Source organism: Bifidobacterium bohemicum DSM 22767, assembly GCF_000741525.1.
Classification (GTDB): Bacteria; Actinomycetota; Actinomycetes; order Actinomycetales; family Bifidobacteriaceae; genus Bifidobacterium; species Bifidobacterium bohemicum.
On record NZ_JGYP01000002.1, the window covers coordinates 403,700 to 519,042 of the forward strand.

Annotated in this window: 78 protein-coding genes, 1 tRNA gene and 1 pseudogene (2 of these 80 running past the window's edge); 25 read left to right on the forward strand and 55 right to left on the reverse strand. The window is 57.5% G+C overall.

What is annotated here, in order from left to right; genetic code table 11:
- Positions 1-525, forward strand: the 3' portion of a protein-coding gene (locus BBOH_RS03990; RefSeq protein WP_237743123.1) for a DUF4125 family protein. It extends 186 nt beyond the left edge of the window; the window shows 525 of its 711 coding nt (coding positions 187-711); the start codon falls outside the window, past its left edge; the stop codon is at positions 523-525.
- Positions 526-700: 175 nt separating this feature from the next.
- Here the strand turns inward: BBOH_RS03990 and BBOH_RS08250 are convergent, their stop codons facing one another.
- Genes BBOH_RS08250 through BBOH_RS08980 form a run of 3 tightly spaced genes read right to left on the reverse strand, consistent with a single transcriptional unit; the run spans position 701 to position 3,464 of the window.
- Positions 701-1,213, reverse strand: coding sequence for a hypothetical protein (locus tag BBOH_RS08250; protein ID WP_052118206.1), 513 nt, complete (start codon positions 1,211-1,213; stop codon positions 701-703).
- A complete protein-coding gene (locus BBOH_RS04000) occupies positions 1,213-3,093 on the reverse strand; it encodes a hypothetical protein (RefSeq protein WP_033521783.1) in 1,881 nt (626 codons plus the stop codon). The genes BBOH_RS08250 and BBOH_RS04000 overlap by 1 nt, the downstream gene beginning before the upstream one ends.
- 47 nt (positions 3,094-3,140) lie before the next feature.
- The gene (locus BBOH_RS08980) at positions 3,141-3,464 is read right to left on the reverse strand and encodes a hypothetical protein (RefSeq protein ID WP_161786436.1); all 324 of its coding nucleotides are present in this window, start codon (positions 3,462-3,464) and stop codon (positions 3,141-3,143) included.
- Positions 3,465-3,589: 125 nt separating this feature from the next.
- Between BBOH_RS08980 and BBOH_RS04010 the strand changes: the two genes are divergently transcribed.
- On the forward strand, positions 3,590-5,053 hold the full coding sequence (locus BBOH_RS04010) for an ATP-binding protein (RefSeq protein ID WP_044098122.1): 1,464 nt from the start codon (positions 3,590-3,592) through the stop codon (positions 5,051-5,053).
- A 286-nt stretch (positions 5,054-5,339) separates the two neighbouring features.
- Positions 5,340-5,978, forward strand: a complete 639-nt coding sequence (locus BBOH_RS04015; protein ID WP_033521827.1) for a LuxR C-terminal-related transcriptional regulator — start codon at positions 5,340-5,342, stop codon at positions 5,976-5,978.
- Positions 5,979-6,151: 173 nt separating this feature from the next.
- On the opposite strand, the gene BBOH_RS04020 is transcribed toward BBOH_RS04015, so the two are convergent.
- The 3 genes from BBOH_RS04020 to BBOH_RS04030 all read right to left on the reverse strand — a co-directional run bounded on the left by BBOH_RS04020 (position 6,152) and on the right by BBOH_RS04030 (position 13,774).
- Positions 6,152-9,229 (reverse strand): cation-translocating P-type ATPase, encoded by a 3,078-nt coding sequence (locus BBOH_RS04020; protein WP_033521779.1) that lies wholly within the window; start codon positions 9,227-9,229, stop codon positions 6,152-6,154.
- 430 nt (positions 9,230-9,659) lie between these two features.
- On the reverse strand, positions 9,660-13,034 hold the full coding sequence (locus BBOH_RS04025; RefSeq protein ID WP_033521825.1) for an FtsX-like permease family protein: 3,375 nt from the start codon (positions 13,032-13,034) through the stop codon (positions 9,660-9,662).
- A 38-nt stretch (positions 13,035-13,072) separates the two neighbouring features.
- The gene (locus BBOH_RS04030) at positions 13,073-13,774 is read right to left on the reverse strand and encodes an ABC transporter ATP-binding protein (protein WP_033521777.1); all 702 of its coding nucleotides are present in this window, start codon (positions 13,772-13,774) and stop codon (positions 13,073-13,075) included.
- 449 nt (positions 13,775-14,223) lie between these two features.
- Between BBOH_RS04030 and BBOH_RS04035 the strand changes: the two genes are divergently transcribed.
- Complete coding sequence (locus tag BBOH_RS04035) at positions 14,224-15,069, forward strand: DsbA family protein (protein ID WP_161786434.1); 846 nt, start codon at positions 14,224-14,226, stop codon at positions 15,067-15,069.
- A 713-nt stretch (positions 15,070-15,782) separates the two neighbouring features.
- On the opposite strand, the gene BBOH_RS04040 is transcribed toward BBOH_RS04035, so the two are convergent.
- The 4 genes from BBOH_RS04040 to BBOH_RS04055 form a co-directional block, all read right to left on the reverse strand.
- Positions 15,783-17,723, reverse strand: coding sequence for an ABC transporter ATP-binding protein (locus BBOH_RS04040; protein ID WP_237743158.1), 1,941 nt, complete (start codon positions 17,721-17,723; stop codon positions 15,783-15,785).
- Positions 17,724-17,916: 193 nt separating this feature from the next.
- On the reverse strand, positions 17,917-19,728 hold the full coding sequence (locus BBOH_RS04045; protein ID WP_033521774.1) for an ABC transporter ATP-binding protein: 1,812 nt from the start codon (positions 19,726-19,728) through the stop codon (positions 17,917-17,919).
- 240 nt (positions 19,729-19,968) lie between these two features.
- Complete coding sequence (locus tag BBOH_RS04050) at positions 19,969-21,243, reverse strand: glutamate-cysteine ligase family protein (RefSeq protein WP_033521772.1); 1,275 nt, start codon at positions 21,241-21,243, stop codon at positions 19,969-19,971.
- Positions 21,244-21,276: 33 nt separating this feature from the next.
- Positions 21,277-22,434, reverse strand: coding sequence for a LacI family DNA-binding transcriptional regulator (locus BBOH_RS04055; protein WP_052118203.1), 1,158 nt, complete (start codon positions 22,432-22,434; stop codon positions 21,277-21,279).
- 156 nt (positions 22,435-22,590) lie between these two features.
- Between BBOH_RS04055 and BBOH_RS04060 the strand changes: the two genes are divergently transcribed.
- The 5 genes from BBOH_RS04060 (at position 22,591) to BBOH_RS04080 (ending at position 28,369) form a co-directional block, all read left to right on the forward strand.
- On the forward strand, positions 22,591-23,883 hold the full coding sequence (locus BBOH_RS04060) for an extracellular solute-binding protein (RefSeq protein WP_033521770.1): 1,293 nt from the start codon (positions 22,591-22,593) through the stop codon (positions 23,881-23,883).
- Positions 23,884-24,816 (forward strand): carbohydrate ABC transporter permease, encoded by a 933-nt coding sequence (locus tag BBOH_RS04065; protein ID WP_237743124.1) that lies wholly within the window; start codon positions 23,884-23,886, stop codon positions 24,814-24,816.
- 10 nt (positions 24,817-24,826) lie between these two features.
- Positions 24,827-25,696: a carbohydrate ABC transporter permease gene (locus BBOH_RS04070; protein WP_033521766.1), complete on the forward strand. Its 870-nt coding sequence runs from the start codon at positions 24,827-24,829 to the stop codon at positions 25,694-25,696.
- Between the two features lie 43 nt (positions 25,697-25,739).
- On the forward strand, positions 25,740-26,933 hold the full coding sequence (locus tag BBOH_RS04075) for a glycoside hydrolase family 1 protein (protein WP_033521764.1): 1,194 nt from the start codon (positions 25,740-25,742) through the stop codon (positions 26,931-26,933).
- A 320-nt stretch (positions 26,934-27,253) separates the two neighbouring features.
- The gene (locus BBOH_RS04080; RefSeq protein ID WP_033521763.1) at positions 27,254-28,369 is read left to right on the forward strand and encodes an NADH:flavin oxidoreductase/NADH oxidase; all 1,116 of its coding nucleotides are present in this window, start codon (positions 27,254-27,256) and stop codon (positions 28,367-28,369) included.
- Positions 28,370-28,743: 374 nt separating this feature from the next.
- On the opposite strand, the gene BBOH_RS04085 is transcribed toward BBOH_RS04080, so the two are convergent.
- Complete coding sequence (locus BBOH_RS04085) at positions 28,744-33,828, reverse strand: 2-hydroxyacyl-CoA dehydratase (RefSeq protein ID WP_033521761.1); 5,085 nt, start codon at positions 33,826-33,828, stop codon at positions 28,744-28,746.
- A gap of 816 nt (positions 33,829-34,644) precedes the next feature.
- Between BBOH_RS04085 and BBOH_RS04090 the strand changes: the two genes are divergently transcribed.
- A complete protein-coding gene (locus BBOH_RS04090; protein WP_033521759.1) occupies positions 34,645-35,619 on the forward strand; it encodes a hypothetical protein in 975 nt (324 codons plus the stop codon).
- Between the two features lie 601 nt (positions 35,620-36,220).
- Here BBOH_RS04090 and nrdG read toward each other — a convergent pair.
- The 6 genes from nrdG to BBOH_RS04120 all read right to left on the reverse strand — a co-directional run bounded on the left by nrdG (position 36,221) and on the right by BBOH_RS04120 (position 42,522).
- The gene (gene nrdG, locus BBOH_RS04095) at positions 36,221-36,949 is read right to left on the reverse strand and encodes an anaerobic ribonucleoside-triphosphate reductase activating protein (protein WP_074428548.1); all 729 of its coding nucleotides are present in this window, start codon (positions 36,947-36,949) and stop codon (positions 36,221-36,223) included.
- A gap of 79 nt (positions 36,950-37,028) precedes the next feature.
- The gene (gene nrdD / locus BBOH_RS04100; RefSeq protein WP_033521740.1) at positions 37,029-39,422 is read right to left on the reverse strand and encodes an anaerobic ribonucleoside-triphosphate reductase; all 2,394 of its coding nucleotides are present in this window, start codon (positions 39,420-39,422) and stop codon (positions 37,029-37,031) included.
- Between the two features lie 321 nt (positions 39,423-39,743).
- Complete coding sequence (locus BBOH_RS04105) at positions 39,744-40,373, reverse strand: ABC transporter ATP-binding protein (protein ID WP_033521738.1); 630 nt, start codon at positions 40,371-40,373, stop codon at positions 39,744-39,746.
- 76 nt (positions 40,374-40,449) lie between these two features.
- Positions 40,450-41,136, reverse strand: a complete 687-nt coding sequence (locus tag BBOH_RS04110) for a hypothetical protein (protein WP_033521736.1) — start codon at positions 41,134-41,136, stop codon at positions 40,450-40,452.
- A 5-nt stretch (positions 41,137-41,141) separates the two neighbouring features.
- Positions 41,142-41,837: a hypothetical protein gene (locus BBOH_RS04115; RefSeq protein WP_033521734.1), complete on the reverse strand. Its 696-nt coding sequence runs from the start codon at positions 41,835-41,837 to the stop codon at positions 41,142-41,144.
- Positions 41,827-42,522, reverse strand: coding sequence for a hypothetical protein (locus tag BBOH_RS04120; protein WP_033521732.1), 696 nt, complete (start codon positions 42,520-42,522; stop codon positions 41,827-41,829). Before BBOH_RS04120 ends, BBOH_RS04115 begins: the two co-directional genes overlap by 11 nt.
- A 912-nt stretch (positions 42,523-43,434) precedes the next feature.
- Between BBOH_RS04120 and xseA the strand changes: the two genes are divergently transcribed.
- Together xseA and BBOH_RS04130 are read left to right on the forward strand one after the other, a co-directional pair.
- Positions 43,435-44,718 (forward strand): exodeoxyribonuclease VII large subunit, encoded by a 1,284-nt coding sequence (xseA, locus tag BBOH_RS04125; RefSeq protein WP_033521730.1) that lies wholly within the window; start codon positions 43,435-43,437, stop codon positions 44,716-44,718.
- Between the two features lie 54 nt (positions 44,719-44,772).
- Complete coding sequence (locus BBOH_RS04130; protein WP_033521728.1) at positions 44,773-45,084, forward strand: exodeoxyribonuclease VII small subunit; 312 nt, start codon at positions 44,773-44,775, stop codon at positions 45,082-45,084.
- A 90-nt stretch (positions 45,085-45,174) separates the two neighbouring features.
- On the opposite strand, the gene BBOH_RS04135 is transcribed toward BBOH_RS04130, so the two are convergent.
- The 5 genes from BBOH_RS04135 to BBOH_RS04155 form a co-directional block, all read right to left on the reverse strand.
- Positions 45,175-45,378, reverse strand: a complete 204-nt coding sequence (locus BBOH_RS04135) for a hypothetical protein (RefSeq protein ID WP_033521726.1) — start codon at positions 45,376-45,378, stop codon at positions 45,175-45,177.
- A 184-nt stretch (positions 45,379-45,562) separates the two neighbouring features.
- Complete coding sequence (locus BBOH_RS04140) at positions 45,563-46,645, reverse strand: endonuclease/exonuclease/phosphatase family protein (protein WP_081930326.1); 1,083 nt, start codon at positions 46,643-46,645, stop codon at positions 45,563-45,565.
- Between the two features lie 162 nt (positions 46,646-46,807).
- Positions 46,808-47,557, reverse strand: coding sequence for a hypothetical protein (locus BBOH_RS04145; protein WP_143242438.1), 750 nt, complete (start codon positions 47,555-47,557; stop codon positions 46,808-46,810).
- A 183-nt stretch (positions 47,558-47,740) separates the two neighbouring features.
- Positions 47,741-47,813, reverse strand: a tRNA-Arg gene (locus BBOH_RS04150).
- A gap of 65 nt (positions 47,814-47,878) precedes the next feature.
- Positions 47,879-48,373 carry a very short patch repair endonuclease gene (locus BBOH_RS04155; protein ID WP_074428550.1) on the reverse strand — a complete coding sequence of 165 codons (495 nt, stop codon included), beginning with the start codon at positions 48,371-48,373 and terminating at the stop codon, positions 47,879-47,881.
- A gap of 138 nt (positions 48,374-48,511) precedes the next feature.
- Here BBOH_RS04155 and BBOH_RS04160 point away from each other — a divergent pair, with 138 nt between their 5' ends.
- The 10 genes and pseudogenes from BBOH_RS04160 (at position 48,512) to BBOH_RS04205 (ending at position 67,755) form a co-directional block, all read left to right on the forward strand.
- Positions 48,512-49,564 carry a Gfo/Idh/MocA family protein gene (locus BBOH_RS04160; RefSeq protein WP_033521722.1) on the forward strand — a complete coding sequence of 351 codons (1,053 nt, stop codon included), beginning with the start codon at positions 48,512-48,514 and terminating at the stop codon, positions 49,562-49,564.
- A 175-nt stretch (positions 49,565-49,739) separates the two neighbouring features.
- Entirely contained in the window at positions 49,740-50,159 is a 420-nt protein-coding gene (locus BBOH_RS04165; protein ID WP_033521720.1) for a (deoxy)nucleoside triphosphate pyrophosphohydrolase, read from the forward strand.
- Positions 50,152-53,304: pseudogene (locus BBOH_RS09545) on the forward strand (DEAD/DEAH box helicase). Before BBOH_RS04165 ends, BBOH_RS09545 begins: the two are co-directional and overlap by 8 nt.
- A 154-nt stretch (positions 53,305-53,458) precedes the next feature.
- The gene (locus BBOH_RS04175; RefSeq protein WP_033521718.1) at positions 53,459-54,856 is read left to right on the forward strand and encodes a serine/threonine-protein kinase; all 1,398 of its coding nucleotides are present in this window, start codon (positions 53,459-53,461) and stop codon (positions 54,854-54,856) included.
- Between the two features lie 29 nt (positions 54,857-54,885).
- Entirely contained in the window at positions 54,886-60,951 is a 6,066-nt protein-coding gene (locus BBOH_RS04180) for an Ig-like domain-containing protein (protein ID WP_052118201.1), read from the forward strand.
- Complete coding sequence (locus tag BBOH_RS04185; RefSeq protein ID WP_044098126.1) at positions 60,924-62,339, forward strand: AAA family ATPase; 1,416 nt, start codon at positions 60,924-60,926, stop codon at positions 62,337-62,339. Before BBOH_RS04180 ends, BBOH_RS04185 begins: the two co-directional genes overlap by 28 nt.
- Before the next feature lie 56 nt (positions 62,340-62,395).
- Entirely contained in the window at positions 62,396-63,679 is a 1,284-nt protein-coding gene (locus BBOH_RS04190) for a DUF58 domain-containing protein (RefSeq protein ID WP_081930327.1), read from the forward strand.
- Positions 63,676-66,213 (forward strand): transglutaminase TgpA family protein, encoded by a 2,538-nt coding sequence (locus BBOH_RS04195; protein ID WP_074428551.1) that lies wholly within the window; start codon positions 63,676-63,678, stop codon positions 66,211-66,213. The genes BBOH_RS04190 and BBOH_RS04195 overlap by 4 nt, the downstream gene beginning before the upstream one ends.
- A complete protein-coding gene (locus tag BBOH_RS04200) occupies positions 66,210-67,085 on the forward strand; it encodes a PP2C family protein-serine/threonine phosphatase (RefSeq protein WP_033521714.1) in 876 nt (291 codons plus the stop codon). Before BBOH_RS04195 ends, BBOH_RS04200 begins: the two co-directional genes overlap by 4 nt.
- Positions 67,086-67,230: 145 nt before the next feature.
- Positions 67,231-67,755, forward strand: coding sequence for a variant leucine-rich repeat-containing protein (locus tag BBOH_RS04205; protein WP_033521712.1), 525 nt, complete (start codon positions 67,231-67,233; stop codon positions 67,753-67,755).
- Between the two features lie 532 nt (positions 67,756-68,287).
- On the opposite strand, the gene BBOH_RS04210 is transcribed toward BBOH_RS04205, so the two are convergent.
- From BBOH_RS04210 to BBOH_RS04275, 13 genes are all read right to left on the reverse strand, one after another.
- Entirely contained in the window at positions 68,288-68,887 is a 600-nt protein-coding gene (locus tag BBOH_RS04210) for an FHA domain-containing protein (protein WP_033521709.1), read from the reverse strand.
- A 361-nt stretch (positions 68,888-69,248) separates the two neighbouring features.
- On the reverse strand, positions 69,249-73,382 hold the full coding sequence (locus tag BBOH_RS04215; RefSeq protein ID WP_033521707.1) for a DNA-directed RNA polymerase subunit beta': 4,134 nt from the start codon (positions 73,380-73,382) through the stop codon (positions 69,249-69,251).
- Positions 73,383-73,471: 89 nt separating this feature from the next.
- Complete coding sequence (gene rpoB, locus BBOH_RS04220; RefSeq protein WP_033521704.1) at positions 73,472-77,035, reverse strand: DNA-directed RNA polymerase subunit beta; 3,564 nt, start codon at positions 77,033-77,035, stop codon at positions 73,472-73,474.
- Positions 77,036-77,253: 218 nt separating this feature from the next.
- Positions 77,254-77,451: a hypothetical protein gene (locus tag BBOH_RS09550; RefSeq protein ID WP_143242439.1), complete on the reverse strand. Its 198-nt coding sequence runs from the start codon at positions 77,449-77,451 to the stop codon at positions 77,254-77,256.
- On the reverse strand, positions 77,430-78,098 hold the full coding sequence (locus BBOH_RS08770; RefSeq protein ID WP_143242441.1) for a hypothetical protein: 669 nt from the start codon (positions 78,096-78,098) through the stop codon (positions 77,430-77,432). The genes BBOH_RS09550 and BBOH_RS08770 overlap by 22 nt, the downstream gene beginning before the upstream one ends.
- A 299-nt stretch (positions 78,099-78,397) precedes the next feature.
- Positions 78,398-79,048 carry a hypothetical protein gene (locus tag BBOH_RS04235; protein WP_143242443.1) on the reverse strand — a complete coding sequence of 217 codons (651 nt, stop codon included), beginning with the start codon at positions 79,046-79,048 and terminating at the stop codon, positions 78,398-78,400.
- A gap of 394 nt (positions 79,049-79,442) precedes the next feature.
- Positions 79,443-80,012, reverse strand: a complete 570-nt coding sequence (locus tag BBOH_RS04245; RefSeq protein ID WP_033521694.1) for a BspA family leucine-rich repeat surface protein — start codon at positions 80,010-80,012, stop codon at positions 79,443-79,445.
- Positions 80,013-80,941: 929 nt separating this feature from the next.
- A complete protein-coding gene (locus BBOH_RS09400; protein WP_272945338.1) occupies positions 80,942-81,073 on the reverse strand; it encodes a hypothetical protein in 132 nt (43 codons plus the stop codon).
- 1,187 nt (positions 81,074-82,260) lie between these two features.
- On the reverse strand, positions 82,261-83,448 hold the full coding sequence (locus tag BBOH_RS04255) for an enolase C-terminal domain-like protein (RefSeq protein ID WP_033521744.1): 1,188 nt from the start codon (positions 83,446-83,448) through the stop codon (positions 82,261-82,263).
- Between the two features lie 315 nt (positions 83,449-83,763).
- Positions 83,764-84,651: a 2-hydroxy-3-oxopropionate reductase gene (garR, locus tag BBOH_RS04260; RefSeq protein WP_033521742.1), complete on the reverse strand. Its 888-nt coding sequence runs from the start codon at positions 84,649-84,651 to the stop codon at positions 83,764-83,766.
- A gap of 97 nt (positions 84,652-84,748) precedes the next feature.
- Positions 84,749-85,906: a glycerate kinase gene (locus tag BBOH_RS04265; protein WP_033521690.1), complete on the reverse strand. Its 1,158-nt coding sequence runs from the start codon at positions 85,904-85,906 to the stop codon at positions 84,749-84,751.
- A gap of 74 nt (positions 85,907-85,980) precedes the next feature.
- Entirely contained in the window at positions 85,981-86,886 is a 906-nt protein-coding gene (locus tag BBOH_RS04270) for a dihydrodipicolinate synthase family protein (RefSeq protein WP_033521688.1), read from the reverse strand.
- A 94-nt stretch (positions 86,887-86,980) separates the two neighbouring features.
- Positions 86,981-88,360, reverse strand: a complete 1,380-nt coding sequence (locus tag BBOH_RS04275; protein ID WP_237743127.1) for an enolase C-terminal domain-like protein — start codon at positions 88,358-88,360, stop codon at positions 86,981-86,983.
- Between the two features lie 209 nt (positions 88,361-88,569).
- On the opposite strand from BBOH_RS04275, the gene BBOH_RS04280 reads away from it, so the two are divergent.
- Positions 88,570-89,718, forward strand: a complete 1,149-nt coding sequence (locus BBOH_RS04280; RefSeq protein WP_044098127.1) for a CdaR family transcriptional regulator — start codon at positions 88,570-88,572, stop codon at positions 89,716-89,718.
- A gap of 187 nt (positions 89,719-89,905) precedes the next feature.
- On the opposite strand, the gene BBOH_RS04285 is transcribed toward BBOH_RS04280, so the two are convergent.
- Positions 89,906-91,246 (reverse strand): SLC13 family permease, encoded by a 1,341-nt coding sequence (locus BBOH_RS04285; protein WP_052118217.1) that lies wholly within the window; start codon positions 91,244-91,246, stop codon positions 89,906-89,908.
- Between the two features lie 340 nt (positions 91,247-91,586).
- Between BBOH_RS04285 and BBOH_RS04290 the strand changes: the two genes are divergently transcribed.
- The gene (locus tag BBOH_RS04290) at positions 91,587-92,015 is read left to right on the forward strand and encodes a GNAT family N-acetyltransferase (RefSeq protein ID WP_161786438.1); all 429 of its coding nucleotides are present in this window, start codon (positions 91,587-91,589) and stop codon (positions 92,013-92,015) included.
- Between the two features lie 888 nt (positions 92,016-92,903).
- On the opposite strand, the gene BBOH_RS08775 is transcribed toward BBOH_RS04290, so the two are convergent.
- The 5 genes from BBOH_RS08775 to BBOH_RS04320 all read right to left on the reverse strand — a co-directional run bounded on the left by BBOH_RS08775 (position 92,904) and on the right by BBOH_RS04320 (position 96,541).
- Complete coding sequence (locus BBOH_RS08775) at positions 92,904-93,095, reverse strand: hypothetical protein (protein WP_143242453.1); 192 nt, start codon at positions 93,093-93,095, stop codon at positions 92,904-92,906.
- 156 nt (positions 93,096-93,251) lie between these two features.
- The gene (locus BBOH_RS04300) at positions 93,252-93,542 is read right to left on the reverse strand and encodes a hypothetical protein (protein WP_033521936.1); all 291 of its coding nucleotides are present in this window, start codon (positions 93,540-93,542) and stop codon (positions 93,252-93,254) included.
- The gene (locus BBOH_RS09555; protein ID WP_420305089.1) at positions 93,543-93,851 is read right to left on the reverse strand and encodes a BspA family leucine-rich repeat surface protein; all 309 of its coding nucleotides are present in this window, start codon (positions 93,849-93,851) and stop codon (positions 93,543-93,545) included.
- A 1,035-nt stretch (positions 93,852-94,886) separates the two neighbouring features.
- Positions 94,887-95,636 (reverse strand): hypothetical protein, encoded by a 750-nt coding sequence (locus BBOH_RS04315; RefSeq protein WP_033521930.1) that lies wholly within the window; start codon positions 95,634-95,636, stop codon positions 94,887-94,889.
- A gap of 32 nt (positions 95,637-95,668) precedes the next feature.
- Positions 95,669-96,541, reverse strand: coding sequence for an HhH-GPD family protein (locus tag BBOH_RS04320; protein WP_143242460.1), 873 nt, complete (start codon positions 96,539-96,541; stop codon positions 95,669-95,671).
- A gap of 440 nt (positions 96,542-96,981) precedes the next feature.
- Here BBOH_RS04320 and BBOH_RS04325 point away from each other — a divergent pair, with 440 nt between their 5' ends.
- Positions 96,982-97,623, forward strand: a complete 642-nt coding sequence (locus BBOH_RS04325) for a tRNA (cytidine(34)-2'-O)-methyltransferase (protein WP_074428568.1) — start codon at positions 96,982-96,984, stop codon at positions 97,621-97,623.
- 4 nt (positions 97,624-97,627) lie between these two features.
- Here BBOH_RS04325 and BBOH_RS04330 read toward each other — a convergent pair whose 3' ends face one another.
- From BBOH_RS04330 to BBOH_RS04395, 14 genes are all read right to left on the reverse strand, one after another.
- Complete coding sequence (locus BBOH_RS04330; RefSeq protein ID WP_033521928.1) at positions 97,628-98,992, reverse strand: PFL family protein; 1,365 nt, start codon at positions 98,990-98,992, stop codon at positions 97,628-97,630.
- Between the two features lie 174 nt (positions 98,993-99,166).
- Positions 99,167-99,439, reverse strand: coding sequence for an ACT domain-containing protein (locus BBOH_RS04335; RefSeq protein WP_033521926.1), 273 nt, complete (start codon positions 99,437-99,439; stop codon positions 99,167-99,169).
- Positions 99,440-99,574: 135 nt separating this feature from the next.
- Positions 99,575-100,771, reverse strand: a complete 1,197-nt coding sequence (locus tag BBOH_RS04340) for a hydroxymethylglutaryl-CoA synthase (protein ID WP_033521924.1) — start codon at positions 100,769-100,771, stop codon at positions 99,575-99,577.
- Positions 100,772-100,918: 147 nt separating this feature from the next.
- A complete protein-coding gene (locus BBOH_RS04345; RefSeq protein WP_033521923.1) occupies positions 100,919-102,235 on the reverse strand; it encodes a hydroxymethylglutaryl-CoA reductase, degradative in 1,317 nt (438 codons plus the stop codon).
- Entirely contained in the window at positions 102,232-103,407 is a 1,176-nt protein-coding gene (locus BBOH_RS04350) for a thiolase family protein (RefSeq protein WP_033521975.1), read from the reverse strand. The genes BBOH_RS04345 and BBOH_RS04350 overlap by 4 nt, the downstream gene beginning before the upstream one ends.
- A 246-nt stretch (positions 103,408-103,653) precedes the next feature.
- Entirely contained in the window at positions 103,654-104,976 is a 1,323-nt protein-coding gene (gene galK, locus BBOH_RS04355; protein WP_033521974.1) for a galactokinase, read from the reverse strand.
- 501 nt (positions 104,977-105,477) lie between these two features.
- Positions 105,478-106,737 carry a galactose-1-phosphate uridylyltransferase gene (galT, locus tag BBOH_RS04360; RefSeq protein ID WP_033521921.1) on the reverse strand — a complete coding sequence of 420 codons (1,260 nt, stop codon included), beginning with the start codon at positions 106,735-106,737 and terminating at the stop codon, positions 105,478-105,480.
- 170 nt (positions 106,738-106,907) lie between these two features.
- The gene (locus BBOH_RS04365; protein WP_033521973.1) at positions 106,908-107,711 is read right to left on the reverse strand and encodes a DeoR/GlpR family DNA-binding transcription regulator; all 804 of its coding nucleotides are present in this window, start codon (positions 107,709-107,711) and stop codon (positions 106,908-106,910) included.
- A gap of 372 nt (positions 107,712-108,083) precedes the next feature.
- Complete coding sequence (locus BBOH_RS04370) at positions 108,084-110,276, reverse strand: transglycosylase domain-containing protein (protein WP_081930329.1); 2,193 nt, start codon at positions 110,274-110,276, stop codon at positions 108,084-108,086.
- Between the two features lie 111 nt (positions 110,277-110,387).
- Positions 110,388-111,098, reverse strand: coding sequence for a Crp/Fnr family transcriptional regulator (locus BBOH_RS04375; protein ID WP_044098129.1), 711 nt, complete (start codon positions 111,096-111,098; stop codon positions 110,388-110,390).
- Between the two features lie 112 nt (positions 111,099-111,210).
- Complete coding sequence (locus tag BBOH_RS04380) at positions 111,211-112,284, reverse strand: lipoate--protein ligase family protein (RefSeq protein ID WP_033521918.1); 1,074 nt, start codon at positions 112,282-112,284, stop codon at positions 111,211-111,213.
- A gap of 86 nt (positions 112,285-112,370) precedes the next feature.
- Positions 112,371-112,868: an NINE protein gene (locus BBOH_RS04385; protein ID WP_052118216.1), complete on the reverse strand. Its 498-nt coding sequence runs from the start codon at positions 112,866-112,868 to the stop codon at positions 112,371-112,373.
- Positions 112,869-113,082: 214 nt separating this feature from the next.
- Entirely contained in the window at positions 113,083-114,117 is a 1,035-nt protein-coding gene (locus tag BBOH_RS04390; protein WP_033521917.1) for a 3-isopropylmalate dehydrogenase, read from the reverse strand.
- A gap of 74 nt (positions 114,118-114,191) precedes the next feature.
- Positions 114,192-115,343: the end of a S9 family peptidase gene (locus BBOH_RS04395; protein ID WP_035140219.1), read on the reverse strand. 1,389 nt of this gene lie beyond the right edge of the window; 1,152 of the gene's 2,541 nt are visible here — the last part of the coding sequence; its start codon lies beyond the right edge, outside the window; it ends in the stop codon at positions 114,192-114,194.

A 115,343-nucleotide genomic window follows, 5' to 3' on the forward strand; every position in this document is an offset into this window, starting at 1 on the left:
CAAGGCAACTGGCCCACCTTTCACCAGATGAGATTGAGTCAATTCGCCGCTTGGCCCCGCCCGCTGGCCGAAAGCTATGCTCGCGACCTTGACGACGCTGATCGTATCGGCCGCAACCTCATAACCGAAAAGTACGGGCGGATGATGGCTTCCACCTTCCCCGACGAGTTCAAACGCAACATCGAGCCGTACATTCCGCGGCTTTCCGACACCCGTATCGAAGCACAGGAACAGGTCATCGCCCGGCAGGTCGCCTGGGCCGACGACTTCCGTAAGCGCTACCCCAAGCTCGGAGCCGAGATGCGTGTGCTGACCACGGCCGAGGACACCCGGACGGCCACCTCATTTGAAACATACCTGCGAGGAGAGCTCGGCACCTATTCGGATGCCACCTTCGACCTATACCGTCGATTCATCGAAAGTCTTGCCGCGCGAGGAGAAAATCTTACCGAAACAACAATACGCAATACGGTATTGCTGGGTGGGTTCAGTTCACTTGACGAAGCCGAGTCATTGCAACGTTAAGCAGCTTGATAAGTCTGAGACGACTTGACCTGACGCATACGTGGAGGCCGATACGAGCCATTGGTATCCCAACGATCCCAGACCGACCTTCACGCCATTCAACGCCAATATCGATTAACGAAACCGGCGGCTCACGCAGGGTGGAACGGCGCTCGGTCTGACCGAACCACCACGTTCATCGACCGGCCGTCCGGCGACGACGCACAGCGGAGACAATCGCCCAGACCACAGCCACCAAAATCAGCAACACGCCAAACGACGCAACCACCAATGCGACAAAAGCCCGTATGTCAAGTCCGAAAGCGAAATTACCTGGAGAAATCGGCGTACCCATACCCACAATCAGCACAACGACTGCAAAGAACAGCAGAAACAGACTCAGAACAAGCGTTCCGACACTCGGACCGCCTGGCCGCATTCCATTCGGTGACGATGGCCGCATCTGGGGCACTACGTGCACTTGAGACTCAACGCGAGGAGCGGAACCAACCGAATCACCGGAAGCAGCCTGAGCGCCCTCGTCGGTTTCGCCCACATTCGTGTCAGCAGTCGCTGCCGCCCGCTCTGCCGCCGCCGTTCTATCCATCATTGCCGCATCGTTTGCATCCGCAACGGGCAACGCCGCATCCACAGACACCGAATCGGATTGGGGAGGCATGACGTCTTCAATATCGCTCCGATCACTCATCAGTCACGCTCCTTGACATATTGGATATAGCTCTTTACATGGCTTTCATAGGGGTATTGAACGGTCACCTTGCCTTCGACCACGAACGGCACGACGACGGTAAGTTCCGGCCCGCCCTTCGGCATCTTGGACTTGTCGTAATACCACGAGTAATTGCCGTCGTTCCGCCCTGAGGAGCTGGACGCGATTCCGCCGTGATCATTGTCAACCTCCCCGATTCTCACTCCCCTGCCATTCCACAGGCCGATTGCACTGCCATACCTGATTGCGGTATACCGACCGCCGACCGATTTGACGCCGAAAGGACTGTTGGGCAAGCACGCCTCGCCGATGGAGATGCCGACGGAATCGTCGTCACAGTAGGGTTCGGTGTCGCCATCCTGGTCACCATTATCATTATCGGAGTCTTGGTCGGTGCCGCTGTTACGGTCGTTGCTACGGGAGCGACCGGATGCATTAGACCGCCCAGAATGTACGGAAGTCGTTGAATCGTCAGGGTCAATCCTTATCGACCCGCCGTTCAAGCCCAGATGCAGATTCAGATCCGAAGGAATTCGTCCCGTTTGATACAACTGGCGCTGAAAGTCAATTGGATCGTCCGTTCCGGTCATCAGGCCGTACGAGCACCCGGCGGGCAGAGTGACGAAAACCTGCGAGCGCTGTGCGGTCAAATCAATACGACCGGTGGGGCAAGCTGATTTTGCTCTTGTGCCGTCGCCTAGCGTAACATCGTGAGTGCCCTCGCCTTTGCCGTAATCACTCAAATCGACATTGAGCACGTCATGGTCGAAGTCGTTACCGCTGACCGCAACGCCACGACGCAGACGCGACAATTCGGCTTTATTGCTGCCGTCCACGGCCTGAAAACCAGACAGCGAGACCTGATGCCATGAATCGTTGAGGCGGTGCATATCGCTCACTATCCATGAATAACCGGCATCGGTACCCACCAAAACCACGGCAAGGAGGGCGGCGATCCAGATCATCGGGTGCAAACCGCCGGCACGCCGTCCGGCGATCCCCAATGCCAAGACACCCAGACCAAGCGCGGCGAGCACAACCGCAATCCAAATCGTGGCCACTTTCAGCGTTGATTCCAACCCGCCGTAGTCGATGGCGAATAACGCGGCTACAGCCCCCGAAACCAAAATCGCACCAAGAAAGAGCAACACAACAGCAAAGCCCGCCGGCTTACGGCGTAGCCTACTTGCGACTGGAGGTTGCGCAACGACCTGCCTGGGCGCAGCCGACCTGTACATGGGAGGCGCCTGATAATAGTATGGCGTACCATATGCGGCCTGCTGGGCATACGGGTTCGGACCGGAACCATTGACGTGTGAGCCAGCAGGACCGGCGGGTGAATAACCAGAGAATGAACCTGCATCATCATTCATCGGCCGGGCGCCATATTGGGAGCCGGAACCGGCAAAGCCTTCGTGGTCGTAGGACTGGAACCGGCTTGGCTGTGAAGCCGAACCCGACCAAGGACGAGGGTCGTGATCTCCTTGAGGCGCATAGGAACCAGACGGACCATAGGGACCATAACCGCCGGCCTGGGGCTGGTAATAACGGCCGCCGCGCCCTGAGTCGACACGATTGACCAGAATATTGACGATCACCAGCAACAGTCCGATGGCCAGAAGCCCGAAGAACGCACCAATTCCCCTACTGTTGGAAACACCGACCATCAGGAGGATAATCGGCGCGAGCACAGTCCACTGCCACTGTCCATGCACCAGATCCTCGCCCATGATTCGTCCATCGCGGCAGTCCGGCAATAACGCCCATGCCGCCGCATAGAAGACAAGACCGGCTCCACAGATGAGCACCGAGGCCGTCAGAATCACTCGCACGAATACGACGCTGACGTCATAACGCATTGCGATTCCGTCGCACACGCCGCCAATCCAACGGTTGTTGCCTCGTATCAGTCCACTTCTACGAATCCATCCGAAAAAACGGTTGATATTCTCGTTGACGCCATTGCTTGGATGCTGGTCACCATACCCATACCCGGACCATCCGTTCTGAAATCCTTGCTGGCCACGATCGCCTTGTGAACCAGAGTCTCTTTGCGGACCTTGCCCATCTTGCCCGAACGGGCCTGAAGATCCGGACCGACCATTCCACGCGCCCTGACCAGACCGCTCAGATTGTTCAGGCTGGGCAGCTTGATAAGGCCGACCGCCTTGCGGTCTTCGCCCGGTTGCACCCTGCTGCCGTGACGGATCGAGACCGTCGCCATAGTCACTGTTGTTTTCCATATCTTCATTACAGCACGCCATGAAGCGCGAAACCCTCAGGGAATCCCCTGATTCAACCCTGAACTTCTATCAAAACACCTCCGTAGGAGCCCTGATGCGTCACAATAGAAGTATGAGATTGCAAGGACACTACCGCCAGCCGCAGCGACAATGGCCGGAACCGGTGCAAGAGCCACAAACGCCGCACCGCCTGCCGCTGCTGCGCCCAAAACGAAAGCGCGTTTTCTGTGGGGTATGCCGCGGTGTGTCCATACATCTTGGCGTTTCGGTAACCATGACCCGACTGGCTTTCGTGGCGGCGACGTTCCTGTGGGGCGCCGGCCTCGTGGCATACATACTGCTATGGGTCGCCGTCCCCTCCGGCGATCCGGTTGCGGCATATCAGGCACAATATGTCAACCGCTCACAGCAGGAACCGCTTTCTCGTGGGAACTCGGTCTTCACCCCGAACGCACCCGGCATGCCATACACGGCGAATACTCTTGATGGCACTGCGAGCGGCGACGGGGCGGACTTGGACGACCAGGGCCACAGGCTCGATCAAGGCGGACCATTCGAAGCTCTGCGGACAACCATCACTCGTGCTTCAAAGCCGGCGTTGTTCGGGTTGGTCGGACTTTCGGCCATGATCGTATCAATAGCCATATTGGCAAGCCCGCTGAGCGCCACGCTCATCATCCCCATTTTGCTTGCGCTGGCGGGCATTGCGGTCTCATGGTTGAGCTTTGATGCGGAAAGTGGGCAACTACGCTCGATGCTACTCGGCGCAGGCCTTGTCATGCTCGGGTTCACGATATTTGTTCTGATTGATGCGCGTTCATGGCATCACGCTCAAATCGACCTTGCAGCAGCCTTTGCACTGCTTTTGGGTGTTACGGCCGTGGTGGTGCCGTGGATTGTCAGACTGATCAACGATCTGGGCGTACAGCGGGCCTTGAAGGAACGCGAAGAGGAACGCGCCGACATGGCAGCGCACCTACATGATGGAGTATTGCAAACGCTTGCTTTGATACAGCTGAACTGCAAGGATGCCGGCACCGTCTTCACCCTGGCTCGCAGCCAGGAACGCGAGCTGCGTGAATGGCTGTACCAGGAACGTACCCCTTCCGGGCGGTCGGTGAGCGCGGGCATCAAAGATATCGCGGCACGCATCGAAGACCAGTTTGGCAGACCGATCAACGTGGTCACGGTCGGGGACGCACGGCCCAGCTCCCAGACCGACGCCCTGCTGAACGCCAGTGAGCAGGCCATGCTCAACGCCGTGCAACACGGAGGCGAACCCATATCAGTGTATTGCGAATCAAGCGACACGCAAGTCGAGGTATTCGTACGCGATCACGGCGCAGGCTTCGACCAGAGCACGATTCCAGCCGACCGGTTTGGCATACGACAATCGATCATCGGACGCATTGAACGACGCGGCGGCAGCGTCGAAATCGTTTCGCGCCCGGAATGGGGCACCGAGGTTCGTATGCACATGCCGATTGCGGTGGAGAGGCGCAAGAAAAGCGACCCGCCTAGCCCGAAACAGGAAACGACGACCACAAGCGATACGATGAATACAGGCAAGGATTGAAATGAAGGCAATGAGTGAAGAAGACGGAGCCATGAACGGCATGAACCCACGGGAGGCAGGCACCGCACACCTTGAACGCATAGACGCCGACCGCCAGACCTCGAATCGCGTCGACTCAATTGTCGCGGGTCAAGCAAGCAATGCCCCGGTCAATGCCCCGGTCAATGCCACTTCAGGTGCCCATTCGGTTGACAGCCGGCCCGGCGCAATCAACGGCACCAATCGTTCCGCAACAAGATTCACCAATGACCATGAAGCCGCATCAGCCAAACCGAATTTTTCCAGGATCCGCGTGGGCGTGGTGGATGACCACGAGATGTTCCGCGCCGGAGTGATCGCCACGCTTTCCCCGCATTTCACCATCGTGGGCCAGGCACCGGATGTGGAGGGATCGGTGGCGATGATCGCCGACACCCAGCCGGACGTGGTGCTGCTTGACGTGCATGTGCCGGGCGGCGAAGGCGGCGGCGGGGCGGAAATCCTCACCAAAGCGCAACCCCTATGCCCCAACACCGCCTTTCTGGCCCTTTCGGTCTCGGACTCCCCTAAAGACGTGGGCGCGGTGATTCGTGCCGGAGCGCGAGGGTACGTGACCAAGACCATCAGCGGCGAGGATCTGATCTCTTCCATCATCCAAGTCAGCGAAGGCTATGCGGTGTTCTCTCCGAAACTGGCCGGATTCGTGCTTTCGACCTTCCAAGGCACCGGTCCGGCCGAGCACGACGACGAACTGGACAAACTGTCCACACGGGAGCAGGAAGTCATGCGACTGATCGCCCGCGGCTACACCTACCGAGAGGTGGCCGGCGAGCTGTTCATCTCCGTGAAAACCGTGGAGACGCACGTCAGCGCCGTGCTTCGTAAATTGCAGCTGTCGAACCGGGGCGAGCTGACACGGTGGGCGGCCGACAGACGAATCGTGTAGGCTGATTCGCCAGCCAACCACGAACGGCACGTAGACGACCAAATAGCGACGGTACCGATACCGACCCGATGAGCATTGTGCGCCTGCACATGGAACTCATATGCAGACACACGTTGAATATGCCGGGCCGAACACCTGCCGGTATCGTCATTCAGACGAGAAGAACAGGCCTCTTAGCGTTCCACCAACCGCAGAATCGCCTTGTAAGCCTCGGAGACGACCAAGACCACCAGCGACAAGCCGAAGCACTCCATCCATTCTTGCGCAGTCAACGGAGCGGTGCCAAAGGGCATATTGAGGAACGGCACGTAGACGACCACCAGTTGCAGCACAACCGACAAGCCAATCGCACCCCAAAGCCACTTGTTGGAGAACAGCCCCTTGAAAACGGTCTGTTTGTGGGAACGGGAGCACAAAGCGTTGATCATCTGCGCGAAGACGAGAATCGTGAAGCCCATCGTGCGGGCCTGCGTCATCTGGTCGGCGTGGTTGGCACCGAGCGAGCGATCGGTAAACAGGCCTCCCGGCAGGTGCAGATCCATGCCGATCAACGTCACCGCCGCCATGGCCAAACCGATAATGATGATGTCGCCCCACATCTCGCCGTCAATGACGCGATCGCTGGGTTTGCGTGGCTTGCGTCCCATCACGTCCTCTTCGCTGGGGTCCACGCCCATCGCGAGGGCGGGCGCCGCGTCGGTGAGCAGGTTGATCCACAGCAACTGCGTCGCCAGCAGGGGCACGGTGACCCCGACCGAACCGGGCTGCGTGATGCCGAGGAAACCGGAAAGCACCACTCCGCCGAAGACAGTGAAGACCTCGCCCATATTGGAGCTGAGCAGATAGCGCAGGAACTTGCGGATATTGTCGAAAATACCGCGACCTTCCTTGACGGCCTCGACGATGGTCGAGAAATTGTCGTCCGCAAGGATCATCTTGGCGGATTCCTTGGTGACCTCGGTGCCGGTAACGCCCATCGCCACGCCGATGTCGGCGGTTTTGACGGCGGGCGCGTCGTTGACCCCGTCACCGGTCATGGCCACGATGTTGCCTTGACGCTGCAAGGATTCGACGATTTTAAGCTTATGCTCCGGAGCGACGCGTGCGAAGACGCTGGTGGAGGCCACGGCCTTGTCGAAGGATGCGCCGTCATCGTCCTTGGCGATCAGTTCGTCAAGCTGCGGACCGGTCAACGCCGCCGAAGCCGCCGTATGCGCATCCCCCGTCGCGTCGCAATCCGAGCCAAGGCCCGCAAGGGCGTCCGCCACACCCAGATCGGTGGCGATACGAGAAGCGGTGAGCGGATGGTCACCGGTTATCATGACGGTGCGGATGCCCGCGCGGTGCGCTTGCGCGATGCTGCCCGCCACTTCGGTGCGTGGCGGGTCGATGATGCCCACCATGCCGGCCCAGATCAAATCGGACTCGATCGATTCCTGCTGCTCTTCAAGCTCGCCGTCGCCGGGGCCATCATCGAAGCCCGGCAGAGCATTGAGATTATCAGCGCCGACCGGACGATACGCCTGGCCGAGCGTACGGAACGCATCGGCGGAAAGGCGTTCAACGTCCGCGAGAATGCGGCTACGGTCCCGGTCGGAAAGCTCGCGGACGGTCGAACCTTCAAGAATGCGCGTGCAGTGGCTCAGCAACACGTCCGGAGCGCCTTTGGCGAAGATGGTGAGATTGCCATCGCGGCAATCGGCCGCGACCACCGACATCATCTTGCGCTCGGAGGTGAACGGCATCTCCAGTTCCCGGCGGAAATTGCCGGATTCACGGTCCGCGCCGACCTTGCGGGCGGCGACGAGAAGCGACACCTCGGTGGGGTCGCCCACAACCTCCCAATTATGTTGATTGGGAGAGGCAGCAGGTTGGTCCTGACCAGTGTAGTTCAATTCGCCGTCGTTGGCGAGCATGCCGGCGGCCAGCACCGCTTCGATTTCGTGACGGCGGGCGTCGTCGGCAGGCATGGTCTCCAGGGTTTCATATGAGGCGATGTTGGTGCCGATAGCACCGGTATCGGTATCGGCATTGTCGTCAGTGGCCTGGAGGGTGTCGACATCGCCGTCACCAGCGTCGAACGGCACGATGGCGCCGAACGGCGCATACCCTGTGCCGGTGACCCGCACTTCGCCGCTCGCGGTGACCACACGTTCCACGGTCATTTCGTTGCGGGTCAACGTACCGGTCTTGTCCGAGCAGATCACCGAGGCCGAACCGAGTGTTTCCACCGACGAAAGCTTCTTGACGATGGCGTGATGCTTCGCCATGCGCTGCACGCCGAGCGCCAACACCACGGTCATAATGGCGGCCAACCCCTCGGGCACGGCCGCGACGGCCAGCGAAACCGCCAGCAGCAACGAGTCAATCACGTCCTGAGCGCCGTGGAAGCCTTCCATGAAGGCGAGCGCCGCAATGACCACCACCGCGATGGCACATACGGCAAGGCCGAGAATCTTCGAAACGTGATCCATCTCGCGCTCGAGCGGCGTCTTGCCCTCCTCGGACTGCGAAAGCATTCCGGCGATGTGACCGACCTGCGTATCCATGCCCGTGGCGGTGACGACGGCACGTCCGGCGCCTTGCGTAATGGCGGTGCCGTTGAAGACCATGTTGGTGCGGTCGCCTAAAGCCTTGGCGCTTTCAAGCGGACCGGACTGCTTGGCCACCGGCACCGACTCGCCGGTCAGACTTGCCTCCGCGCAGCGTAGCGAAGCCGACTCAATCAATCGCGCATCCGCCCCCACGGCGTCACCTTCTGCGAGCACCAGCACATCGCCGGGCACCAGTCGCGTGGTCTCGATGCGTTGCACCTGGCCGTCACGCAGAACCGTGGACTGCGGTGCTGTCATACGGGCCAGAGCCTCGACGGCCTGCTGGGCGCGGGCGTCCTGAACATAGCCGATGATCGCGTTGACGATAAGAATGAGCACGATGACGATGGCGTCAAACGGCAGCGCTTCGGCGCCTTCTCCCCCTGCGGACGGCATTGAACGCTGCACGGCCCACGCGATGACCGAAATAACCGTAGCGGCCAACAACAGGTAGACCAGCGGGTCTTGGAACTGTTGCAGGAACTTCTTCCACTTGGGCACCGGTGGCGCGGTCTTCAGCTCGTTCGCACCGAACCGATCAAACCGACGCTCTGCCTGCGCAGAAGCAAGACCGACCTCGGTATCGACGTCAAGCGCTTTGGCGACATCCCCACCGGTTTCGAGCGACGGGTCGAGGCCGAAAACGTTGGATGACATCTCTGCATTATCGTTTGACGACCCGTTATCGGACGGCTTGTTGCTTCCATCGGCAACTGCGGAACCTCGTGGTTTTTGTGGTGATTGTTTACGATCTGTCAGACATTGAGCCATGACATTCCCCTCGACAGCCGCGGAGTAGTCAGCCCACGGCCCGGCCTAGGCCTCACCGTGTCTGCGCGGTTATGGATACAGGTGCCGACGCACCTATTGTGTTTCAATTTTCCCTAAACGTTGCGACATCACGACACCCGCTCGGCATTGCCGAACAAGCGATTGAGAACATGAAACATCTCGATTTGCTCAAAGGCCGGCAGGAATGAAGAACGAATCGCACAAATCCCACGATTCATCGTTCATTCCTACCGACCTTGCCAACTTGGCCCGATGCTTTCCCCGCCTCAGGATCAAGCGAGGACAAAGCCGAACCTCAGTCCACGGACTTCAGGGCGGCTAGCATATCGACGTTCTTCAGACGTTGGTAGACGAAATAGCCAAGCACCGCGGTAATGAGCGTCACCACCACCAACGGCACCACGAACGCGGGCCAGGCGATGGCGGGGTCGAACATCACGTTGTCCGGCGGCACGGCGGTGATGATGTAGTGTTGCAACAAGGCCCCGAAACCGTAACCGGCCAGGATGCCGAGCGCCGAGAGCAGGATGGTCTCGCGGTAGATATACATGGTGACTTCGCCGTTGTAGAAGCCAAGCACCTTGATGGTGGACAGCTCCCGGATACGCTCGGCCACGTTGAGGTTGGTCAGGTTGTAAAGAATCACCAAGCCGAGCATGACGGCCACGGCAATCAAGACCCACATGATCTGGTTGAGGGCCTTGACCACGACGTCGATCTGCGTGATCAGCGTCGTGTTCTGCACCACGCCCTTGATGCCGCCGAGTTTCATGAACGAAGCCGACTGACGCTTGGTGTTGTCCACGCTGCCGTTCTTGAGGTTGACCATATGCGCGTTGGGCTCGTAATCCCGGTTGAACGCTGAACTATAGGCCGATGGGCTCATGAAGATGAAGTGACCTAGGTACATCTCGCAGACGCCGGTCACTTTGATTTTGCGGGTGGCGCCCTGCGAATCCTTAACCTCGATTACGCTACCCTTTTTGGCCCCGACGAGGTTGGCGAACCGTTCGGACACCACTGCCCCCTGACGGCTCAGTTCGAGGGGCTTGTGCCCCACGCGAGTGTTGAGCTCGACGTATTTGTTGAAGTCGTTCGTATGCTCCGGGACAATCAGGGTGATGTCCTGCTTGTCGTCGTTACGGCCGGCCACCTTGGTGACATCCTCGTATCGAATGGGCGCCGAACGCTCGATGTCCTCTTGCTTAAGCCTGGTCTGAATGGCTTTGCGCTGGCTGTCGGTGACGTGGTTGTTCTCAGCGGCGATGAGATGGTAGTGCATCACGTCACCGAATTGGTGGGCGCTGATGCCGGAAATGGAACCTTGCACGCCAAAGCCGGCAGTAAGCAGAGCCACCGAACCAGCCACCCCGAAAATGGTCATGAACATGCGTTGCTTATAACGGAAGATGTTGCGCGCCGTGACTTTATGCGTGAAGTTGAGATGATTCCAAATCAACGGGATGCGTTCAAGCAGAATCTTCGACCCCGCGCTCGGCGGCTTGGGCAGCATCAGCACGGCCGGCTTGTCGCGCAACTCACGCGAGGCGCTGATGACGGCGGGCAACACGGCGCTGAGCAGAGCCAACAGCACCGCCAGCACGGTGACGGGCCAGTGGAATCCAAGCTGAATGCGCGGGACGTTGAAACCGACCTTGTAGGCGTTGTAGACGATGATCGGCAGGAGCACATGCCCGGTAAGGATTCCAAGCGCAGCGCCCGTAAGCGAAGCCGTGAGGCCGTAGACAACGAATTTGGCCATCACGTCGCTGTTCGAGTACCCCAAAGCTTTGAGCGTACCGGCGTTGATGCGCTCCTCCTCCACAAATCGCGTCATGGTCGTAAAGGTGACCAAAGCCGCCACGAAATACATGAAGTAGGGGAAAATGCGCGACAGTGAATCGACGATCACCGAAACCGAGTCATAGACCTTGTAGCCGTCGGATCCGGGCACCTCACGTTTGGAGTCAATCGAGTAGACGGGCTCCTCCATCGCGTTCAACATGGCGGTCGCATCGTCAAGCTTCTTCTGAGCCTTGGCGATCTCGGACTTCGCGCCCGGCTCGGCCTTGTCGAATTCAGCCTTCTTACTGTTGTACTCGTTGGTCTTTTGATCCAGTTCGGCCTGCGACGCATCGATCTGGGCCTGAGCCTGCTGTTGCTTGGAGGCGAGCTGTTGCTGCCCCGACGCGACGGCAGCCCGCCCTTGGGCCAGTTGCGCAGCGGACGCGTCGAGCTGCGACCTGGCTTCAGCCAGTTGGGTCTGGCCCGAGGCGACCTGGGCGTTGGCCGCATCCACCTCGGCCTTTTTCTGGGCGATCTGGGCGCGCGCGGCGGAAACCTGAGCCATACCGGGGTTATAGGTGCCAGCGATGAAAGCGGACTGTGCGGTCTGAGTGTTTTGGATTTCAGTGCCGATGGCGGGATGTTCAGCCAACAAGGCGGTCAGCTCAGCCTGCTCGGCCGACGTGATCGTCCCGGCCGTAACCTTGGCTTGCAAGGCCTGGATTGTGGTCTGAACCCGCGTTAACGCCGCAATTCCATCATCATACCGCTTTTTCGCGCTTTCCAGCTTCGCCACGCTGGCGTCAGCCTGCGCCTGCGCCTGGTTGATCCGGTTGTAGCCCTCGTCGACCTTCGCACGAGCAGCGGCAACCTGAGACGCTTTCGAATCATACTGACGCTTGCCGGCATCATACTGCGCCTGACCTGACTGAACTTTTGCTCGACCCGCAGCGATTTGCGATTGGGCGGCCGAGGTCTGCGAGACAAGCTGACTCTTTGCGTTCTCTATTTTCGCAGCCCCATCGGCAAGCTGTTTATTGGCATCTTCGAGCTGTGAACGCGCAGAATCGAACTGATCCTGAGCCTGTTTGACTTGCGCCTTACCTTCATCGATCTGCGAATTCGCCTGTTTCCTGACACCTTCGAAACGCACCGAGGGACGGCGGGCGAGATCGCGATTCAACTGTCGGCGGTGCCGTTCAAGACGCTTGTTGTACGCATTGGAATAATGGTCATGCATGCCGTCGAGATCGGTATAGGTGATGCGCGCAATCATGGAGTCATCGGATTTGAACGCACCAGGAGTGACGACCATATAGCCGTCCAACGACCCCGACCCGGAGGTTGAGGCACCCATGTTCACCGTGCCCAGCACTTCGGTGGAGGTGGTGACCCCTACGACCTTGTATGCGCCACGCCGCAACACCTTGCGACCCAATGCGTCGGCCTTTTCGGTGATATGGACCGTCGAACCAATCGGATACCGCTTGTCGTGGGAATTGTCGATGGCCACTTCGTCGGCTCTTCTGGGCAAGCGGCCCTCCACCACATTGTAGGTGGAAACCGTTTTCGGAGCGGAATAGATACGAATGCTCTCGTCCGTGCCCCTGAGCACGACATCTTTCAGATATCCAAACTCGACATGCGAGGCACCGGCGGCGTTGGCGATAACCTCACGATCGGCCTTGTCCAGCCCGTAACTGCCTATGACGTTCAAATCGGCCAGATGATGCTGCGCAAAATAAGCGTTGCCGGTGTCACGCATATCGGGTCCGGAAATATTAAGCCCCACCAAAGCAAATGAGCCCAGACCCACCAAAAGCACGATGGACAGGAAACGCCCCAGCGATTTCCGGAACGACAGGCGTATATCGTGCCACAGCATTCGCTTGGACCCCTTGGAAGCAAAACGCGTCATCGGCATCACCACTCAATATCTTTGATATCCGTCGGCGTGGGGTTGAGCTCCACGGACTGGACCTGCGCGTCGCGCATACGAATGACGCGGTCTGCGATAGGAGCGATGGCGGCGTTGTGGGTCACGATGATAACCGTCGCCCCACGCTTGCGCGACTGATCCTGCAAAATCTGCAGCACCTGCTTGCCCGTGTTGTAATCCAATGCTCCAGTAGGTTCATCGCACAACAGGATCTTCGGGTTCTTGGCCACTGCACGGGCTATGGCAACGCGCTGCTGCTCACCGCCGGAAAGCTGGGCCGGGAAGTTGTCAACACGATCGGCAAGGCCGACATCCGCCAACGTTTGCGTGGCGTCGGCAGCGTTTCCGACAATCTGCGCGGACAGCTCTACGTTTTCGCGGGCCGTAAGGTTCGAAACCAGGTTATAGAACTGGAAAACAAAGCCCACATCAAAACGCCTGTACGTCGTCAACTGCTTCGCGTCGAATTGCGCGATGTCGTTGCCGTCGATAATGACCTGACCCTCATCACAGGTATCCATGCCGCCCAAGATGTTCAGCAACGTGGACTTGCCGGCTCCGGACGCCCCGAGGATTACAATCAGCTCACCTTGTCGCGCGGAAAAAGACACGTCCCGATTCGCATAGATGATGGTTTGTCCGGTTTGGTAGCGTTTTGTTTCTCCGTTAACCTCGATATAACTCATCGCGGTCACACCCCTTACGTATCCTTATCTACGTTTAGCGCAACCTCCACATTGTACCTCTTATTACAATCCGGCATGGTCAATTAAGCACCGCGTGAAAGACGTCAAAGCCATGTTGCGTCAACAAAGAAACACAGCGCGCAAAACGACGTTCACTACGCGCTAGAAATTAATCATGCAATAGGGGGGGGGGTAGTCTAATAAGTTAGACGAAGAGGACTGTCCGCACTCGATACTTGCTGCCGTCGTCAAGTACAGGCGTCCAGTGGGCCTCCGGTCAACAGTCGCAAGTGACAAATTCGTCCAGGTGATAAGGAGGTGTGGCCTTGACTCGAAGAGCTGGCCATACAGAGCGCAGCATCCGGCACGTGGATGCAGGAGATGCCGTCCTCCAAGCTTCTCGGATGCAGCATAGGCGCGAGAAACGGCAACGGAGGTTCGTTGCCTTCGTGGCAATAATCGTGAATATTGCTTTGGTTGCGGTCATAGGCATTGCAAGCATGAAGTCCATAGAACGTCGCAATGCAATGCGCAACATCTCCGTCGGACAGGCGTATGCCGAGTTACAACAGGTAAGAGTCAAGCCACGTTTCGCTGACGACAAAGGCGGCATCCTCCTTTCCAATTCAGGCTACGGCAGGAGGGCTCCTGGAGCCCCTACCATCGAAATCTACACCGACCCGATGTGCCCCGGATGCGCCGTGCTGCACCAACAGATGGATACCGTATTCCGTTCGTTGCTTGATGCCGGGCAGATCAATCTGAGCATCCATCCGGTGACATTCTTGGATCACATGTCTTCAGACGGGTATTCCACACGCGCAGGCAACGCGATTGCCTATATATCCAGCGAGGATTCAAACCCGGATCATCTGATAGATTTTATGTCCAATCTGTATTCAAGTGAGTTCCAGCCCAGGGAAGGGTCGCAGTACAATCCCGTCTCTGATGACGCCATCAAACAGCAGATGACGAAGGCCGGCATCGACCCCGTTATGGCCGGTAAAGCGATGACAGGAGGCTACGGCCCTTGGCTTGAAGCGTCGACCCGATATACGCAACGGAGAAAGGACCTGGCGGATAAGACAGGTCAATTCGCAGGCAAAATCACCACGCCGACAATAGTCATCAACAATTCGAAACTCAACATCAACACGATGAGCGATGAAGGCTTCACATATGAGGAAGCCATCATGCAATCCCTCGGTCTCAACTCCGACGCAATCGGCCAATCAGGGTCGATGCCATCAATCGGCGCAAACGGAAAACCCGGTGTTGCCGGGATGACCGCATGAATCCAGGCCATTGTTCGTACAAGAACGCAAATGAGGTTCCTTCAACCAAGCCGGTAACGACCGTTGAAGGAACCTCGTTTGCGTTCTTGTGGTCTTTGAATTCGGCCTTCACTCGGACAAGGCGTGTTCGATCGCCGTACGTATGAAGTCGGAACGGGACTTGCCGCTCCCTTTAAGACTCTCATCTCTATCTGATCAATCCAGGACTTCGGCAGACGGAAGCAAGTGGTTTCCATCAATTCGCCGTAAACGCGTGGACGTCGTTTAAGCACAGGTCGCTCATTGCCCGTCATATTATCCGAATCACCCTCGGCGTGGCTGGATATCGAATTTATGTTCTTGCTCATACTCTTCCTCCTCCAGGAATGAGGCTTTTGCGGTTGGGGCCAAGCATGACATGAGATACGACAGGTCACGATTTTCCCTAGAGAAAGCTCGTTTGCGATTGAGCAATGACCTTGGAATCGCACGAATATGCAATGCTGAGAATATGCTATAACGAAACGATTCAAAAACAAGCAATAATGCAAAAAACGTCTGGAATAATTCACAAAATTCATTATTCTGACGGCTTTCATGAACGACATCACATTCCCCGATTACTGTTTTCACAGCACTTACAGCAGAAGGACGCGGTTCCAACGAAACGGAGGGGACCGACGTCGAAACGTCGATCCCCTCCGTCAACACCGGAGCCAAAACGCACAGGTCTGTTATTCCAGTTCGAGCTTACCGGTGTAAAGCTGATAATATTCACCATGCTGCGCGATGAGTTCATCATGCGTGCCACGCTCTATGATGTTGCCGTGGTCCAGGACCATAATGACGTCGGAGTTACGCACGGTCGACAAACGATGCGCGATCACGAATACGGTGCGGCCTCGCATCAAGGCATCCATGCCCTCTTGGACGACTTCCTCGGTACGGGTGTCGATGGAGCTGGTGGCCTCGTCGAGAATCATGGCAGGCGGATCCGCCACTGCGGCGCGGGCGATGGAGATCAGTTGGCGCTGACCTTGGGACAGGCCCGAACCATCACCCTTGAGCACCGTGTCGTAACCCTTCGGAAGCATACGAATGAAGCCATCGGCGTTGGTGCGTTTGGCGGCGGCGATGCATTCCTCATCGGTGGCTTCGAGTTTGCCATATCGAATGTTGTCGAGCACACTGCCCTCGAAGAGGTTCACATCCTGCAGCACGATGCCGAGTGAGCGACGCAGATCGGCCTTCCTGATGTTCTTCACATCAATGCCGTCGTAGAGTATCTGCCCTTCCTGAACGTCATAGAACCGGTTGATCAGGTTGGTGATCGTGGTCTTGCCGGCACCGGTGGCGCCGACGAGCGCGACCTTCTGACCCGGCTTGGCGAACCATGTGATATCGTGCAGCACCGTCTTGTCGGGGTTATAACCGAACGAGACATTCGTGAAACGGACATCGCCCTGCAGAAGTGTCAACCGCCCATCCTCAGAGGTGACCGCCCTCTCATGAGCCTTCAAAGCCACTTCACGGGCCGACCCCTTCAGATGTTTGGCTGCCTCGAGAGAACGGGTCCCGTCGTCGTCCGCGGCTCGTTTCCAAGCCCAGTGACCGGTCGGACGATCGGTCTCGGTCATGGTGCGGCCGTCCGAGGCCAGCTCGACGCTGACCAAGCACACCGACCCTTCGTCCGACTCGGACGGTTCGTCGATCAGCTTGAAAATACGTGAAGCTCCGGCCAAGGCCATCATGATCATATTGATCTGCGAGGAGATCTGGCTGATCGGATTGATAAGCGCCTTGGAAAGCGTAAGGAATGACACGATGGCACCGATAGAAAGCGCGCCGGCGCCGGACAGCCCGAAATTAAACCAGCCGTTGATGCCGGCCACGCCACCGACAATGGCGAGGAGCACGTAGAGCACATTGCCCATATTGCCCATCACCGGCATAGTGATATTGGCGTAGATGTTGGCCTTTGCGGACGCCCGGCACAAAGCCTCGTTACGCTTGTCGAAATCAGACTGAGTGGCGTCCTCATGGTTGAAGACCTTGATGACCTTCTGCCCGTTCACGGCCTCCTCGACGAAAGCGTTCACCGCACCGATGGTCTCCTGCTGACGGATGAAGTACCGGCCCGAACGGCTCACAATCACCTTGACGACCAGCAGCATCAACGCCACGAACAGCAGAGTGAAGACGGTGAACGGCACGGAAAGCCACAGCATCGCGAACACGACCGCCACCACGGAGGCACCGGAGATCAACAGCTGCGGCAAGGCCTGGGAAATCATCTGCCGCAGCGTGTCTGTGTCGTTGGTGTACCTGCTCATCATATCGCCGTGCTCATGGGTGTCGAAGTAGCGAATCGGCAGGGTCTGCTGATGATCGAACATCTCGTCTCGAATGGTTTTAAGCACCCCCTGTTCCACGCCCACGACCATGTAGTTCCAGACGAACGAGGCCACCATGCCCAGAGCATACATCAAGCCGACCACGATGGTCATATGGATCAGAGGACCCCAGTCGGGTTTTTCGGCGTGGACGAAGGGCATGATGCAATTGTCGATCAGGGGCTGCAACACGAATGAAGGCAAGGACTGCGTCGCGGCGCAAATCAGAATGCCGACGATAATGACTACGCACTGCCAGCGATATCGGAGGATATAACCCATCAGACGCTTGGTGGTGCCTTCGGGCGCACGAGCGCTTGTTGAAACTGCCTTACCGCCTTGACGATCACTCTTGTAAGCTTGGCTTTTTTCTACGGACTGCGAGTCCACTTGACCTTCTTTTGTATGGTTGCTCATGACGGCATCGCCAGGTGTCTGCGATTGAATGCCGTCGGATTGTTTCACATTGATCGGTTCACTCATCGTCGTCACTCCCCTCGCCCTGGCTCTTCGTCTGGGACTGATAGATCGAACGGTATTCATCGCAGGTTTGCAACAGCTGATCGTGCGTGCCGCGGTCGAGGATACGCCCACCGTCCATGACGATGATCTCGTCCGACTCCTGAACGCTGGCCACCCGCTGGGCGATGATGATCTTGGTGGTATCGGGAATCTCGGTCTTGAAAGCCCCACGAATCAGCCGATCCGTCTTGGTGTCGACGGCGCTGGTGGAGTCGTCGAGAATCAGGATCTTGGGCTTCTTCAACAGGGCGCGCGCGATGCACAGACGCTGGCGCTGACCACCGGAGACATTGGAACCGCCCTCTTCGATATAGGTGTCGTAACCTTTAGGAAATTCCCGGATGAATCCATCCGCCTGAGCGAGCTTGCACACGCGACGCACGTCCTCATCGGTGGCGTTCGGATTGCCCCATCGGATGTTGTCGGCGATCGTGCCGGCGAATAGGACGTTCTTCTGCAGCACCATGGCTACCGCGTCACGCAACGTCTCAAGATCATATTCGCGCACATCGCGGCCGCCGACTTCAAGGCTTCCGGAGCTGACGTCGTATAGTCGCGGGATGAGCTGGACGAGACTTGATTTCGCGGAGCCCGTGCCGCCGACGATGCCGATCGTCGAACCGGAGGCGATCGTGAGGTTGATATCATCAAGCACCGGTCGTTCGGAGCCCACATCGTAGCGGAAGCTGACATCGTTGAACGTAATGGAGCCGTCTGGCACATCCATGATGGGATCGGCGTTGTCACGCACGGTGCTCACTTCGTTCAGAACCTGGCAGATGCGCTCGGCATCGGCCCGCGAGATGACGACCATCACGATGATCATCGAAACCATGTTCAAGGACATGAGAATCTGCATCGCGTACGTGACCAAGGCGGTCAAGTCGCCGGTGGTAAGGCCAACGGCCGCATTGTTGTGCGAACCAACGATCTGCTTGGTGCCCATCCATGAAATGATGAGCATGGCGCCATAGATGCAGGTGTTCAGAATCGGCCAATTGAAGGCAAGGACATGCTCGGCCTTGCAGAAATACTCGTATATTCGCTCTGAGACACGGCCGAATTTACGGCTCTCGTGTTCTTCGCGGTCATAGGACTTGACCACACGAATGCCTTGCAGGTTCTCGTCCACGATGTTGTTCAGATGGTCGTATGTGTGGAAGACCTTCTCGAACACAGGGTTCACCGAAAGCGCCAACCCCGTCAGAGTGACGCCGAGAATCGGGATGATGATCAGGAAGATCATCGAGATCGAAGGGCTGATGCGGAACGAGAACAGCCACGCGACGACGACCATCAACGGGGCGCGCACGGCCACGCGGATGCACATCTGGAACGCGTACTGGATGTTGGTCACGTCGGTGGTGATTCGGGTGATGATCGAGCCCGTCGAGAAATGGTCGATGTTAGTGAAACTGAACGATTGCACCTTCTCGAACAAATCGTGGCGCAGGTTCTTCGCGAACCCGGCCGATGCGATGGCCGCGTACCTTCCGGACATGAACCCCGCGAACAACGACACAACGGCGCATCCCAGCAGAATGAGTCCGAACTTCCATATCGCCGGCATGGAACCGCCGGCCACTCCCTGATCGATCATGGACGCCATGACCGTCGGTATCAGGATTTCCAGGACGCTCTCCACTATGACGAACGTGGGGGCCAGTATCGTGTCTTTTTTATACTCACGCAGACTTTTCAGAAGAGTCCGTATCAGGTGTTTCGGACGTTCCTCCTCAATGGTAACTGCACCGCTCGTGCTCATGTGTTCCTCTTTATATCCTTCAAAAGCCTTTAATCATATCAATTCAAGGCTCACCATCTTGGGATCGCGATCGGAATCCAGCGTATAAGACGTGGCCGATTGGATCCAGAATTCAACACTTCAACGCTATTACAGACCGGCTACAATTTGGCCTGGGAATGTCGCTTTTTATCAGGATTTGGACGAAGGGCTGAAATAAGGCAAGCTGAAACCTGCACTCACCCAAAACCCTTGAAAAACCTACGATTGAAAAACCGCAGGATGCACCGGGTCGCCGGGGATGGCGGATAATGTATCCATAAGCCCCAATGCAGCCTGCCACTGCGACACCGACACACCATACGGCCGCGCATCGAGACCACGAGCCTGAAGGTCGGCTTTGGCGGCCTCCACCTCCACCTCTGAGACGCCATCGAAGAAATCCTTGAGCCGGGCGAAATGCGCGTCATCATAATACAGATTTCCCACGGTAGCCGTCAGAAGTTCGGCCCGCTCGATGGGAAGGGAATCCCAATGTCGCATCTCCACGAAGTTCTTCAGCCGTACATCGTTGAAATGCGTGGATAGCAGATGCCCGACCTCGTAATCGTTGAGAGGGCGATCGGGGTAAACGTCCGCCGCGTTCTGACGGAACGCAACATACTCTTGCTCATCCTCAGACATACCGGCGGCCTCGGGGGTGTGCGTGAGATCGACGAACATCATCGGGGTTGCCAGAACGTCCGCCGCGTAGTCCTCCCAGCCGAATCGCCGGTCGTAGAGGCCTGGCGTAAGCCCGGTGCGCTGCGGGTCAGCCTTGTCCCATATGCGTTGCCGCATCAGCGGGCACGGGCTCGGGTTACCCTCGAAATACGGCATATTGCGAAACAGCAGCGCGATGATGGGGTTGAGAGCCGAACCGACACGCATCTTGGCGATGGCGTCCGCTTCATCCGAGTAGTCAATGCTTACCTGGGTGGAGGCCGAGCAACGCATCATGTTCAAGCCATACTGCCCCACATGTCCAAGATAGTCGTTCATTGCAGCATAGCGGCGCTTGGGGTGGATACGGATATCCGCAAAACCAGTGACGGGCTGATAGCCGTAGTTAATCAGTCGGAAACCCAGGTCATCGAGAATCGGGTCAGCCTCGGCGCGGAACTGAGAGTATATCTCACGCAACTGCTCCGGTCGATGCAGCACGCCTATGGAAACCTCGAACTGCGCTCCCGGTTCCAGCGAAATCGCGATGCCCGGACGCTTAAGACCCAGCAGATGTCCGTCCTCGACGAACTCCTGATCGGCGCGGTAGAAAGGGCGAAGACGTTCGAGCAGCTCCTCGACACCCTGGGGCTCCGCGTAACCAACCGCCACATCCGTGCCGTTGCGAACGGGCAAGTGCTCGATCTCGACCCCGTACCCATCATCGCGCTCCGGCTTGGCGCCGCGCTCAAAATAATCCACCAGACTCGCCACATGTTTGGCATTCACCTTTGCACCAACGTGAGCGTAACTGACCCGCACTGCATTGTTCATAGGTACCATCGTATTCGCTCAAAGCGAATACGGCTACCAATTATGCCCCCTGCGCATTTTAATCGAATCAAACCACGACACATCCGCCGCAACGAGCCTGTCCATCGATGGTCTTGACGGCCGACGGCACCCGCAGCTCTCACCGATGACCAATTTAGTGGGAAGCAGCTTAAACTTCGGTTCACCCCACGGCTTTCCTCTTCGCTCAATCAGCGACCTGGCCGCCAGACGCCCCATTGCCTGACTCGGCTGAAGCACCGTAGTCAGTTTTGGCGATGAAAACCTGCCGGCAAGAATCCCGTCATAGCCGGTGACAATCACATCTTCGGGAATGCGCCTGCCGAGCATCCGCATCACGGCCATGAAACTCAGCGCAAGCTGATCGTTGACGCATACGACAGCTTGAGGAAAATCCTCTCTTTCAACAAACGTTCTTGCCTCAGCCATCGCTTGGTCGATACTAGCCCCCCACTTCCCCAAAGACGGGTGCGTCACGGAGATATCGTACCGCTTGGCACGTTCCATCAACGCGTTGTACCGCTCATACGAATCCGGGGAATCAAGCGTACCCAAAAACGCAACATCACGCACATGATGCGTCAGAACCAAATGATCGAGCAACGCATACGTCCCGGCAACATTATCGACTTGAATGGATAGCGCATTATACGAAGATTTAGGTTCACTCAGCAACACCACTGGCCGCTGATCGCATAAAGCCTTGATTGTCGCAATGTCTGGTTTAAAACCCTCAACGAGCGCTACCCCGTCAACCCTACCGACAGAATCCACGAACGATTCATACTTGCCATTGGGTAAGGCTTGCAAAACCAACGCCTGATCACGCTCTTTGCACTCCAGCTCGAAGCCATGTTCAATCTCATCGACATACAGCGGGAAAGTCGAGATCTCAGGCTCTTCGACAACACCATCACTATTGCTCTTAGGTACATACCACAACGGTGAGGAAATGAGCATATCGAATGAAAACAGGCCAATAGCGTTTGTCTTGCCACTGGCCAAACCACGTGCATTACCGCTGGGAAAATAATGCAACTCTCGGGCAGCATCCAGGACCTTCATCTTCGTGTCTTCCTTGATCAACTCAGGGTGGTGAAAGGCATGGGAAACCGTACCAGTAGAGACGCCTGCTTTGAGCGCCACATCATAAAGCGTTGACTTTCCTACCACAAAACAATCCTCTCATTTTTCCGCCCATATACCTACACACTTTACGACCAACGCAAAACACTGGTCGAAAATTGCGATTTGACAAACTATTTTTGAAGCGCTTCAATATTGTTTAGGAAGTAACCACTTCCTAAACTCGAAGTAGAGGATAGAAGTATGAACATCATTAATTTGAAGCGCTTCATTGCTGCCGGACTGAGCATTGCGACCCTTGCAGGTTTGAGCGCCTGCGGCCGCAAAACAGACGGTGGCAGCGAGGCGAACAGAAATGCCGTCACCACATTGGACGACAAACCCGCCAAAGGTGACCTGAGCGTCTGGGCCATCGGTAACGAAGGCGAAAAACTGCCAAAGTTCGTCGACGCCTTCAACAAAGAGAACCCTGACGCCCACATCAAAGTCACCAGTATCCCTTGGTCTTCGGCCCACGACAAGTTCCAGACGGCCATCGCGGCCGGCAACGAACCGGATATGGCTCAGATGGCGAACACCTGGATGGCCGATTTCTCCGAAGCGTTTGCCCAAACGCCAAAAAATCTTTCGACCGATGGCTTCCCGAAGGATATGCTCAACGAGGTTCAGATCAAAGATAAGACGCTTGGCCTTCCTTGGTATGCAGATACACGCGTGCTTTATTACCGTACCGACCTTGCGGAGAAGGCTGGTTGGGACCACGCCCCCAAGACGTGGGACGAACTAAAACAAATGGCATCGGACCTCAAGAAGAGCGGCGTAGACAATCCGCTCCGTCAGTTGCCAAAAGGCACGGACGCCTTCATGGGAGCCAGCCCGTTCTATTTCTCCTCCGACGGCGACTACACCAACGGTTCGAAGTGGACCCTCGACTCCGAAGGCATGAAAAAAGGCATGAAGTTTTCCGCGAGCTTCTTCAAGGAAGGTCTGTCAAGCCCGAATGTGGACGCAAACCCCGGTTCCGACACCAACGAGTTCGTATCCGGCAAGACCGCAATGCTGTTCGGAGGCCCCACCAGCGTCGGTCAGATCAATGAAGCCGGCGGCGAAGGAATGAGCGAGAAGTTCGCCACGGCCCCGATCCCCAAGATGGACGAAAAGTCCGACCACTCCACCTCATACCTAGGTGGATGCGACTGGGTTGTGTTCAAAGACTCCAAGAAGCAGGAGACGGCTTGGAAGTTCATCCGTTGGGCGAGCCAACCGAAGAACCAAGTGCTCTGGTACAAGCTCTCCACCGATCTGCCCACGCAGACCGAAGCTTGGAATGACCCCGAGCTGAAGAATGACGACAAGTTGGCCGCATTCGGCGAACAACTCAAGCATGCGAAGCCGGCTCCTTCCATCAACACCTGGCAGCAGGTGTCCTCCGTCGCAGACGGCGTGGTCGAGAAAATCTACCGCGGCACCGTTTCGGTCGATGACGGCATGAAGGATCTGCAGTCCCAGGCCGATTCCATCGGACTTGGAAAGTGATTGCGACGTCTATCAACCATGACCAGTCGTAAGGCAGAGACGCAGGGTTCCGGCAAGGCCCTGCGTCATCGCCAAACCTTGATTGCCTGGGGATTCTCCCTACCGTTCATCATCATCTTCTCGATGTTCATGCTGCTGCCCCTGCTCTCGGCGCTGTACATGTCGTTCACGGACATAACCGCACACGATCTGCGCACGCCGTTCAACGTCAACTTCGTAGGATTGCAGCAGTATATCGCCCTGTTCAAAGACCCCCTGTTCCGGCATTCCCTGCTGGTGACGGGAACATTCGTCATCATCGGTGTGCCCGTGACGATCATCATCGCACTGGCGCTGGCCGTGGCCCTCAACAAGGGGATGAGACATCTCAACTCCTTCTTCCGTGCGCTATTTTATGCGCCTGTGGTCGCCAGCGTGGTCGCCGTCTCCGTGGTATGGCGGTACATTCTCCAAGATGACGGCCTACTCAACAACGTGCTTAAGACGATCGGCATCCACGGTCCGGCGTGGCTCAACGACACGCATGTGGCACTTCTCGCTCTGATTATCATGACGGTATGGCGAAATGTCGGCACGAGCATGATCATCTTCATAGCCGGATTGCAAGGGATGTCCGGTCAAGTCGAGGAGGCGGCATCCATTGACGGGTGCAACGCATGGCAGCGCTTCATCCATATCACCCTACCGCTGCTGAAACCGACGCTGCTGTTGTCGTTGATCCTGGTGTCGGTGAGCTATCTGCAGTTCTTCGATGAATCGTTCGTGATGACCCAGGGTGGGCCTTTGAACGCGACGCTGTCCGCTTCCTACTACATCTACAAGAAGTTTGGGTTCGGGCAATATGGTATGTCCTCAGCGGCCAGCTGGGTGCTGTTCATCATCATCGCGCTGGTAAGCGTATTGCAATTCCGTGTGATGCGTTCGGACGACTAGGAGGGTAACCATGAAAACAACCAGTGTTGCCACACCGGAAAACAAAGCGCCATTGTGGACCCGCTTCGTTCGCGCCCATGGGCCGATCTACATCGTGTTGGCCGTCATCGCCGCCATCTGGATATTTCCGTTCTTCTGGATGATTCTGGGTTCGTTGAAGACTCAGCAAGAAATCGTTGCGATTCCGCCCAAACTCTTCCCACAACACGCCACGTTCGCCAACTTCAACAAATGGTTCACCGAATTGCACTTCGGCAACTATTTCATGAACAGCCTCATTGTCTCGGTAATCACCGTTCTAGGCAATGTCGTCTTCTGTTCAATGGTCGGATACGCGCTGGCAAAAATGGATTTTGCAGGTAAAAAAGTACTGTTCGCATGCGTCATGATCACCCTCATGATCCCATCGGTGGCCACGTTCGTGCCGTTGTTCGTCATCGTCTCCGACCTGCATCTGGTCAATACATACGCCTCACTGATCCTACCCTACCTAGTGCAACCCATCGGAGTGTTTCTCATGAGACAGTTCATCGGCGACATCCCAGACGCGCTCATGGAGGCAGCACGAATGGACGGGGCCGGAGAGCTGTGCATTTTCGCGCAAATCATTTTGCCCCAATGCGGTCCTGCGTTGGCCACCTTGAGCATCCTGACGTTCCTCAGTTCTTGGAACAACTTCCTGTGGCCGTTGGTCGCGGCACAGAGCACCAGCAAATACACCCTGCCCGTGGCTTTGTCTCTGTATTCGACCGGCCAGAACGCAACGAATTATAGCGTGCTGCTCGCTGGATCGGTGCTCATCATCACCCCAATCATGCTGCTGTTCATCTTCCTGCAACGGTACTTCATCCAAGGAGTGACAATGACTGGCATCAAGTAACAGCCATTCCAGCATTCATCACTTATATTTTTGAAAGGACACCATGTCTTCAGCCACAACCCTGCGCTTCCCGAAGGACTTCTTCTGGGGCGCGGCCACCGCTGCCCATCAGATCGAGGGCAATAACGTCTCATCCGATTGGTGGCGGCGGGAGCAATCGTCGAACAGCGGTCTCAAGGAACGTTCGGCAGATGCCTGCGACAGTTACAATCGATACGAGCAAGACATACGCCTATTGGCAGAATCGGGACTTCAATACTACCGGTTCTCGATCGAGTGGGCCCGCATCGAGCCCGAACCAGAGCATTTCTCCACCGCTCAAATCCTGCACTACAGGGATATGATCGAAACATGCCGCCACTACGGCGTAGAGCCCATGGTGACGTTGAACCATATGACATTGCCATATTGGTTCGCCGAACAAGGTGGTTGGAAAAGTGCGGATGCCGTATCGCTCTTCAACCGTTACGTCCGCCAGATCGCACCGATATTGTATGATGTCACCTACGTCTGCACCATCAATGAGCCCAACATGGTGGCAATGACACGGGGAGGCAAGGAAGGCACCAACATGACCGCTGGGGCGCTGCCCGTACCGGATCTCGAAATCGGTCAGACACTGGTCGAAGCTCACAAAGGAGTCTGCCGGATCCTTCATGAAATCTACCCGAGCATGCTGATTGGCTGGACAGTGGCCACCCAAGCATTCCATGCCATGCCCGGTTGCGAACAGGAAACGGAAGAATACGCGTGGCCACGCGAAAACTTCTACCTCGATGCCGCCAAGGGTGACGACTGGATCGGCGTGCAAGGCTATCTGCGCACATTCATCGGTAAAGACGGCCCGCAGCCGATTCCAGACGGAGCCGAACGTACCTTGTGCGGCTGGGAGTACTTCCCCCCGGCCATCGGCATCGGGGTGCGAAACGCATGGGATCGCGCGGGGCACATCCCCGTCATCGTAACTGAAAACGGTTTGGCCACAAGCGACGACAGCCGCCGCATCGACTATACGTTCGGCGCGTTGCAAGGGCTCAAGGCCGCAATGGACGACGGTATCGACGTACGCGGCTACATTCACTGGTCGTTGCTCGATAACTACGAATGGGGATCGTATACACCTACCTTCGGGCTGGTGAGCATCAATCCCGATACATTCGAACGCCATGCGAAGCCCTCACTGCACTGGTTGGGAGAGATCGCAAAGTCCGGTATCGTTGAGGAACCCGTGAGATAGCACGATTTAACTCATTGTACAAGCGTCGTCGGATCACCATTGTTCAAGGCCCGGCGACGCTTCGTCATATCGATGAACTCTCAGTCAAAGGCAAAGGCGCCGAGCCCAAAACAAACAGAACGGATACAGTTTTTAAACTAAACACGGAACAGCCGACAGCACCAAGGACCCAGCGCCGGTTCAACTCGGAACATCAGCAACAAGGAGGAACGACGTAACGACCACACCTAAACATACGCGCACAGAGGCCACGTGACAACCGGAATGCGGGACGTAGAATGGTGGCAGAAACCACAATCACATTCAAAGGAGTTTGACGAATGGATACCACATTGTTTTCGTCGTTGACCATACCCGCCCCTACCGGCCAAGGGCTGACGCTACGGAACCGAACGATCCTGTCTCCGATGTGTCAGTATGCCGTCGAACGGCAGGACGGAGTGGCCAATGACTGGCATTTGCAGCATTACGGCTCGTTGGCCGCAGGCGGTTGGGGACTGATCACCGTGGAATCGACCACGGTGAACCCGGTCGGGCGCATCTCGCCGCGCGATTTAGGCCTGTACGACGACGATCAGGAGGCGGGGCATGCGCACCTCGTCTCGTTCATGCACAGGCAGGGCACGGCCGCTGCGGTGCAGCTCAACCATGCGGGAGGTCGCGCTTCGGGACAGCCTTGGCTTGCGGGAACGCCCGGAGGTTCCGTGCCGATCGATGAGGGCGGATGGCAGACGGTGGGCATGACAGACCAGTCCGTCGCGCCGAAATATCGAACCACCACCGCCCTTGACGAAGAAGGCCTGCACGACATCGCCACCGACTTCGCGACGGCGGCGCAGCGGGCCGACATCGCCGGCTATGACGCGATACAGATTCATGCCGCGCACGGATACCTTCTGCACCAATCACTCTCCCCGATCACCAATACCCGAACCGACGAATACGGTGGCGACTTCACCGGCAGAACCCGCCTGACCTACGAAGTGGTGGACGCGGTGCGCGCGGCATGGCCGGCATCAAAGCCGCTCGGGGTCCGCATCAGCGCCACGGACTGGGTCGAAGGCGGTTGGGACCTCGAATCCTCAATACGACTGGTGCGCGACCTGGTAGAGAACCACGGCGTCACCTGGGTCGACGTGTCATCGGGAGGCCTGGTTGCGACCTCGTTGCAACCCGCAGGCCCCGGTTTTCATGTGACGCTGGGGGCGGCCGTCAAAAACGCGTTGGCGAACACCGATGCCGTGGTCAGCGTGGTGGGCGGCATTTCAAGCCCGGAGCAGGCCGAGACGATGCTTCGCACCGGGCAGGTCGATGCAGTGAGCATCGGGCGTGCCGCCATGCGTAACCCCCACTGGCCGGCGAACGCAGCCGCCAAACTGCGCGTACCACGCGAGGAAATACCCTGCGCCCCTCAGTACTGGCGCGCCCAGTGGTGAAAGACGGACCATATTATATGAAATCACGCTGCACGAAGGCGAGCAGGCGGTCACCTCGATCGTTTGCCCGTCAACGACGGCCATGAACCTTGGAACGACATGATTTTCGTACTGTGGTTCGCAGCGACCGATTCGACAACCCCGTCCATCGGTCGCGCCCATACGTTTTCGTGTCATCGGCTCAACTGGCCGCAGCAGAATTCCGCAATCGCATCATCGACGGCACATCATGACCCTTGATTTGGTTTAAGGACGAATTCGGCACCCAGGGAAGCGGCAGAGAGGCAGGCGAAACACGGCAGGGTGCCTCGATCACGGTCAACAGTGGTCGGGGCACCCTGCCGCTTAAGCGTCTGATCCGCTTATGAGACCGATCAGTCGGCGGCGGTAAGCTTCTGGTGGTTCTTCTTGGCCGCAGCGATCATCAGTTTGATGCGGTTGAGCTGGTTGGCTTCGGAGGCACCGGGGTCATAGTCGATGGAGACGATGTTGGCCTCGGGATGGAGTCTGCGAATCTTGCCGAACATGCCACGTCCCGTGACATGATTGGGCAGACATGCGAACGGCTGGGCGCACACCACGTTCGGACAGCCCGATTTGATCAGTTCGAGGATCTCGCCGGTCAGAAGCCATCCCTCACCGGCCTGCACGCCGATGGAAGTGACCGTTGAGGCCATTTCCACGAGCTCAGGCATCGGAGTGTCCTGACTGAACTTGCCATGCGCAAGATCGATGGCACGGCGCACCGGGTTCTGGATGCGATCAAGACCCCAGCGCATAAGGGCATACGCTTTCTGGTTGCCGCCCATGCCGAGGTTCCTTTCCTTCCAGTCAGTGATGTACGGATTGGTGGTCATGAACTCCATGATGCCGGGCACCACGGCCTCACACCCCTGTTCCTCAATCACATCGACCAGATGGTTGTTGGCATCTGGATGGTATTTGACGAGAATCTCACCGACCACCCCCACGCGAGGCTTGCGTGGAATATGCTTCAACGGGAGCGCGTCAAAACTCCTGACAATCTCGTTAAGCAGCTTCTGATACGGCAGATACCCCTTGCCGATCCTGTCCTTGGCCGTCTTCGAGTAACCATGATGCTCGATGGTCTCGCGCACGATCTGATCCCACATCCGGTACAGCGCATTGGCGCTGCCCTTCTCCTTCTCGTAAGGACGAACGCGATAATGGCACTTCATCAGCAAGTCGCCAATCACCAGGGCCTTGACGGCACGCCACAACAGAGGAATGGTGACCTGGAAGCCGGGGTTGTCCTCGATGCCTTGCGTGGAAAGCGCGATGACCGGCACCTGCGGATAGCCCGCATCCACCAACGCCTTGCGGATGAGGCCATAGTAATTCGTAGCCCGGCACATGCCGCCGGTCTGCGTGATGGCCAGGCACACCTTATCGGGATCGTATTTGCCCTCGATGATCGAATCGACCAGCTGACCCACGACCATGATCGCCGGGTAGCAGGCGTCATTGTTCACATATTTGAGGCCGGTCTCCACATCCTGTTTGCTGGCGACCTTCAAATCGTCGAACTTATAGCCTCCCGAACGAATCACCGATTCGACCAGGCTCATGTGGACCGGGCTCATCTGCGGGGCGACGATTGTGTAGTCCCTGCGCATGTTCTTCTGGAAGCGCACCTTATGGGCGTAAGCCGAAAGGGTGCCCTTCGAGCGCTGTTTGCCGGACCTCCCGGCGTCGGCGACGGCCGCCCCGGAATCCTGCGACCCGGCCGTTGCGCCGTTGGCTCGACGTGAGACGTTCTTCATGGCCTGCGTCAGCTTCGGATTCGCCTTCATCACCGAATCAAGAAGCACTTGACGACCGGGCGTGGGCGCCGGAGATCCCGCCTTACGGAACGCGCCCTGCCTGTCGACAGGGACCTGCTTGTCTGCACCCTGCTCCGAGCCCATGCCGTCAGCGTTATTGCCGGTATTGGCGCTATCGAAAGCACCAGCGGACTGGACATCACCACCATCATTGACGGCATCCGTGGTAGCCGCAACCTCAGCCGACCTCAAATCGGCCTCCTGCTGGGCCTGATCGACCGCAGCCTGCGCGGCGGCCAGTTGCGTTTTGGCCTGTTCGAGCCTGGTTCGGGCATCCTTGAGCCGGGCTTCACGTTCGGCTTCGGCCTTCTGTGCCTGAGGATCCTTGTCGCTAAGGCCCTCAGAAGAGTTCACTAACGCCTGATCGCCGTCGGACTGTGCACTCTCGCCCTTTTGATTACCGGTCACCGTATCGGCGGCAAGCTTGGCCTTGTTCGCTTCGCGCTCCTCGATGGCCGCTTTGAGCGAACGCAGACGAATCTTCGCCGCGCCAAGGTTGCTCACTTCGTCAATCTTCAGAAGCGTATAAACGTCGGATTTATCTGCCAAAATCTCAGAAACCTGATCGGTGGTGATCGCGTCGATGCCGCAGCCGAAGGAGTTGAGCTGCACCAATTCCAGCCCCGGATACGACGCAACGAAATGCGCCGCAGCGTAAAGCCTGGAATGGTAGGCCCACTGGTTGGCCACGCGCAACGGCATCTTGACGACCTTCCGGTCGTCCACCTTGCGGAAACCGCCCTCGTTCTTGGCGCGAGGATCGTCCTCGCCATCACTCAGATATTCGCTTAAATGAAGATCCTCACCGGGTTGCAACTCGCAGATTGAATCTTCGGAGAGCACCACCATCCCCAACGAGCAGATCGTCTCGGGAATGCCATGGTTGATTTCGGGGTCGACATGATACGGCCGACCAGCCAGCACAATGCCACGGCAGTCATGCTCTTTCATGTATGCAAGCGCCCGGAGCCCCTCCTGCTGCACGTCATGCTTGAAGATCTTATCTTCAGCATAGGCGGCTTTGACGGCCGTCTGAGCCTCTTCGCGGGTCACGTTCGCCCACGCGAACTCCTCCACGATGCGATCGACCATCAGCTCGTGGTTGGCGAGATTGAAGTATGGGCGCATATAGTGCACACCCTCTTCGCGCAGCTCGGGCATATTCGCCTGGATGACGACCGGGTAATTGGCCACGATCGGGCAGTTGTAGTGGTTGTCGGTACCGCCATCGACAAGGTCGTCCTCTTCATAGGAGACACAGGGGTAGAAGATGGTCCTAACGCCCTTGTTGAGCAACCACTTGATATGCCCGTGCACCAGCTTGGCGGGATAGCAGATGTTCTCCGATGCGATGGATTCGATGCCCGACTGAAACAGCTCGTGCGAGCTGCGCCCGGAGATCATCACCTTGAAGCCCAGGCTTGTCAGCAGGGTGAACCAGAAGGGGTAGTTCTCGTACATGTTGAGCACACGGGGAATACCGATGGCGCCGCGCGTGGCCTTCTTGTCGGTCAGACGACGGTAGGCGAAGGCGCGCTTGTACTTGTAATCGTAGAGGTTCGGGCGGTCGCTGCGCTGTTTGTTGGCGTCGCCGCCGCGCTCGCAACGGTTGCCCGTGACGTAACGCGAGCCATCCTGGAAAGTGGTGATCGTAAGCTTGCAACGATTCTGGCACAGCTTGCATACATCGCGTTTGGAGGTCATCGATAGGTTGTCGAGGCCGTCGAGGCCGACCAGACTGGAAACGGTGTGGTCCGCGGCCGGGTCGTTGTCATATTCGTCAACATAATGCATTCGTGCGGTCAAAGCCGCACCATACGCGCCCATCAGACCGGCGATGTTCGGCCGGGTCACCTCGCGCTTGGTCAGCAGCTCGAAGGCACGCAACACGGCGTCATTGAGGAAGGTGCCGCCCTGCACCTCGATGGTGTCGCCAAGCTGGCCTGTGTCACGCAATTTGATGACCTTATACAGAGCATTACGCACCACCGAATAGCACAGGCCCGCCGCGATGTTCTCGATGCTGGCGCCTTCCTTCTGCGCCTGCTTGACCGACGAGTTCATAAAGACGGTGCACCGTGAACCAAGATCGACCGGATGATCGGAAGCCAGCGCCGCCTTGGTGAACTCCTCAATCGTCAGGCCCATGGACTGCGCGAATGTCTGCAGGAACGAGCCGCAACCGGACGAGCATGCCTCGTTGACGGAAATCGAGTCGATCACCCCGTCGTTGATGGCCAGGTACTTCATATCCTGTCCGCCGATGTCGATCACGGAGGTGACGCCCGGACTGACCATCTCGGCCCCACGGTAGTGTGCCATCGTCTCGACCACGCCCTCGTCAAGGTGCAGACCGGCGGTGATAAGACCTTCGCCATAGCCGGTGGCGCAACTGCGGGCGATCCACGCCCCCTGCGGCAGATCGGTCTCGATCTTGCGCACGATCTCTATGGCCGCGTCAAGCGGGCTGCCGTCATTGGTCGAGTATGACGACCACACGATTTCTCGGTCGTCATTAATCAAAGTCGCCTTGATGGTGGTCGAACCTGCATCGATGCCCAAAAAATGCGGACCCTTCGCCCCGTCGAGCGTGCCCACATGGATGTGCTCCTTGTGATGCCTTTCGTTGAACGCCTTGCGGTCCTCCTCCGTCTCGAACAGCGGCGGCATGGTGGAGGTGTTGACCTTCTTCCCCTTGAGAGCCTCAAGGTCGTTCAGGATATCCTCGCAAGTACGGTCGGCGAATGCCGCATGAGTACCATCGTCAAGCTGATTGTCCTCCCCCGCGATCAAGGCCGCACCGTATGCCACATACAGATGCGCGTCCTTGGGCAGTATGAATCGGTCAACCTTGCCTTCAAGCTGACGGGCGAAGGCCTCCCGCAGTTCGGACAGGAAGAAGAGCGGGCCGCCGAGGAAGATGACATTGCCGTGGATCGGGCGACCTGAGGCCAGGCCGCCTATGGTCTGAGTGGCGACGGCCGTAAAAATGGAAGCGGCCAGATCTGGTTTGTCCGCACCATCGTTGATCAGCGGCTGAATGTCGGATTTGGCGAAGACGCCGCACCGGGAGGCGATGGGATAGAGCAGCTTGTAGTTCTTGGCCATGTCGTTGAGACCGGATGCGTCCGTGTCAAGAAGGGTGGCCATCTGATCGATGAACGCACCGGTGCCGCCCGCGCACGAACCGTTCATGCGCTGCTCCGGGGTGGGTTTGAGGTATGTGATCTTTGCATCCTCGCCGCCCAGTTCGATGATGACGTCCGCTTCGGGATAGACCTTATCGATAGCCTCGGTCTCGGCGATGACCTCCTGGACGAACGGGGTCTGCAGGTCATCCGCGAGATCCAGTCCGCCGGAACCCGTGATTGCCAGGCGCACCGGACGATCCTCATCACCGCTCGTTTTGAGTCGATCCGCAATGTCGCGAATCAGCCCGGCCACCGTTGCACGCACGTTGGCGTTGTGACGCCGGTAATCGGAAAACATCGTATCCCCAAGGTCGTCACTGCCATCAAGCACGACCGCCTTGACCGTCGTCGAGCCGATATCGAGCCCGATTCGCAACGGTCGAGCCTTACTACCCGCCGTCGGAACGAATCCAGTATCAACCATGCCTACCTCTTCATCATCAAAATCAAGACCATATCACCGTAAGCTAGTATGAGCTTAAACACACATTCTTCAACGATAGTCTGAACGCCAGTCAGACTCCCCGTTCTGCCATATGATTATGCTCACAGTACCAACAATCGTGACCCACGTCTCTTGACAAATGCCCGACCATACACTAGGCATTTTTTGCGGTTCTGCCCAGTCATCTCAGACCGCATGCCCAGCCCCCTGCGGAAAAGCAACCAGTTGACCCTCGTAACTGGCCCGTAACCGGCCCCTTTTCTGCATAAACCCGCTCCCCCTACCGAAAAACGACCCGTTAGCTCGTGCAATTGGCCGGTTTTCGGCACCTTCTGCCGATTATGCCGAAAAAGAGCCGAATAGCCCACCCAAATGGCCTCTATTCGGCGCAGATCCGCTTCCCTGCCGAAATGGGGCCAAATAGCATGTCTAAATGGTTCTTTTTCGGCATTCGTCACCAATCATGCCGAAAAGAGCCAGTACAGCAGACAACAACATGGAGCACAACACTGATGGCGCGAATCACATAAGCAATGTCGTGAACCAAACAGCGATTCGGCGGATAAATTTCACTTCTTTCACATGACCACGCCACTTGCCTGAGGATAAGATTGGCACCATCCCCATCGCCATCCCATAGCTCTGTGGATGAACCTTGCGTCATCCACATGACTGCACCATATTCCAGTGGATAAAACGACCCGACACGCCCGAAGTGTGCATAGCCCAAAACGTTCATCCACATTGTCTTGTTTGACTTGCCATAGGAAGTCCGCATCGAATACAGTCGATGCCATGAGACGAAACCCCTCCATCGACCGGCTAGCCGACGAAGCCGAACGTGAGCGCCGCTATTTCTTCGGAAAGACAAACGCGCAACGCCACGCCATGCGGCGCAGGCGAGATGCGGGCGAACTCATGAGCCCATACAAAGGCATTTACGCACGCAAAAACTACTCCGCCACTCTAGACCCACGCACCAGAACAATGCATTTGATCCGAGCACTCGGCAAGCTTCATCCGGGCTGGTCGTTCGCCGGATTGAGCGCGGCGAATATTCACGGGCTCCCATATAGACAGAGTTTAGATGACGACACCACTGTCTGCATAGCGACCCGACACTCCACGAATCAACGGCACGCCGACGGACTCACGCTCATTCACATGACCGATATCCCGGTGACTACATGCGCAGGCTTGTTGACCACAACCGTAGAAAGAACCCTCATCGACTGCGCATTGCGACATTCTTTCATCGACGTCCTCGGAATGTTTGATTTCGTTCTGAGCATGGGTCTCACTACTGCTGAAGGAGTAAAAGAGCAATGCGCGACCTTGCAAAAAAGCAAGGCCGACACAGTGATAAACGTATTGCACTATGCTAATCCCCTGAGTGAGAACGGGGGCGAGTCGATGTGCCGGGCGGTCATTATCGAAGCCGGATTCGTCCTACCGGAATTGCAGCAGGAGTTTCGCGACCCACGCGACGGAGACAAGCTATATCGCGTCGATTTCCTGTGGAGACTGCCCGACCGGCGACTGGTGGTTCTCGAATACGACGGGATGGAAAAATACAGGAATCCAAAAATGACGGGCTGGCGCGGCACGCGTGCCGTGGTCACCGACGAGCGAGCACGGGAGAATGCGCTGCGCCGAGCTGGAATCAGCGAAATCATACGCACTGATTTTCAGGAGGTCATCAATCGTCAACCGCTGGTCGACAAACTTGCCACGGCCGGAATTCCTCCGGCTGCATCCTTGCGAAACTGAACCCCGGCAATTACGCAGGATATGCACACCTAGGCAGATTTCGCACCCCTCGCCACAGTCAGGCCAGAAGTGATTTGATAAGGCTGATGACGACCTACAGATTTTGCGCCCGTTGCCCCATTACAGGCCATTAGCTTAACAAATCCCAGAGGCCCACGCACCGACAACCCAGACGGCTAGACGACTCGATCGTCGGCAATCAAACGTGAGAGCAACTGGACGAGCCGACGAATCCGAGGGACATCACGAGCTCACCCCCCCCACCGATCCCGTGTCTTCCCGACAAAACCATCCAGACCGAAAACCGATGAAGCCAGCGACCCCTTTTCGGCAGACACCATTACCAATGCCGAAAAAGCACCAATTAGGACAGCCAAATGACCTCTTTTCGGCACCAACTTAATTGCCTGCCGAAAAGGGGCCAAATACAACTTGTCAGCGACCCTTTTTCGACATTTTCAGTTATCTTTGCCGAAAAAGAGCCGCTGAAGCAGCAGATATAGGATGCGAAGCAAGCGGGGGGGGGGGTAGAGCGGGGCGGGGATCGCCGACAAGCTTGCGACCCATAACGGGTACGGGTGCAACGAAGTGAACCGGCAGGTCAGCTGGCGGAACCTTCGCCGGCGGAGCGGTCCTTGCCATAGATTTCGGGGATGAAACGGGTTTGGTCGTGGAGCTTGGACCAGATCACCGGATCGCAAGTGCCAGTGGCCTCATGTTCCCGCAACGAAGCGGGGACGTCGATGATACGTTGATTCGAGGAACCCCGGAATTGCAGGAGTGAATCGTGGCGGTCCTTCATATAGCGGCCGTCCACAAGTATGTCCACGTAGCTCAACAGCTCAAGTTTGTCTGCGCTCTCCCCCGGACGCATCAGCTCCTCCCACGTATAGCCCGTCCAGCACCAGACGTCTTTGGAATGGCCGAATTCCTTGCGGATGCGCTTGGCAAGCCGAAGCAGCACGCCGGTATTGAGCAGAGGTTCGCCGCCCAGAAACGTAATGCCTTGGACAACTCCCCGCGATAGGTCCTTGATGACCTTGTCCTCAAAATCCTGCGTATAAGGATGACCGGCCTGAAAATCCCAGATGGATTCATTGAAGCACTCGACGCAATGGAATGGACAGCCGGAGACGTACACAGAGCAGCGGATTCCCTCACCGTCGGTCATCACCAGCGGCTTGTAGTCGGCGATCATGTCGTGGCTGAGCCTATCGCTGGTCCACTGACCGGCCTTGGGATTGTTGGCGTAGACCGTCGGAATCCAAGGTCCACGGTTCTGCTCATCCGACGCGAAATCATGCAGCCTGCCACCCGCAAGCTTTCCCATCGCTACTCCTTTCAAGCAAAGTAAAAGCGGCACACCGAACGATGAACCGCCTTTACTCTTTGCCTATAGAACTACCAAGCTACTTGGCCTCTTCGTACCACTCGCGCTCGGTGCCGTCCTTGAGGACGACATGGCCGGTCTCGCCGCTCATATGCTTGACACGGTGAGAGATCTCCTCGTGACGGCCGTGCACCATCGGGCGTTGCACCGGGTTGCCGAGGTAGCCGCAGGTACGCTTGGTGACGTTGCACTTGTCGGGATCGGAATTGCCGCACTCCGGGCACCGGAAGCCCTCTTCGGTAGGCTCGAAGTCGCCCTCGAAGCCGCAGACGTAGCAATGGTCAATCGGGGTGTTGGTCCCGAGATAACCGATGCCGATGTTGTAGGCGTAATCCCACACGGCCTCGAGCGCCTTGGGATTGGCCTGCAGTGCAGGGAACTCACAGTAGTTGATGAAACCACCGGCCGCGTAGTACGGGAAATCCTTCTCATAATCGAGCTTCTCCATCGGAGTGGGCGAAAGCCAGACCGGGTAGTGGAATGAGTTGGTGTAGAAGTCGTGGTCGGTCACTCCCGGCACACGCCCGAACTTCTCGCGATCCATGCGGTTGAAACGGTCGGTGAGGGACTCGGCCGGCGTGGAGTACACCGAATAGTGGTAACCCTCTTCCTTTTCCCACTGTTTGCACAGCGCATTCATCTTCTTGACGATTGACAGGGCGAATTCCTTGCCCTCCGGATCCCAGGAGTGGTCGGTGATCCAATCCTTGCCATAGAAGACGCTGGTCGCCTCGGCAAGACCGATATAGCCCAACGAGACAGTGGCGCGCGAATTCCTGAACAGCGTATCAACGCTGTCGTTGGCGCCAAGACGACCGAAAGCACCATAACGGAAAAGCGTCGGAGCATTGATGGGCTTGGCCTGCTTGCAACGCATGATGCGGAATTGCAGCGCCTGATGCGCGACCTCCATGCGCTCATCGAAAATCTTCCAAAAGCGGTCTTTGTCGCCGCGGGACTCGAGTGCGATGCGCGGAATGTTGACGGTGACGACACCGAGGTTCATGCGCCCGTCCTCTTCATCCTCGCCGGTCTCGGGGTTGACCCAGCCTTGCAGGAACGAACGGCAGCCCATCGGGGCTTTGAAGGAACCAGTGATCTTGACGATGTTCTCATAGAAGACCACGTCCGGGTACATGCGCTTCGTGGAGCACTCCAGAGCAAGCTCCTTCATGTCATAGTTCGGGTCGCCGGGATCGGCGTTGATGCCGTGCTTGATGGTGAACACGAGCTTGGGGAAGATGGCCGTGTGGCGATCACGTCCCAGGCCCCGAATGCGGTTGAGGAAGATCGCGCGCTGAATCTCGCGGGCGAACCACGAGGTGCCAAGCCCGAAACCGACGGTGACGAACGGGGTCTGACCGTTGGAAACCCGGTTGGAGTTGATCTGGTATTCCATCGTCTGCATGGCGTCATAGATGGCTTTGCGGGTCATGATCTTGGCATATACCTCGCGAATCTGCTCCAAGCGGGGCACGTCGGTATGGAACGGCTCATCCTGCGGCAAAGGCTCACGACCCTCAAAATGCAGGTTCTCCGGCTCTTGGGCCTTCATACCGTCGACCATGTCCTGTGCAACCTCGACCGACATCGAGTCGGGAATCAGAGCATGCGCCATGCGTAAGTGCTTTTCGTAGTCCTTCTGCGCATATACATCGAGCATCTCGTCGGCACGATTGACGGTCTGACCACCATACTGATCGCCGGCAATGTCCTTGATGATCTGCGTGATCTGGGTTGCCGCGGTGCCTATGGAGCGCGGACTGTCCATCATGGCGTTGCCGAGCTCGAAGCCGTTGGCGAGCATGTCGCCGAAGTTTGGCAGCGAGCAGTTGGTCATGGCGGTGAACGGCGAGTAGTCGGCATCATGGAAATGGATGTCGCCCTTCATGTGCGCATTCGAAACCGCATCCGGCAGAATCGAGAACGCAGAAGCCTTGGAAACAGCTCCCGCAAGCAAGTCGCGCTGCGTGGCGTAGACGTTGGAGTCCTTATTGGCGTTCTCCCGAATCAGGGTCTCGTCCTTGTTGACCAAGCGGTTGACGGCTTCGTTGATGTCCGTGGCCTTGGCGCGGTCGATGTCTTTATTGAGGCGGTAGTTGGTGTAGCTGCGGGCGACATCATAGAGGTGATCCTCAATAAGACCGTGCTCAACAAGATTCTGGATATCCTCGATTTTGGCCGGACCGTTGTATCGATCCTTGATCTCCCCCTCGACCGCAGAGGCCAAGTCGCGAATCAACTGCTCCTCTTCCGGCCCCACCGGCTTTTCAAGGTCTTTGAACGCGGACTTGACGGCCGCAACGATGTTGACCGCGTCGAACTCGACCACACGGCCATCGCGCTTCTCCACCAGCACGGGCTTCGTAGCAGTAGCGGGTTGTATTGTCGCGTCCAAGACCTGAGTCTCCATCGATGTCCCTTCCTTCGATTCCTTCGATGTGTACCGGACAGGTTAATATGCCGCAAACCACACGGATGTAACCTTTGTGTCGTTTACCACTATAGCGCTTGGCTACCACCATATCTAGTGTTTTTTATGTACTTCATTGCCAGATATAGTGATAATGGCGAAATCGCAAGGAAAATCACATTTGTGTAGTTTTCAGCAGACTCGCTTTTGGAGTGTCGCCGCAAAACTGCCTAATTAACCCTCAAGTTTCGTGACGATTACATAAGACCATCGGAAGCAGACGCGACAAAAAGCCGGCAAATCGACAGACCGGCCGCCCAATCACGACGAAAGACGACCGTCGGCCATGGCGTAGAGACGGTCGGCGATCTGGGTGAGCTCGCCGTCATGATGGGAGGCGATGACAATGGTCCTGCCCGCGTCCCGTTGTCTGCGCATCTGATCAAGGAAGACGCCGACCGACCGTGCGTCCAGCCCGTTCGTCGGCTCGTCGAGCAAAATCAGATTCTGATGCTCCATCAACGCCTGCACAATCGCCAGCTTCTGCCTCATACCAAGCGAATACGACTTGACCTTTTGGTCGCGCGCATCATACAGGTCGAAGCTCTTGAGCAGACGGGTCACCTCGGCCGAATCGAAGGCCCTATTGATGTCCGCGAGATATTTCAGGTTCTGCATCCCTGTTTCGGAACCGACGAAGCCAGGGTTTTCAATGATGACGCCGATCTTTTCCGGCAGCTTCTCATTGAATACCACGGGCCTGCCGCCTATGCTCACCGAACCGGAGGTGGGGCGGATGAACCCGCATATGGCACGCAGCAGCATGGTCTTGCCCGAACCGTTGGGACCGACTATGCCATAGATGGCGCCGCGTTCGAAACCCACGTTGACCGAACGCAGAATCTCCTTGCCTCTGATGACCTTGGAGTAGTTGCTTACTTGTACATACATGATTCTCTCCTTGACTTTTGTTGACGGACACTAACTTCTGTTGACTATTGTCGACGAACGCCGCAGGACCGCAGCATCAGTACATTTCGTTCCCGCACAACAGGAACGTATCCAGCACGGCCAGTCCGACCACACACAGCAGCAACACTGGTGCCCAATGCGGCACAGAACAGGCGCCCGAGGCAATCAACCAGCCGTCAAATTTTCCAAACGACAGCACCGCCGCGTAGACCAAGGCCGCCGCCAGATACCCCATCACGGCGCTGCCCAGCAGGTGGCCCGCACCAACAATCAGCATCAACAACAGCAACACCCCCGCCGCGCAAACCGCACCCGGCAGCTGCGAGCGTAATGAGGTGTCACCACGCAGGGCAAACGTCGCCACGAGCTGGACGACCGTAAACATCACGCAATAGGCCACAGCCGAGGCCAGATACAGAAGGAAGTGCGCGACACCACGCCTCTTGCGCACATAGACCATCGGCTCGGCCGCCATGAGGTAGCGCGAGAAACGCCCCAACGGCAACGCCAGTCCGAAAGCCATGAACATCACCGAAGAGACATTGAACGGCAGGTTGGCGATATTCGGGTCGTCACTGACGCGAAACATGCCGAAGAAAACATGCGGGTCGAAGGCACCGTAAGCGATGAAATCGCTATGCACCAGTTGCGTGAACACCAGGGCGTAGACCAGCGCCACGAGGACATGCAGCCCGGCTTTGTCTCGCAGCGACTGGAGCAGGTACCGAATATCATGCAACATGAGCCTCACCCCTCAAGATGATCGAACCGCGAGAATGCGAACAGGTCGGCCGCGACCACGACGATAAGAAACCCTACGAACGGCACGACCTGGTTGACAACGACCACGGGCCAGTCATCGCCAATGGGATACCAGAAGAAGTACAGATATCTCGAAACCGTGCCGGCAAAAGCCGTCAGCACCCAGTTGCCCAAGGTGAATACGGCCAGCAACACGGCAACGGCCACCGGCCAACGCACCCCCAGCGTGACCACCAATACGGCGACCAGGGAAACCGACAGACACATCATGAACACACGAACAGCCAGAACGAGCAACATATGCGGCATACCCTGAAGCACTTTAGGCCCATACACCAACGGCATGGTGACCCCGAAAACCGCGGTGCCGATCAACGTGCATCCAGCAACCACCAATACGAGCCATGCGAGGTTGGTGGCGAAAATGGAACGCGTCGACCGACGGGCAAGCAACAAGGCGGTAGGTTGGCAGCTGCCGACGAACAGGAGGATCAAGCACATCGGCAACAGGGCTCGCGTCGAGGTCTCCGTAAGCATCTGGTTGTACGACACCATAGCGGAGGGCCAACGTTGCAGACATGAGGAGATGGTATACAAAATCGAAACAACCAGCATGGCCGCCATCATCCACCTCACGCTCTTCGAATGACGCTTCATCCCCGAACACACGTCACGCATCATCACGACGCTTTTTGAGGACGGCCAATACCACCACAATGGTCCCCGGAAGCACCACGGCCTTCATCAAACTTGGTATGAACGCGCCATTGACAGTCATTAACGCGACATACAGAAACTCCATATACGACAGATCTAAGTCATACGGCAGCAGTCCGCCAGAAATCTCAGGCGCATACCACGCTATGAGGAACAGCACAAAGGGAACCAACAACTCGACATGCTTGTACCTGCTGAAGAACGAGGCTCCTACGGCAATATCGGCCAACAGACCCGCCACGACAAACACCGACAGAAAGACCAGCACCACGAGCAACGGCTGACTGAATTTGTAAAGCGGATAGGCCCAGTTGTGCTCTTCAATCAAAACATAGCTCATCGCCTTCTTGCCGTTTGGATTACTGATCACAGTGGAACGGCCAGAGATAAAGGACATATGTGGCGCTTTGGCTACGGCAAACACCAAGTTGATCAGCAACGGCGAAACACCGGCAAGCCCGCCTAAAATGAAGCCCGAACACAGCGAGGTGTTCAGAAGCGACGAGCGAGAAGGCCGGGGCTCAAGCTCACGGAGCCTGCCGCTGAACTTCTCCCGCGCGAACACGCTGCCCCCAAGCAGCGCCGCCACGATTGGCAACAGGTACATATACAGTATGCTCCCATTGCCATCCTGCGAAAACAGCATCATATACTTAAGAAACGTCGGTGCACTATCAGTGACATAAAAACCAGCATGATAGGCCGTCCAATACTCCGTCCAAGTCAGAAAGACACCTATGGCCAACACCGCCGGCACTCTCCAGCTGGACAACGCCGACAGGAGCTGACACTTTAACAACCTACGATTCACCTGCTCACCCTCCTAGTTCCAACACGAATATGTGGCGCAACTAAGCAAATGCCACGCCACATCTCCTACGTCACAGCGGATCAGATGCTATCCGGACTCCACACGCCACTAGAAGTGCCACCCTTGCCGCTGTTGGACTGTATGCGCAGATGAATCGTCGGCTTACCCCATTCATAGGCATACTGCGAAATCAGACCCGATTGGTTGGCCCTTAAATAGGCTGTGGATGAATGAACATCATCATTGTGGTACCCCAAGGCCCAGGCCCGAATAACACCGTCCCCAACCCTGACGGAATCAGTCCTGATATAGGCGGATGACGCATTCCACTTCGTCCGATTCGGCGTATCCTGCGTGTTCCAGCCGGCTAACCGTACGCTTCATCCACTGTCACTGCTATTATTGGCCATGGCAGGGGTCGCGAAGCAGAACAACGATGCCGCAGCAGCCACCACAGCGATGCCTTTTCTCTTGAGACTCATCATCATTGATCGACCTCCTCATCTCATGAAGCTCGCCTCGAGGAATTCGAACCTACACAACTTTGTATAAAAGCTTCACGCCTTATCCTACATGATGGGATTCGCAGGGTCAAGTCCATCATCAACAGCCATACAACCTCCTGCCACTGACCAGATCGAGCGGACCAAAGCAGCCCACTGAGAGCAATGCCGTCTTTGGAAGCCCCGTCGCCCTCGCAATTTCATCGTACATCCTATAATAATCAGACTGGCAGGTATTGTTGTGGGTATGGATTTCGGACAACAGACTTTGAGCACGCAGACGCAGGACGGACCAAGACCGCTTGACCAGCTGCCGCAGTTGGCACGCGACACCACCGCGGAAAACCCGTGGCCGGTGAGCGTGGTCAGTCAGAAGTACCATGATGCCGTCTCGCGCTGGCCGGCTTCGTGGGTTGAAGGGCAGATCGTCGAAATCAACATGCGCCGCGCGACTTCGGGCTATATCACCCTGCGCGACAGCTTTGAGGACATCTCCATTTCGGTGATGGGCTTTCGCAATTTCGTCAGTCTCGCCAGGAACTTCCATCAGGGCGACCGCGTGGTGATCCACGGACGGCCGGATGTGTGGATAAAGGCCACACGCCTGAGCTTCGTGGCCGACGACATACGCCGCATCGGCGCCGGGGATCTCAAGGCACAGATTGACGAACTGCGCAAGAAGCTCAAGGGCGAGGGGCTTTTCGACCAGGAGAATAAGGTGCCGCTACCGGAGTTTCCCGCCTGCATCGGGCTGATCTGCGCACCGCAGGCACGGGCGGAGGGCGACGTCATCACGAACGTGAATCTGCGTTGGCCGGCCGTCGACTTCAAGGTGGTGCATGCCCACGTCCAAGGCTCGCAATGCCCTTCCGACGTAATCGCCGCAATCAACAAGCTCGACGCCGACCCCGACGTGGACGTGATTATCGTGGCGCGTGGCGGCGGCAGTTTCGAGGATCTCATCGGATTCTCCGACGAAGGCGTGGTGCGTGCCACGGCCGCCTGCGCAACCCCGATCATTTCGGCCGTAGGTCACGAGGACGATTGGACGCTGATCGACTTGGCGGCCGATCTGCGCGCCTCCACCCCCACTGACGCGGCGAAGAAGGTCGTGCCCGATATCCGTGAGCAATGGCAACTCATCGAAAACGCCTGGGGGCAGATTCAGATGCGCGTAAGCACGAAACTGCAGAGCGAGGAGCAGCTCATCGAGGGGTATGCGAATCGACCAAGCCTGACCCACCCCGAAACGATGCTCGAACCCCACGAACGCTTTGTCGCCGATGCCGAACAACGTATGCGACTGGGACTTACACGCATTGTCGACGACGCTGGACTCACGGTTGAGAAACTGCATGCCACGCTCACGGCCCTGAGCCCGCAGTCAACGCTGGATCGGGGCTACGCCGTGGTGCAAGGCGCCGACGGTCATGTCATTGACGACGCATCCGCGCTTAGCGTCGGGGATCGGCTGACGGTGACGCTCAAGCACGGAGAAGTCGTTTCGAACGTCACGGAAATCGAACAATAACCAGCAAACGAGAACACACAATATAATTTGAAGTTTCCAGGAAAGGACCGCAGCATGAGCGACAAGACCAATAACGAAACCGGCAACGAAAACGACATCGCAGCTTCCAGCTTGACCGATAAGGAGCGCGACGAAATCGCACAACTGCCATACGAGCAGGCTCGCGACCGCCTTATCAAGGCCGTTCAGGCACTGGAAGCCGGCGGTTTGAGCCTCGACCAGTCGATGCGTCAGTGGGAAATCGGAGAAGCTCTGGCCAAGCGCGCACAAAGCCTGCTCGCCGACGTACGCGCCAAGTTGGAAAACGCCCAGGCCCAACAGGAATCGACGGCCGCCACGGCAGGAACGCAGTCGAATCTCGAGTGACGACGAATAACGCAAAAATCGCCGCACTGAAACAATGCGGGGTTCCGGCCGACTACGGTCAGAATCCCGCATTGAGTTCATTGAGGGTATTTACTTGTTAAAATACTTCTCAACGACTTGCTCAACCGTTTCGCCATTGAGTTCGGCAGCTTCGCTCTCAGCCTGGAACAAGTCACTGAGCATCATATCAGCCTGCTCAAGATTCAAGTCAACACCATTCTCCTTGGCAACCTCAATCACTTCGGAAATCGTAGTGACCTTCCTAAGCTTATCAGCCAACGCCTTTACATCCATGTGTACACTCCTATCGTGAACATCAAATAGAATCTACTTACATCATCCATTTTAGTCGTTTGCCATCACAAACCGCAGCAGAAATTAGCATACGGCGTTTATGGCGAAATGTCAGGGTTCTTGACGACACAGCAACTTGAACCACGACGACATTATCGGACACAACCAGTCCAGGCGTGCGCCATCAAGTCTCAGACACCGCAATCGTGGCCAAAAGCGCGGCATGATCCGAACCTTCAAGCGGAACCGAACGCACCTGCCCTACCATGAGCCCTTGATCGACCAACACATGATCAATGCCCACCACGCGGGGCACATACGCTATGTTGTCCGGCCACGTCCAAACGAAACCATGCCCGGAGGCCATGGCGGCATCCTGAAAACGGGTTCCCAAGATATTGCGGAACGCCGTGTGATCGGTGGTCGCATTGAAATCGCCCATCAACACCATGCGTCTATCGGTTTTCGAGCGCATCATCGCCACTTCGTCAAGCGACCGACGCCAACGACCCCACCGTCCCGGCTTGGGCGAAGTCGTGTGAACGGACACGAAACGCAGGGAAGTACGCCCCCCATCAAAGGCGATGGAACCACCTGGCATGAACGATGCCGACGAGTCAACATCATCATCAGAAGGCGAATCGATGGGCGAGGCGGCGAACAGGCCGTTGCCATACTTGCCGTCGGACGAGGCAACTTGAGAATACGGCAGATACTGGTCGATGCCGGCCGCTTCTAAAGCGCGAATGAAACCGGGCGTCGTCTCCTGCAATGCCAGAACCTCCACCCGTTCGTCGCGGACAAGGTCAACAATTGACTGCGGATCGGCACGACCCTTATACACATTCGCCGTCATCACACGGGCATACGAATCCGATTTGTCGGAATGAGGCCGAGCTTCGGCTTCAAGCGCGGACTGCGGAAGACTCTGCGACGGGGTCACATATGGCGCCTGCCACCAACACTGCAATGCGATGCTCAATAAGGCGACCAGCGCGGCGAACCATCTCCTCGACGCCAAGGACAACAGGAGACCGACAACGGCCACCAACACGAACCAGACGGTGAACGCGGCGACAATGGGCACATAAGGCAATGATTGCAATTCCTCGGGCAGCACCCTCGAAAGCGTGCCAATCAGCGCCAACACCACGCACAACCAGGCCAAAAGACCGAGAATCACGCGCAGGAAACCCGATTGGCTTCTGCTCTTTTCACGTTTCTTGCCTCGGTTCTTCTTACGAGACTTGGCAGTGCCTTTGCCCATGAATCCTCCCGGGTCGGCTATGTGATTGAGTTGATTGAGTTGATTGCAGCCGTGTCTGCTACAACGAAACCGACAACAGGTGCACTACGCACCGCAACAGAACGATGCCGCCATAGACGGCGACATCCACCGCGGTGCCTACCCCAACTGCCCTACTGGCAATCAGGGCATCCGAGTGCCCTTGAAATATAGATAATTGACGAAATCACGCGGATACTTCGTGCCGGATTGCACATTGGCAAACATGAGCACCGCCTCGCGAGGCAGTCTCCTTTCGCCCCATACTATTGAATTCGCAAGGCGAAGTCCCCTGGCTCCGGCCGGATCGTCAGCCTGGCGACCATTTTTATCAAGCAATGCCCCCTGCTTCGCCAACGTTACAAGCTCGTCATGGTCAAGCACCTCGCCAGGAGCACTCACCAGTCCTCGCCTGACGAGCTGGACGAACGTCTTGCGATCGGCCACCATCATATTGATCTGCCCGGCTGAAACGCGCGCGAGAATCTGCGGGGAACTATCGCCATATCCTCCGGAAATATCCGCGGAAGCGTTGACTTCAACCAATCTGTCATCCCATATATGCTCATGCCGAGCGAAATCACGACCCAGAGCTTTTAACCCCTCAGCATCCCGAGTCATGCCGAAACCTTGGATCGCGAACACCGGATCCGGCGGCTTGGTGACGTACGTGACCACCACGGCCGCCACCACGCCAATCGTAACGACGACGGCCACCAAACCAAGCAAAAAATGCTCGACGAAAAACATCCAACGTTGCCGGCCATGCAACCCTCGCAACGTCGTCCACATGGACTGCTCAGCATAAACGTTGGGCGCGGCAAGACCTGCGACCGCAGCTTTCTGATCGGCGCTCAAAGCAACGTCGTGATTGGCCTCATCCGACCTTTTCATACCCGCCCGATCGACCATCATCACCTCCGCTCACCTTGATCTACGCTACGGAGAATCAGCGTATACAAACTATTGCGGCCCGACCGCCGAAGCGGCTTAAAACCAACCAATTCGCCACACCAGGCCGCATATGGCGCGAACGAGCCGCATGCTGCCATGCGACCCGGATGGGTAAAGGAAGCGTGCCCGGAATCAGATTCGAACTGACGACACCCGCTTTAGGAGAGCGGTGCTCTATCCCCTGAGCTACCCGGGCAACAAACCACATTGTACACGGCGGCCCCGCCAGTACACACCGAAGCGGTCTCGACCGAGAATCGCCTATTGTTCGACGATTTCACGATACAGGCTTTCAAGCGTTGCCTCGCGCACTGTTTTTTCGAGTTCGCACTCCCACACCACGATGACCTTCCAGCCCTCCGCTTCAAGTTGCGCGCGCTGCCGTACATCACGATCGTGATTGCGTGTGAGTTTCCGTGTCCAAAAATCAACATTCGACTTAGGAATCGAACACTTTTTGCACCCTTCGTGCATATGCCAGAAACAGCCGTTGACGAATACCATCGTGTGCCATTTGGGCAGCACCACGTCCGGATGACCCGGGTATCGCTTGTCGTTCTTGCGGAAACGCAGCCCGCGCGAGAACAGATAGCTGCGGACCATCACTTCAATCGCGGTGTCCTTGCCACGAATACGGGACATGGTGTAGCTACGGGTGCCGCGCGCGTACTTCTCGGGCTTGTCGGTTTTTGAACGTTTGCGGGGTTTCGATGACTTGGACGACTTCGACGGACCGTCGGTCAACACGGATTGCATATCAGGCACGCCCTATTATCGTGATCCCCACTCGACATATTCACACTCGACGCGCGGCCGTCCGCAAGCCGTCGACACTTAGACACCTTCGGCTAAACTGGTTTACAGCAGGAACACACGCGATACATGGAGGTATGCATGAGCAGGCTGAACGGAAATCGGGCCAAAGCCGAACGTGAGGGGCTTAAGGTAAACGTGGCGATTCTCGGCGCGGGACGCATCGCGCATTCCATGGCGAAGACGCTGCTGGCGATGTCCAACGACGATCGGTATAAGAACCTGATCGCCCCTTATGCGGTCGCCGCACGGGACGGCCAGCGCGCCGCTGAATTCGCCAAGCAGTACGGTTTTCCCGTCTCTTACGGTTCTTATGACGAATTGATGAATGACCCGAATGTGGATCTCGTCTACATCGCAACCCCGCACAGTCTGCACGCCGAACAGGGCATCGGGTGCCTCAAAGCAGGAAAGAACGTTCTCGTGGAAAAGTCGTTCACCGCCAATACCGCGCAAGCAGAGGACCTTCTGCGGGTGGCGAACGAAACCGGGCTGACCTGCACCGAGGCCATCTGGCCTCGCTACATGCCTTCACGCAAACTCATCGACGACGTGATCGCCTCCGGGCAGATAGGCGAGGTGAAGGCGGCCTCGGCCAACCTAGGCTATGCGGTAATCGGCAAACCTCGGATGCTTGACCCGAATCTGGCCGGCGGTGCGCTGCTCGACGTGGGCGTCTACCCGCTCAATTTCCTTGATATGGCTCTGACCGACACCAGCGACCGCACCATTGACCGCATCGAAACCTCAATGCTACCTTACGAAACCGGGGTTGACGCCCAAAGCTCCACCACCATGTTTTATGACGATGGCGTAATGGCGATGGCTTCCAGCTCAATGCTGGCCACAAGCGACCGCACGGGTGTGGTATGGGGCACCGAAGGATACCTGATGTGCCAAAACGTCAACAATCCCGAAAGCCTTGACATCTATGACACCGAGCACCAACTCAAGGGCCGCATCGACATTCCGGCGCAGCTGACCGGCTACGAGTACGAGGTTGCGAGCGCCGCGAACGCCGTGTTGGACGGCCGCATCGAATGCCCGGAGATGCCGCACGCCGACACTCTGAAGATCATGCGTCTGATGGACCGGCTCCGGGCCGCTTGGGGACTGAAGTATCCGTTCGAATAGACGCATCGCCTAGTGATGATGCACAACGGCCGGATCGCATGGTTTTGTCAATACGACACCATATGATTCCGGCCGTTGTCGTCCAAATATTGCCGTGCCACACTCTCTCAACCGTGTTCCATCCACGTTCGAGGTATCCTGGGACCGTCAATCTCTTTAACTGAAATGTGGAAGCATGGAAGCAACACCCCTCCAAGTGGTAGGAGCCGCGATTGTGCGCGACGACGCCGTTCTTTGCGCACAACGTGGTCCTTCAAGAACATTATCCGGATACTGGGAATTTCCAGGCGGAAAAATTGAAACCGGTGAGACGCCGCAGGAGGCGTTGAGGCGAGAAATACGGGAGGAAATACACTGTGAAATCGCGGTAGGACCTAGAGTGTGCTCAACCCTACAACACTATGATTTCGGCACCATCAATCTCACCACGTTCCTATGCACTTTGATCGGTGGCACCCCGCAACTGACCGAGCACACGCAGTTGAAATGGATCCAACGCAGCAGGCTTTCCGCTTTGCGTTGGGCACCGGCAGACATGGAGACAGCACGACATCTGATCAGCACGAACCGGCCGGAGGGAAACGACAATGACTGAAACCGAGTCAAGCCCCAAACGAGATTTACTACTCGAAGCCATCACCTCAGGGTTCGTTTCAGGCAATCCGAATGCTGATAACTTGCTTATTCCGATGCTCATAGCAAATCGTGACGGCCTGACTATGGAGGAAGCCCTTAAGTCCGAGCTGAAACAATGCAAAAGTTTCGACATGTCCGTGGCTTTTATAGGCAACGAAGAACTGAAATGCCTCAAGCAGTACTTTCTTAACTTCGATCGGCGCAATTTACGCCGATCCGGCCGTATCATCACTTCGACCTACAACTTTTTCAACACCCCCGACGCGTTTCGTACGCTGCTGCAGATCCAAGAGAACGCGAATATCAAGGTATATATCTGGCAGGCGGATGAACCAAACCATAGTTCCTCATCCATCGCCAACTACCGGTACCACCCCAAAGGATATGTCTTTCGGCATCAAGACGGCGAAGGCACGGAGCTGGATTCGACATACATCGGCAGCTCGAACCTCACTTCGACCGCACTCAGAGAGAACAAGGAGTGGAATCTCAAGGTCTCATCGAGAACCAACAGTGGTTTGGCACAGCAAGTCAATGGTGAGATCGACCATCAAATCCAGGAGTCCGTTCGCCTTGACGGCGATTGGTTGAAGCGGTATGAAGAACAGTACGAACGTTACGCGCCCAAACGCCCCACGACACCGATTCAAAGTAACGATCAACCGATCAGGCCGAACTCAATGCAGACAGAAGCGCTGATGAACCTGGTAAGCCTTTGAAAAGCCGGTGAGCATCAGGCCATCATCATTTCTGCCACAGGAACAGGTAAAACGTATCTTTCCGCTTTTGACGTGAGGCAATGCCACCCCAAACGCATGCTGTACGTCGCACAACAACAGCAAATTCTGACAAAATCAATGGAATCATACCAGAAGGTTCTTGGTTGCGGAAAGGAGGATCTCGGCCTGCTGACCGGCAACAGCAAGCAGGGCGACCGCAAATATGTTTTCGCCACGGTGCAGACCCTCGCTACGAGCCTGGACCAATTTACTCCTGACAGCTTTGACTACATCCTCATCGACGAAGCCCATCATTCGGCGGCCGACTCATACCGGCAAGTGCTCGACCATTTCAAGCCCAATTTCCTGCTCGGAATGACAGCGACACCTGAGCGAACGGACAACGCTGATATATTCAATCTTTTCGGTAATAACATTGCATACAATATTCGTCTTCAGCAGGCACTCCAAGAGGACATGCTATGCCCATTCCACTATTACGGTGTACACGAGTATATAAAGGACATACCGAATCAGTATGCGGTAGGACAGGTCAATGAGCGGTTCGATGTGACGAAAGAGGACAAACACGAAGCTTTGAATGCCTGGATTCAACGGCTGATCGATCCTCAAAGAGTCCAATATATCATTGATATGTTGCAAAGTCACGAAGATCTCTCGGTACCGGTATGCGGGTTGGTGTTCTGCAGTCGGCAGGAAGAGGCCAGCAAGCTCTCCGTTTTGTTCAACGCCCGATATAACCAACAGGCCGAACGACCTTATCGCACCGTCGCGGTAACAAGCGACAACGCCAGTGACCGCGATCAATCAATTAAACTGCTTGAACAAGGCAGGCTTGACTACATTTTCACGGTTGATTTATTTAATGAAGGCGTCGACATTCCCTGCCTCAACCAAATAGTCATGCTCCGCCAGACCAAATCAAGCATTATCTTCACCCAGCAGCTCGGACGCGGCTTGCGCAAAGCCCCGAACAAAGACTCGGTGACGGTTATCGATTTCATTGGCAATTACGCGAACAATTACCTCATCCCCATAGCACTCTATGGCAATAGTGGAGACAGGGACGTGGTTCGTAAGAATCTTCAGCAACAATCAATCGGACTTTCATCGGTGAGTTTCGATCAGATTGCAGAGCAGCACGTACTTGACTCAATAGACTCAGCCGATCTATCAGCGATGCAATTACTTGCGAAGCAATACCGACAGTTGCGCAATGAACTCAAGCGCATCCCGATGCTCATGGATTTCGTCAAAATTGATGCATCCCTTACATACACCCTGGCAAACAAGAAGGACAGTTACTTGGAATTTGTCCGTTCACGAGAACGGAGTCTTTCACCGGCCGGCAGCGCCGACAAAACGAACCCCATAACACTTCACCCCACTGATTCACGGGAAAACGGTGCTTTGAAAATGGTTACCGCAACACTATTGCGCGGGTTAAGACCACATGAACTGGTTATTTTAGCATACCTTTGTGCAATACCGACTCCGAAACCGGAAGTAAGCACGATCGAACATGAGATTTTGCCGTATGAAGGCCCGCAGACACCGGTAACCATGAACATTGAGGAACTAAAGGCGACCTTGGCGTCATCATTCCCGCAATCGTATATCAGCAACAAGCAATGTTCGCAAGCGTTTCATGTACTAGATCTGACATACTTCACCGCTAAGAACCAAGAACGATTCGGCGGTGCGCCATTGATCCAGAAAACCAAAGATGATTCATGGACCCTGACCGACTGGCTTTCAAAGGCGCTGCGTTCAAACCCGACATTCGCGACTTTCTTTGCGGATACCGTACAAACCGGACTAGTCAACTGTCGACGGCGATACCAGCAAACAGATAATTCCGATAACGGACAAAACCGTGGGTTCATCTACGGTGAGAAATATAGCATCTTCGACATCATGCTTCTTTGTGGCTGGGAAAACGAACAGGTGCCGCAAAACGTTGGCGGTTACAGATTGGACACAGACACCAACTCGCTTCCCATTCTCATAAAATATGAAAACAGCCAATACGGAGACCGTTTCCTGAGCACCGGCGAAATAGAATGGTTCAGCAAAAATCAAAGAACCCTGAAATCGAACGAATATCTTTGGCTACTCGATAACGCAGAATCAGAGAACTGGCCAGACGCACATTTTGTGCCCATTTTTATCCGACGAAAACAAGAGCAACGCGAAACCACCTATTATTACGTCGGCAAAGCCGACGCGATCAGCAACGTGCACCCCGATCATAATCTGGACGACAACGGCAAGGAGCTCAACGTGGTCATTTCGACCCTCCACCTCGACAAACCCGTCGATCCGCAGCTGTTCCATCATCTGACGGGCCGATCCGCATTATAGGTTCCAAATTGCCTCATCACGGTCCTGGACAACCAAGCAACATCGGTTCAGATGCATAGTGCGACAGATCGCGAATCTGACGTATCATGTTATTAATTGTCGGTGAAGGAAAGAAGAGGCCAACCATAGTGATGCCGGCCAGAAAGAGGCCAAAATGCCACCAGTTATCCCCGGCTGCGACTATCTGCGCTTGTTAGGCTCCGGTTCCACTGCGGACGTTTACCTGTATCACCAGCATACACCGAATCGCGATGTGGCCGTCAAAGTCGGCAAGCAGCAGACCGGACACGATCCGAACACGGCATTCGCCAACGAAGCGGACATAATGGCCTCGCTTTCGACCCACCCTTACATTCTGTCGATCTACGGTTTCGGATTTACCGTCGACGACCTGCCATACCTGATTTTGGAATACGCTCCCCACGGCTCCTACAAGGAAATCATGCTGGCCCGGACCATGGATGCCCGCCAGACCATCGACCTTGGAATCAAATTGGCCGGAGCACTCGAGACGGCACACCGCCACGGCATCATTCACCGTGATATCAAACCCGCCAACATTCTGGTGACGTCACAAGGACTGCCCGCCCTTTCCGATTTCGGCATCGCGACCAGCGTCTATGACGCCAAGACGCAAACCGGCTTTTCCGTTCCATGGGCGCCGCCGGAAGTGCTCACCGGGGAGGGCGGAGGCGACGAGGCCGCCGACATCTACTCACTGGCCACCTCGCTGTATGCGCTGCTGGTAGGAAAGTCGCCATTCGAATACTGGTTCCAGCCGCACACTTCCAGTCAGCTGGCGCATCATATTGTTGAGGATCGGCTGCCGAAACTCGATCCTTCCATAGCCCCGAAGCAACTCGATAGTGTGCTCCGTAAGGCCATGTCGAAAGAACCTTCCGAACGATACGCTTCCGCCTTGAAATTCGCCAGGGCGTTGCAGGCGGTGCAGCAGGAGTGTTTCGGAACCATGACGCCTCTTGTCGCGGAGGACGCCGAACCACTACCCGCCAGAAGCGGAAATCGATCCGCGAACGTGGCCCTGCCGGCTTCAAGCGAACGGACCCGCATCAATCGTTCCGAAAAGCCGCTGCTCATCGCCCTGGCTGCCGTGGCAGCAATCGCCGTTGTAGTCGCCGCTTTTGCCTTCATTGTCGGGCCGAACATGGATGCCGGCAGGACAAAGCACGGCACGCATGTTGGATACTCCGACACCCCATCCCCGGAGGAACGACGCAGCGAGGATAAAGAGGACACCGCTCAAACCAGTCAGACCGTACCCTCCCCGACCGAACTGAGCGGACATGAGCAAGGTTCGATCGCCACATTCACCTGGCGTAACCCCAATCCAAAACCCGGAGACACCTACGCTTGGTCCACACTGACAGACGGCTCCCCGGCACCCGGACAGACCTCTGTCGCCAACGAAACCAGCGTCGACGTGCCAGTCGACCCGGGTAGCACGCAGACCTGCATCCAAGTAAGCATCATCCGCAAAGACGGCCGAATGTCGAATACTCCTGCGACCGCCTGCGCCGTGAACAAAGACTGATTTTGAAAAGCAGAAAGCACACAACGATCATGATCAAGAAGCGCGACGGCGAGTCCGCCCCCAGTCAGGCAAACCATCGGAGTCGCTCCATTCGTTCGGCGTTCATGCGCCTCAATTCGCAATCCACGCGCACTTGGCTCACACCGGTGCTAACGCTTCTTCTGCTCTTGGGAATAGTCGCCGGAGCCATTATCGTCAGCACCCTGACCCGCGCACATGTTCAGCTTGACAACGGCACCGTATGGGTCACCTCACTCAAAGACCGCAAAGCCGCACGCTTCAACGTCAAACTCAGTCAGGCCGACGGCGGCGTATCATCCAGCGACGCGACGTTCGATGTCGCCCAGCACAGCGATGACACCGTGCTCACCGGGGGCACGAAAGCCCAATCCATCCTGGCTTCAACGCTGGGCGTACACGGCAAAAGCGAGATCAAAGGCTCGACGTCAACCCTCGTCGGCGGCGATACCACGGCTTTCATCAACGAGAAAACCGGAAATGTGTGGGTGGGCGCCTCCAATAACCTCGATTCAATCGCGCCAACGACTGCGAACCCGCAAATGAGGCTCGGCGCCGGCGGCAAAATCGCCGTAACACACGACGGCGCGGTTTACGGATATAGGCCCGACGACGGCATGGTGCTCAAGATCGACGACGCGCAGTCCGCCGCGCACGAGCTCGGATCCGTGACCGACGGCAGACACGTGAACGCCGAAAGCTTCACCGTCATCGGCAATCGGCCGGTGGTTGCCTCCAAAGGCGAGATCATGTGGAACGGGGGCGGCGCGAAGGTCGATGCACGGGGCACACTTGTACTGCAGGCACCCCCCACGGATGATGCCCAACAAGGATGGGTTGCGGCGAGCGCCAAAAACGCCTTGTTCACCGTCGATTTCAAGCATGGCGGCAAGACGTCCGAGTTCGCCACCCACGGTACGGCGGACCCGGCGCAGCCGGTTTCTTCAAAAGGATGCCTGCATGCGGCATGGTCTCAAGCCGCACATAACTATATTCGGGTGTGCTCGGCGTCCGGCGCCCAGGAAGCCGAATCTGATGAACCAGCGCAGTTCCAATCATTGCAATCCGTACTGCCGACCTCGCAACTGACCTTCCGCACCAACCACCGGCTTGTGGTGCTCAACGACGTGACCAACGGCAATGTGTGGAATCCGGATCAGTCCACCAAGGTCATCAAAATTCAGTGGCGGCAGATCCGGACCAAGAAAATCGTGTCGAAGCAGCATGAAAGCGATTCGGCCAACAACCAGACCCAGTTCAAACCCAACTGCTCGGCGAAGTCCGGTGCCATCAAGGCCGAGGATGATTCGTTCGGCTCACGTGTGGGCAGCGAGCAGATCCTCGATGTCCTGCGCAACGACGAGCAGACCGACTGCTCGGTGTTGCACATCTCCAAAATCGGCCCGGTGTCCGGCGGCGGCATCACCGTCGCCCCCATTTACGCGGGCCGTTACCTGCAACTCGACACGACCGGAGCGAAGCCGGGCAAGACCAGTTTCACATACGAAATCAACGACGGCCGAGGCCAGACCAGCCAGGCGACAGTCACATTGAATCTGGCAGGCAGCGGCACCAATCAAGCCCCGGCTCAGGTCGACACCCCTCCGGAATATTCCGTGGAACAGGGGGCGAACTTCACCGTCAACGCCTTAGGCTCGTTTGCCGACCCGGAGGGCGATCCGATGACGCTGGTTTCCGCAGCCCCTCAAAACGACAGTCAAGTGGCGGTTTCCACGCGCGCCGACGGCCAACTCGTATTCAATACCGGTTCCCTTGCGGGCGGACGAGTCGGCATCGAACTGACCGTTTCCGACGGACAGGCGACCGGCACAGGGGTTATTTATTTCTCCGTGCGCCCGACCAACACGCTACCCGCCCTAATCGATCCGGTGACGCGCACCACCGCACCCGACACATCCACAACGGTCAAACTCAAACAATTCGTGCATGGAACCAGCGCCCAGCCCGCCACTCTTTCCTCGGTCTCCGCGCCTGCGGGCACCTCGACCTCGACCAACGCCACGGACCTGTCCTTCACCTTCAAAGCGTCGGATCCGGGCACCTATTACGTTCCATATGTCATCAGCCAAGGCAGTATCGAAGCGCAGGGACTGGCACGTATCGAAGTGCAGCCGGTGACCGACCAGTCAGCCAGACCCGTGGCCGCGAACGATGTGGCATTGATCGGCGCCGATCGCACGGCCATCGTCGAACCTCTTGAGAACGACACAGACCCGATGGGAGGCGTCCTGTCGATCACTTCGGTCAACGCAGACCCAAGGTTGGGCATCAAGACCGGACTGGTGGCGCACAAGCGCGTATACATGACCGCAAGGCAGATTCCCACCAGGCCCGTCACCGTGAGCTACACCGTGGCAAACGCCTCCGGCAGCACTCGCGGCACGATAGTATTGCAACCGCCGGCTTTGACGAGCACGAACGCCGCGCCGAAAGCCGGCAACGTGGAGGCAAACGTACGCACCGGCGGTATCGTCTCCGTCGACGCGCTCGACCACGTATCCCACGCAGACGGCACGACCGTCAAGCTGCAGAACGACTTGCAATACAACAAGAAGACCTTCAAAGGCCTGGCCTTCGTTTCCGGCGACGATGTGCGCTACCAGGCCTCCGACACCCCAGGGGTATACCCCATCACCTATACCGTGCGGGACAACGTGGGCAACGCGGCATCCGGCACCATCACCGTCACCGTGCACGCCAAGGACGGCGCGACCAAGGCGCCCCCTACCCCGCAGGACGTCCAGGCGCAGGTGGCCGCCGGCCAGAAGGTCCGCATTCCGATTACCCTCACCGGCATCGACCCGGACGGCGACGACGACACCCTCCTTGGCCTTGGAAACAAGGCTCCCAGGCTCGGGCGCATTGAAGAGGTGGGCGCCAACTACATCGTCTATGAGGCATACAACGATTCGGCCGGCACCGATACCTTCTCCTATGCGGTCGAGGATTGGACCGGACAGCGCGCACAGGCCCAGATTCGCGTGGGCGTATTCAAAGGCACTTCGGACTCGGGCGTCTACGCTCGTGACGACCAGGTGACGCTGCGCCCGAACACCGAGGCCACGGTGCCTGTTGCCCAGAATGACATATCCAGCGACAACACCGACCTGAAGATCTCTTCCGAGTTGGAGACGCAAGGCATCAACGGCGCCCACGTCCAAGACAACATGGTCCATTTCAAAACTCCTTCGCAACCCGGTACCGCATACGTCATCTATACCGTCCAGGATAAGGCGGGGCTGACCGATACGGCGACCTTGACCGTCGTGACCGACACGAATGCGCCAATCGAACCGCCCACGGCCTACGACTACCGTGTTCCCTCGGCAGCGACGATCGACAAAAAGTCGGTGGACGTCGATTTGTCGCAATGGATCGCCAACCCGTCGGGCACCACTCAGGAGCTCAGGCTCGGCATCGACCCCTCGGCACAGAACCACGCGCACGTCAAGGGCGGCAAGGACTCCACAACCGTGAGCGTGGAGCTGACCGACGAGGCTCGCAGCGTGCCATACACGGTGACGAACACGACCTATCACATCACCTCCACGGCCTTCGTCCAAGTGCCCGCCTATGGGGTGTTCGCACCGACGCTGCGCCCGAAGGCGCCCCCCATCAAAGTGAACGCCAAACGCAGCGTCACCATCAATATCGCCGATTATGTGCGCGTAGGCGCCGGCAAGACGGCTTACGTCGAGAAGGACTCGGTTTCCGCGACAAAAAGCGCCGACTCCGACTGCTTCGTCAACGATCAGACGCTGAAGTTCACCGCCCCGCGCGACTATGCCGGACCGGCCTCCATCACCTTCACGGCCACCGACGCCAAACGCAACGACAGGGTCGACAAGAACGGCTCCAAACAGGCGAAAATCATCAATTCGGCCGTATTGACATTGCCCATCACCGTCATCGGCCGCAATGTGCCGCCGCCCACTTTCTCCGCCCCCACGATCAACGTGGCCGCCGGCGAGGGCGCCAAGACGATCGATCTGAAAGCCCTAACCCACGCGCCCGGCGACCTCGACGCCGATGAGATGGACTATACCTACTCGGGCGGCGAGGTGTCCGGCCCGGTCACCACCCACCTGACCGCTGGCGGCAAGCTGACCGTAGAGGCGGCCACGGATGCCGCGGTCGGTTCGGTCACCAGCATCCCCATCTCGATCAAGTATTCCAACGGCGCCGTTTCGGCGGGATTGACGGCGCAGGTGACGCAATCCACCAGACCGCTGGCGCAAGTCCAGCCGGTGCACAAGCAGATCAAGGCCGGTTCCAGCGAAACGGTTGACATACTCGACGGCGCCTTCAACCCGTTCCCCGGCAAGACTTTGACGGTGACGGACTGCAAGGCCGACGACTCCGTCAAACTCAAGGTGGAGTGCGGCAGGTCCGGCTCAATCACCATTCGAGCCGGCGAGGGTATTGGAGCCTCCTCCAATACAGTAGTCGTGAACATCCAGGATGCCACCAAGACCCGCGAGCGCCAGGTTTCGGGCACCATCACCCTTTCGGTCATCGACAGGCCGGCCGCGCCGTTGCTCGCGCCGTATTCCAGCATCAAACCGCAGGACGGCATGATCACCCTGTCGTGGACGCCAGGTACCGCAAACGGCAGTCCTATCACCGATTATCAAGTGGACTACGGGTCCGGCAACAAGTCGTGCGGGGCCGTGACCACCTGCGACATCGGCGGACTGACGAACGGCAAGACCTACACCTTCACCGTAAAGGCGAAGAACGAGGTGGGCTGGTCAAAGGCATCGAACTCCGTGAACGGTATGCCCGACAAGGTGCCTCCCGCCCCCAACGACGTCAAGGTCAAAGCCGGATACCATACCGTGACGGTCAGCTGGGGCATGCCCCAATACGACGGCACGCCTGTCAGGGACTTCCGCATATCCACCAATGGCGGCAATTACGTATCGACAGGGAGCACGGCAGGCAGCAGGACCTACACCCTTAGCGACGACGAAATCAACGATGGTTCATCATTCAGCGCAAGCGTCGAAGCCGAAAACGGTGCCGGCGTCGGTTCCCCAAGCAGTTCGGCCAGCGACGTGCCGTGGGGCAATCCGGACAGGCCCGGGCTGTCGCTGAAACAGGATGACGACGACCACATGACCGCAACCGTCACCAAACCTTCGAATATGCGCAATGCCGGATGCGCAAGCATCACATTGAGTGGCGACGTCACCGGAAACCTTTCGTGTCCGGACGGGGGTCCGAGGCAGTTCGACATCCCCGAAGCAAAGTATGGTGGCACCGTGGAGGTCAACGTCACCTTCACGCCGAACAAGTCGGGGTCCGTCCCGAGCTCCGACCATGCCTCGTTGGCGGTACGCTACAGCGTTCCGGAACCCACAAACGTGAATCTGACCGGACCGGACGCGAACGGCATCTGCACGTTGAAATGGAACGGACAGGGACGGCACGACGGATTCGAAGTCGATGGACGTGCCTACGGCAAGGGAACGAGCCATTGGGATTATCAAATCGGTCCGTGGCAGTCCTGCGGCGCCAGGACCGTGAAGCAAAAGCACAAGACCAACTTAAGTAACGGAGTGACCGTTTCCGATTCGAACGTGTTTAAGAAGCCTGCGGAAATCAGCTCTTCCATAACGGTTCAATGGCAGGATCACAACCATGTTGCCTTATCCGGCGGCGGCGTCGAGAATTGGGGCATCGGCAAGATTCAGCTTCATCTGTGGTCCGGGTCGCAAGAAAGGACCTACGATTGGCAACCCACCGGCGCATATGACGTCCAGGATCTGCCCGATACCGGACCTTACATGTGGCAAGTTACAGTAAAAGGCGACGACCCTGCGATCAACGCAACAGGACAAAAGAACAACGTCCAAGGCGCGCGAGGACCCAGCGCACTGGGTCTTTCGCCGTTTTCCCTACCGTTCGACATACCCGTGCGCTCATTCCACGATGCATTGCACGCATCGACCACCGCAACGGACATACGAACCAAAGCCCCGCGTACCGAACGATCCACATATCATCACAACCACCAACCTCCATTATGGGAAACAGCAAAGGAGAACCTATGAGCCAGCAGAACACCGACCCGATCGACGACGAGACACGGCTGTCCGATGCGACCAGACTGTCAGACACAACGTTTACGACCGGGCCGGAGAACGGAAGCGATTCATCGAAGGCAGGCGGCTTCGCGATCCCGACGCCACCAGAACGTCCCGAAGACCACGACGGGGTTCAAGCTTCCGGTTTCGCAACGACGGATCCGCATCAATTCAACACCACCCAATCAGAAGACGTTGATGCCACGGTGCTAAGGCGCTCGACCATCGCGCAATCCAAGACCGCGACGTCACCGACCCCAACCACGACAGCGCCCCTGCCGGATATGACATACAACACCAGCAGCGTCCGGCAAGCCGGTCCTCAATTCTCGGCGAATACGGCCAATCGGTCCAGCCAGACCCCATACAACGCCCCGACCTCATCCATGATGACGGCCCCAACCCAGAGCGTGGTTGACTTTCAACGTGCGTTCCACATCCTGACCGACAACATCTCCAAAGTCGTGGTCGGCAAGCCCATGCCCATCAAACTGTGCGCCACTGCGCTGATGGTCGGAGGACACGTACTGTTGGAGGACAACCCCGGCACCGGCAAAACGCAGCTCGCCCGCGGTCTGGCCAACTCCATCGACACCCCCTTCAAACGTATTCAGTTCACGCCGGACCTCCTGCCCAGCGACGTGGTGGGCGTGACCTTCTACGACCAGAAGTCCGGCGAGTTCAGGTTCCGGCGCGGACCGGTGTTCGCCTCCATCGTGCTTGCCGACGAAATTAACCGGGCCTCGCCGAAGACGCAGTCGGCCCTGCTTGAGGTGATGGAGGAGCAGAAGGTGACCGTGGATGGCAACACGTACGCAATGCCCCAACCGTTCATCGTCATCGCCACGCAGAATCCGCTCGAGCAGCTCGGTACTTACAAACTGCCCGAAGCCCAGATGGATCGGTTCCTGCTCAAGACCTCGCTGGGCGCACCCAGTCGTGACGTGTCCATCGACATCCTCAAGCAGATCGACGTGACCGATCGTGCGGAAACCGTTTCTGCGGTGATGACCGGCGACAATATTCTGCAGCTGCGCAAGACGGCCGGCGACGTGCACGTGGACGAACGGATCCTGGAATACATCGAGCTGTTGGTGGAGGCCACCCGTAGCTCCGAGAAGCTCAAGGTGGGCTCCTCGATGCGTGGAGCTCTTGCATTGACTCGTTGCGCCCGCATCTGGGCCGCAGCGGATGGGCGTGGCTATGTGATTCCGGACGACGTGCGGGACCTTGCAGTCGCAGTGCTTGCACACCGCGTCACCCTGAGCGCAGAAACCGCATTCAAAGGCGAGACCACCGAAGAAGTCATCGGTCAGATTCTTGAAACCGTGCCCATACCGAGCATCGGCGCGTGAAAGGCTCGACTCAGATGCATCAACCTCCTTCAGACACAAGGGCCGGATCCACGCCCATGCGCGAGCATCGGCGCCGAGGCGCAGGGCGTCGACGCCCGAGCGGCGACGGCAGGCGACCGCTCGAAAAACTCGTCAACGGCAAGCACGGACCGAAGAATCGCCGCACACTCGTCAAGGCCTTTCACACGGCGCCCGAACGGCTCACCGCCTACATCTCCCCTCTGGGTTGGGCCGTGGGCTCCTTGGGGATCGTATGTCTGGCCGTATTCCCGGTTTTGGGCTGGCATGAGCTGCTGGTGTGCGGCACCATCGCGCTGACGATGTGCCTGGCCGGCGTCATAATGACGCTCGGCAACACAAGATTCAACGCATCGCTCAAGCTGTCGGACGAGCGCATCACCGTGGGCGACATGGTGAGCGTGTCGGTGTCCATCGACAATCCGAGCAGAACCCCGACGGTGAGCGCCGACGGCGACCTTCCCATGGGCGAGGTTCACGAACGCTTCCGTATCACGGCCCTGACACCTGGCAAGAGTCAGCAACGGAATGTGGAATTCCGCGCCACCGCCCGTGCCGTGCTGCCCGTCGGACCTTTGAGAATCTGCAAGGGTGATCCGTTCGGCCTGATCCGCCACGAACGGTCCCTTTCCGATGCCATCAAGGTCTATATCCACCCCAGAACGGTGCGGCTGAACACACTGGACTCAGGCCGATTCCGCGATCTTGAGGGGGGCCCTTCGGGTCAAGTGGTGGATGACGATCTGGACTTCTACGGTCTGAGAGAATACCGTCCCGGCGACGACATACGCAATATCCATTGGCTCTCTTCGGCCAAAACCGGCACGATGATGGTTCGGCAATACGAGGCCACCAAACGCACCGACACCTCGATTACGTTGGGGGTCGACCCGATTGACTACCGCAACGAAAACGAGTTCGAGCTGGCCGTAAGCTTGGCCGCGTCCATCGGAGCGCAATGCCTGTTGCAGGACAGGCCCCTCAAGGCGCAGGCATCAACCCAGGAGTGCAGTCCACACACGGCCACTGAATTTCTCGACTGGACAAGCTCGATTGAGCCCGACCTCGACGAGAACGCCAACCTGGCCATAACCACGTTGAAAAACAGCCCGAACGCATCGTTCTACTTCTTCGTCATCGGCTCGGCCACGAACCTCGCGCGCATCCGACGAGTAGCGTCAGCCCTGCCCAAGGCCTCCGTCTGCATCATGCTGAAGGCCTCCATCGGACAGGAGAGCCTGATCCGACAATACGACGGATTCACAATGGCCACCGTGCCGACGTTGGACGACCTACCGCTGGTCATGGAGGCCCTGAAATGAGCGAATCCGCACCATTACCAGACTTCACCGGCACCCATCTGCCCAACGGCATCGGCACAACGGACGGATCGTGGGCAAGCGCCGCCAGCTCGCCAATCGCGCTGACAACATCGCATACGGATAGGCGTACGGCATTCGTCCCGCGTCGTCGCCCGTGGACGCAGTCACTGACCGCCGTTGCCGTGGTTGCGTTGGTCATCTGTCTTGCCTCGGCCAATCTCATCAGCGTATACGGCAACCCGGTCCTGTGGGCCGTGACGGCCATTCCCGCCGCGGCAATCGGCGCGCTGATCGCACTGGCAGGCATTCAACCCCACCTGAAACTCTGGTGGCAGATCGTCTTTGTCGTCGCAGCACAGTTCATTCTCGGACCGATCGTTGCGCTCAATGACACCACAATCGCGCACATCGTCCCTTCTCCAACCACACTGGCACAGGGCTTCATCCAGACCTTCGGCTCCTTTAAATACGTCATTTCCGTGGCTCCCCCGCTTGGAGGCGGTCAGGGTGCGCTCATGGCTCTCTGGACACTCAACCTTTGGACGGCACTTCTGGCAGGGATCTTCGCAGTGAGCCCGACAAGGGGATTGACCCTGCTCGTCATCGCGCCGTCCATGACCAACCTCGCCGTCAGCGCACTGCTCGGCACAGACGACGGCACGGCTCGAGTGGCATGCGGCGCAATCATCATTCTTTTGCTCATCATATGGCTGTCATACCGTTGGGACACGCTCAACCCCAAGCGGGTCATCAGCGCCATCATCATCGTGGTTATCGCCACAGCACTTGCAGTGGGCGGCACGTTCGTCATTCCCCAGCATCGTCTCACCCTGCGCGACCGCTACACCCCACCCTTCGACCCGCATCAGTACACGAGCCCGCTGAGCGAGATGCGCGCCTACGTGAAATACCACAAAAAGGATACGTTGCTCACCGTCAAAGGGCTTCCCGCCGGCACTCCGGTGCGTTTGGCCGTGATGGATCGCTTCGACGGCAACGTGTGGAATCTCTCCGATTCCTCCGACAACATGGACTCCTCAGACTACCGAAAGGTCGGCAGTCAAATCGCCACCACGGAACGCGGCGAGCGCTACCATGCCACCTTCACCCCGCATAAGGGCCTGGCAACGCAATGGCTTCCGCTGGCCGGAACCGCCACGTCCATCACCTATCCCCACAGCGACTACTACTACAACACCGGCACGCGTTCGGCCATCGTGCCCGAAGGCACACAAGACGGACGCAGCTATCAGGTCACGGGAATCATCGCCCCGACCCCCAGTCCGGCTCAAATCGACTCGGCCGAAGCCGAACATGTGAATCAACCCTCAGCCAAGGACGTGCCGGACAGCGCAGGCAAGTTGGCCACGGCGCTGACCGGCAGGCAGGCAACCGCCGGCAGGACGGCGCAAATCCTGGCAAGGACCCTGAAGACCAAAGGTTGGTTCTCCCACGGCTTGGCAGACGATTATCCCTCATTGCCCGGCCACGGCAACTATCGCATCGACGATATGCTCGGCGGCACGGCGATGGTCGGAGACAGCGAACAGTACGCCTCCGCCATGGCGTTGATGGCTCGCGAGCTTGGTTTGCCCAGCCGCGTGGTTCTTGGCTTCTTGCCCAAGGACAAGGATGGCGAAATATCAAAGTCACGCACCTCGGGCGACAGCAAGGCGGACGCCAAAACCGATTTCACCGGCAACGACATCGAAGCCTGGACCGAAATCAACCTTAAAGGCTATGGTTGGGTCGCCTTCTACCCCACCCCCAAGGAAACGAAGGTCCCCAACAAAAATCAGGACCTGACGCCTCCCAAGCCAAAAGATCTCGTCCGTCAGCCGCCCGTGCCCTTGACCGACCCCCTGCACGACCAGACCCAGGCTCGCGGGCAGTCCGCCTTGGGAGGCGCCGATGTGAACGACGGCAGCGACAATGTGCTGTTCGAACGCGTTCTGCATGTGGCCGGACTCGTCGCAGTGTATGGCAGCCCACTATGGGCGGTTCTGCTGATCTGCGCGGTTATTTTGACCATCAAAGCCATCCAACTCGCCATCCTCAAACGACGTGGCTCACCCAGGGAACGCATCACAGCCGGCTGGCGCATGATCTCCATGTTCGCCCGCCAGAGCGGCGTTCACACCCACGGCACACGGCGCGACCAGGTACGGCAGATCACCGAAGGACTCAACGTTGCTCCAGGCGACCACGCCGAACTCGACGTGTTGTGCCGCGAGGCCGATTGGATCGCATTCTCGGGCGAACCGGCAGCGACCGAGGCGCCGGTGGACTACTGGAAACGCGCCACGGCGGTGAGCGGCCGCATCCATAAGAACCAACCCTTCCTCAAACGGGTACGCGCACGGCTTTCCCTTAAGGGCGTGTTCCACAAGCCTCACGTGAAGCGACTCACGCGGCGGTTTACCGGGTTGTGGAGCAGCGCCGAACGCACCGGCAGAAGTCATCGCGGCGCAAACGACGGAAGTGCAGTCCAACGCCGCATCACCAACGGCAGGAAAAGGAGTCATAAAGCATGATTCGCTCACCAATCAACGTCGGTTTCGGCACTGACATCGGCAAACGCCGCAAAAACAACCAGGACTCGTTTTTCGCCGAGAACGGTGTCTACGTGGTATGCGACGGCATGGGCGGCGGAGTGGCCGGCGAACGTGCAAGCAGGCTGACCGTGGACAGGTTTGCCGCGCTATCCGTCAAGCCGTTTCGCACGGCATACGACACCTCGTTGACGCTGAATGACGCACAACAGGCCGTCCTGAAACTGGGCACGGAATTGAAGGGCGTGTCCGGCACCACCGTAACAGGTGTCATAATGCCGTCCTCGCCTTTCAGAATCGATGACTCGAACCACGAAGTCACGTTCCGTCATATGCCCTCCGACCGGTGGTACGTCATCAATGTCGGCGATTCCCGCACCTATCACATGAAGATTCGTCTTGATGGGGTGCCGACGGCGGAATCATTAAGTCAAATCACCAAGGATCACTCGGAACGCCAAAAAGCCATTGATTCCGGTGTCGTGCCGCCGCAAATCGCCAATGCGGCCATTCCACGCAACATCATCACCCAATGCATCGGCTCGCCCGACGGCATCGCCCCCGATTTCTTCGCCGTCAACGCCTCAGGCAGGTTCATCATCTGCTCGGACGGACTGTATTCGGAAGTCGAAGACGCACGGATCGGTGCCATTGCCCAGGCCAACCCCGATCCGCAACAGGCGGCCGATGCGTTGATGGCCGCGGCGCTCGATGCAGGCGGTCACGATAATGTCACCGTCATCGTTCTTGATGCCGGGCCGGACGCCACAGGCTGCTGGGAGGCTTCAAAACTAGCGAAAGGAGAAGAGCTCGAAGCCATCAGCGACACGACGCTCGATGGACGCCGCACATGAATGCCCCTCCGGCTGGACCATCGAAATAACATTTCATGGCAAAACCTGAGCACAGCCAATTACGATGAGCATATTATGATGACAGTAACGTTGATTTTGCATTGTCCGTCATCCCACCATCAAGAAAGTGAAGTGAACAGTTCAAATGGTCGATTATGATACCGCCGTCGCTACCGTGCAGGACCAAAACGCCGACCCCGTACTTCTGGCAAAGATCGCCTACGAAAACCCTGATTTCGGCGCCAATGTAGCCGCCAATCCGCGTGCATACCCCGGCTTGAAACGCTGGCTGGCCGAATTCGGGGACGACCGAGCCAAGCAGACTCTCAGCGCCATGGGATTCAACGCGTCCGCCAGCGCAGAACAACAGGCGCAAGCCGTTTATAATGAGCCCAGCAACGATCTGAACCAGATGGCTGACCCGCAACCGGCGACTCCGACGAATGCCCAGCCTCAGCAATCGGTAGCCACCAACCCCTATGGTTTTACCGCCGAACAAGCGCTTGACCCCAACACGGATCAGCTGACCATAGCAAGGATTGCGCAGTATGCGCCGGAACTGCGTCCATGCCTCGCCCGCAACCCGAACACCTACCCCGAGCTGTTGGACTGGCTTGCAAAGCTTGGCGACCCGGCCATCAACGCGGCCTTGGCCTCGCGTGGGCAGTGAGTTCAACCGCCTCAGTTTTATGGGCAGGGCCGGCATCGGGCGACCGCTTGATGCCGGCCCTTCAAAAATACCGGGATATCGCCAGCACGACGATGCCGCGTCCCGGTCGAATTGATGTGATTCCGCTCGATGACGTGAAACATGTGCCAGTGGATGCCTTCCCAACGCCTTTTCAAAGGTTCAAACCCACGCACGCCCCGACACGCAGCCTCAGGCCCGACACAGGCCACACAAACCCGGACATACTCCGCACACCAGACCCGGCCGCAATTGCGACAGGTAGCCCTCTGGTTGCGACAAGTCATCAATCGCGCCTCCGGTCGCCTCACAGCGTTGTGCGCTTCTTTATTTCGAACGGCACGGTAGGACCGTTCACCTGTTGCGTTCGCGCCGACCGGCTTTGACGGCAAGCCGTCGCAGAGTCTGGACGGGCATAAGGCCGCACCCGACGGCAGACCGCAAACCAGCCGTTGGATCAACATCAGCCAACACCGTCACGGCAATTCGTCCAACCGATATCGAATCGCCAAAATCATGCCTGAGTCAACCGGAAGAACTGATCGCCGATCCGTATCGTGCCGGGAACGGTCAGCCGCACGGCACTGCCCTTGACTTGTTGCTCCTTGTCATCGACGATAACAAAGGTTCCGTTCAGGGAACCGTAATCCTCAATCCACAACGACCCGTCCTTGTCGAAGCTGACCGCGGCATGATTGCGCGAAACGGTGCGTGTGGGATCATCCAATTTAATCGACATGACACCTTCAGGCACCGTGGCCGACACCCTGCGGCCAAGTAATGCACTCTTGTCCAAAAGGATGTCCTGCCCGGTTACATCATTGTGCAAGCGGTATCGTTTCCGGGGAGCATCCTGCAGGAACGTGGACGAAAGAACGGTGCCATCCCAATCCTCGATATCGCCATCCGAGTTCACTTCCGGCCCCGAATAAGACTCCTCCTGATGACCGGCAGTCTGTACGGCCAGACCGTCCAACGTCGGGATGACATTCGTCCCCGTTGTCTGAACCTGTCCGGTCGATGCCTCGACCGAGACAGCGTGGCACGAAACAACAGCGTTATCGTCGTCATACCAGCCGAACTCCGGTGGCGGCGGGAATGGTAAAGCAGTCATAGTGCCACATTATCCCATTCCGGAAACATTGCCACGCAGACGCAAGTCCCCCACAACAAATCCAGCCCCCCCCTCCTACCCCACCGCCAGCTGTGAGCTGAGGGTGATTGCTCCCTTGTAATAAACTCCGTCTCTTCCTAGCCCCGATCACTTGGATCGCCTATCCGCTTTCGACATAACGGATCCGCCCAACAACCGCATTCGAGCTTGACACCGCTTTCAATGAACCGTAATGGTGATTACGGTTACAAGGTCAGGCGCAGATACGCGTTTGCCCCGGGCATCACGGGGATGCACCGGGGCAAAACGTTAGTGTTCAGACGAACCACCGATTCAGGCGGTTCGACTTACGCAGCCGGTCTCAGTCCTGTGAGGAGCCTAGATCCGCGTCACCGGCACCGAAGTTGTCGTCAGAGCCGGCACCCGAGCCGAAGGCGGCGTTGATACCGGAATCATTGCCAGACGCCGAGTCGTCACCGAAGTCGCCCAGACCACCCAGGTCCTCCTGACCACCCTGATCATTGAGGAAGTCATCAGGGTTGAAGTCCTCACCAAGCTTCAGGTCGCCGAAGTCGATGTTCGAGAAGTCCACATCGTCCATGCCACCCTCACCGAAGGCGCCATTCATGTCGTCACCACCCAAACCGAAGTTCGGGTAGATCGTGTCGCGGATGGCCTTGTCGGGCTCGACGGTCGCGTTGCGATACCGCGCCAGGCCGGTGCCGGCCGGGATGAGCTTACCGATGATGACGTTCTCCTTCAAGCCCTTGAGCTCGTCGGACTTCTGCTCGAGAGCGGCCTCGGTCAGGACACGCGTGGTCTCCTGGAAGGACGCTGCCGACAGCCACGAATCGGTGGCCAGCGACGCCTTGGTGATGCCCAGCAGCTCGGGACGACCCGCGGCCGGCTTGCCGCCGGCCTTGACGGCCGCAAGGTTCGCCTCACGGAACTTCGCCTGATCGACCAACTCGCCCGGCAGAAGCGCCGTGGTGCCGGAGTCGATCACCGTGATACGGCGAAGCATCTGGTGGACGATGACCTCGATGTGCTTGTCGTGGATGTCCACACCCTGGGAGCGGTACACGTCGTGCACACCCTCCACGATGTTGACCTGAGCGGCACGAGGTCCAAGAATGCGCAGAATCTTCTTCGGGTCGATGGAACCTTCGATCAGCTGCGTACCGGTTTCGACATGGTCGCCATCATGCACCATAAGCGGGGCGCGACGCGTCACCGGATAAGTAATCGCCTCGATGGAGGTGTCGTCCGGAGTAAGCGTGACCTCGCGGCCGTGGTCGGTGTCCTCCACCTTGACGGTGCCGGGGTATTCCGCGATCGGAGCTTCGCCCTTAGGCGTACGTGCTTCGAAAAGCTCGGTGACACGAGGCAGACCCTGGGTGATATCGGAAGCCGAAGCCACGCCGCCTGAGTGGAAGGAACGAAGCGTCAACTGCGTACCAGGCTCGCCGATGGACTGGGCCGCGACAATACCAACGGCCTCACCCACATCCACCAAGCGGTTCGTGGCCAAGGACCAGCCGTAGCACTTCGCGCACACGCCGCGCTTGGACTCGCAGGTCAGCACGGAACGCGCCTTGACCTCCTCGACGCCATGCGCCACAAGGTCACGCAGCACATCCATCGACAAGGCGTCGTCGCGCTTGTACAGCACGGTCTTGCCGTCAGCCGGATCGAGGACATCCTCGGCAAGCAGACGCGAGTAAGGGCCGCCGTCAGCGGCCTTGACCAGCACCAGGTTGCCGTTCTCATCGCGTTCACCGACCTTCATCATCAGACCCTTGGTGGTGCCGCAATCCTCGTCGCGAACGATGACCTCCTGCGCGACGTCCACCAGACGACGGGTGAGGTAGCCGGATTCGGCGGTACGAAGTGCGGTATCGGCCAGACCCTTACGGGCGCCGTGCTGGGAGATGAAGTACTCCAACACGGACAGGCCCTCGCGGTAGTTCGACTTGACCGGGCGGGAGATGATCTCGCCCTTCGGGTTCGCCACCAGTCCTCGCATGCCTGAGATCTGGCGGATCTGCATCCAGTTGCCTCGCGCCCCGGACTGCACCATGATGTTGACGTTGTTGTCGTCCTTGAAGTTGTCGCGCATGGAGTCGGCCACCTTGTCGGTGCACTCGGTCCACAGGTTGATCAGCTCCTGACGACGCTCCTCCTCGGTCAACGTACCCAACTCGTAGTTGTCGTTGATCTTGTCGGACTGCGCCTCGTAATCCTTGATGATGTCCTCGCGGTCCGAAGGCTCCACGATATCAGAGAACGACATGGTCACGCCGGACCACGGAGCGCGGGTGAAGCCCAAATCCTTCAACGCGTCGAGGGTGGCCGCGACTTGCGCCGTCGAATAACGCGTCGCGATATCATCGACGATGGTCGAAAGCCTGCCCTTGGCGACCTGCTCGTTGATGAACGGATAATCGGTGGGCAGGGTCTCGTTGAACTGCAACAGACCCATGGAGGTCGCGAACAGGACGGAACCGTCGGCGAACCGTTCTTCCTTCACGACGTCCGGGCTGCCCGGCTCCGGATCGATGACTTTGAGCTCACTGGGTTCCCAACCGGTCGGCAACACGAACTCCTTGGGCAGGCGCACGAGCACCTTGGCCTGGACGTCCACGTCATGACGATCCACGGCCATCTGCAACTCATCTATGGATCCGAGCACACGACCCTGTCCCTTGGCGCCTTCCACGACGGTGGAAAGATAGTACAGACCCAGAATCATATCCTGGGACGGCATCGTGACCGTGTGGCCATCTGCCGGCTTAAGGATATTGTCGGAGGCCATCATCAAAGAACGCGCCTCGGCCTGCGCCTCAACGCTCAGCGGAAGATGGACTGCCATCTGGTCGCCGTCGAAGTCCGCGTTGAATGCGGCGCATGCGAGCGGCGGCAGGTGAATCGCCTTGCCTTCGACCAGGATCGGTTCGAAGGCCTGGATGCCCAGACGGTGCAAGGTAGGCGCACGGTTGAGCAGAACAGGGTGCTCGCTGATGACGTCTTCGAGCACGTCCCACACCGAGGAATCGGCACGATCCACAAGACGCTTGGCGCTCTTCATATTCTGCGCGTAGTTCTGCTCCACGAGCTTCTTGATGACGAAGGGCTTGAACAGCTCCAGGGCCATGGGCTTAGGCAGGCCACACTGGTGCATGCGCAGCGAAGGACCGACCACGATCACGGAACGGCCGGAGTAGTCCACGCGTTTGCCGAGAAGGTTCTGACGGAAACGACCCTGCTTGCCCTTGAGCATATCCGACAGGGACTTCAGGGGGCGGTTCGAAGCGCCCGTGACGGGGCGTCCGCGACGGCCGTTGTCGAGCAGCGAATCCACGGCCTCCTGAAGCATGCGCTTCTCGTTGTTGAGCATGATCTCGGGCGCACCCAGCTCAATCAACCGCTTCAAACGGTTGTTGCGGTTGATGACGCGACGGTACAAGTCGTTGAGGTCGGATGTGGCGAAACGGCCACCGTCGAGCTGCACCATAGGACGCAGATCCGGCGGGATGACCGGAATCGCGTCCAACACCATGGACTCAGGCTTGTTTCCGGTGGACAGGAACGCGTTGACGACCTTCAGGCGCTTCAACGCACGGGCCTTGCGCTGACCGGTACCGGTGTCGATTTCGGAACGGAGCTGCTTGGCCGCCCCCTCAAGGTCGAAGTCCTGCAGGCGCTTCTTGATGGCCTCGGCGCCCATGCAACCCTCGAAATAGTCGCCGTAACGATCGACCATTTCCTGCCAAAGGTCCACATCGCCTTCCATGTCGCCAGGCTGCAGGCCTTTGAAACGGTCGAACACGGCGTTCAGGCGCTGCACCTGGTCGTCGTAGCGCTGGCGGATGGCCGCCATCTCACGCTCGGCGGAGTTCCTGAGCTTGGACTTGGCCCCGCCCTTCGCATCGTCACTGGCCTCGAGCTCGGCCAAGTCGTTTTCGAGTTTCTTGGCGCGCTCCTCCACCTCATTGTCACGACGCTTCAGCAGTTGCGCGATCTCGGTATCGAACTCGTCCTGCAGATCGGGCAGATCCTGATGACGCTGCTCCTCATCGACGCTTGTGACCATGTAGGCCGCGAAATAGATGACCTTCTCAAGATCCTTCGGGGCGATGTCGAGCAGGTAGCCCAAACGGCTCGGCACGCCTTTGAAGAACCAGATATGAGTCACGGGAGCCGCAAGCTCGATGTGCCCCATACGCTCACGACGAACGCGCGAACGGGTCACCTCGACCCCACAGCGCTCGCAGACGATTCCCTTAAAGCGCACGCGCTTGTATTTGCCGCAGGCGCACTCCCAGTCACGGGTCGGTCCGAAGATCTGCTCGCCGAACAAGCCGTCCTTTTCCGGCTTCAAGGTTCGGTAATTAATGGTTTCCGGCTTCTTGACTTCGCCGTAGCTCCAGTTGTGGATGTCCTCGGTGGTCGCGAGGCCGATCCTCAATTTATCAAATGCGTTGACGTCCAGCACTCTTTTGTCCTGTCTTCCAATTGGTTCAAATCACGATGGTTTGCCCTCCCGTGTCCGGTGTAATCACCGGAGCCACGGAAGGATTTGGGTCAGCGGTATTCCGGCTGGGGAGCTGCCTGATCGTCCTTGGCGGCGGCGTCGGGACGCGCGCCGATGTTGAAGCCAAGGTCATGCGAGGACGAGGTCGGGTCGTCTTCGGCGTCGTTGAGGTCGATCGCCACACCGTCGGCGTTGAGGACTTCGACGTTCAGCGAAAGCGACTGCATCTCCTTGACCAGCACCTTGAAGGACTCGGGAATGCCGGCCGGCGGCAGGCTGTCGCCCTTCACGATTGCGCCGTAGGCGCGCACGCGGCCGTCCACATCGTCGGACTTGGTGGTCATCATCTCGTGCAACGTGTACGCGGCACCGTAGGCTTCCAGAGCCCACACCTCCATCTCACCGAAACGCTGGCCGCCGAACTGGGCCTTGCCGCCGAGAGGCTGCTGGGTGATCATGGAGTAGGGACCGGTGGAACGGGCGTGAATCTTGTCGTCCACAAGGTGATGCAGCTTGAGCATGTACATGTACCCCACGGAAATCGGCTTGGGGAACGGTTCGCCGGTGCGGCCGTCGTAGAGCGTGGCCTTGCCGTCCTCGCCGACAAGCTTGTTGCCGTCGCGGTCGGGAAGGGTGCTGCGCAGCAGGCCCTGAATCACATCGGGACGCACGCCGTCGAACACGGGGGTGGCCACCGGAGTGCCGGGCTCGCCGCTTTCGGCGCCCTGCGGCACACGCTTCTTCCACTCGGCCTCCATGTTCGGGTCGAGTTTGATGTCCCAGCCGGCGTGGGCGATCCAACCCAGATGCAACTCAAGCACCTGACCGAGGTTCATACGGCTAGGCACACCCAACGGGTTGAGCATGATGTCGACCGGCGTGCCATCTGCGAGGAACGGCATATCCTCCTCGGGCAGAATGCGCGAAATGCAGCCCTTATTGCCGTGACGGCCGGAGAGCTTGTCGCCCACCGTGATCTTGCGGTGCTGGGCGATGTACACACGAATCATCGAATTGACACCGTTAGGCAGCTCATCGCCGTCCTCCTCGGCCTCATCGCGGGTGATCTCCTTGATGGAGATGACCGTGCCGGACTCACCGTGAGGCACGCGCAGCGAGGTGTCACGCACCTCACGGCTCTTCTCGCCGAAGATGGCGCGGAGCAGACGCTCCTCAGGGGTCAGCTCGGTCTCGCCCTTCGGGGTGACCTTGCCGACCAGAATGTCGCCGGCCTCGACCTCGGCGCCGATGCGGATGATGCCGCGCTCGTCAAGGTTCGCCACTGCGTCCTCGCCGACGTTCGGCAGGTCACGGGTGATCTCTTCGGCACCAAGCTTGGTGTCACGGGCGTCGATTTCGTATTCCTCGATGTGGATGGAGGACAACGTGTCGTCGCGCACCAGACGCTGCGAAATGATGACGGCGTCCTCGTAGTTGTAGCCGTTCCACGGCATGAACGCGACCAGCACGTTCTTGCCCAAGGCCAGATCGCCCTTTTCGGTGGCCGGGCCGTCCGCCAGGACGCTGCCGCGCTCGACGCGCTCGCCATCCTTGACCAACGGGCGCTGGTTGTAGTTCGTTGTCTGGTTGGAACGCTGGAACTTCGCCAGTTTGTAACTGGACTGGGTGCCGTCGTCATTCGTGACACGAATGATATCAGCGGAAACGTAGCTAACCACGCCATCCTTTTGGGCCAGGATCGTGTCTCCGGAATCGTAGGCGGTGCGCCATTCCGAACCGGTGCCCACCAGCGGGCGCTCGGACTGGACGAGCGGCACGGCCTGACGCTGCATGTTGGTGCCCATGAGTGCTCGGTGACCCTCGTCGTGCTCCAGGAACGGAATCAGCGAAGCACCCACCGACACCATCTGACGCGGTGAAACGTCCATGTAATCCACTTGGCTGACCGGCACATCGACAGCCTCATCCTCACCGGACCGCGCCAAAGCGGTCTTAGAGACGAAGTCGCCGTTCTCGTCCAGCTCCTGATTGGCTTGGGCGATGACGTGCTCGGAATCACGATCTGCGGTCATGTACTCGATTTCGTCGGTGACATGGCCGTCGACGACCTTGCGGTACGGAGTCTCGATGAAACCGAACGGGTTGACGCGCCCGAAAGTCGCCAAAGAGCCGATCAGACCGATGTTCGGGCCTTCAGGGGACTCGATCGGGCACATGCGACCAAAGTGGGACGGGTGAACGTCTCGGACCTCCATGGAGGCACGATCCCGGGACAGACCGCCGGGGCCCAGAGCCGACAGACGACGCTTGTTGGTCACGCCGGAAAGCGGGTTGTTCTGATCCATGAACTGGCTCAGCTGTGAGGTTCCGAAGAACTCCTTGATCGTCGCGTTCACAGGGCGGATGTTAATCAGTGACTGCGGAGTGATGGATTCGGCGTCCTGAGTGGTCATACGCTCACGGACCACGCGCTCCATACGACTCAGGCCGGTGCGCAGCTGGTTCTGAATCAGCTCGCCCACCTGACGGATGCGACGGTTGCCGAAGTGGTCGATATCGTCCACGTCCACACGCAAATCCACGTCCTTGCCGCCACGCTTACCCGGGAAGGTCTTGTTTCCGGCGTGCAAAGCGGTCAGGTACTTGATGGTCGCGATGATGTCCTCGCGGCTCAGGGCGCGGTCGGAGGGGTCAATCTCCAGGCCGAGCTTGCGGTTGATCTTGTAGCGGCCCACGCGAGCCAAGTCATAACGATGTGTATTGAAATAGAAGGATTCCAAAAGGTTGCGGCCCGCTTCGGGCGACGCGGCGTCGGCCGGGCGAATCTTGCGGTAGAGGTCGGTCAAAGCCTCGTCCTGCGTCTCGATCGGCTCCTTATCAAGGGCTTCAAGCACCAACGGATAATCCTTGAACGCCTTGGCGATCTCGGGCTTCGTCATGCCGATGGCCATAAGGAAGACGATCGCGGACTGCTTGCGCTTGCGATCCACACGCACGCCGAGCTGGTCGCGCTTGTCGATTTCGAACTCCAACCATGCACCACGGCTGGGGATGATCTTCGCGCCGAAGACCTCCTTGTCGGAGGTGCGGTCCGGGGTGCGGTCGAAGTAGACGCCCGGGGAGCGGACAAGCTGCGAGACGATGACGCGCTCGGTGCCGCCGATGATGAAGGTGCCGTGCGGGGTCTGCAACGGGAAGTCTCCCATGAACACCGTCTGGCTCTTGATCTCGCCGGTGTCGCCGTTTTCGAATTCCGCGTTGACGTAGAGCGGCGCGGAGTAGGTGTAGTCCTTCTCCTTGCACTCCTCGACGGTGTGACGCGGCTCCTCGAAGTACGGGTCCGAGAAGGTCAGGCTCATGGTCTGCGCGAAGTTCTCGATTGGCGAAATCTCCTCGAAGACCTCTTCGAGACCGGAGGTGTGGGCCACCTCGTTGGTGCCGGCCTTGATGTCCGCCTCGGCCTTCCTCTTCCAGCGCTCGTTGCCGATCAGCCAATCGAAGCTGTCGGTCTGCACCCCAAGGAGGTAGGGTACGTCGATGGGTTCCTTGATGGAACCGAAATTCACACGGTCCGATGCCTTGTGCACTTCGATATCGTGCTGGTCGGCGCGTGCGATGACTTGTGTGGTGTTCGTCTTGAGCTTAGTAGCCAATGGACGTTCCTTATCGCTTGCTTGTTCTGTACTTTCCAAACCGTAAGCAAACACCCTCAAAGCCGCTATATACTTTGAGTACGCGGGCGCTCCCTCACTGTAAGCATGCCCGCAATATGACACACCTTATGCAAATACAACAGTATACACCAATGCCGGACAAATCGCATCTGGACGATCCCGGGCGCATACTTTCGATCAGCCTGTACCAACAAGATTTAAAATCCCATCAGATGAGGCAAACGTTCAAACCCCTTTTGAGGTTTTCGGAAACTCGCACCGGCCTGTCGCATATACGCGAAAAAATCCACAGTCAGTATGCCATACATCTTCGAGGCCACAAACGAAATCCCGGGATTTGAGGGCGATGCCTGACTTGCGGATTTCTCGTTGGTTATGATAGCCACGCCACGCATCCTCGCATCGGCGATAAGCCACGGATCGGCCTCGTTCTTGGCGCCTCGCACCCAATCAGGGTATCGTTACTAATCTCGCCCACGGCAGCTATCTCATCAAATGCAGGCTGCCGGTCGCCATCGCAGGACGAATACGCTTCGACGAATTTGACAAGCGGTTTATCACCGCCGGGATTCCGCGCATCAAGCTCATGCAACACCCGTGGGCAGACGCAAGGCGACTCGCCATCAAGCCGAACGGCAAGCCAATCCCAGATAGCGGGGAAAATGTCCGGCGGCTGCCTCCGTTGCAGGAAAATAAGAATGTCGGAAAGTTTCCTGTTGAATTCATACGTCAATGGCTCGCCACCATTCCGTCGAAAATCGACGGGTTCAGGCATGGACGGCTTACTGGCGGTGGAATCAGCAAAGAGGCTATGGCTGTCAACAGCTTTTCGGCGATGTTGTTCAGTTGCCGAAAGGTCAACCCATGCGCACCCATGCAAGACATCATCAAGACGAGAGGCGCTGACATTAGCCTTGCGGGCCAAGGAATCCGACGAAAGACCGATGTCGTTCATATACCAGTTCAGGGAGCTGGCGTTGACCGGTATGCCGTCTGTGGCAGTAGTGTCATGCTCCTTTTCCGGTCCGAGCGAATTGGACAAGAGGCATCACTACACTATCAGCAGAAATCAACGTAATGCAATACGCTGTCAGAAAGCGAGGCGGAGTCGCTGCCGCTCGCGATGCGATCAACGTCCTACCGCGTATGCCACGTTCCAACTTCATGTCCCGCACTCTATCTTTTTTGTGCCTCTAACCGGTCATTAGTGCCTCTTCGCGTAGGTTTTCATGGCGAAAAACATACGGTAAAAGGCACTAATGACGTGTTAGGGGCACTGGAGGCGGAAGGCGTCGAACTTGCGCGGCACATGGAGGCAGCACCCAGTGACATTCAATGACACTAGACGGCAGCGGCCGCGAACTGGCGGCGGGCGAGGGCGGCACTTAGCGCAAAGACGACGGCAACAACGGCGAGAAGCGCGCGGCGGAGCCATTCAATCGGAGCCTGGCCGCCGGTTTTCGGAAGAGCCGAGACCGTCGGCATCGTCATGTCAAACCTGGACGGCGCGGACACATTCGCGACGTCGGACACCGTCGCGCTCGCATCGCCCTGCAGCAGCACGCCTCTCGGAACAGGCAAAGCGAACACGCCTGCCTCGTCCGCAGACGCACCTGCAGCCGGGCACGACGCCGACGGAGCCGGAGCTCCATCGATGACCGCTGCGCCGGACTCACACTTTAGCGTCGTCGCCGTTGTTGACGAACCGGCCGGCCGCGTCACCGTCACCGAGAACGACGACTCCCCCGCACGACCAGCCTCGTCCGCGGAACTGAACACCCAACCACGAACCATCTGCGCCTTGGGGTCGAACCGCAGCCGATCCACATTCCCTCCGCCCGTCGCAAAGACCGGCGCCACCACATCCACCATCATCCTGGTCGGGTACGTAGCCGACACCGCCAAATCCCCGTCGGCCGTGGTCGTCGGCCTCGCCTTGAACCGGTACTCGACACCGGAACCTGCTGGATCGTCAGATACAAACGACGACAACGGCACCATCGCGTACACGAACAAGGCGTACAAGACCCCGAATCAAGCGCGATCCCAACCGGCACAACCGCCCTCACCACAACATTCGAACGCTCCGGGGTAACCGCCACTTTATCGCCATCGGCACCACCGACAGTTAACGAAGCCAGGTCACCACCGCCACTCGAAACCGAACCGCTGACCTTCACCCCGGTCGTCCGACCATCGCCATCCACAACCGGTACCACACTCGACACCACCGGCACCGGCAACGGCTTCCACACCGCATACCACGTCACATCATCGGCTTTTGGCACATCGACAGCTTCCAAGTTCCACGTCGAACCCGGCGCATACACCTTCGAGGAACCATCCGACGCGAGGCTCCAACCCGCCAGCCGATACCCCGCACGAGTCACGCCACCGGCAGCAAACCCCATATCCGACCAACCCAGATGTTCACCACCTGTCGCCGAATCGAATGCGTCAATTGCGTTCTTGTCGAACGAAACCGTATAAGGGCGTCCGCACCATGTTGCTGTTGCAGATGCGGGAAGGCCATCCGTAAGCGGAATCCCTGACCACCCATTTTCAGAATGCCATCCGAAGTTTTCCCAGCGCCCTGTAGGTGAAGCCCGGTTTTGAATGCATTGCCCGACAGAGCAACACCTGCTTTCATCTTTAAGAAGCGAAGAGAATTTGAATCACTGCCGAAGCAATAACTCATTTCAGCTGCACCGGGAATCGTCCATGTGCTCAAATTTAATGTTGCCAAAGATGGCATATCCGCGAACATTCCCCGAAAAGTCGAAATATGAGAGATGTCCCAGAACTCTATTTCCGGAATCACCGATAACTTTGTATCTGAAATGAACATATTTACCACACGCGAAACACCCGACATATTCCAAGTGTCTAGTCCTATTAAAGTCTCCAAAGATGGATTGTGACCTACCAATTGTGTCAAATTTTTGACATTGACCATTTTCCGTTGCCGACACTAAGCCCGGACCGTTGAAAGATTTCATAGCAGGCATATTGTCAAACCAGTTATACAGTGATGTGCAACCCGGTTTGATGTGGATGCTACTTACCACCAATAAAATAATTTGTGTGCTATATGTTCGCCAAGGTAAATTAGCAGCATCGTAATCGGCCGGTACCGAACCCTTAGTAATGGTAAAAGCGCAATCCGACGAAATACTCCAATTCATATATCCTCAGAAGGACCACCATAGCTTGAACCAAACCAACTATCATTCCTTGCGTTGCAGAAGGCCTGAGCACCTAATCCTGACGCATTGTCACCATTTGTTGAAATTTGAGTGGCCGGTATTTCTCGCTTATCATACGGTTTCAAATTATCTAGAGGTGCTTGAATGGCGCCGGAATCTACCGAGGGAATAACCCCCCCCCCGGAACTTTATTGTCATTCTGAGAATGCGTACCGGATACCGCTGTCGATGCGGCATTCACAGTATCGGCGAAATCACCGACTTCGGCGGCGTTCGCGCAGCCTGAGACCGACAACGCAACGACGGCCAAAAACGCCGGCACCACCCGCGCGAATCCGCCACGTCGTTTCATAATGCCCAGCCCCGCCTTCGAAAACCTAAATGCCCAATCAATCAATAACTCATCTTAAAAACGCGCATGACATCAACACATACCCGTCGCAGGAAACAATAAACCCTCCGATGACGCGTGAAGGAATCAGGCCTTTGCAGGGCGTAACAGCACAATCGCAAAGTTCGCGCCGAGCTCACGCAAGGCCGACAAAACTGTACGGAACGATGGGTTGCGTCAGGCTTCAAAGACCTGTACACGCTGATCCGTTTCATTTTCGTGCGTTCGGCGATATCCGACATCTTTTTCTCCGTTCGAGCGGCATCGAAAACCGTGGAAAGAAAATAGTCAGCGGACCTCACTGTCATCATCCATACTGCCGCCCTCACGCATCGAAGTTTCAAGGAATTCGGTGACATCCTGTTCGCTGGTCAGGCATTTCGCATCACCCCACTTATTAGGTTGGATTTTATCGTTCATCATAAGTTCCTTTGGTTTATTCACGGATATTCAAAACATCTATTCGCGAATTAGGATCTCTGGCGTCTGATATCTCTTTGCTAACCGCCGTTATCGCCAGCAGCAAGTACCACCACAATCACATTTCCCCTACGCGCGAAGTAGACACTGTAGCCAGAGCCGATATCAAAGCGCCGTTCAAACACTCCACTTCCCACAGGTTTGATACCGCCGACCAACTCATGACTCGGTTCATCCACGCGACGGCACTTGCCTTGGCACATGCGTCACACAACTTCACCAATCACCTGTCGGATTAATCCTTTGTTACTACTTCCATAACAAAAATTGCAATATAAATACGACAAACATACAAATCGTTATAGCCTCAAACATTGAGATCCGCTCATTTGCACCTATGAGTTCGGTTTCCCAAATAGATATCACCGCAATGCGATGGCGCACGACGACGGAGACAGGAGACAACGACCGTAACCAGCGCAGCGGCGAGGGCGACAAAGACCGTCAGAGGCGACGAGCGAGCTGGGAACGCCAGCTGCGCCCGTCATCGGCGGAGCGGTTAGAGGGAGTTCGAACCGCACCAGGGCGCGGAAAGAGTTTACGCCTTGCGAGCTGTTCCCCGCGGCATCGTTCACGATTATCTTGGAATAACCCGCCAACCCGACCCACGAATAGCAAAAACCATAATTCAGTAAATTACTATTCCACTATTTGCAACGATGATCGCAATACTTCAAGAGCGCGAACCAGATGCAGCCCAGTTGCGCCCGCCCGAAACTACCTTGCCATCAAGCTGGTCGTCTTCGCGGACATGGATTGAACAGCGGAGAGTTTGCAGAAAACACCCAGAATTCGCCCTAATAAAAGTTAATAAATAGAATGCATACGAACATCTTGCCCGTATCTCATAAGAAAAGCAGATTCTAAAACTTCTGTGTTATAACAGCGGTCCCATAACCGGGCACGTGCAGACAATCGCCGAGGAACACAAACAGAGCGAAAGCTGGCACCATGAAACACAGAGGATCCACTCTCGCTTCCTTGCCCATCCCCTTAAAAGACAGGCGATAGCTTAGGTATGCAGAACATCAGGATGTTGGCATCCAAGCTGCAGAGACGAACCGCCCCACGCAAAAGAGCGGCTGAAGCTACGTCGGTTCCAGCCGCCTCAGTATCAACCGGTCGCGTCAGTACGAAGCGCGCACAGTGAAGCCCCGCATATCTTCCTTGGTGATATAACGAACGCTTTGGAGTGTGCCGTTAGAAGCAAGCTTATCGACATCCAGACGGGACGGAAGGCCTTCGATATCAGGCAGCCAAAGCTTGCCGTCTTTTTCAGTGGGATGCACCGAAAGGCACTCTTCCATCGGCAGCATCATCGGCTCGTGGTTCTCAAGCCTCTCATTTTCGTCATAGAGCGCGCCGAAGGCCGCGTTGAACCATACGGTTCCACCCGACGAGAAGCGTAGTCCCTTGGAGCGGGCAAGGTCACGAATACGAATCAAATCACTCATGCTAGTCATTCGTCCGACCAACGGCATCAGATGCCCCACTCCCTTCTCCGCGTAAGTCTCGAAGGCGAACGAATTACGCATGGACTCACCGAAACCAACCATCATGCCCATTTCGTCGCAGGCTTCACAGACCTCCTTGATGCCATTCATGTCGTGCGAATGGATTGGCTCCTCGAACCAAGCAGGATGATAAGGCTCGACAAGATGGGCAAACTTGATTGCATCTTCGACGCTGAAGACCTGATTGGCGTCGACTGCGATTTCGATATCGTCACCGACAGCTTCGCGGACCTTGCGCATACGCCTAATGTCACGATCCATGTCGCGACCCCAGTCGCTGCCTACCTTGAACTTGACGGTGGTATAACCCTCCTCGACGTAGCGGGTCATATCAGAGACGATATCGTCGTCGTCGCTCAAAAGAGAACCGCCACCCTTGTAAGAGGCCGCCCAATCTTTCTTGGCGCCAAGGAAGCGGTGCAACGGCTGATGACGACGACGAGCCATCAAGTCAAGCATGACAAGATCGAACGTGCCCAGGTCGCAGATCTGTCCGCTCTGGAAACCAAAGTTGCGCAGCTTCCAATACAGATAGTGATACCACTCTTGGTATGTCTTCTTCTCGCCGGTGAGCACCAAAGGCAGAATGTTGTCAATCATGCCCCTTGAGCAGAAGGCCTCGCCACAGTTGCCATCATCGTCGTAAATGCGAATCCATCCCTGCAACGGCACATAGCTGCCGAAACCACCCGTCGCATCGCGCCAAGGTTTCTTGACAGGCACGGGATTGAGGTTATAATAAACAGCTTTCGAGAATGAAAGCTCCTCATTAACGTCGATATCGAATTTGCAATCAAGCATCATTACCCCTTTATAATTATACTCGCTCATTTATTTATCACTTCGATTTGGTTTCGTCAAGAACAATTAAAGTCTCATCTCAACTTTGAGAGGGCCAGACCGTCATGACACCGGCCTGGCACGATAATCAGTCCCGACGACGCCACCATACATCAACCACGCGCATCCGACCTAGGCTTTCAGTAATCTCAGCCACGGCCGACGCTGACACCGCTTGCTCCTCCTTCTAGACAGAGACAACTTATGGATCGGGAGCAGATGGCCTGGCCAAGGCCAGACCACCAACCCAAAAGATAGTTCGCTGAAGGCCTTCGATCAGTCCGCCTGCAGCTTCATGTCGTTGATCATCTCATACCATTCGGCAATGGCGCTATGATCCTCCTTCTCGTGGCCGTGAGCCTTAAGTGACTGCATAATCTCCATGGCCAGCGAACTGAACGGTGCGGAGACGTTGATGCTGTGCGAGGTGTCCATCACGTTCTGCAGATCCTTGATATGCAGCTCGATGCGGAAGCCGGGATCGAAATTGCCGGAGAAGATCTTCTCCGACTTCTGATCCATCACCACGCTGCCCGCCAAACCGCTGCGAATGGCCTGATAAACGCGTTCAGGGTCAACGCCGGCCTTCTTGGCAAGGGAATACGCCTCCGAAATGCCGGCGATATTGATCGCGACAATCATTTGGTTGGCAAGCTTGGTAATGTTGCCTGCACCGACCTCTCCCACGAGGGTGACCGTGGAAGCCATCGTTTTGAGCAACGGTTCGAACTTCTTGAACACGTCTTCCTTGCCGCCCACCATCACTGCGATAGTGCCGTCAACGGCCTTGGGCTCGCCGCCGGAGACCGGGGCATCCATGAAATCCACACCCATTTCGGAAAGACGCTTATCAAAATCTCGGCTGGCCAACGGCGCAATCGAACTCATGTCGATGACGGCCTTGCCCTCGCTCAATCCCTCGGCGATACCGTCTTCATCGAACAGCGCACTTTCCACGTTCGGGGAATTCGGCAGCATCGTAATAACCACATCAGTACGTTGGGCGACATCCTTACCGCTTTTGCCCTCTTCACCGCCGGCCTGCACAATGGCCTGCATCGGCGCCGTGTTGCGGTCATAAGCAACGACAGGATAACCCGCCTTGATGACGTTCAGCGCCATCGGCTTGCCCATGATCCCCAATCCCACAAATCCGACCTTCATCATATTGTTTCCTTTCTATAGTGATATATTCACGTTTCATTTCGCCCCATATGGTCAAAGGCATGCATAAGCCTCGGGAGTCCTTACCCGTCCGGAGCTAAGCGCCATCGGCTTTTTCACGCCTACCGAGCATGAAGGCCCGCATCGCGGTCTCGGCGGCCGCCGGGATGGTGGTCGAGACTTTTTGTATGCACTGTTCGAGGCTCATGGGTTCATTGACGCAAGACAATACCAAGTCGACACCCTGCTCGTAGACATCTCCCAAGTCGTCGGCCCGGCTTCCCACGACGGCAATCACCGGAACCGAATGCCGCTTGGCACGAAGCGCTACACCCACAGGTGCCTTACCATTGACGGACTGCGAATCCATGCGCCCCTCGCCGGTAATTACCAAATCGACATCGTCCATCACGTTCTCAAGGCCGATCATATCGAGAACGGTGTCAATGCCGCTACTGATCCTAGCGTTGAGGAATGCCGCCAAGGCTGCCCCCAATCCGCCGGCGGCGCCCGATCCCGGAATCCCCGTCACATCACGACCCGACACCTGAGACAGCAGAACCGCATAATCAGCCATCCAACCGTCGAACCTATGCAATTCTTTAGCCCCTATCCCCTTTTGCGGGCCATAGACTTCAACCGCCCCGTCCGGGCCGGTCAATGGGTTCGAAACATCAGTCAACGCAGAAAAATCAGTCGCGGCAACACGAGGATCCAAACCGGCGATATCGATGGACGCCAGATGCTCCAATCCCGCCAGCCCACATGGCACGTCCTGGTCATTTCCGTCAAGAAAGCGCACACCTAATGCCTTGGCCATGCCGGCACCGCCATCGCTGGTGGCGCTGCCCCCCAAACCGATGCATATATGGGCGGCACCAGCATCCAAAGCGTCCAGAATGATCTGACCAACTCCATATGTCGAAGCGTTCAAGGCATTGTGAGGGTTCTGTTCAATCAATGTAATACCACTGGCCTGCGCCATCTCGATAATCGCCACGTCTCCGCACAGGGCATACCCCGCATCGACGGCGGATCCCAGCGGACCTCGCACGGACACATGACGGAGGGTGCCCCCACGCGCCGCCATGACGGCGTCGACTGTGCCCTCCCCACCATCGGCGATAGGATACTTCAACACGCTGCAATCAGGAACGACCCGACGCACCCCAAGTTCAAGCAAGTTCTCCACCTCGGTGCTCGAGGCCGACCCTTTGAACGAATCCGCCGCCAACAAGACCGAACAGTTTCCCATGGCGAACCCCCTTCCTCCGACGAACCGATCTGTCATATCTCTACACTAATCCCGATGCCACCGCACGATGACACTCAGCTCAGGTAACCTGCCTCCCTCATCGCCTTCTTCATACCTTCCAGGGCCTCTCCGGTGGCGGCCTCAGTCGGCAGAATCGAAGGACCGACATCCATGCCCATCAGATTCGCCATATCCTTTGTAGGCGAGGGGAAGCTCGCCGCGTCCTGCGAATTGCGAATGGGATTGAGCTTGAACTGATCCTCGAGGGAGCCACGGTAGTCCCCGGAGACGAACCTGTCGTAAATGCCGCAGACCAAGTCCGGGTAGATGTTCGCGGTGGAGCATACCGCACCAGCACTTCCGACACACAAGCTCGGATAGACTATGGTGTCCTTACCTGCGAAGACCGCAAAGTCCACATCACGCGTCTGACGCACCAGTTCCTCAATATTGGTTACATTGCCGCTGGAGTCCTTGACACCAACAATATTGTCACAATCGTGCGCCAGCCGCACCATGATGCTGATAGGCACCGGATAGCCTGCTCGACCAGGGTTATTATAGATGAACATCGGCTGCGGGGCAATGGCGCTGGCAATCGCCGAATAATGATGGTACAACGCCTCGGCGGTGGGCTCGATAAACATCGGCTGTAGGACGGAGACTGCGGCCACGCCCAACTCCGTGGCTCGCTTTGCCAGCTCGATCGCCTTGCTGGTGCGGATATGACCCACACCGAACATAACGGGGACTCGGCCCGCGGCCTCATCCTTGATGACTCTAGTCGCCTCAAGCATCTCGTCGTCGCCAAACATGTAGAACTCTGAATTGCTGCCGAAAGCCAGGATGCCGTCGACGCCATGCTCAATGACATAGTCGACCTGCTTACGCAGCTTGGCCTCGTCGATTCGTTCCCGGTTGTCCACAGGAGTCAAAATCGGCACGAAAATACCTTTGAACTCATCATGAGATCCACCCATGCCCTATAATCCTTTCATCGCTCATTGGCTCGTCTGACTGCCAATGTCTTGTCTATTTGCATGTCACAGTGTGAACCGAAACCCCTTGCCGTGACTATCGCCCATACCATGGAATCGTTGAATTACGCGCCTCAACGCACCATGGCCGGACGGTGCGGGTCGAAGGTCCAGCCGGGGATGAGGTACTGCATGCTTTTCGCATCATCGCGGGTTCCGCAATTGTTGTCGACATAGAGCGCTTGTGAGCCTTGTCAATCGCCTCCCGATCGATCTCGATGCCCAGACCGGGAACGTCACGGCGCACCTCGATCTCACCATTCTCGATCTTCGGCGGGTTCTTGGTCAGGTATTGGCCGTCCTGCCAGATGTAGTGGGTGTCGCACGCATTGAGCCGCCCGGGGGCCGCGGCGGCGGACTGCGCCACCATCGCCAGCGAGATGTCGAAGTGGTTGTTGGAATGCACACCCCACGTCAGATCCATATCATGACAGAGCTGAGCGACGCGCACGCAACCCTCCATGGTCCAGAAGTGCGGGTCGGCCAACGGAATGGTCACCGAATCCAGACGGATGGCGGCCTTCATCTCACGCCAATCCGTATCACACATATTCGTCGCCGTCGCCAAGCCGGTCTGGCGATGGAACTCCGCCATCGTCTCACGAGCCGAGAAACGACCTTCCGCGCCACACGGATCCTCCACATAAGTGAGCGTACCCGTCATATCCCCGCAGAGCTCGACCGCCTCCTTCAACGACCAACCCTGGTTGGGATCAAGGGTGATGCGGGCATCGGGGAACGCCTTCTTCAACGCCCTGATGGCCTTGATCTCCTCCTTGCCCTCGAAGACACCGCCCTTAAGCTTGAAATCATGGAAGCCGTAACGCTCGGCCGTGGCCCTGGCCTGCGCCACGATGGCATCCGGATCAAGCGCCGGCTCACGCCGGATACGACCCCACTCATCGGAATCATCATCATCGTGCAGATACGGCAAATCCGTCTTGCGATAGTCACCCACATAGAACAGATAGCTCAGGAACCGCACACGGTCACGCACCTGACCCTCACCCAAAAGCGCAGCCACCGGCACCTCAAGATGCTTCCCAAGCAGGTCAAGCATCGGCGTCTCAACGCCGGTAAGCACATTGGTGACCTTTTTGAAGATCATCGCATGCGCCGTCTCAATGTCGCCGGAACCCTGCGTTCCTGCCACTTGACGCTCCAGCATGCCACGGCAATCCTGAACCACCGCCTTCCACTGCCCTATCGACTTACCTTCGACCAGCGGCACACACGATTCCAGTCTGCGGGTTATGACCTTGCCACCTGGCACCTCAGCCACGCCAGTATAGCCTTCGCTATCGGTCATTACTACGATATTCCGCGTGAAGAATGGCTCATGCGCTCCAGCTAGATTCAGCAACATGCTGTCGTAGCCTGCGACGGGCACCACCTCCATGCGTTCGATTGTAGGCACCACTGTGTCCTCCGTTCCATGACATCGGGTCGCCATGCCGCTACGCAGACGACGAGCAGACTATTGATTACGAGAAACGTTGCTCCTCTATTATCGACCGAAACCCTTTTCCCTGCGGTATTCCATATGACGAAAACGACAATGTCTACCATGTTGAAAATGTTCTGCGTACCATGTATGTATAGACAGCATCAGGGTAGGAGGAACGAATGGACATCGACCCGAAGATCGCTGAAGAAATCGTAGCCAACATAAAGGGTGTGTTACGTCATGAAATAAACCTGTTCGACACCTCCGGCACCATCATCGCAAGCACCGACAAGACCCGCATCGGCACAGGCCACGATGGCGCCCGTATGGCCGTACGGCTCAAACGCACGGTACCTATCGACAATGAGCATCAATTCAAAGGCGCCAAGAACGGAATCAACGTGCCCGTTTTGCTCAATGATTCGGTCGTCGCGGTCATCGGCATCACCGGATCGCGCAACGAGGTAGAACCCTTCGGCAACATCATCAAGAAGATGACCGAGATTCTCATCAGAGAAAATGTCGAACAAGTTACCAGATTCGACCAGCGCATGATGATGTCCAATCTCATCAACATGCTCACCACTCGGCGAGATGATCCCGGGCTGGTCGACTATCTCTCATCCATGCTTGGCATCGACCTGACGCATCAACGTTGGACGGCGGTCGGAAGACTCCGTGGCGATAATCCGGCGTTTTCGCCGCAGGAGCGCTTCTACAGCACGCTCATGGATCGCTTTCAGGGTATGCCACAAAGTCTGTTCTCGGTCAACACCCGAGAAATCTGTATGTTGCTCGATCCCGCGGACGTCAACGACCCGATTCCCACATTACGGCTGCTGCAGCACGATATGGAGGGGCTCGGCGTCTCGGCCGTCTTCGCGACCGGCAACTTACGAGAGACCTCATATTGTTGGAAAAGCTACGACGAAGCGCAGCGAAGCGCCGATTGGTTGCTGTTCTCCGACAAAAAAACAATCGCTTCCTACAACGAACTTGATTTTGGCCTACTTGTCTCATCCATGTCACAGGACGCCGCACACCATTTCGTCGACCGCGTCTTCAACGGGCTGACCGAGGAACAGATAGACGAGTTCCATTCTATTTTCGAGGCTTACAGCCGTCACAACGGCAGTATTATACACGCAGCAGACGAGTTGTTCCTTCATAAAAACACCCTGCAGAATAGGCTCAACAGAATCGCCGCCGTAACCGGATACAACCCTCGAACACTCAAGGACTACACCATCCTCGACATGGCTTTCACCCTGCATGATTATCTGCGGTTCCGGGCCTCATCGCAAGCTTCTCGCACTTCAAAGACCTGACGTTTCGCTAGACAAATTTTCGCAACTCGGTTCGACCCCTTATACCAAGGCAAAACCGTCCGACTCCGATGACAAAACGGCTGTGCAAGACCCCCGACATCCGCCTATATCACGGATTCACCGACAGTCCGGCACAGCCGTTCATACAATCGCCAAGACAAACACACGCCTTAACGACACGTCCTTATCAAGCCCATAAAGGCTTGGGAAGGAACACACCCGCAACAACACCGAAGACCACCAACAGAATATTGATGCCCCAGAGCTTCCAGAATGTGAACTTGATGTATTCGTCCATGGAGATACCATCCAAATCGGTGGCGATATAGAGCTGTGGTTGTGCAATTACGGAAATCATGGCACCGAAGTTCATGAAGAGTGTGAGCACCACGACCTCGAGCGGCACGCCATACTTGACCGAGAATGCGCCGATAAGCGGCACTAGGGCATAGTACCAAGTGTCATTGGTGAACAGAAGCATGAGCGGCGTGGCAAACAGCGCAACGATGAGGTAGAAGTAAGGTCCAAGAGGCGCGGGAACAATGGCCATAAGGGCCTTGACCATCGCATCAAGCATGCCGCTTTCCTGCATGACTCCAATGACGACGCCGGAAAGTAGCACGGCAGGTGCAACAGGGAAGAGCGAGGAGGCATATTTCTTGAGCAGCTTGTTCTGCTGATCCTGATCGTGGAAGTTGATGGCGAGCGCCACCACCAGGCCAAACGCGAAGACGTAATATTGCGGCACGGTTTGGAAAGCGATGAGCATGAAGATCAGGAAGGCGGTGAGCAACAGGTTCCAGCCGAACATGTTGTGACGGGTTAGCTCTGTGTCCTTGAACTGTGCGAGCAGCTCCTCGTTGCTGATGCTGACCTTCTGATCACCACCTTTGTTCTTGGCACGCAGACCGAAGTAGACGGCTATCACCAAGAGGACAACGATCACGAAAATCTGGGCGGGCATAAACTTAAGGAAGAGTTTGGTCGAGGCGCCCTTCTCATTGATCAGGCTTGCAGCTCTGAGCATTCGGGGGTTCCAAGGGGTGTTGCTCATGATAAGAATCGCCACGGAGACGATGAATGGCAGGACACGCTTGTCGATATGGAACCTCTGATACAGAGGCAAAAGCAGGGGGATGGTGATGAGGTACACCGACGTGACCGAACCATCGAGCTCGCAGATGCAGGCGACGATCACCGTGATCATGCAGATGATCGGCGCCGAAATCTTGACATGGCGCAGAATCGCCTTGACGATGTCGTCGAACAGACCGGTATCGGCCATCAACATGAAGTAGGGCAAGGAGAACATCATCATGAGGGTGATGCTATAGGTCTTGCCGACACCAGCCTCGATCCATTTGCCGATGACCGCGAAATTGCTGCTATGCGTTATAAGGAGCGCTATGAACGCCGAGATAATCGGAATCACCGAAAATGCTAGCAGGATGCTCATTTTCTTCTTCAACAGAACGACGGTGATGATAATCATCGTCGCAAAGCCGAGTAATGCCAACCAGATGTTCACTTCAAGTTACCTTCCCATTCGGGCATCCCCTCACTGCACGCAAAGACAATGTACATGGGGGGAAGCGAATTTCATCTCTTTATTTCCACTTTGAACGCAAACATTTCTCATACATTAGAATCGTAAGTTCACGCATCGGATTCAAGAGCCTGAAGCACAGCATTTGCATGACCGAATTTGACGCAAAATAGTATGTGGAACAAACTTGGAGGTAAGTCCTATCATTAGGATAATGAGTGCCGAGCAACCTGCCACGTTATTCATCGGTCGGCGTCGTGACCATCGGCAAATCCTTACGGACACAGGGACGGCGCATGGCAACAACAAGGAAGTGTCACCCATGATTAGACCAGCAACCAATGCAGATCTCAAATCGATTTACAACATCGTCAGCGAATCCAGTCCGTGCGAGTTGGACTACCAGATGTTCGCACGCACCTATCTCAGCCAACTCGAGAACTTCGACCACAAGCTCGGCGTCTGCGAGGAGAACGGCGAGATTGTAGGATTCGTCGGCGTCCTGTGCACTTGGCAGCTCTACATGGGCGCACGAGTTGCAGAAATCAAGGATCTCGCCGTCGCCAAAGCGCACCAAGACCATGATGTTCGCGACCAGCTACTCGCTTGGGCGGAAGGTGTCGCCCACGACACCGGATGCGGACGGATCAGCATGTGTTCAGTGCTCAAGCATGAGGAAAGTCACGAATTCTACGAAAAGCACGGATTCAAGAAGATCTTCTACCGTTTCGACAAGAATATCGAAGAGTAGGCGGCGTGATTCGTGCATTCGATTAACCATGCCAGACGAACTTGCGACTGACCAATACTGACTCATAAGGTAATCCCCAACATCTGAGCGATTCTATGTTGATGGGGACGAAATGGACGACATCATCCTCATCAACATAGAAAGCCCTAAATGGCAGACAAAGCCATACACCTGACCGGACGCAGGTGGCTTCCCATATAAGCCTGCCCATAATGTTGTCTATTTCAGGTGAATAAAAAAAACTCCACGCTGGCATACAGCAAATTACGGCTCACCAGCATCCTGAAGAATCATGCCTCCACGCCATTCGGCTGACCGACTTGTGCCACGAGTCGGTCAATCATGCAACAAATTCGTCGTATTCTCCCGACGACAGACTTGGAATGGTCGATATACTAAAAATTCAGCGGAAAAGGAAGCTGTAGACAACGATAGACCCACGCCGTGGATAAGTAACAGCCATCGCAATTTTTCAAGAATGACGAGAACCACAAGCAATGGCAGATTTGCGGCGCACAGACGCAGCGCCCCAAGCAAAGACGACGGCAACAACGGCGAGAAGCGCGCGGCGGAGCCATTCAATCGGGGCCTGGCCGCCGGTTTTCGGCAGGGCCGAGACCGTCGGCTGTCGTCACATCCAACGCGACGACAGCTGTGACATTCGGATGGCCAGCCCCCACCCCGGTCGAGGCAATGACGTCCGCGCCCGGAACGTCCGAGGCCTGTATCTGCGCATCTCCCCTAGGAAGCACCCCCTTGAGGAATGGGCAACGTAAATTTACCGGCATCATTGGGGTCCGCACTCGCGGCCGAACACGTCGCGCCGTCAACGCTCGCCACCCCACCCGAACACATCAACGTCGTGGAGGCCGGCGACGAGCCGCCCGGTCAAGTGACCTTCACCATGAAACTCGTCTCGCCCACACGGTGCGTGGCGTCAGACGAACTGTAGACCGCGCCGGAAACCGTACGCACGGATTTGTCGAACGAAAGATTCGTGGGTACCGGCGCCACCACATCCACCATCCTGGTCGGGAATGTGGTCGACATCGCCGAAACCCCGTCGGCCGTGGTCGTCAAACTTTGCTCTGAACGTATAGCCTGCCCCTAGGCCTACCAAATCGTCCGCAGCAACGAACCTGCCGGCACCGTCCCGCTCACCTTCAACGACTCGGTCAGCCCGCCCACGCCGGCCACACGCACCACATCCGTCACCGAAGCCTGCGGCAACGGCTTTCACACCAAGTAGAGAGTTGTATCGACAACATCCAACGGCAGAAATACTTGTTGACAGAAACCATATTCCGGCGAATTCACATTCTTGCTTGGACTCCGGCCCACCGCACGATAACCCGGACGCGAGAGCCCGTTGGCAGATGGCAATGTCTGCTGCGACAACGGGAACGAACCCGCTATGCGCCCCGGCGCGGTACCCGAGTCACCGTCGATATCAAAGGAAACAGAAGTCGGCGAAACCAGCAATACCATACCACGTAAGAACCGATGGATGGTGATATGACGTACCATTCACTGGCCCGTTCCAAATGCCATCTTCCCCAATCCACGTACGATTATCTGCACCCAATCCCGTAAAGTCGACAACTTGATGTGGTGCCAGACGAAAAACCTTAACGACTTCGGTGTAGTGAACATAGAATTCGTCGTCGGATTACCCGATGTAGAGATTCCCGACAGATCAACCCACAATAGCCCATTGCACTGGTAAAACATGTAATCCATGTTTTTGACATTCCGCGTATGCCACCGAGCCGTATTCACCGATGACAGCAGGTAGCAATCATGAAACATACTGTTCAGACGTTGGACCGACGACAGATTTCAGCTAGACAAATCCAACGACACCAGCGAATGGCATTCTCCAAACATCCAATCAGCCGTATAAAGGTTTGAAACATCCCAACGCTCCAAACCGACTGTCTTGGCCAACTTTGTGTCCATGTGGAACATGCCGCCCATGCCGTTCACATCAGTGTCTATTGAGACATCAAGATTACCGACGTCTGCATATGTCAGGTTCGAAAGACCATAAAACAGCCTCCAACAGTGTCGATCTTTGACCGAGCCGGAGACCACGAGTTTTGTTACCGACTGGTCCATATACCACGGTGTCAAAGTGTATGGGGTAGGTGGATCGGGCAAATATCCATAGCTCGATAACTCGGGACCGTGCCACTTTTAAATCGAGAACGCATTCACCGGTGCTCGCTTCCTGATCGATATCCCACACTAACGTGTCACTACCGACAGTCCACCGCTGATCAACCACATGGCCAACGCCATCCAATGTCTGATTGCAGACACCTTGCGGAGAAACTCCATTTGGTTGTGCCGTTGGAAGCCCATTCGCACTTTGCAGAGAACCTGAACCTGAAAGCTGTGAACCGTTGCCACTGGTTTGGGCCGAACCGGCCGCAGCATGCGAAGCCGACGAACCTTTCTGAGGCTCGGCCGCCACCGAAGAATCCTGCTGGTTACCGGACTCGACGCCAGAATTCAGCGAAGGGTTGCCTCCCCCCCCCCGCATTATTGACATTCTGAGATAGGGTGTTGGGTTCGGCCACCGACGCAAGATTGCCCGCCTCAGTAGCGTTCGCGCAGCCTGAGACCGACAACGCAACGACGGCCAAAAACGTCGGCACCAGCCTTGCCGCCACCCGCGCGAATCCGCCACGTCGTTTCATCATGCCCCAGTCTGTCCGATTTACAAACCAGCACTGCCCAACTAGCTAGAATCCTATCCTAAAAAAAAACGAGCATGACATGGAGGACTGATCGTACACGTTCCCAGCAAGCCATTCAAAGAGAACATAGGCGAACAGCTGCCGACCCACATCACTTCCTCGAAGCGCGCTACTGCTCCTCTTGACCACCGCCCTCGACGACGACCGGGACCTTCTCGCTTTTGACCTTCGGATGGTCCTTGAGGCTCAGCTGAGCCATGTAGGTGCCCGCGTTGACGCGCAGGAGATTCTCGTCGGGCTGGCAGCCGGAGCCGGTGCGGTCGGCGTTCCACGTGAGGGTCTGCACGTCCTTGTCGCCTTTGGCCATCAGCAGCTGACGCTGGTCGGCCGGGCACGAGTCCGAACGCCAGATCGTGTCATCACCACTCGTGATCGTCAGGACGCGCGAGGAGTTCGACGCGTCAATCAAACACGAGGACGAACCCTCGTAACGGATCGTCGCGGTGAAGTCAAGCGTGCCGCCGACCGCTATGTTCTGGGACTTCGAGGCCAGCTCCAGCCTCACGTCGTTGGCGCCGCACTCCTTCACGCCGCTTTTCTTCGTCGTCTCGGCCTTCTGTCTTTTATTGCCGGAGCCGTCAGCATTACTGGACTTACCGGACTTCGACGATTTGCCCGACTGTTGCGACTTGGACTTGCCATCATTGCGCCGAGCGCTCGTCTGGCTTGTATCACTGCCACCGCCCTGCATCCTGATGACCGCGAATCTGCCGACGTTATAGACGCAGAACGCCAGCACCGCAAGCACAAGCACCGCGGCAACACCGACGACGATGCGACGGCGCAGATACACGCGCCGCATCTGTTTGCTGGGCTTACGCTTGGTCGGTTTGCGTTTTGCGGGCTTCTGGGAGGTCATACCTCTAGTGTAAACACGCCGCCTGAAATAGGCTAGCGCGGCAGGCGCAGGGAGCCATCGGCGGCGATTTCGATCAGGCCATCCTCGTCAAGAGAGGCGATGCAGGCATCGAGCTGGACATGGTCGGGCCAAAGCGCCTCGACTTCGGCACGGGCCAGAGTCGTGCCTGCGTCGCTCAAATTACGCAATGCATTCAGTATTAGGCCGCGAACCTGACGGTTGGTGCCTTTGAAACGCTGGCGCGGACGGGTACGCTTCTGCCCGATTCCCGGGCAACCGGCGGCGTAAAACAGGCTCTCGAAAGCCCACGGGTCCTCGTCGATTTTCGGGTTCTTGGCGGTGCACACCAGGGCCCCGAGCTCGATCAGCGCCTCGTTCCATGTCACGCTTTCGGCCGGATCGCGCGGCAATACAGCGTTCGCCAGTTCTCGTTCCTCAGGCCGTGCGGCCCCGCCGAACGACTCCTCACCCTTGAAGGTGCGCCACAGGACGCGCCGCACGTTGGTGTCGATGACGGCAATGCGCTCGCCGAACGCAAAGCTCATCACGGCGCTGGCGGTGTAATCGCCGATGCCCGGCAGAGCCACTAATCCGTCATAGGTTTTCGGAAGCTCGCCGCCATAACGCTCCACGACGGCACACGCGCACTCCTGCAAACGCAAAGAACGCCGCGGGTAGCCGAGCCTTCCCCACGCGGTGATGACCTCCGCGGAACTTGCCGCCGCCAAGCTCGCCGCGTCCGGCCACATCGCCATCCAATCGGTCCAGTACGGCACCACCCGGCTCATCTGCGTCTGCTGGCTCATCACCTCGGAAACCAGGATCCCCCAAGGAGTCGCACGGCCGAAGCGCCAGGGAAGGTCGCGCGCGTTCGTATCCCACCACTCGAACAGCTCGGCTTTCATCGTCTCAAGATGGGCGGTGGTAAACCCATTCACTACCTCATGCATACCGTTGCCGACCTTAGCCATATCATCGCCCTCATTCGTCACCCCATCATTCTGCCTCGGTACCACGAAATCACTACGCACCCAGCCGAACCCACGGGACGGAATGCGACAATCAGCCATTTCCGTCCTCCGTACTACGCAGCCACAAAAGACAGCAGGAGCAAGCGACGGAATAACCCCCCTATCCGCAGAACAGAACGGATTCTGCATGCAATTTTATGTTCCGCTCATGCAACCACACTTAACTATACGTAAGAACAGCGGAGCATCGACGTTGTTTAATCCGACTGCAAGAGTAAACGCGGTACAGAGTAAAAAGCTGGCGTTTTGCGCGTTCCATGTTATGGAATCCCGCATGCGACGCCGTGTCGGTTTACGGCGGTAGGTTTGAAGGCATGAGCGACAATACACAGGCACCCGAAAACAAAGTTTCCGACATGTACGAATACGGCTACCGCAAGTCGAACTACGGACCGGACGAACTCGTGACCGACGCGCATGGCAACCCCATCAGCGTCACCGACGCAATGATGAGCGCCGCGCAGGCGGCCGAGGCCACGACGGTCACGCCGCACCTGTGCTATTACTCGCCGCGCATCCCCGGCAACACCGGGTCGGCGATTCGCCTATGCGCCGTGACCGGCACGATTCTGCATCTGGTGGAACCGCTCGGGTTCAACCTGCGCGACACCAAGCTACGCCGGGCCGGACTGGATTACCACGACATGGCGCATGTGGTGCTGCACCCCAATTTCGACGACCTCGTCGCCTCGATGCCGAACTCGCGCATTATCGCCTTTACCGCACACGCCACCAAGCTCTACACGGACATCGAATACAAGCCGACCGACATACTCCTGTTCGGCCCGGAGCCGGGTGATATCCCCGACCCGATGGACATCATGGCCGGCCCGCACGTCGCCGAGCAGGTGCGCCTGCCGATGCGACCAAGCCTGCGGTCGTTGAACCTCACCAACTGTGCCTCCATCGCCATTTACGAGGCCTGGCGACAATTGGGGTTCAAAGGCGGCCAGTGACCTCTCAGTTCTTGAAGCTGTGAATCGGCGCGGGGATGCGGCCACCACGGCTCACGAACTCCTCGCACGAAGTCTGGTTGACCGGAATGATAGGCGCATAGCCCATCAGACCACCGAAATTGGCGACCTCCCCCACGCCCTTGCCATAGACGGGTATGACGCGTACTGCGGTGGTCTTCTGGTTGACCATGCCGATGGCGGCCTCGTCGGCGATGATACCGGAAATCGTGGCGGCCGTGGTATCACCGGGGATTGCGATCATGTCAAGGCCGACCGAGCACACGCATGTCATCGCTTCGAGCTTCTCGATGGTCAGGTTGCCGGTGGAGGCCGCGTCGATCATCGCCTTGTCCTCGGAGACCGGGATGAACGCGCCCGAAAGCCCGCCCACATACGAGGAGGCCATGATGCCGCCCTTCTTGACCTGGTCGTTGAGCATCGCGAGCGCCGCGGTGGTGCCGGGGCCGCCCACCTGCGCCAGGCCGATCTTCTCGAGCACCTCGCCGACCGAATCCCCGACCGCGGCGGTCGGCGCCAGAGAAAGGTCGATGATGCCGAACGGCACGCCAAGACGGCGCGAGGCCTCCTGCGCCACGAGCTGGCCGACACGGGTGATCTTGAAGGCGGTGCGTTTGATGGTCTCGCACAAGGTCTCGAAATCGGAGCCGCGCGTCGCATCGAGCGCCCGCGAGACAACTCCCGGCCCGGAGACGCCGACGTTGACCACCACGTCGCCTTCGGTCACGCCGTGGAAGCCGCCGGCCATGAAGGGGTTGTCGTCGGTGGCGTTGCAGAAGGCGACGAATTTGACGCAACCGAAGCCGTCATTGTCGCGAGTGGAGTAGGCGATGTCTTTGACCATGCGACCCAAAAGTTCGACCGCGTCCATGTCAATGCCGGTCTTGGTGGAGCCGACGTTGACCGACGAACACACGATGTCGGTTTCGGACAAAGCCTGCGGCAACGATTCGATGAGCATGCGTTCGGCCGGTGTCATCGACTTGGACACCAAGGCCGAATAACCACCGATGAGATCCACCCCCACCTCTTTGGCCGCCCGGTCGAGGGCATGAGCGATCCTGACGAAGTCCTCCGGGCTCTGGCACGCTCCGGCACCCACCAACGAAATCGGCGTAACAGTAATACGCTTATTGACGATTGGAATACCATAGTCTCGTTCAATGGCCTGGCCCGTCGAAACCAGATCATGCGCCTTGGTGGCGATCTTGCGGTAGATGCGCTCGCACACCTCATCCACGTCACCTGCCGTGCAATCCAAAAGCGAAATGCCCATCGTAATCGTACGTACATCGAGCTTTTCCTGCTCGATCATCTTGTTGGTCTCGTCGACCTCCATGATATTCAGCATCGCTCCACCCCTATTCCCTAACTCGTCAACAACTCGCCAATCCGCCAAACGCGAAACACACAAGCCGCCCAAGTCATATAACCGAACGTTTTCCCGATTCGCACGCATTGCAGACACTTCACCGTCAACCGCACCGAACACGCGACGTCATGCCGTGCCTGCCACAAGCCGCGATCATACGCGATGCATCTTCGTGAAAATCTCTTCACGTTGGCAACGGATACGCACACCGATTTCGTCGCCCAGCGACCCAAGGCCGTCCACAAGCTCCGAAAACTCTCCATTCGCCTGCGAAACATCCACAATCATCATCATATTGAAGAAACCATCAAGAATGGTTTGCGAAATGTCAAGCACATTGACCCGATGCTCGGCCAAATATGCGCAAACGCGCGCGATGATGCCGACCGCGTCGCGTCCAACGACGGTGATGACAGCTTTGTTCATGAACAACCCCTTGGAACGTTGTTTCGAAAAGCGGCGTAACCGCCACCGAACCCCAAGCATACGCGGTGGCGGCACCGACCGCCCGGACAGTATCATTTAGCGGGATTTCCGGCCCGGCGACCCGATCGAACCGATTCAGCGGTACTGCCGCTCGTGACCTTTGATCCCAGCCAGGTAATGCGGAGCCGAATCACTCTGGTCACTGCGGTCGAGAACCAGTTCCGAGCCGTCCGTGGGCAGTTGCGCAGAGAACATGGCCTCATATTCCGGCACGCTCAGGCGCTCGCGGGCCTGAAGCATCGTGCGGTGCGCGGCGGCGTCGAGACGTCCGCGATAACCCGGTTGCAATATACCGAAATACAACTCGGCCACTGAGCCGGACCCATAGCTGAACAGACCGATGCGGTCACCCTCCGTAAGACCCTCGTCGTTATCGAGCAACGAAAGCAACGCCAGATAGACCGATCCGGTGTAGACGTTGCCGACCTGCCGGCCGTAGATGATGCTGGATTCGAAACGGTCAGTCAGGCGGGCGTAATCCGTTTCGCCGATCACGCCGTCACCGAGCGTACGCAGCCCTTTGCGGCCCATCTTCGAGAACGGGATATGGAAGAGCAACGCCTGCAATTCATCGGGGCGCGCCATACCGAGCTCCTGCGCTCCGGCCCACAGCTCCTGGAACATGCCGACATAGACCTCCTCCGAGTATTTGCCTCGGGCGAACGCCTGGGCGGAGTAGTTCGGCCGCCAAAAGTCGCCGGTACTACGACTTTCGTATACGGATTCCGGCTCGATGGCCAAAATGGCCGGGTCCCGCGTCACCAACATCGCCACGGCGCCGGCACCCTGCGTCACCTCGCCGGGAGTGGACAGCCCATAACGCGCGATGTCGGAAGCGATGACCAGCGCCGTGCGCTGCGGATGACGGGCCACGTAGTCACACGCGAGCTGCAGGCCGGCGGTCGCGCCGTAACAGGCCTCCTTGATTTCGATGGAGCGATGGTGACCGGGAAGCCCCAGCAGATCGCCGACGAACAGCGAGGCGGCCTTGGACTGGTCGACGCCGCTTTCCGTAGCGACCACGAGCAGCCCGATACGCTCCTTGTCGTCGTCCGAGAGCATGGGTTCAGCGGCGTTGGCGGCCATCGCCACGATGTCCTGGTCAAGCGCGGGCACGGCCATCTTGCTCTGCCCTATGCCGATCAGGTACTTGTTCGGGTCCACGCCGCGGCTTTCGGCCAGATCGGTCAGGTCTAGGTAATGGTTGGGCACGGTGAAGTTGATCCTGTCGATACCAACCACGGTATCGACCGCATGGCTCTTTTCCTGCATCGGTTTCAGCCTCCGTTATTTCTGTATTGTTGTCTATTGACCATTCTTAACGATTAGCGAGTACCGTTTTAATCGACCGCATCGATTGACCCCATGCCGTATATACGCAAAGAACGCAGGTGTACACATCGGCAGTCCGGCAACGTTTCACTTGCTCTCGGCGCGCAGCCGTTGCAAGAGCCGCTTCGCCATCGCCAAATCGGCGTGGGCGGGGTCCGCACGCAGGCCGGCAACCACCTGATCGAGCTCCTCCGGTCGGGCCCCCGCCGACATGACCAGGCTTTTGAACTGGAGGTTCATGTGGCCCGATTGGATACCGCGAGTCACCAACGCCCGCATCGCCGAAAGATTGGAGGCCAACCCGACGCTGGCAACGATGCCCATCAGCCGGGCAGCGCTTGGATGCCCGAGCAATGCAAGAGACAGGCGGGCCATCGGTAGGGTCGACATCGCCCCGCCGACAGCGCCCAGCGGCAGGGGCATATCAATGACGCCGACCAATTGACTCCGGTCTTCATCGATGGTCCATTTCGTCCACGTGCGCTTGCGGTCGCTCAAATCGGCATATGCGGCGGCGTTGATATTGCGTGTGTCGTTGCCAGTCGCCAGCACCGCCGCATTGACCCCGTTCATGATGCCCTTGTTATGCGTGGCTGCACGGAGAGGCGATACCCACGCGAATCGAGCCGCCTTCACGATACGCCGGGCGACCCGATCGCCATCCATATCTCGGGTCTTCAGATCGTCGAAAGCGATACGTGCCACCGATTGCGCACGTTGGCCGGCGGATTCGTTCGACAATATCGACATCAGTGGGTCAAGTCCGTCAATATGCGATATGCAATGCACTGAGACCGCCTCGGCAATGGTGTTGACCACATTCGCGCCCATCGCCTCACCCGTGTCGATCAGCAGGTCAAGTTCGGCGAATCCGTCCTCATGGCCACGCACTTCGACACCACGCAGCCCGCCACCGTGCCTCTCAAGACTCGGGTGGGCCTGACGTGCCACCCGACGTATTTCCCCCTCATGTGCGCGGACATATTCCGTAAGCCTGTCAAGAGGCGACCGATCGGCACCTTCCTTGCCGCCACCGTCTACACCATCACCATCACGCGCATCCGTAACGACAATCTGCGCGACGACACCTTCGCGCCGGACCGAAGTACTGAATCCGCCGGACCGTGCGATGCGCGCCGCCGCATTACCGGCCGCCGCGATGACGGACGGCTCCTCAACGGCCATCGGCACGCGCAACGCCTCGCCATCAATCACGAAATGCTCCGCTAATCCAAGCGGCACCGGAAAAGCGCCAATGTGGTTCTCGACCATATTGGACGCCACGACTGCGGGCAACGCCTCGGCCTGACCGGTCAACACACGCAACCCATCCTCGCCAATGGCACCCTCGACCCGCAATCGGTCGATTCGTTCGGCCGTCGACAGTTCATAGAACTTGGTCATCGTACGCTCTCTACCTCCATTGCGACCCCCTGCCCACCACCGACGCACAGAGCCGCCACGCCGAACCTCCCGCCGGTGCGCTGCAACGAATGGATCAGCGTGGTCAGAATCCGCGCGCCGGAGGCTCCGAGCGCGTGCCCCAAAGCGAGCGCTCCTCCAGAAACGTTGTATCGATCCGGGTTGATGCCCAATTGCTCGCGCGTCAGCCAGGCCTGTGCGGCGAACGCCTCGTTGACCTCGTATAGGTCAATCTCGTCGCCGGTCTGTCCACACCGCTCCAACACCCGTTCGATGGCCGGGATCGTCGCATACCCCATCTGATCGGGCCGGTGGCCGACCTCGGCGTAGCCTCGGATTACGGCCTGCGCGCCAAACCCGAGCTCACGGGCCCGCCGCATCGTCGTGACCACCATGACGGCGGCCCCATCGCTTAAAGGCGACGCGTTGCCCGCAGTGACGACGCCACCGTCCTCATATGCGGGTTTGAGCACCGACAGCCCATCGAACGTGGTACCGGGACGCATGGTCTCATCACGTTCAAGCCCGCCGACAGGCAGCACCTCGTCGTCGAACCACCCCGCCTCCCAAGCGGCACTAGCCTTGCGCTGGGAATCGACGGCATATCGGTCGAGTTCGTCTCGGGTTATGCCGAAACGGCGGGCCAGATTCTCGGCGGTGACCCCCATCGGGCGTCCGTCAAAGGCGTCGTTGAGCGCATCGTAATGCAAGGTGTCGATCCAGTGGTCAATATCAAATTCGTTCTTGTCGGTGCGGCTGGCAAATGCCGGGGCGTTCGACATGCTTTCGCCGCCACCGGCCAACACCACCTGCGCATCCCCCATGGCGACGGCGGTCTGAGCCAAGCGCACGGCTTTGAGACCCGACCCACAGACCTGATTGACGGTCATAGCGGTGCCTGCAATCGGCATACCCGCGCCGACCTGCACCTGCCGGGCCACATTCTGCCCGGTTCCGGTGCTCAATACATTGCCGAGGATCACCTGATCAAACACTGCGGGCCCCATATGCGCGCGACCTAATCCGCGCCGCGCCAGGTCGGTCGTCATCTCGACCATGGTCATGTTGCTGAGCGCCCCTCGGAATTTGCCCGTCGCCGTACGCCACGAACCGGCGATGACCACCTCATTATCACGGACCTGCCCGACCCTCACCGTACGCACCCACCGAAGCCAAGAAAGCCAAAGCCGTAGGTCACATCTAAGTGCCGTGTCGAATCGTCGTCTGACAAGCGCATATTCCAAACCTTTCTAGCATTGGTCAGATTAGACGAAGCGAATACCGGCACCAAGAGGCCATAACGCTATCTCCACCGGCGTTCACAACCCCTTTACAGTCATTCCGACTTTCATCACATTCTCATCGCAACCGTACCGCAGGCAAACCGACCCCAGGTTTTTCTAGGCTTCGCGACGAGCCGAGTCCGACGCCACCGCCGCCAGGGCGCGTGGAGCACGAAAGCCATGCGCAGCGAATCCATCCGCTATGGACTGCGCCACACGGCGACCCTGCCCCTTATCGACAAGCGCTATTATCGACCCGCCGAAACCGCCGCCAGTCATACGCGCTCCATACGCACCGTTGCGCCGAGCCGTATCCACGGCCACATCGAGCTCCGGCACGGTCACTTCATAATCAGCGGCAAGGGAATCATGGGATGCGTTGAACAACTCCCCCGCCATCTTCACGTCACCCGCCGAGAACGCCGCAACGAACTGAGGAACGCGCCAGATCTCCGTGACGACGTGTCGCACACGCCTTTTCATGGTCTCATCGGACAAGCGGCCCAACACTTCAGCAAGCGCGGCGTCGGCGGATTCGACGACGTTTTCGAAATCGTGGGCGCAGATGCCGCCGGAGGCGGTCACGGCTCGGTCCAGACCGACACTATGCGAAATCTCGTCGGCCACCACGCGTATGTTCTTCACGCCCAGAAGCCGGGCGGCGTCCTCGCACATGCCGCGCCTCGTCTCATACTGTCCATCGTTGAGCTGATGGGCGGCCTGAGTGTCGAGCACCAACAGTTCAAGGCCAAGCGCTTCGAGATCGAATGGCTGCTGCGTGACGCTGTGGAAGGCATCGAGCTCCGGCCGACAGTCCAGCAGAATCGCATGGCCTGGAGTGCAGCGCATCGATGCGTTCTGGTCAAGACCGCCGGTCGAGGCGCCGGCCATGTCGTTCTCGGCTTTCATGGCGGCTCCAATCAACGTAACCCGACCCTCATCGCTGTTGCCAAAACCTAGCCCATAAACGTCGTCAAGCGCCAGAGCGGTCGAGCAGGTCATCGCCGCCGACGAACTGAGCCCGCCACCAACCGGCACGCAGGAAACGAATGCCGCATCAAAACCACGCACGCCATCGAACCCGTTTTCTCGCAGGGCCCATGCCACCCCTGCCGGATACGCGGCCCAACCATGGACCCCGCGAGCGGCAAGCCCGCCGAGATCCACGGTCGTGACCCCGCCGTCGCCAATGCTCGACACGAGCCGCACGGTGTCGTCCCCACGCGCAGACAGCGCCACAAAAGTGCGGTGCGGCAACGCGATGGGCAGGCACAGGCCGGCGTTGTAGTCGGTATGCTCTCCGATGAGATTAACCCGCCCGGGCGCACTCCACACCCCGTCCGGTTCAGCACCGAAGGTGTCGCGGAACAACTCGATCGCCCGGCTGGCCCCGTCTTCGGAACTCAGCGCGTCCAGATATTGCACGGGGGCAGATTGCATCGTTTGGTTGCCCATATCATCTTCTCCTTGATTGAAGTTGCATGACACATATCATTAAATTGCATTACATTTTACCTGCTGCATCCTGCGAGACTACCGAAGCCAAAGCACCGCTTCCGCACCCGCACCGCGACCGCAACGGACCGCCTCGCCGTTCCAACCGTCGCACCCGCGACCACCGGAGACGGCATCGCTTGACATCCAACATCACCGTCATCCCACATCCGGCATTCGTCATCGTCATAATCCGTCATCCGGCATCGAAATCTCGAATCACCCTGATCCCACTGCCATATCCCCCCCCCCAAGAAATCCGTCATCCGCCTCCAAATCCGTTCCAGGGATCATCGCCAGCGGCCCCTTTTCTGCGGCAGCCAACGTTCCTGCCGGAAAAGAGCCAGCTAGCGGCTCTCAGCGGCCCTTTTTCAGCAGTCTCACATATTCCTGCCGAAAAAAGAGCCGGTTCCGAGGTCGACCAGATGCGCCAGCGGGCCAAACACCCTACCCGATGTCCACAGGACCCAGCTCATGGAAGCGGCCTGCGATGCGCTCGGGGGTCGTGTCGGACACCCAGGCCGCCATGCCGGACTCCGAGCCAGCCAGGTACTTAATCTTGTTGGCGGCACGGCGGAACGAGAAGAATTGCAGATTCAGACGGTAGTTCGCGCGACGCCAATCGCGCACCGGAGCCTGATGCCAGGCGGCGATGTAAGGCAGATCCATGCCCTTGCCGTCACCCTTGTCGAAGAATGCATTGCCCCGATGGAGCAACGTGGAGTACATCTGGGCCAGATCCCAACGTTCCCGATCATCGAGTTCGTCGAGCGTGAGCACGTCGCGCACCGGAGCGACATGGACCTCCAGGGGCCAACGGGCGGCGGCAGGAACATAGGCCACCCAGCTCGCATTGCGCAACACGACGCGCGTTCCGACCGCAAGCTCCGCTTGCACGATGTCGCGCAACAGATTGCCACCGGTCTTGTCGTGATATGCCTCGGTATGCGCAAGTTCGGTTTCCATCTTCGGCGGCATGAACGGGTAGCAATAGACCTGTCCATGCGGATGCGCCAACGACACACCGATTTCGGCGCCGTGGTTTTCAAACGGGAATATTTGCTCGATGCCCTCCATATGGGAGATTTCTGCGGTGCGGAAGGCCCACGTCTCCACGACCGTGCGCAGGCGGGAAACCGGCAGATCGGCGGGCAACCCGTTTTCGTTCGGGTCGAAGCAGATTACCTCGCAACGCCCCGCGGCAGGACGCTGCTCCCACAGTCCGTCGCCGTCGACATAGGAAACGGTGTCGGGCACGCCAGGCACCCGCACCATCGAGGGGAAACGATTTTCAAAAACGACCACATCGTAATCGATATCCGGCACCTCACCGTCCTGATACGGGTCTCCGGGCTTGCGGGCCGCAAGCGGGTTGCCAGTGGCCGAGGCTCCGGGACCGGCGGTAATCGGCCGGTTCATACGTGCGGCAGCCATGGGAATCCAGTCTCCGGTCAGGGGATCACGGCGCATAATCGGTTCGGCATACGGCACCTCGTTGCCTTCCGAGTCGAGATGGGAGGCGAAACGGTCGGTCAGTGGCCGAGGATCGTGCAGTTCACGCGTTTTGGCGCCAGAGACATATTCGGGATCGTCATCGATGTAGAAGAAGTCACGCCCGTCCGCGAGCGTGGTCGGGCTGATACGAATGTGTTCCTTCGCATACCGCCCAGGTTTGTAATATGTGAATTTCGGTTGAGACTGCTCCATCGACCCTCCAGCCCTTTCGTTGATGACGATTGTTACTACATCCTTCACATGTATCCGTTCAGCCCAACCGTTCCTCACTGCCCGACCATCGTCGAGTCATCCGACCCGCGGCGGACAGAGGACTCTCGTTCACGGCTTGACTTCCTTCGTAAGGAACATGCCACACGCGCTCATTGCTCATCTTGCGCCAAACCGGTTTGATGCGTGAGCACAAGTTCCTTGACCAGCTTGCGGGTTTCAGCCACCGAGGCCACGTTCAGGCCATCATCGGTGATAAGCGTGTCGACCTGATCGAACCGGGCGAACAACGACAACGACGTACAGCTCCACTTGGTGTGGTCGGTGAGAATAATCGTCTTATCAGCGATGCCCATCATGGCCATGTCCGTGGCCGCCTCCAGCGAATTCGGCATGAGGAAGCCGCGAGGCAAAGACACCGAGTGCGTCCCCAGAAAAACGGTGTTCACACGCAAGGATTCAATCACCTTGTCCGCGATGGGACCGACCAGCGAGTTCGATCGGGTGATGACGCCGCCGGTGACGATCACCTCCACATCCTTCGATTCCAAAGCCTGCACGAGTTCGGCCACGGGAATGGAGTTCGTAAGGATGGTGATGCCGCTGGCACGTTGTGACTCCAAAAGATGCTGTGCGAACACATATGCGGTGGTGCCTCCGCCGATGGCGATCACATCTCCCGGAGCGACGTATTTGACCGCCTCCTGGGCGATGGCGTCCTTAAGGCCGATGTCCATTTGGGATTTGACCGAGAAAAGCGGTTCACTCAACAGGGTGCTGGTGGTCACCGCTCCGCCATGGACGCGTTTGAGAAGGCCCTTGTCAGCCAAGTCGGCGATATCACGCCGCACCGTCATGGCCGACACGCCAAGCTCCTTGGACAAGGCGGTTATACGCACCGCACCTCTGGTACGAAGCCTGCTCAAGATCAAATGTTGGCGTTGAGAAGAAATCATGCGAACATTATCGCACAAATACTTGCATAAAACAAAACGGATTGAGCGTTTCCTTCATCAAACACACACGGTAGCGAACATCAGGCAAAATCCTCCTATTGTCACTTATGATCATTCCCGTATCAACGACTCGCTCAATCAGTCTTCCGACGGCTACGGCGACGAATCACGCAAGTGGCTGCACCCCCAATAACTCACGAACGGTCCATTCATCCGGTACGGAAGACATGGGGCGATGGCGGTGTCAAGCGGAACCACCCCGTCAGCCTCAGCCAAACCACCGCCTATCAATCGTCAACCATGCATGACAGCCGAGGCAGGCGGACTGCCGCGTGGGTGTTGTTGCCGCCCATACAGGACGCGTCACAGCCACTACTGCTGAGTATGACCGCGTTCCTGCTGGGGTCCGTTTGCGGGTTGTTGCGCCTGCCCGCCGGTGTACTTCGAATCGGGATTGCCGTAGTTGTTGTCTATGGGAATGCCGGCGGCCGCGGTGTAGGTGTCCATGAAGTTCTTCCAGGCCGGCGTAGCCAGATACGAACCATACCAGATTGAATGATACTGACCATTAATGGTTTTGTTGTTCAGGCTCACTAACCCCTTGGCGCTGCCCGCCACCACGAAGGCGGCAACCTGGTTTGGTACGAAGCCCGCAGTGGACACCGCCCACTCCTCGTTCGTACCGGTCTTGGCAAACGTCTTGCGCCCATTTGCCAGCTGCGCTGGTTTGGCCTCGCCCCGCAGCGCACCTTGGTTCATCGCATAGGCGACCGTCTGCGCTATGCCAGGCTCAATGGCCTGATGACAGTTGGCCGGCGGCACTTTAAGCTCTTTGCCTTCTTTGGAGACGACCCTCTTAAGGGCGATTGGTGTGCATTCCACACCATTGGCCCCGATGGTCGCGTAGACATTCGCCATCGTCAACGGCGAGGCGTTGACCGAGCCGATCACCATGGAGGGCTGTGCGTTATCGAGGGTCAGCTTTTCGCCTGCGATAGACGAGTTATGGTACCCCATCGCGTTAGCCGCATCGACCACGGGGCACAGACCCATCTGCTGAATCATTTCCGCCTGAGTCGTATTATGGGAACGCACCAATCCTTCCAGCGGCGATTCGCTGCCCGGATAGAAGCCGTCCGCGTTGCCGACCTGCCATGAGCTTCCCAACAACCCCGAGTATCCTTTGCAGGCAAAGGAACCGACGGGAAAGCTGCGTTGGGTCCGTAAAGGCTGGTTGACGGACCTGCCCTGCATCATCCAAGCCACCATGTTGATTGGTTTCCAGGTCGAACCGACGTTCCAACCATTGCCGCCGCCGTCGCGAGCATCGACCTGATAGTTCATGGAGGTGCGGGTGGGATCGTTCCTGGCCGCATCCGTCGCATCGTAAATACGGTTGGAACCAAAGCCAAGCACTTCGCCCGTGCCCGGCTTGATGGCCGCGATCGAAACCTCAAAACCGCTCGGATCATTGACCGGAATGGCCTGACGTGCGGCATTCATCGCGGCTTCATTCGCATGGACGTCAAGCGTGGTGTAGATGTTGAGCCCACCTTCGGTCAGAAGCTTTTCGCGATCCGCCTCCGTTTTGCCGAATTCCTTCGAATTGACGATTTTCTTGGTGACATAGTCGCAGAAGAACGCAGCGTCACCGGCGGCCTGGCAGCCAATCTGCGTGGCGCTGTCCTGAAGGTTGAGGGTGCCGGCGATCGGCTCGGCACGGAATTTATCGTGGTCCGCCTTGCTGATGTAGTTCTGTTCGAGCATGAGGTCGAGCACGATGTTGCGCTGCCTCTGCGCCTCGGGCTGATTGTCGGGCACCGAGGGATCGTAGCGGACCGGGTTTTTGGTGATCGCCGCGATGGTGGCGGCCTGCCCGATATTGAGGTCGGCGGCGGAAACATTGAAATAACGCTTTGCCGCCGTCTCCACACCATACAGATTGTTCCTGCCGAACTGAGCGATATTGAGGTATCCCTGCAGGATCTCCCCCTTGGAATACTGCTTCTCCATCTGCACGGCGATCAGCATTTCGCGCACCTTACGTGCGATGGTGTCTTCGGAGGCGTGATATTCGGCTATGGGGTCGTCCTTTTCATGGGCCTGGCTCAACAGGACGTTCTTGACATACTGCTGGGTCAGCGAGGAGCCTCCCTGCGTATCACCGTGCCTGACGAACGTCTGGACGAAAGCTCGCAGCACGCCTTGCACATCCACGCCGTTGTGTTCGAAGAAACGCTTGTCCTCACGTGCGACCACAGCCTGCTGCATCGGCTTGGATATCTTGCGCAAGGGCACTACGGTGCGGTTCTGAGCATAATAGGAGGCGATGAGTGTGGTGCCGTCGGAGGCGTAGATATTGGACTTCTGCGGCAAGCTGGTCACATCGAAATCAATGCCCTCCACCCTCAGGGAGGGTCCCATCACACGTGCCGCACCGTTGAGGCCGACCACACTGGGGACGAAAAGCAGCCCCCCCACCACGCCTCCGGTCACACACAACGTAACGTAGGCCAACAGCAGGGCAAGCACGCGCTTGACAGTAAGTTTCCTCGTTCTAGGCATGGTTTTCATTCTAAAGTACCGCCTCTACCGCAACGACCGGATTTAAGCACCCCACAGGAGGTATTTACAAGCGAGAGCCGCGGACTATAAACCACGGCAATCATCACCAGATCAATGACGCGAACGCCTGATAAGCATTCCCGGCTGATAGATGATAATGGCTCGCCCATCCCGTGCGATCCACCCACGGTTCGAGAAATCCATCAAGGCCTTATTCACCGTTTCACGTGACGATCCGACGAGCTGCGCAAGCTCCTCCTGCGTCAGGTCGTGTGGCACCTTCACCCCGGCTTCAACCGGTTCTCCGAAGCGCGATGCGAGATTCAGAAGGGTTTTGGCCAATCGCGCGGGCACATCCATAAACACCAGATCAGAAATCTGTTCATTGTTCACCCGCATACGCCCCGCCATCACCTGAAGCATGTCCACGGCCACCCGCGGATGCTTGTTAAGCCAAGCGAACAATGTGTCGTGCTCAAGCCAGCCGACCATCGTTCCGTCATGCATGGCCACCGCCGAGGCGGTGCGAGGTCCGCCCGATGGATCGAACACCGGGATTTCACCCAGAATCTCACCGCGGCTATGAATGCTCAACAACTGGACGCGGTTGTCGCTGGACTGTCGCAACAACTTGACCTTGCCGGACTCGAGCAGGTACATACGCTGATCGGTTGACCCCTCGCGGAAGATGTAGCCGCCCTTATTGAATTGTGCATGCTTCATGAACGGTATGAGCTCCTCCGCCTCTGCGGACGAGACGTGTTTGAATAGAGCCGTCTGCAACAGTTCGTTCTTAACTTCTGTGATCTCGTTCGGTTTCATGGCCACTGCCGTCCTTCAGCTTTCCGTTTCGTGTCGCAATCTCTTCGTATCCGTTGTTCCCATTTGCGCGATTGGTCAGAGAGGGGATAAATAACTCCGATAGTGAAAGAGACTATATGCTGGAGCTAACAAAATCGAAAAGACTACCGATCATCGTACTTTGATTACGATCCGTTTGACGCGACAGGGCGTCAACACGTTTGACGGACGACCGAACCGCTTTGTCGCTCAGCTTCTCTTTGGATACCTTCAGAACCTTTGTCATAATGTCGGCATGAACATCCCAATCGAGCATGGTGTGATGAAGCACCGCACCGCCGCCCGATTGCCGAGATGGGTAACGACGCTGCGCCGAACCGCCTATTTTACCTCGCTGAGATGCAATGTCATTCAGTCCACTGAAGTGTGCATCTAAACCCAATTGTTTGAAGGCGGCAAGCAGCCACGCGTCGCACAGCCTGTAGGACTGGGCCACCGAAAGACCTGCGACAAAATCCAATGGAGCATACAACGAATAAGTGATCACTCTTTCGGGTTCCACGAGCATCGCCCCACCTCCCGTGGGCCTGCGGACCACATCGAATCCCAGCCGCCGCGCTTGAACCTGATCAACCTCATCCGCGATCGATTGAAACCTGCCGACCACCACAGCCGGTCGGGACCAACGCCAGAACCGCACAGTGGCAGGTCGCACGCCGCACGCCACCTCACGCGCAAAACGCTCTTCCAAAAGCATCTGGTCCTTGGCGCAACGAGGTTCATCAATGAACACCCGCGGTTTCAATGTCTGCCAACGTTCACGCCAGTCAAATAACGTCAAAGGCGATTCCGTTTCGTATGCGTCAAACGTTTTTACTTTTGTGTTCGATGCACGAAATGAACGATTTTTTGCGTCTGGAGCATCACACTTTGCGCCTTGTACGGCTCTCCGATAAGCCGTGCGTATTGCTTTAGCATCCGTCCCCAATAAACGTATTGCACTATAAGTCCTGAAGACAGAACCCAATTCCTCGCCATCGATCAACGCATCGCCAATGGCTTTGAGAAAAGAAGTTTGCTGCGTCTCATTTCCGCCGACAACGAAAAAATCCCCGTCCAATGCACATTCCACCGGCACATCATCATCGACTCGTACATTGACCGCGACAAGCTTGCCTCCCGGCATCTTGCACTCGCCGCGTTTCACATTTCGTCTCACCGACCACCTCAACGGTATAAACAACCATGTCTCAATCCGTCTTCAAGGCATGGACCACCTAAAGATGAAGTACGTCAGTCCCTGAGCTCAACACCGTTCGCATCACGGTGCCACCGCGAACCATAAAAAGAACTGAGAATCAGGATTGCTTCAACCAGACCCCAGATCCCAGCGGCAATGGCACCGATGCCGAAAACCCATCCCAACAGCAATGTAAGCAATAATTGAGCGATGGCTTTGCCGTAATTGCCGAGATAAAAGTTGTGCGCACCGAAACAGCCCAAAAATATTCCGAGCAGACCCGCCGCCAACTTTGACTTTTGATGAACGTATATCATCGGCTGCGGTGATGCATACGGTTGCGCAGGCGGAAAATCGTATGCCGGCTGTCCATACTGCGACGACGGCGGAGCCTGGTACTGCGGCTGAGATTGAACCGGAACCTGGTACTGCGGTTGCATGGGCTGCTGATATTGCGGCTGCGTCGGAACCTGATATTGAGGTTGCGCAGCCCCGTACTGAGACCGCGGAACCTGAAGGGGTTGCGGCAAAGCGTCATCACCGCTTGCCATCTGTCCCTGTAAATCAGGCTGTCCGTACGGCTGATTGGGCTGTTGTATATAATCCATAGTCACATATTACTCCGAATAATTAAAAACCGGAATGAATCGACGCCGATTCGGACTATATTACAATGTTTTTTACAACCATCTTCGCCCTCCCCACCACAGCAAAATTTGATTCATACACGCTTTATATACAGACCGGGTTGCACGAAATAACGATTCAGAGCCGACCCAAAATATCGCGTCCGACATCGGCCGTAGAACGCCGTCTCGAGGCGTTTTGCTCGATATCGGCTTCGACGGCGTTCTCGATGAGCACTGCTGGCTCGTCAAGTCCTAGATTACGCAGCAGCATCGCGGCCGAAAGCACGGCGGCGGTGGGATTGGCAATCCCCTTGCCAGCGATATCGGGAGCAGAGCCATGAATGGGTTCGAACATGGAGGGGTACTTGCCCGAAGCGTTGATGCAGCCGGAGGCCGAATACCCCACTCCCCCAACCACACTGCCGGCCTCATCAGTGAGAATGTCACCGAACAGATTGTCAGTGAGAACAACGTCGAAGCGGCCCGGGTCGGTGACCATGAAAATGGTCGCGGCGTCAATGTGCTGGTAGTCATGGCTGACCTCGGGGTACTCCTGCCCGACCCGATCCACAATGCGCTGCCACATGTCGCCAGCGTTAATCAGCACGTTCTTCTTGTGTACCAGAGTGATGTGCCTGCGCCTTTTCATGGCCAGCTCGTACGCATAACGTACAACACGTTCCACACCATACGCCGTGTTGACGGAGACTTCCGTGGCCACTTCGTCGGGCGTGTCCTTGCGAATCGCGCCGCCTGCGCCACAGTAAAGGCCCTCGGTACCCTCACGGACGACCACGAAGTCGATGTCGCCCGGATTCTTCAACGGCGACTCGACGCCCTTGTACAGTTTGCAGGGGCGCAGGTTCACATACTGGTCAAGGCCGAACCGCAATTTGAGCAGCAGGCCGCGCTCAAGCACACCAGCATGGATACGCGGATCACCGATGGCACCAAGTAGAATCGCATCCGTCTGCTTGATGCGTTCCAGCTCCTCATCGGGCAGGACGGCACCGTCACGCAGATAACGCTCAGCTCCGAGGTCGAAGTCCACATACTTGAACCCAGCCATGCCCTCGGTGGCCTTTTCCATGACCTCTTGCGCCACGGGGGTGATCTCCTTGCCGATGCCGTCACCAGGAACAACGGCAATGGTATAGGTTTGTCTGTTCATGTTTGGACAGACTACACGCGAATATGATACCTTCCGCTATTTGGTCCGGAAAATGGACATCCGCCGTATTCTTCCTAAGAATTGATTCCCATAACAGCCAGGCACCAAGCATTCTCCTCGCTCACGTCCCTCCACTGCTGATACCGGCCGGAGGTACCACCGTGACTGGCTTCGTTCTGCACGCGAGCCACGGCATCGACCCCTTGCGATTGCAGACGCGCAAGCCATTTCATGGGTTCCACATACAGCACTCGGGTGTCATTGAGCGAAGTCGTGATGAAAATCTTCGGGAAACGGGCGGCCATATCGTGATCGCCTTCACCGGCTTTCTCATCCGCATCATCACCTTGCCAGGGTCCGAACGGCGCGTTTTCATAAGGACTGTATGACTTCATATAGTCGTAGACATCCTTGTTATGCAGAGGATCACCCCATTCATCCCACTCGGTGACCGTCAACGGCAGGGACGGGTCAAGAATCGTAGTCAACGCGTCCACGAACGGCACATCGGCCTCAATGCCGGCGTAACAATCCGGCGCCATGTTCGCCACGGCACCCATCAGAAGGCCGCCCGCCGAGCCACCGTTAGCGACGGTACGCTCCCGATCGGCCAAGCCAGCTGATTCCAGAGCCTTGGTGACGTCCACAAAATCATTGAATGTGTTGCGCTTATTCAGCTTACGGCCCTGCTCGTACCATGCGCGGCCCATTTCCCCGCCACCGCGCACATGCGCTACGACGTAGAGCACACCTCTGTCAAGCATGCTCAACCGTGCCACTGAAAAGCCGGGATCGGAGCTGCACTCATAGGACCCATAGCCCGTAATGAACATGGCCCCGGCAGCCGCATCCGCGTCCGAGTTCGCACCACACGCACTCCTGAGCCTGCCCATGCAATCGACGTCATGCTCATCAAGGATGTCGATCGATTCCAATTCACTTTGCACTTTGGCCATCCGGGGACAACGATCCGACCTGAACACCAGACTCACCGGCACGAGTTCGCCGTCTCGCACACGTACCCACAGGCGACGTTCACGGTAGTTCGCCGGGTTGAAGTCCCCCAGCACTTCAGCGGATTTCAGCAGAACGTCCCGACCGGTGACAGGATCGAGTTCACGCAGCTGTCCGGCAGTCGTATAGCTGCCGAATGAATACCGCATGCGCGGCGCATCATACGAAGGATTTCCACCGGCACCGATGGAGTACAGGCGTTGCCGAACATC

Excerpts from the sequence above, each read along its gene's own strand:
- BBOH_RS08250 (WP_052118206.1), bottom strand. The coding sequence starts at position 1,213 with ATGAGTGATCGGAGCGATATTGAAGACGTCATGCCTCCCCAATCCGAT.
- BBOH_RS04000 (WP_033521783.1), bottom strand. The coding sequence starts at position 3,093 with ATGCGTTATGACGTCAGCGTCGTATTCGTGCGAGTGATTCTGACGGCC.
- BBOH_RS04010 (WP_044098122.1), top strand. The coding sequence starts at position 3,590 with ATGAGATTGCAAGGACACTACCGCCAGCCGCAGCGACAATGGCCGGAA.
- BBOH_RS04020 (WP_033521779.1), bottom strand. The coding sequence starts at position 9,229 with ATGTCATCCAACGTTTTCGGCCTCGACCCGTCGCTCGAAACCGGTGGG.
- BBOH_RS04025 (WP_033521825.1), bottom strand. The coding sequence starts at position 13,034 with ATGCTGTGGCACGATATACGCCTGTCGTTCCGGAAATCGCTGGGGCGT.
- BBOH_RS04030 (WP_033521777.1), bottom strand. The coding sequence starts at position 13,774 with ATGAGTTATATCGAGGTTAACGGAGAAACAAAACGCTACCAAACCGGA.
- BBOH_RS04040 (WP_237743158.1), bottom strand. The coding sequence starts at position 17,723 with ATGGGTTATATCCTCCGATATCGCTGGCAGTGCGTAGTCATTATCGTC.
- BBOH_RS04045 (WP_033521774.1), bottom strand. The coding sequence starts at position 19,728 with ATGAGCACGAGCGGTGCAGTTACCATTGAGGAGGAACGTCCGAAACAC.
- BBOH_RS04050 (WP_033521772.1), bottom strand. The coding sequence starts at position 21,243 with ATGAACAATGCAGTGCGGGTCAGTTACGCTCACGTTGGTGCAAAGGTG.
- BBOH_RS04060 (WP_033521770.1), top strand. The coding sequence starts at position 22,591 with ATGAACATCATTAATTTGAAGCGCTTCATTGCTGCCGGACTGAGCATT.
- BBOH_RS04070 (WP_033521766.1), top strand. The coding sequence starts at position 24,827 with ATGAAAACAACCAGTGTTGCCACACCGGAAAACAAAGCGCCATTGTGG.
- BBOH_RS04075 (WP_033521764.1), top strand. The coding sequence starts at position 25,740 with ATGTCTTCAGCCACAACCCTGCGCTTCCCGAAGGACTTCTTCTGGGGC.
- BBOH_RS04080 (WP_033521763.1), top strand. The coding sequence starts at position 27,254 with ATGGATACCACATTGTTTTCGTCGTTGACCATACCCGCCCCTACCGGC.
- BBOH_RS04085 (WP_033521761.1), bottom strand. The coding sequence starts at position 33,828 with ATGGTTGATACTGGATTCGTTCCGACGGCGGGTAGTAAGGCTCGACCG.
- BBOH_RS04090 (WP_033521759.1), top strand. The coding sequence starts at position 34,645 with ATGAGACGAAACCCCTCCATCGACCGGCTAGCCGACGAAGCCGAACGT.
- nrdG (WP_074428548.1), bottom strand. The coding sequence starts at position 36,949 with ATGGGAAAGCTTGCGGGTGGCAGGCTGCATGATTTCGCGTCGGATGAG.
- nrdD (WP_033521740.1), bottom strand. The coding sequence starts at position 39,422 with ATGGAGACTCAGGTCTTGGACGCGACAATACAACCCGCTACTGCTACG.
- BBOH_RS04105 (WP_033521738.1), bottom strand. The coding sequence starts at position 40,373 with ATGTATGTACAAGTAAGCAACTACTCCAAGGTCATCAGAGGCAAGGAG.
- BBOH_RS04110 (WP_033521736.1), bottom strand. The coding sequence starts at position 41,136 with ATGTTGCATGATATTCGGTACCTGCTCCAGTCGCTGCGAGACAAAGCC.
- BBOH_RS04115 (WP_033521734.1), bottom strand. The coding sequence starts at position 41,837 with ATGATGCGTGACGTGTGTTCGGGGATGAAGCGTCATTCGAAGAGCGTG.
- BBOH_RS04120 (WP_033521732.1), bottom strand. The coding sequence starts at position 42,522 with ATGATGCTGTTTTCGCAGGATGGCAATGGGAGCATACTGTATATGTAC.
- xseA (WP_033521730.1), top strand. The coding sequence starts at position 43,435 with ATGGATTTCGGACAACAGACTTTGAGCACGCAGACGCAGGACGGACCA.
- BBOH_RS04130 (WP_033521728.1), top strand. The coding sequence starts at position 44,773 with ATGAGCGACAAGACCAATAACGAAACCGGCAACGAAAACGACATCGCA.
- BBOH_RS04135 (WP_033521726.1), bottom strand. The coding sequence starts at position 45,378 with ATGGATGTAAAGGCGTTGGCTGATAAGCTTAGGAAGGTCACTACGATT.
- BBOH_RS04140 (WP_081930326.1), bottom strand. The coding sequence starts at position 46,645 with ATGGGCAAAGGCACTGCCAAGTCTCGTAAGAAGAACCGAGGCAAGAAA.
- BBOH_RS04145 (WP_143242438.1), bottom strand. The coding sequence starts at position 47,557 with ATGAAAAGGTCGGATGAGGCCAATCACGACGTTGCTTTGAGCGCCGAT.
- BBOH_RS04155 (WP_074428550.1), bottom strand. The coding sequence starts at position 48,373 with ATGCAATCCGTGTTGACCGACGGTCCGTCGAAGTCGTCCAAGTCATCG.
- BBOH_RS04160 (WP_033521722.1), top strand. The coding sequence starts at position 48,512 with ATGAGCAGGCTGAACGGAAATCGGGCCAAAGCCGAACGTGAGGGGCTT.
- BBOH_RS04165 (WP_033521720.1), top strand. The coding sequence starts at position 49,740 with ATGGAAGCAACACCCCTCCAAGTGGTAGGAGCCGCGATTGTGCGCGAC.
- BBOH_RS04175 (WP_033521718.1), top strand. The coding sequence starts at position 53,459 with ATGCCACCAGTTATCCCCGGCTGCGACTATCTGCGCTTGTTAGGCTCC.
- BBOH_RS04180 (WP_052118201.1), top strand. The coding sequence starts at position 54,886 with ATGATCAAGAAGCGCGACGGCGAGTCCGCCCCCAGTCAGGCAAACCAT.
- BBOH_RS04185 (WP_044098126.1), top strand. The coding sequence starts at position 60,924 with ATGGGAAACAGCAAAGGAGAACCTATGAGCCAGCAGAACACCGACCCG.
- BBOH_RS04190 (WP_081930327.1), top strand. The coding sequence starts at position 62,396 with ATGCGCGAGCATCGGCGCCGAGGCGCAGGGCGTCGACGCCCGAGCGGC.
- BBOH_RS04195 (WP_074428551.1), top strand. The coding sequence starts at position 63,676 with ATGAGCGAATCCGCACCATTACCAGACTTCACCGGCACCCATCTGCCC.
- BBOH_RS04200 (WP_033521714.1), top strand. The coding sequence starts at position 66,210 with ATGATTCGCTCACCAATCAACGTCGGTTTCGGCACTGACATCGGCAAA.
- BBOH_RS04205 (WP_033521712.1), top strand. The coding sequence starts at position 67,231 with ATGGTCGATTATGATACCGCCGTCGCTACCGTGCAGGACCAAAACGCC.
- BBOH_RS04210 (WP_033521709.1), bottom strand. The coding sequence starts at position 68,887 with ATGACTGCTTTACCATTCCCGCCGCCACCGGAGTTCGGCTGGTATGAC.
- BBOH_RS09550 (WP_143242439.1), bottom strand. The coding sequence starts at position 77,451 with ATGCGTGGCGTGGCTATCATAACCAACGAGAAATCCGCAAGTCAGGCA.
- BBOH_RS04245 (WP_033521694.1), bottom strand. The coding sequence starts at position 80,012 with ATGGTCAATGTCAAAAATTTGACACAATTGGTAGGTCACAATCCATCT.
- BBOH_RS09400 (WP_272945338.1), bottom strand. The coding sequence starts at position 81,073 with ATGAACGATAAAATCCAACCTAATAAGTGGGGTGATGCGAAATGCCTG.
- BBOH_RS04255 (WP_033521744.1), bottom strand. The coding sequence starts at position 83,448 with ATGCTTGATTGCAAATTCGATATCGACGTTAATGAGGAGCTTTCATTC.
- garR (WP_033521742.1), bottom strand. The coding sequence starts at position 84,651 with ATGAAGGTCGGATTTGTGGGATTGGGGATCATGGGCAAGCCGATGGCG.
- BBOH_RS04265 (WP_033521690.1), bottom strand. The coding sequence starts at position 85,906 with ATGGGAAACTGTTCGGTCTTGTTGGCGGCGGATTCGTTCAAAGGGTCG.
- BBOH_RS04270 (WP_033521688.1), bottom strand. The coding sequence starts at position 86,886 with ATGGGTGGATCTCATGATGAGTTCAAAGGTATTTTCGTGCCGATTTTG.
- BBOH_RS04280 (WP_044098127.1), top strand. The coding sequence starts at position 88,570 with ATGGACATCGACCCGAAGATCGCTGAAGAAATCGTAGCCAACATAAAG.
- BBOH_RS04290 (WP_161786438.1), top strand. The coding sequence starts at position 91,587 with ATGATTAGACCAGCAACCAATGCAGATCTCAAATCGATTTACAACATC.
- BBOH_RS04300 (WP_033521936.1), bottom strand. The coding sequence starts at position 93,542 with ATGGTACGTCATATCACCATCCATCGGTTCTTACGTGGTATGGTATTG.
- BBOH_RS04315 (WP_033521930.1), bottom strand. The coding sequence starts at position 95,636 with ATGACCTCCCAGAAGCCCGCAAAACGCAAACCGACCAAGCGTAAGCCC.
- BBOH_RS04320 (WP_143242460.1), bottom strand. The coding sequence starts at position 96,541 with ATGAAAGCCGAGCTGTTCGAGTGGTGGGATACGAACGCGCGCGACCTT.
- BBOH_RS04325 (WP_074428568.1), top strand. The coding sequence starts at position 96,982 with ATGAGCGACAATACACAGGCACCCGAAAACAAAGTTTCCGACATGTAC.
- BBOH_RS04330 (WP_033521928.1), bottom strand. The coding sequence starts at position 98,992 with ATGCTGAATATCATGGAGGTCGACGAGACCAACAAGATGATCGAGCAG.
- BBOH_RS04335 (WP_033521926.1), bottom strand. The coding sequence starts at position 99,439 with ATGAACAAAGCTGTCATCACCGTCGTTGGACGCGACGCGGTCGGCATC.
- BBOH_RS04340 (WP_033521924.1), bottom strand. The coding sequence starts at position 100,771 with ATGCAGGAAAAGAGCCATGCGGTCGATACCGTGGTTGGTATCGACAGG.
- BBOH_RS04345 (WP_033521923.1), bottom strand. The coding sequence starts at position 102,235 with ATGACCAAGTTCTATGAACTGTCGACGGCCGAACGAATCGACCGATTG.
- galK (WP_033521974.1), bottom strand. The coding sequence starts at position 104,976 with ATGCAATCTGCCCCCGTGCAATATCTGGACGCGCTGAGTTCCGAAGAC.
- galT (WP_033521921.1), bottom strand. The coding sequence starts at position 106,737 with ATGGAGCAGTCTCAACCGAAATTCACATATTACAAACCTGGGCGGTAT.
- BBOH_RS04365 (WP_033521973.1), bottom strand. The coding sequence starts at position 107,711 with ATGATTTCTTCTCAACGCCAACATTTGATCTTGAGCAGGCTTCGTACC.
- BBOH_RS04370 (WP_081930329.1), bottom strand. The coding sequence starts at position 110,276 with ATGCCTAGAACGAGGAAACTTACTGTCAAGCGCGTGCTTGCCCTGCTG.
- BBOH_RS04375 (WP_044098129.1), bottom strand. The coding sequence starts at position 111,098 with ATGAAACCGAACGAGATCACAGAAGTTAAGAACGAACTGTTGCAGACG.
- BBOH_RS04385 (WP_052118216.1), bottom strand. The coding sequence starts at position 112,868 with ATGGCAAGCGGTGATGACGCTTTGCCGCAACCCCTTCAGGTTCCGCGG.
- BBOH_RS04390 (WP_033521917.1), bottom strand. The coding sequence starts at position 114,117 with ATGAACAGACAAACCTATACCATTGCCGTTGTTCCTGGTGACGGCATC.